The organism is Streptomyces sp. NPDC004629 (assembly GCF_042873595.1).
Lineage (GTDB): Bacteria > Actinomycetota > Actinomycetes > Streptomycetales > Streptomycetaceae > Streptomyces.
This window is the reverse complement of the sequence record NZ_JBIALO010000001.1, coordinates 55944-171286: the sequence shown is the minus strand read 5'-3', so window position 1 is coordinate 171286 and position 115343 is coordinate 55944. Positions and strand designations below refer to the sequence as shown.

Sequence of the window (115343 nt, the reverse complement as noted above, 5' to 3'; positions counted from 1 at the left end):
GGCGCACAGGAGCATCGGACCCGTTGGGCATGCACCGTTGCACGCCGCCCGGCACCCGGTCCACCGGAGCGTCGCGATTGGCCACGTTAGCCCGGCTGTGCGGGTGCTTTCCGAGGTATCCCCGAACGTGTCGGGACATCGGTACATTGCGCACGCAGTGGTGACCTCGCACGTCACGGGGACGGTCGGGGCACCCGCGGGCCTCTCCTTGTCGCAGGGCGCGGACACCGTACCGGAACGGTCACTTCCGTGCCACAGCGTCCGGACAGGCGTTGAACGGGCCACTCGTGGCACGGGAGGGTGGAGACGCGACGGCGGCCCGTCTCCCCTCGGGGGAGGGGACGGGCCGCCGTCCGCCCGTAAGAGCACCGGGTAAGGGCACCGGGTAAGGCCGAGCGCACCGGCCCGGTGGACGTGCGCCTTCGGGTGCGTCGGGTCTACTGGTTCAGCGTGAAGTGCAGGGTGTCCTTGAGGAACGGGATCTCCAGCCACGGCCTGGGCTGGGCCATCATCGCCAGCAGGACGATCGCGAGCCCCAGCACGCCGTAGGTGGCGATGTCCGTGAAGCGCGAGCGCACGGCGAGCATGCCGACGCCGGGCAGCACCCAGCGCAGCACCGCCCCGGCCAGCAGGGCGGCGCCGATCAGCAGCGTCCCGTACCGGACCACGTCGAGGGCGGTCAGCAGCAGGCCCAGGGCGACCGCGGACAGCACGACGAGCAACGGCCACTGGCGGGCCGGCGCCGGCAGATCGCCGGACGCGGCCCGGCCGCCGCCCTCGGGGCGCGCGGTGTCCCTGGTGAACAGCGGGAAGCGGCGCGTGGCCCGCTTGGGGCGCCCCGCGGCATCGGGCGCGCTGATCGCGTCGCGGACCGTCGTCTCCGCGTCCGGGTGGGTGTTCTCAGCCGGCACTGCGCTCCGCCGCCTCGACCACGTTGACGAGCAGCTGCGCGCGGGTCATCGGGCCCACGCCGCCCGGGTTCGGGGAGATCCACCCGGCCACCTCGGCGACATCGGGGTGGACATCGCCGACGATCTTGCCGTCGGCGCTGCGCGAGACGCCCACGTCCAGGACCGCGGCGCCCGGCTTGACGTCCTCGGGCCGGACCAGATGGGCGGAACCGGCCGCCGCGACGATGATGTCCGCGCGCCGGAGGTGGGACGACAGATCACGGGTTCCGGTGTGGCACTGGGTGACCGTGGCGTTCTCGCTGCGCCGGGTGAGCAGCAGCGGCATCGGACGGCCGATGGTCACGCCGCGGCCGACGACCACCACCTCGGCGCCCTTGATCTCCACGCCGTAGCGGCGCAGCAGGGTCAGCACGCCGTTGGGGGTGCAGGGCAGCGGGGCGGGCTCGTTCAGGACGAGACGGCCCAGGTTCATCGGGTGCAGGCCGTCCGCGTCCTTGTCCGGGTCCATCAGCTCCAGGACGCGGTTCTCGTCGATGCCCTTGGGCAGCGGCAGTTGGACGATGTAGCCGGTGCAGGCCGGGTCCTCGTTCAGCTCGCGGACCACCGCCTCGATCTCCTCCTGCGTCGCCGTTCCCGGCAGCTCGCGCTGGATGGAGGCGATGCCCACCTGGGCGCAGTCCCGGTGCTTGCCTGCGACGTACTTCTGGCTGCCGGGGTCGTCCCCGACCAGGATCGTGCCGAGGCCGGGCGTGATGCCCTTCTCCTTGAGCACCGCCACGCGGGCGGTCAGATCGGACTTGATCGCGGCTGCGGTGGCCTTGCCATCGAGAATCTGGGCGGTCATGCCCCCCATCCTCCCGGATGACCGCCCTCTGGTTCCAATCCGGGGCCGCCCGTTCCCCGGAGTCCCGGTTCGTCCAAGATCGCCGATGTTGCACTTGCACAACGCCTGGCGAATGCGGCTGGACAAGGACTTGTGCCAGATATAACGATGAACGGCGCAGTACCGCGGTCCGTGTTGGGGGGCAAACCGCTCATGTTCTGACGTTCCTCCGCGCCATCCGCGTCGTCCCCGCAGTACAACGGAGGAAATCCCGCCATGAGTTTCGGCTCGCCCCAAAACCCCTACGGCTCGCCGCAGGATCCCCAGCAGGGCTACGGCTACCCGCAGCAGCCGGGCCCGCCCGGTCAGCCCGGCTACGGCTACCCGCAGGCCCCGGGCATCCCGCCGCAGCAGGGCTACGGCTACCCGCAGCAGCCCGGCTACCCGGGCGGTGGCGCAGGACCGCGCGTCGCGTCGATGGGCCGCCGGTTCGGCGCCCGCGTGATCGACTTCGTGATCCTGTTCATCATCTACTTCGTCTTCGCCGCCATCGGCGTCGCCGGCTCCCTCGGCTCGGTGAAGGACTGCGACCCGAACGCGGCGAACTACAACAGCTGCATCAACGACGCGGGCTCGGACTTCGCGGCCTCCTTCGGCGCCGTCATCGGCGTCCTGGCCATCGCCGGTCTGCTCTACGAGTGGCTGATGACCGGTCTGGTGGGCGCGACCCTCGGCAAGCTCGCCGTCGGCCTGCGCGTGGTGAAGGCCGACACCGGCCAGAAACCCGGCCTCGGCTCGGCGTTCATCCGCTGGATCATCCCGATGGTCGGCAGCTTCGTCTGCGGCATCGGCCAACTGGTCGTGTACCTGTCCCCGTTCTGGGACAAGTCCGGCCGCCAGCAGGGCTGGCACGACAAGGCCGCGAGCACGATGGTCGTCCAGAACTGACCCGTCGGGACGCGCACCGCGTCCGCACGCCGACCACAGCCAAGGGCCGTGCCCCCCGGACAGGGGGACACGGCCCTTGGTGTGTCTTCGCCCAGCAGCTTGGAAACCGGTGCCAGTCGAGCGGCTCGGCCGGTCCGACCTCAGGGGCGGGGAACTGCGCGGACAACCCCCACGAGCCGCAGCCGCCGACGAACCGCAACCCGCCCCTGCGGCCCGCTGCCCCCGCGGCCACGTCAGTGGAAGAAGTGGCGTGTTCCGGTGAAGTACATGGTGACGCCGGCCTTCTCCGCGGCCTCCACGACCAGTTCGTCGCGGACCGAGCCGCCGGGCTGGACGACCGCCCGGACGCCGGCCGCGGTAAGGATCTCCAGACCGTCCGGGAAGGGGAAGAACGCGTCGGAGGCAGCGTACGAACCCTCGGCGCGCTCGGCGCCGGCCCGCTCGACGGCCAGCTTCGCCGAGTCGACCCGGTTGACCTGGCCCATGCCGACGCCCACCGAGGCCCCGTCCTTGGCGAGCAGGATGGCGTTGGACTTCACCGCCCGGCAGGCCTTCCAGGCGAAGGCCAGTTCCCGCAGCTCCTCGGCGGTAAGGGCCTCACCGGTCGCCAGTGTCCAGGTGGCCGGGTCGTCGCCCTCGGCCTGGAGCCGGTCGGTGGCCTGGAGCAGGACACCGCCGTCGATCGGCTTGGCCTCCACCCGGTTGCACGGGCCGTTCGCCGCCCTGAGCACCCGGATGTTCTTCTTCTTGGCAAGGGCCTCCAGGGCCCCCTCCTCGTAGTCGGGCGCGACGATGACCTCGGTGAAGATCTCGGCGACCTGCTCCGCCATCTCCTTGCTGACCGGCCGGTTCACGGCGATCACACCGCCGAACGCGGACAGCGGGTCGCAGGCGTGCGCCTTGCGGTGCGCCTCGGCGACGTCCGCGCCGATCGCGATGCCGCACGGGTTGGCGTGCTTGATGATCGCGACGCACGGCTCGTCGTGGTCGTACGCGGCACGACGGGCGGCATCCGTGTCCGTGTAGTTGTTGTACGACATCGCCTTGCCGTGCAGTTGCTCGGCGCGCGCCAGGCCGCCGCCGGTGCCGTCGACGTAGAGGGCGGCGGGCTGGTGCGGGTTCTCGCCGTAGCGCAGGGTGTCGGCGCGCTCCCAGGTGGCGCCGAGGAAGTCGGGGAAGCCCGACGCGTCGACCGGCGCGTACTCGCTCGCGAACCAGCTCGCGACCGCCACGTCGTAGGCCGCCGTGTGCTGGAACGCCTCCGCGGCCAGCCGCTTGCGGGTGGCGAGGTCGAAGCCCCCGTCCCGCACGGCGGCGAGGACATCGGCGTACCGCTCGGGGCTGGTGACGACGGCCACGGACGGGTGGTTCTTGGCGGCGGCCCGCACCATGGACGGCCCGCCGATGTCGATCTGCTCGACGCACTCGTCGGGCGAGGCCCCGGAGGCGACGGTCTCGCGGAACGGGTACAGGTTGACGACGACGAGGTCGAACGGTTCGACGCCCAGCTCGGCCAGTTGCTGCCGGTGGCTCTCCAGCCGCAGGTCGGCGAGGATGCCCGCGTGGACCCTGGGGTGCAGGGTCTTGACCCGGCCGTCCAGGCACTCGGGGAATCCGGTGAGTTCCTCGACCTTGGTGACGGGCACGCCGGCCGCGGCGATCCGCCCGGCGGTGGAGCCGGTGGAGACGAGTTCGACGCCGGCCTCGTGCAGCCCGCGCGCGAGCTCTTCGAGCCCGGTCTTGTCGTAGACGCTGACGAGCGCGCGCCGGATGGGCCGCTTACCGCTCTCGATGCTCTCGGCGGTCACTGGATAACTACCTTTCGTCCCTCAATGCGATGGCCGTGGCGGGCGAGCCGGCCGACGACCTCGACGAGCAGCCTTCGCTCGACTTCCTTGATGCGCTCGTGCAGCGCGCTCTCGTCGTCCTCGTCCCGGACCTCCACCACGCCCTGAGCGATGATCGGCCCGGTGTCGACGCCGTCGTCGACGAAGTGGACGGTGCAACCGGTGACCTTGACGCCGTACGCGAGCGCGTCCCGCACTCCGTGGGCCCCGGCAAAGCTGGGCAGCAGGGCGGGATGCGTGTTGACGAAGCGTCCGCCGTACCGCGCGAGGAACTCCTTGCCGACGATCTTCATGAACCCCGCGGAGACGACGAGGTCGGGCCGGTGGGCGGCGACGGCCTCGGCGAGCGCGGCGTCCCACTCCTCGCGGGTGGCGTAGTCCTTGACCCGCCGCACGAAGGTCGGTACCCCGGCGCGCTCGGCCCGGGCCAGCCCCTCGATGCCGTCACGGTCGGCGCCGACGGCCACGATCCGCGCGCCGTATGCGTCGGCGCCCTTGGTCGCGATCTCGTCGAGGAGCGCCTGCAGATTGCTGCCGGATCCGGAGACCAGCACGACGAGGCGCTTGACCTCGGGCTTGGCGGCCACGGTGGGGCCCTTTCTCGGGGAATGGCTTCGGTACGACGGCCGCACCCGTACGACGTTTTGTACATTCGTACGATTGCTTCGCGCCCCTGGATACGGGGAACTCTACGAAGCAGTCGGCCGTCAGCAACGATACCGGCATACGGGAAGGCCCCCACGGGACGGGGGCATGGCCGGAAGGTAGCGTCTGGGAGGGAGCGGTTCGGGAACGCTGTCGTCGTGCGGTGCGTTGCCGAAGTGTCAGCTCACGTCAGACAACCGTGATCACCTAGGGGAAGACGCTCACTTGATGCCGGACCGCAGTCTGCGACTCCTCACGTTCCCCCCGCAGCCGGTGCAGGGAGGGGAGCGTGGTGCCGTGTTGGTGCGGGAGCGCCCGGCCTCACCGCCCGACGCACCTTCGGGCGGACAGAACGGGGACGAGCGGGGCGGCGCAGCGCAGGACGACAACCCGTTCGCGCCGCCGCCGGAGGGCACGCCGGACCGTCCGTGGCAGCCGCGGCGGCCCAAGGGCGGGGACGACGACTCCTCCTCGGACGAGAACGGCACCCCGCAGCGGCCCTCCTCCTGGGGCAGCCAGTGGAGCGACCGGCAGCCGGGGCGCTCCTCCGGCGGCTTCGGCGATCGCCCCGGCACCGGTCCGCAGGGCCCGGGCGGCGGCACCCCCGGCCCCGGCCTGCGCTGGGACCCCACGGACCCGGCCCAGCGGCGCGCCCGTTACGCCCTGTTGTGCGGGATGTGGGCCTTCTTCTTCGCCCTGTTCAGCTGGCCGTACGTGGCTCTGCTGCTGGGTGCGCTGGCCCTGTACTGGGGCATCACCGCGCTGCGCGCCAAGCCGCGCACCCCTGACCCGGACAGTCCCGCGCCCGCGCAGACCGGCCGCCCGCAGACCGGCCGGCCGCAGACCGCGGCGGCGGTCAGCGGTCTGGTGACCGCGGCGCTGGCCCTGAGCCTGGTCGCCGCGACGTTCACGGCCCAACTGGTCTACCGCGACTACTACACCTGCGTGAACGACGCCCTGACCAACGAGGCCAAGCAGTCCTGCAACCACCTGCTCCCCCAGGAACTCCGAACCCTCCTGGGCACCAACACCTGACCACAACTCCGGGCGCACACCACCCCACTTCAGCGGACGGCCCCTTTTTCAGCTGAGCGAGTCGGACGGTGGGTGGGGGTGGGAGCGCGCCTCCCAGGACGTCCCGTCATGCCACGCCGCGCCCCCGGGATCGTCGGCCGGCAGCAAGTCGTACCCGCCGGACCCCGCCGAGCCTCCACCTCGCTCCGCCCCCTGTGCCACCCGGACGCCCTCCGCCTTCCGCTCCGGCTTCGACTTCGTCTTCCGTTCGGACTCCGGCTCCGACCTCCGCTTGGGCTCGGCCGCAGTCCTCCGCCACCCCCGGGACAGCCAACCCCTCCCCCGCGACAGCCACACCCGCACCCGCCAGGTCCGCAGTCGCCACGCCCGTACCAGCAACGCCACCGGGACGCCCACGCCCACGATCCATGCTCCCGCCGCGCCGCCCGACTGCCACCACACCGGACCGAACCGGGCGAGCGCCGAGGTCCCGAGCGGCCCGCCCGCCGCCTCGGCGAGCACCGCGAACAGCGCCGCGCACATCCCCGCGGCCAGCACCACCACCCCCGCGGTCCGTGCGGCGGACCAAGCGGACCGCCCGGCCCCCACCACCGCCGCGTCCTTGCCGGCACCCGCGTCCGCGCCCGGACGCGTGCCCCGCCGTCCCACCGCCCCCGCGACCGCGAACCAGGCCACGGTCAGCCCCGCCGCCACCGGAACCGCCCCGGCCGCCCAGTTGTACGGCCCCCCTGTCCCCGCGTCCGGGACCGCCGCCAGCAGCGGAACCGGCGGCAGCAGCGGCGCGGGATCGGAGGACAGCGGGGACACCACATGCCCGGTACCGAGGACGAACCCGGGCCCGAGACCGTAGGCGGCCGACCAGACGGCCGCGTTGGGCACCAGCCCCACGCACAGCAGCAGCACCGCGAACCGCCCGGACCAGCCGTCCGTCAGCTGCAGGAAGGACTCGTAGGCCGTCCCGCCGTGCGCCACGAGGGACACCGCGAGCAGCAGCGCCCCACCCCCGACGAGCACCCCCGCCCCGGCGCCGGCGGCCCGTGCGGCCGTACCGAGGCCGGAGCCCGGTCCGGCTCCAGGGCCCGGCCCGGGTGCCGGGCGGCGCAGCCGCTCGGGCCACAGCGCCGCGAGGCCCGGCAGCGACGCCGGCGACCCCGGCGGCCTGCCGTACGCCGTCCACACCCCCACGCCCGCAGCGCCCGCGGCGATCAGCGGCACGCACACGGCGACCCAGCCCCACTCCGGCCGCAACTCGCCGCCCCTGGCATACAGGGTGGCGAGGCCGGCGACGGCGAGGTAGCCGAGGACGACGCCGGCCCATGCCGTGCCCGCGGCGACCGGCGGCGGCCCGTCGGAGTCCTCCGGCGCGTCCACCGCGTCCCGCGCCGCCCGGTACAGCGCCCACACCGGCGGCAGAAGCAACAGCAGCGGGGTGATGCCCATGGGCGCGGGGGCACCGGACAGTGTGTCGGTGCGGATCAGTTCGACCCCGTGCGCGAGCAGCCACAGCGTGGCGGCGAGGTGCAGGGCGCCGCCCGGCCCGCTGTCGGGGTACGGCGAGCTGATCCACAGCACCAGCACGAGCACGGCGGACGAGCCGAGCCCGAGACCGGCCGCGATCACGCCGCCCACGAGGCTCGCGCCCCAGCCGGGCGAGCGGTCGCGCAGCCGGGCCGGCAGGGACGACAACGACGGTCGGCGAGCGGTCATCTGCGTCACGACCGCCATGCTCCCAACGACACGCGCTTTCCGGGTGTAACGGGCGAACCACCGAAGTGTCGCTCAATATATGTTTATGTTCTTTATCACACGAAAGGGCGTACAGTGACGCAGAGTCCCACCCTGACGCCCGCTCAGGCGTTCGACGCCCTCTACGCGTTCTGCGCCCCCGCCCTCGTACGGCAGACGTATCTCCTCACCGGGCGCCGCGCACTCGCCCGCGAGTCCGTGGAACGGGCCTTCCAACTGGCCTGGCAGAACTGGCCGGAGGTGGCCCGGGACCGGGACCCCGCGGGCTGGGTGCGGGCGACGGCGTACGAGTGCGCCCTGTCGCCCTGGCACCGCTTCCGCCCGCGCTACCGGTTTCCCGAACCCCCGCCCGCCGACCCCGGCGACCGGGTCCTGCTGAAGGCGCTCCTCAGCCTGCCGCCGTCGTACCGCCGCACGCTCGTGCTGTACGACGGCGTCGGGCTCGGCCTGCCCGAGACAGCCGCGGAGACGGAGGCGAGCACCCCGGCGGCGGCGAACCGGCTCACGCACGCCCGCGCCGAACTGGCCGCGCGCGTCCCGGAGCTGTCGGACCCCGCGCTGCTCCACCGGCGGCTGGCCGAGCTGGCCTCCACGGAGCGGCTGCGGGCGCAGAAGCCGGAGCCGGTGCGGACCCGCGGTGAGCGCCGGAACCGCTTCTGGACCCGGGCCGCCATCGCCTTCACGGTCGCCATCATCGGTTCGACGGCCCTCACACTGCGCACCGCGCCGACGCACTACGAAGCCCCGCTCGCCCCGGCGCATGCGGTGCGGGGCGTTCCGCAGAAGCCCGCACTGGGCCCGCTGTCCAACACGGAGCAGCACCTGCGGGCCAAGCTGCGCACGGAGACCGCGAACGGGCCGGAACGGCTGGTACCGCTCACCCGCTGAGCGGGTTCTCTCACCGAGCAGACGGAAGGGGTCCGCATCCGGTCGGGATGCGGACCCCTTCGTCGGCTGCCGGACCGGCCGCCGCTTCCGCCGCCGGGCTGCGCCCGGTGGCTCAGCTGCCGAGGATGCCGCGGGCCAGCTTGGCCGTCTCGGTCGGCGTCTTGCCGACCTTGACGCCGGCGGCCTCCAGGGCCTCCTTCTTCGCCTGGGCGGTGCCGGACGAACCGGAGACGATGGCGCCGGCGTGGCCCATGGTCTTGCCCTCGGGGGCGGTGAAGCCCGCGACGTAGCCGACGACCGGCTTGGTCACGTTCTCCTTGATGAAGGCCGCGGCCCGCTCCTCGGCGTCGCCGCCGATCTCACCGATCATGACGATCAGGTCGGTGTCGGGGTCGTCCTGGAAGGCGGCCAGGGCGTCGATGTGCGTGGTGCCGATGATCGGGTCACCACCGATGCCGACGGCCGTCGAGAAGCCGATGTCCCGCAGCTCGTACATCATCTGGTAGGTCAGCGTGCCGGACTTCGAGACCAGGCCGATGCGGCCCGGCTTGGTGATGTCGCCCGGGATGATGCCGACGTTCGACTGGCCCGGGGTGATGATGCCGGGGCAGTTCGGGCCGATGATGCGGGTCTTGTTGCCCTTCTTGCCGGCGTACGCCCAGAAGGCGGCCGTGTCGTGCACGGCGATGCCCTCGGTGATCACGACGGCCAGCGGGATCTCGGCGTCGATGGCCTCGACGACCGCGTCCTTGGTGAACTTCTCCGGCACGAAGATGACGGAGACGTCGGCGCCGGTCTTCTCGATGGCCTCCTTGACGGTGCCGAAGACCGGTACCTCGGTGCCGTCGAAGTCGACGGTCTGACCCGCCTTGCGCGGGTTCACGCCGCCCACGACGTTGGTGCCGTCACCGAGCATGAGCTTGGTGTGCTTCATGCCGGTGGCGCCGGTCATGCCCTGGACGATGACCTTGCTGTCCTTGTTGAGCCAGATAGCCATGGTGTGTTGGTGTCCTCGTCCTGAGTGCTTACTTGGCGGCGGCCAGCTCGGCGGCCTTGTCGGCCGCGCCGTCCATGGTGTCGACGCGCTGCACCAGCGGGTGGGCGGCGTCGGAGAGGATCTTGCGGCCCAGCTCGGCGTTGTTGCCGTCGAGGCGGACGACGAGCGGCTTGGTGACCTCTTCGCCCTTGTCCTCCAGCAGCTTCAGGGCCTGCACGATGCCGTTGGCGACCTCGTCACAGGCGGTGATGCCGCCGAAGACGTTGACGAACACGGAGCGCACGTCCGGGTCGCCGAGGATGATCTCCAGGCCGTTGGCCATGACCTGGGCGGAGGCACCGCCGCCGATGTCGAGGAAGTTGGCGGGCTTGACGCCGCCGTGCTTCTCACCGGCGTACGCGACCACGTCCAGGGTCGACATGACCAGGCCGGCGCCGTTGCCGATGATGCCGACCTCGCCGTCGAGCTTGACGTAGTTGAGGTTCTTCTCCTTGGCGGCGGCCTCCAGCGGGTTGGCCGCGGCCTTGTCGTGCAGCTCCTCGAACTCCGGGTGACGGAACTCCGCGTTGTCGTCCAGGGACACCTTGCCGTCGAGGGCGATGACCTCACCGGAGGCGACCTTGGCCAGCGGGTTCACCTCGACCAGGAGGGCGTCCTCCTTGATGAAGGTGTCCCACAGCGTGACGAGGACATCGGCGACCTTGTCCGCGACCTCGGCCGGGAACTTGGCGGCCGCGACGATCTCGCGGGCCTTCTCCGGCGTCACCCCGTCGATGGCGTCGATCGGGGTCTTGGCGACGGCGTCCGGGCGGGTGGCCGCCACCTCCTCGATCTCCATGCCGCCCTCGACGGAGGCGATGGAGAGGAAGGTGCGGTTGGCGCGGTCGAGGAGGAAGGAGACGTAGTACTCCTCCGCGATCTCCGGGGCGGTCTCGGCGATCATGACCTTGTGGACCGTGTGGCCCTTGATGTCCATGCCGAGGATGTCCGTGGCACGGGCGACGGCCTCGTCCGCGGAGGCGGCCAGCTTCACGCCACCGGCCTTGCCACGACCACCGACCTTCACCTGCGCCTTGACGACGGACTTGCCGCCCAGCCGCTCGGTGATCTCGCGCGCCGCCTCAGGCGTGTCGATGACTTCACCGGCCAGCACCGGTACATCGTGCTTGGCGAAGAGGTCCCTCGCCTGGTACTCGAACAGGTCCACGCGCTTCCGTCCCTATCAGTGATCTCGCGGTTCGTTGGATGCGTGGGCGTGCCGCGAAGGGCAACGTGACGTCCGCATGTGTCACAAGGGATGCGCACACGGTGTCCGAGCGCGCGGCATGTCCGTCTCGCAGGTTATCGCTGCTTCAGGGGGGCCTCTAAATCACGGGTCACACCTGAGCGGTGATACCTGTCACATGATGCCCGGTTTGCTGGCACGGCGTGCCGCAGGGGCGAGGCCTCACCGGGCTGGGGTTGACCCGGTGAGGCCTCTGAAGGGCCCCGAGGGGCCCGGGGCGGTTGATCCCCACCCCAATGGGGACCTGCCCGCCCCGCCCGTGGGGTGCGGGCCGGACGCGCCGACGGCATTCGGCCGTCCGGCTCCGACTGCCCCACGGCGTCGGTGGGGGTGGGCGGCTCGCCGGCCACGCCAGTCACACCAGTCGCATGCGCCCATGCCCGTCTCGTCGACCGGTCACATCCGGCGCGCGGGGCGGTCGTCAGAGGCCGTCGACGGCCCGTGCGCGGGTGCGGCGGGTGCGGGCGCATCCGGGGGTGGGTGGCGGTCCGTGCGGGGAGCCGGCCGAACCTGTGCTAGCCGGGGAAGACCGGGATGTCCTGGTGCCTGTCCCGGGTCCCGGGCGCGGCGACCCGCACGGTGGTACCGGGCACGAGCCGCAGCGGCGCCCGGTGCTGCGGGGTGCAGGCATGCATGTCGGCATGGCGCGAAGTGCCGCCGTCGAGGGCCGACTTGCCCACCGTGCCGTCCGGGTCGCCGGCGGGGGCGGGGTGGGGCGGGCTGTCCACGGCGGCGGCGACGCGATGGCCGCCGCCGTGCGCCGCGGGCCCCGGAGCGGGGGCGACGGCGGTGCCGTACGGGCCGTGAACGGCGACGGCCGGCGCCCGGTGCGCGGCGGTCCGCTCACCGGTGCGCGGGGCCGGTTCGGGGGACGCCTGTGGCTCGCCCCGCTCCCCCGGTACGGGTTCCGAGGTGACCGGCGCGGGCAGCAGCCGCCCCGGCAACTCGGAGAGTCCGGGCAGCGACGGCAACGGCAACGGGGCCGCCGTCCCCCCGGGCAGCGCGGGCAGCGCGGGCCAGGCGGGCGCGGCGGGCGCTTCGGGCAACGCCGGCACCGCCGTCCACGCCTCATCCAGGGTCCGGGACACCACCCCGACCACATCACCCACGACCCCACCGACAACGAAACGCACCACACCCTGAACCCCAGCCCCAACCACGGCCCCGGCCCCCGGTTCCCCTGCGAGGGCGGAGGCGGCAGTCGACACGGGGACGGGCACAAATCCCGGTGCGGGGGCGGACGCGGGCACGGATGCCGGTGCGGAGCCAGGCGCGAGGGTCGGGCCGGACACGGGGGCGGACCCTTCACCGGACGCGGGAGCGGATGCCGAGGCGGAGCCAGACGCGAGGGTCAGGCCGAACCCAGGAGCAGACGCCGCACCGGACGCGGGCACAGATGCCGAGGCGGAGCCAGGTGCGAAGGTCGGACCGAACCCAGGAGCAGACGCCGGGGCAGACGCGGGAGCGGATGCCGGTGCGGAGCCAGACGCGAGGGTCAGGCCGGACACGGGGGCGGACGCCGGACCGGACACGGGAGCGCACACCGAGGCGAAGCCAGACGCGAGGGTCAGGCCGGACACGGGGGCGAACGCCGGACCGGACACGGGAGCGCACACCGAGGCGAAGCCAGACGCGAGGGTCAGGCCGGACACGGGGGCGGACCCCGCACCGGACGCGGGCACAGATGCCGAGGCGAAGCCAGGCACGAGGGTCAGGCCGAACCCAGGAGCAGACGCCGAACCGGACGCTGGCACAGATGCCGAGGCGAAGCCAGACGCGAGGGTCAGGCCGGACACGGGGGCGGGCGCCTGTGGGGACACGGGTGTGGGTCTGCCAGGGGAGCCGACCGGTCGGCTCCGAGTGGGTGGCGCGGCGCCCGTGAGGGCCCGCGCCGCGTTCCCCAGGAAGGTCTGCGGCCCATCACCCGTGAGAGCCCGCGCCGTGTCCCCGGTCGGAGTCACCACGGACGAAGCCGATACGGCCGAGGCCGGGCCCGGAGTCGTTACGGCCGAAGCCGGGCCCGAGACCGAAACTGCCGAGGTCGGGCCCGCGGCCGATTCGGCCGAAGGCGGGGACGGGGCCCTTACGGCCAAGGTCAGCTCCGCAGCCGGCCCGGCCGAAGGCGGGGACGAGGCCCTTGCGGCCGAGGTCGGGTCCGCGGCCGGTCCGGCCGAGGGCGGGGGCACGTCGGCTGCGTGTGCTCGTTGGCCGCAGAGGAGTCCGAGGGCGACCAGGGCGCCCGCCAGCACCGCCAGTCGCAGCGCACGCCGCCCGCCAGCCGTGCGCCGAACGCGCACAACGGCACCGGACAGAGCTGCTGCTGAGACCAAGAGCGGGTGGGTCCTCCCGTGCGGCGGAACGAATGACGGGTCGGCGCAACGCGGGCACCGATCCTTGCACGGGGCGCCCGAGGGTGCGCAAGCCCCCCATACCGATAGCCGGTCATGTCCCTTTCCGCCCCGGACCTCACATGCCGTCCGGTATCGGCAGCGGCCGCTTCTCGATCGCCGCCGCCATGACCTCGGGGAACAGATCGGGCGTGCAGGCGAAGGCGGGCGCACCCAATGCGGAGAGCGCGGCAGCGTGTTCACGGTCGTAGGCGGGCGCCCCCTCGTCCGACAGCGCGAGCAGCGCCACGAACTGCACCCCCGACGCCTTCATCGCCGCGACCCGCTTGAGCATCTCGTTGCGTATGCCGCCCTCGTACAGGTCGCTGATGAGCACCACCACCGTCTCGGTCGGCCGGGTGATCTGCGACTGGCAGTAGGCAAGCGCCCGGTTGATGTCGGTGCCGCCGCCGAGCTGGGTGCCGAACAGCACGTCGACGGGGTCGTCCAGTTGGTCGGTGAGGTCGACGACGGCCGTGTCGAAGACGACGAGCCGGGTGTCGATGGACCGCATGGACGCCAGCACCGCCCCGAACACGGAGGCGTAGACGACGGACGCCGCCATCGATCCCGACTGGTCGATGCAGAGGACGACCTCCTTCTTCACGGATTGGGCGGCGCGGCCGTAGCCGATGAGCCGCTCCGGCACGATCGTGCGGTACTCGGGCAGATAGTGCTTGAGGTTGGCCGCGATCGTGCGGTTCCAGTCGATGTCGTGATGGCGCGGCCGGTTGATGCGGGCGCTGCGGTCGAGGGCACCGGTGAGCGTGGCCCGGGTCCGGGTGGCGAGCCGCTTCTCCAGGTCCTCGACGACCTTGCGCACGACCGCCCGTGCGGTCTCCTTCGTGGTCTCCGGCATCGCCTTGTTGAGCGAGAGCAGCGTGCCGACGAGGTGCACATCGGCCTCCACCGCCTCCAGCATCTCCGGCTCAAGCAGCAGGGAGTCAAGACCGAGCCGGTCGATGGCGTCCCGCTGCATGACCTGGACCACGGACGAGGGGAAGTAGGTCCGGATGTCGCCGAGCCAGCGGGCCACGGACGGGGCGGACGCCCCGAGCCCCGCCGAACGCTCCCGCCCCGACTGCGGTCTGTCCCCTTTTCCGTAGAGCGCCGCGAGCGCGCCGTCCATCGCCGCGTCCTGTCCGCGCAGCGTGCATCCGGTCCCGTCGGCGGAGTCGCCGCCGAGCACCAGACGCCAGCGCCGCAGCCGCTCCCCGGCGGCGTCCGGCTCGGCCGAGCCGCCGGCGGCCGACCCCGTCATGGTCTGTGTGGTCGTCATGTGCCCACCTGCGCCAGGTCCTTGTCGTCGGTGTCCAGTCCGAGCAGCAGCCGCACCAACGGCAGTACGGCTTCCGCGCGCTCGATGTCGGGCTCGGGTGCGAACCCGGGTATGCCCGCCGTCCGGCCGGCCGACGCGCCGCCCCGCGCTCCAGGGCCGCGCCGCACCAGCTCGCCGAGGGTCCGCCGCACGCCCGGCTCGTACGCCGAGAACGTCCGCCGCAGCAGCGGCAGGACATCCGTGAACGCGTCCGCGGGCACCCCGGTCAGCCATGCGTCGACCAGCCCCAGCAGCCGTTCGTCGTGCACGAGCAGCATGCCTCCCCCGCCGCCCACGAAGCCCTCGATCCAGGCGGCGGCGTCCTGCGGCGGGGTGCCCGGCGAGAGCACGAGCCCCATCAGGCGGGCCGCCTCGTCCTGCCCCACCTCGCCCTCGTCCAGCAGCAGCCGCACGGCCCGGCCGCGGATGACCCCGGGCACGGTGTCCCGGCCGGACAGCGACCGCAGCACCGAGCGCCAGCGGGCCCGCAGGCCGCCGTGGCTCGCGACGGAGCTATCGGTGAGGAGCCCCACCGCGCCGTGCACCGCGTCCACGTGGCCGCGCATCTGCTCGGCCGCGTCCGCGTCGAGGGCGGTGCAGGCCGGTGGCAGGCCGACGAAGATCCGCTCGGCGAGGCCCGCGGCGACCTCGGCGAGCGCCTTGGTGTCCGTGCCTCGCACGTCGCCGTAGCGCAGCGCGCGGACCAGGGCGGGGAGTGCCTGCGCGAGATGGCCGACATCGGCGTCGAGCGCGGCCCGGTCGGCGAGCACCCGCATCACCGTCGGGAGCGCGTCGCGCAGTCCGGCCAGCAGGCAGTGCTCGGCCAGCGCGGTCACCTCGGCGAGCGCCCGCGCGGCCGTGGCGTCCGCCTCGGCCTTGGCGGTCGCGGCGGCGACCACCGTCGTGCCCCACACCCCGGCCTCGGCGACCCGCACGGACAGCTCCGGCTCCCAGCGCAGCCGCCACGTCTCCCGGAACGTGCCCGTGCTGCCCCGTGACCGGGCCGGCTCGCCCCAGCCGATGCCCAGCAGCCGCAGCCGGTGCAGCAGCCGGCTGCGCCCGGAGTCGGTCTCCTTGCGCAGGTCCAGCTCCAACTCCCGTTCCAACGCCTCGGGTTTGAGCCGCAGCCGCCGTTGCAGCACGGTCAGGTCCCGCTGCAAGGGCACGGTGGGCGCCGTGTCCGGCACCTCCCCCAGCACATCGCCGACCACCAGCCGGTCGTGCACGAGCGTCAGCGGCACGTCCGAGCCGTCGCACATCACCGCGCGCACCGCGTCGGTCGTCTCGGTCAGCCCCGGCAGCGGGCGTCCGCGCATTGCGGCGAGGGTCCCGGCCAGCCGGACCGCCTCGATGACATGCGCGGACGAGACGAGCCGGTCCTCCTCGCGCAGCAGCCCCGCCACCTTGGTCAGCCATCGCTCAACCGGCCGGTCCGGGGCGCCGAACAGATGCCCGTACCAGCCCGGCGAGTCGATGCCCGCCCCGTAGCCGCCGGCCCGGGACAGCCTGCGGTACGTCCACGGCACCCACGTCATGTCCACCTTGACCTTGGGCAGCCCCTTCAGCAGGGCCCGGTCGGCGGTGACGGCGCTCTTCCGGCGCAGCGCGGGCACGTGCCACGCCCCGCACACCACGGCCACGCGCTCGCCGGACTCCCGCTGCGCGGCCCGCAGTTGGAGCCGCATATACGCCTCCCGCACGAGGTCCCGATCATGCCCGCCGGCGCCGTATGTCTCCCGCAGCGCCGTCATCGCCTCCTCCAGCGCGGCGAACGGCGCGAGCGCGGCCTCATGGCCCCGGGTGCTCTTCTCCGGGTCCCCGGTGCCCCGGTGCTCGACGACGTCCTCCCACCAGCGCTCGGGATCGTCGTATCCGGCGGTCTCGGCGAGCACGGCCAGCGGGTCGAGGCGAAGGGTGTGCTCGGCGGGGCGGCCGGGCGGGCCGTCGGTGCCGTCCACGGAGTCGGCAGGCCCGCTCCCTTCTTCCCCCTTCCCTTCTTCCCCCTTCTCTTCTTTGCCCTTCTCCTCTTCTTCTTCGCCTTTTTCTTCCTCCTCCTTGCGCCACGCCAGCGTGTGAGCGGCGGGCAGGTCGATGAAGCGGGCCGGCACCTCGTGCTCCAGGGCCCAGCGGACGGCCACCCACTCGGGGGAGAACTCGGCCAGCGGCCAGAACGCCGAGCGGCCGGGCTCGTCCACGGCGTGGGCGAGGAGCGCGACCGGGGGCCGCATCCCCGGGTCGGCGGCGAGCGGCAGGAGGGCGTCGGCCTCGGGCGGGCCCTCGATCAGCACCACTTCGGGCGCGGCGGCGTCCAGCGCGGCCCGCACAGCCCGCGCCGACCCCGGACCGTGATGCCGCACGCCGAGCAGCAGGGGTCGGGCGTCGCTCACGCGCTCACCTCCCGGCAGGCCCGGTAGAAGTCCTTCCAGCCGTCACGCTCGCGGACGACCGTCTCCAGGTACTCCTGCCAGATGACGCGGTCGGCCGCCGGGTCGCGGACGACGGCGCCCAGGATGCCCGCGGCGACGTCGCCCGGCCGCAGCACTCCGTCGCCGAAGTGGGCTGCCAGGGCGAGCCCGTTGGTGACGACGGAGATCGCCTCGGCGGTGGACAGCGTGCCGCTGGGCGACTTCAGCTTCGTACGGCCGTCGGCGGTGATGCCGTCGCGCAGTTCACGGAAGACGGTCACGACGCGGCGGATCTCGTCGATACCGTCGGGCGCCGTGGGCAGGTCGAGGGAGCGGCCGATCTGGTCGACGCGACGGGAGACGATGTCGACCTCGGCGTCGGCGTCGGCCGGCAGGGGCAGCACCACCGTGTTGAAGCGGCGGCGCAGCGCGCTGGACAGGTCGTTGACGCCGCGGTCGCGGTCGTTGGCCGTGGCGATCAGGTTGAAGCCGCGGACCGCCTGCACCTCCTGGCCCAGCTCCGGTATCGGCAGCGTCTTCTCCGACAGAATCGTGATCAGCGTGTCCTGCACGTCGGCCGGGATACGGGTCAGCTCCTCCACCCGGGCCGTCATGCCCTCCGCCATGGCCCGCATCACCGGGCTGGGCACGAGGGCGTCCCGGCTCGGACCGTGGGCGAGCAGCTGCGCGTAGTTCCAGCCGTAGCGGATGGCCTCCTCGGGGGTGCCCGCCGTGCCCTGCACCAGCAGCGTCGAGTCCCCGCTGACCGCGGCGGCGAGATGCTCGGACACCCAGGTCTTCGCCGTGCCCGGCACGCCGAGCAGGAGCAGGGCGCGGTCGGTGGCGAGCGTGGTGACGGCGACCTCGACGATGCGGCGCGGGCCCACGTATTTCGGTGTGATCACCGTGCCGTCCGGGAGGGTGCCGCCGAGCAAATAGGTGGCGACCGCCCACGGCGACAGCTTCCAGCGGGCCGGGCGCGGACGGTCGTCCTGCGCGGCCAGCACGGCGAGTTCGGTGGCGAAGGCGTCCTCGGCGTGCGGACGCAGCGCCTGCGCCGCGTTCGCGGGCGCGGAGTCGTTCTGGCTCGGTTCGACGGACGTAGGTTCCACGGACACAGACATGGCTGAGGCCCCCTCCAGCTCGGCCGGTTCGGATCTGTGTCCACCGTGCACCACACCACTGACAATCGCTCTGACCTGCGGAAACGCCCTGGCAGGGTCGATTGTCAGTGGGGGGATCTACCTTCGATGGCATGACTCAGCAGGGGGTGCGCTGGACCGCGGACCAGGTGCTGGCACTGGCGCCTGACGCCGCATCACGCAAAGCGGGAAGCAAACTCGGCGCGGCCGGGCCGTGGTCCGAGGCGGGGAGTTCCGACGAGGGGACGGTGTGGGGACTATGCAAGGGCAGTGGCAGCAAGCCGTATCAAACGGTGGTGGACATCGCGGACGCGTCCGGCCCCGCGTACAAGTGCAGTTGTCCGAGCCGCAAGTTTCCGTGCAAACACGCGCTGGGGCTGCTGCTGCTCTGGGCCGGCGGGGAGGCCGCGGTGCCGACGGGGCGGGCCCCGGACTGGGCGGAGCAGTGGATAGCGGGGCGGAAGAAGCGGGCGCAGGACAAGCGGACCGAGGCCGCGGGCGGTTCCGCCGCCGGATCCGGTGATCCCGAGGCGGCCCGGCGCCGGGCGGAGCGCAGGGCCGAGCGGGTCACCGCGGGCGCCACGGAACTGGAACAGCGCCTCGCCGACCTGCTGCGCGGCGGCCTGGCCTCGGCGGAACAGGCGGGTTACGGCCTGTGGGAGGAGACGGCGGCCCGCATGGTCGACGCGCAGGCCCCCGGACTGGCGGCGCGGGTGCGGGAGTTGGGCGCCATACCGGCGTCCGGTCCGGGCTGGCCGGTGCGGCTGCTGGAGGAGTGCGCGCTGCTGCACCTCCTCGACCAGGGCTGGCTGCGCCGGGAACGGCTGCCGGACGGCCTGGCGGCGACCGTCCGGTCCCGTGTCGGACTGCCCGCCGCGCCGGACGGCCCGTCGGCCCGGGACCGCTGGCTGGTCCTCGCCCAGTACGACACGGCGGACGCCAAGCTGACGACGCGCCGCATCTGGCTGTACGGCGAAGGATCGGGCCGCACCTGCCTGCTCCTCTCCTACGGTGCGACGGGCCGGGCCCCCGAGCAGGCCCTGCCGGTAGGGCTGGCCCTGGAGGCGGAGGTGTCCGTCTACCCGGGCGCCGGACAGCTGCGGGCGGCGCTCGGGGAGCGGTTCGCCCCGCCCGCACCCGCCGCGATACGGCCGCCGGGCGAGACGACGGCGCGTGCGGTCGCCCGGTACGGCGAGGCCCTGCGGGACGACCCGTGGCTGGACGCGGTGCCGGTGACGCTGGACCGGGTCGTCCCCACGCCGGACGGCGACTCCTGGCAGCTGGCGGACGCCGACGGGGCGCTGCCGCTGGCCCCGGCCGCCCGTTCCCGCCCCGGGCTGTGGCGGCTGGTCGCCCTGTCCGGGGGCGCCCCGGTCAAGGTGTTCGGCGAGTGCGGCCACCGTGGCTTCACCCCGCTGACGGCCTGGCCGGAGGGCGCCGGGGAGGCGGTGGCCCTGTGCTGAACCGACCGGAGACCACCGGAGACCCGATCAGAAGGAGACGTATGAACGGGAGCAGCGCTGCGGTGCGGGGGGCAGCCGCTCTGCCGGACACCACGGATCCCAGCGACCGTATGGACGCCAAAAGCCCCACTGACCGCTTGGACGCCATGGATGCCACGGACGCCAGGCACGCCGCTGACCGCATGGACTCCATGGACCCCACTGACCGCATCGACGCCATAGACGCCACGGAAGCCGGAGACGCCACGGAAGCGAGCAGCACCGCGAAAGCGGGTGGCACCGCGAAAGCCAGCGGCACCGCGAAAGCCAGCGGCACCGCGAAAGCCAGCGGCACCGCGAAAGCCAGCGGCACCGCGGGTGGCGCGTTCGCCGTCGGCTCCTGGGAGGACCTGGTCACCACGGCGCTGCTCGGCACCGATCGGCGCCCGCTCGCCGGGGGTGGGCCGGACCGAGCGGCACCGGTGGCGCTGCTGGACGCGGCAGCCGTGGCGACCGTACGGCGGCGGGCCGGGCTGCGTCCGGCCGCGGCGGCCCGGAGACCGGAGCCGGCCGCCGAGGATCCGCGTCCCGCCCTGCCCGTCGCCGCGGCCCGGCGGCTCGCCCTGCTGCTGGCCGACCGCCCCGGCACGGGCGGCGGTCGCCGGGGCGCCTCGCCGGACCTGATGGAGCTGCTGCCCCAGTGGCTGGCCGCGGTGAACGCGCACGGTTACGCCGCCCCGCCGGAGACACTGCCCGCGCTGCTGGACGCGGCCCGGGGGCGCACGGACCTGCGCCCCGCGGCGCTCGCGTTCGCGGGGCCGCGGGGGCTGTGGCTGGCCCGGCTGAATCCGGACTGGCGGTTCGCCCTGCGCGCGGCACCGGGCGGCGGCGCGTCGCTGCCCGACCTCGATGACGCCGACGGCATGCAACGGCTCTGGGAGGAAGGCCTGTTCGCCGAACGGGTCGCCCTGCTCGCCGCGGTACGTGCGGTGCGGCCCGCGACGGCACGCGAGTTGCTGGCGGCGACGTGGGCGACCGAGCGCGCGGAGGACCGGCTGATGTTCCTCGACTCGCTGCGTTCGGGACTGTCCGGCGACGACGAGCCGTTCATGGAGCAGGCGTTGGCCGACCGGAGCCGCAATGTGCGGGCGATGGCGGCCGAGCTGCTGTCCGCGCTGCCCGGTTCGGCGCTGGCGGCGCGGATGGCGATCCGTGCCGGTGCCTGTGTGGCGGTCGACCACACGCACGGCGCGCCGACCATCGTGGTGGAGGCGCCACTGGAGTGCGATGCCGCGATGGAGCGAGACGGCGTGGTGGCCGCACCCCCCGCGGGGCGAGGGAAACGGTCCTGGTGGCTGGGCCAGTTGGTGGAGGCGACACCGTTGGGGACCTGGCCGCGGCGACTCGGCGGACGTACGCCCCGGGAGATCGTGGAACTGCCGGTGACGGACGACTGGCAGGGCGAGCTGCACGCGGCCTGGTGCCGGGCGGCGGTGCGGCAGCGGGACCCGGAGTGGTCCCGGGCGCTGCTCGGGACGCCCGCCGTGCCCGAGGCGGGCGGGCCGGGAGCGGTGTCCCTCGCTGAGCGGGCGAAGCTGCTGGCCACGCTCGACGCGGCGGAACGGGCCGACTGGGTGGCGGGGTTCATCGCGACGCACGGTTTGTCCGAGGCGTTCCAACTGCTCGGTGTGTGCGCCGTGCCCTGGGCGGCGCCGCTCGGGCGGGCGGTGGTGGACGCGCTCAACATCGCCCGGGACGCGGGGAGTTATCCCTGGAGCTTCAGCGGGGTGATGGGGCTCGCCGAGCGGTGTCTGGACCCCGCGGAGGCCTCGCGGCTGGACGGGTTGCTGGCGGTGCCGGACGAGCGGGAGGACGCGTCACCCGGCGCGGGCGGCTACTGGGCGGAGGCGTTCCAGCGACTGGTGACCACCTTGCGGCTGCGCGCCGACATGGCACGGGAACTGACACCGGCCGACACCTGAGGCACCCACGGGTGCGGCTACAGCCCGGGGCGTCGGGCGAGCCCGGCACCACCACGGCCCGCACGGAACGACACAGCACCACCACGGCCCGTTCGGAACGGCACGGTGCCGCGCGGACGCGCCGGGTCGAGCCGACCGGCCAGGCCAGACACCACCACGACACAGCCGAACAGCGCCCGCCTCAGGAGCGCGGCGGCGGGTCGAGCGGCAAGGTGCCGTGGAACTCCGCGGGGTAAGCCGAATGGTGGATTCTCAACGGTATGGGGCTCGGAGATGGCTGGGTTCGCTGCCGGGGCCGTCGCGACGGGCCGGGCCACCTTGACTCCTGACGGGGCGGCACCCGGTGCCGGGGAATCACGCGCCGCGGGCATCGGGTGCCAGAGCGCGCATGTCGCGGCACCGAGTGCCCAAGTCTCCTGTGCCGCGGCATCGGGTGCCAGGTCTACTCGCGCCGCGGCACCGGCTGTTGGCCCCCTCGTTCCCCCATTCGCCTCATTCCGCTGCACCGACTCAAGCAACGCGAGTCACCGCATCAGCCCAAGAAGCCTGGAGTCGGCCGCAACGGCTGAAGCGGCCCAAGGCGGTCCAAGCGGCCTCAAGCAACCCAAGCCGCGGAAGCGGGCCGCCGGGGTCAGCCGCCGGAAGCGGCCGGCTGCCGTACGTTCTCCCGGACCCAGTCCACGATCGACGCCGTGGTCGCGCCCGGAGTGAAGATCTCCGCGACGCCCTTCTCCTTGAGCGGCGCGATGTCCCCCTCGGGGATGATGCCGCCGCCGAAGACCAGGATGTCCTCGGCGTCGCGCTCCTTGAGGAGGTCGATGACGGCCGCGAACAGGGTGTTGTGCGCTCCGGAGAGGATGGACAGACCGATGGCGTCCGCGTCCTCCTGGATCGCCGTGTCGACGATCTGCTCCGGCGTCTGGTGGAGCCCGGTGTAGATGACCTCCATGCCGGCGTCGCGCAGCGCCCGCGCGATGACCTTGGCCCCACGGTCATGACCGTCGAGCCCCGGCTTGGCCACCACGACGCGGATCGGACCGGCTGTCACACCCATCACTGCCTCCATGAAGCGATTAGATCCATCCGTACCGACAAGTACCGCACAGTCCGCGCGGTCCGCCACCGGCCGCGAAGTGAACGGGCGTTATCCCCAGCATCCCGCAACCGGCAGTTTTACGGCGGCGACCGAGGGGGAAATCACACAGTGGGACATGTTCGGGAGCCGCAGCGTGGTCCGCAGGGACACGAAAGGCACGCGGCGTGCACGGCACGCACCCTGGATCCACCCTGCGCACGGCTTCCCATAAGGGCACACGGGGGACAGAGACGTCCTCCTGTGTGCCGACAGGAGGTCGGCCATGATGGTCACCAGGGCAGTGCAGCCCCTTCGTCCGCTTTACCAGCTCCTCCTGCCCGCCAGATTGGCGGGACTTTCCGTGACCCTCCTCAAGGCGACCGCCCTGGAGGTCACGATCCTCGCGGGACACCTCCTTCTCTATCCGACCGGCATCATCCAGGAACGCCGCTCCCAGGCCCCGTCCCCGCCGAACGGCGCCGCGCAGCTGCCGGCCCGGCCAGAACTCCCGGTCGTGTTGTTGCACGGTTTCATCGACAACCGATCGGTCTTCGTCCTGCTGCGCCGCAATCTCGCCCAGCAGGGCCGAAACCATGTGCAGTCACTCAACTACTCTCCGTTGACCTGCGACATACGCACCGCGGCGGAACTGCTCGGCCGGCACATCGAGGAGATCTGCGCGCGCACCGGCAGCCCCCAGGTGGACATCGTGGGGCACAGCCTGGGCGGGCTGATCGCGCGCTACTACGTACAGCGCCTGGGCGGTCACAGCCGGATCCGCACCCTGGTGACACTGGGCACCCCGCACTCCGGCACCCGGGCCGTGCCGCTCGCGAACGCCCACCCGATCGTGCGCCAGATGCGGCCCGGTTCGGACGTCATCGAGGAGCTGGCTCTGCCCGCGCCCGACTGCGGTACGCGGTTCGTGAGCTTCTGGAGCGACCTCGACTCGGTGATGGACCCGCTGGAGAGCGCCTGCCTCGACCATCCCGACCTGCTGGCGGAGAACGTGCCGGTGACCGGGATAGGGCACCTCGCCCTGCCGGTGCATCCGGCGGTCGCGGCGCGCATACGACAGGTGCTCGACGCCGGGCCGACGGACACGGGCGTCGTCGCCGGTCCCACCGGGCTGACCGTGGCCTGAACGAAAGGGCAGGCGGAGAGCGGGCGGCGTCCGGCCCAGGAACACCTGGCTGGCCGCCGCCCGACCGGCTCCCGACCGGCTCCCGACCGGATCCAGGGGCGGCCCGGCGCGACGGGACCGCCCGGCCGGCCGGCAGAACCACCCCGCGACACGACCGCACAACGCGGCCGCACGTCCCACATCGGGCGCCCTCGCGCTCCCGGACACCCCCCGACCATCGAACACTCTTCGAACACAAGGCCAAACCCGCGTCCACGGTCCCCCGAAACACGGCCGAATGCCCGTTTCCTGCGGACGCGAAACCAGCGGAAGATTGTCGCGCCCACGTACCGCCGGGTACAGTCGCCGCACTGCTCTGGCAGCCCCTGTTGTCGAGGCGAAAGAGAAGTTGGTGAACGACCGTCACCCGTCGGGGACCCTGACCACCCCGACTCCGGCTTCCGAAGCGGCCTCGGCGCACTACGCGTCCCACGGCGCACAGGAAGCCCAGTACGGCGACTTCACCACGTACGGCGGCTACGACGCCAACGGATTTCCGTCTGGCGCGCAGGCCACCGCGGCCTTCGACGCCGACCCACTCTTCGGCAATCTCCCGGGAGAGGCCGGGGCCACCGGCGGGTACGACAGCACGCACTGGTCGACGGGGGCCAACGCCACCGTGAACTACGACTCGTATGCGGCGCAGCACCAGGCCGTGTACGACAGCGGTGCCTACGACGCCACGGCGTGGACATTGCCGCAGCAGGGCTCATCGCCCGAGACCAGCGGTCAGTGGGACTCCGGCGCCTGGCTCCAGGCCGACCAGGCCGGCCGGCCTGGCGGTGCCGACCCGACCCAGCAGTGGGAGTGGGGCACCCAGGCGTTCGACACCGGCGCGTACGACGCCACGCAGTGGAACTCCGACGGCGCCGAGTCCGAGCAGCGGGCCGAGCCCTTCGACCAGCACACGACCGGCACGTTCGAGCAGACCTCGTACGAAGCGAACGCCTACGAAGCGCATTCCTACGAGGAGAACGCGTACGAGCAGAACACGTACGACGAAGCCGGCTATGAGGACGCAGCGCAGGCCGCCTACGAGGAACGCGCCCCGGAAGAGGGCGAGTCGGCCGCCACCGGTGAACTGCCCGCGGCGATGCCGCTGCTCGACGACCAGGAAGAGGTCACCCCGGCGCCCGTTTCGCGCACGGGCTCGCGCGCCGCGGCCCGCTCCCGGCGCCGCCCGCCCCCCAAACGCTCCGCGCTGCTGACCATCGCCGTGCCCTCGGCCTGTGTGATGGGGGTCGCCGGAATCGCCGCCGCCTCGGTGGGCGGTCTGACCGACGACGGCACGGACACCACCGCCTCCGCCTCCGATGCGACGCCGGTGAAACCGTCGGCCGCCAACAACAAGCTGGACACCCAGCTCGAAAGCCTCTCCGCCGGCGCCGACGACTTCGCCGACCGGGCCAGCCGCACGCAGGAGCGCATCGACCTCAAGGCCCAGCAGGACGCCGAGAAGAAGAAGGCGCAGGCCGAGGCGGCGCTCCGGGAGCGGCTGCGCCCCAAGTTCGCGATCCCGGTCGCCCAGCACGGGCTCAGCGCCTACTTCGGCCAGGCCGGCGTGAACTGGATGTCCGTGCACACCGGTATCGACTTTCCCGTCTCGTACGGCACGACGGTGCTGGCCGCGACGGACGGCACCGTCCGCACGGAGTGGAACAGCGCCTACGGCAACATGATGATCGTGACGGCGAAGGACGGCACGGAGACGTGGTACTGCCACCTCTCCAGCTATCGGGTCGTCTCCGGTACGTCCGTCAAGGCCGGGCAGCCGATCGCGTACTCCGGGAACTCGGGCAACTCCACCGGTCCGCACCTGCACTTCGAGGTGCGCCCGGCCGGCGGCTCGGCGATCGACCCGCTGCCGTGGCTGCGCAGCCACGGACTCGACCCGACGTAAGCACCGCCGGCCCACTCACTGGCTCAAGGTCCCGTCCGCGGGCCCCCGCCGGTCGGCAGGGGCCCGACTCAAGGGACTACAGCTTCTCCACCGGCGCGTACCGCAGCAGCAGCCGCTTGGGCTTCGAGTCTCCGAAGTCGATCGTCGCCTGGGCCTTGTCCCCCGTGCCCGCCACGGCGACGACCGTGCCGAGCCCGAACTGGTCGTGCGTGACCCGGTCGCCGACGGCCAGGGAGACCACCGGCTTCTCCGACGTCCTGCGCGTGGCGAACCCGGACGCACCCGCCACGGAGGAGCGGGAGCGGGACGACGACAGCGACGCCGCGATGCCGGATGCCGGTCCGGACGACACGGGCGCCGTGGCTCCCGTCCGCTTCCACTCCAGGTGGGCGGCCGGGATCTCCTCCAGGAACCGCGACGGCGGGTTGTACGAGGGCTGGCCCCAGGCGCTGCGCATGGTGGACCGGGTGAGGTAGAGCCGCTCCCGCGCGCGTGTGATGCCGACGTACGCCAGGCGCCGCTCCTCCTCCAGTTCCTTGGTCTGGCCGAGGGCGCGCATGTGCGGGAAGACGCCGTCCTCCATGCCGGTCAGGAAGACCACCGGGAACTCCAGGCCCTTGGCGGTGTGCAGGGTCATCAGGGTGATGACGCCGTCGCCCTCCTCCTCGTCCGGGATCTGGTCGGAGTCGGCGACCAGCGCGACCTGCTCCAGGAAGTCGGCGAGCGTGCCTCCCGCGGCCGTCTCTCCCTCACCCCGCTCCTGCTCGAACTCCAGGGCCACGGAGGCGAGTTCCTGAAGGTTCTCGATCCGGGTCTCGTCCTGCGGGTCGGTCGAGGCCTGCAACTCGGCGAGGTAGCCGGTGCGTTCGAGCACCGCCTCCAGGACGGTCGCCGGGCCGGCACCGGACTCGACGATCGTACGCAGCTCCTCCATCAGCACGTTGAACCGCTGGACGGCGTTGGTGGACCGGGCGGCCATGCCGTACGCCTCGTCCACGCGGCGCAGCGCCTGCGAGAAGCTGATCTTCTCGCGCTGCGCGAGTGCGTCGATCATCGCTTCGGCGCGCTCGCCGATGCCGCGCTTGGGCACGTTCAGGATGCGGCGCAGCGGGACCGAGTCCTCCGGGTTGGCCAGCACCCGCAGGTAGGCGAGGACGTCCCGGACCTCCTTGCGTTCGTAGAAGCGGACTCCGCCGACGACCTTGTAGGGCAGGCCGACGCGGATGAAGATCTCTTCGAAGACACGGGACTGGGCGTTGGTGCGGTAGAACACGGCGACATCGCCGGACTTGGCCTCGCCCGCGTCGGTCAGCCGGTCTATCTCGTCGGCGACGAACTGTGCCTCGTCGTGCTCGGTGTCCGCGACATACCCGGTGATGGTGGCGCCCGCGCCCGCGTTGGTCCACAGGTTCTTGGGGCGGCGGGACTCGTTGCGCTCGATGACGGCGTTGGCGGCGGACAGGATCGTCTGCGTGGAGCGGTAGTTCTGCTCCAGGAGGATCGTCGTCGCGTCCGGGTAGTCCTCCTCGAACTGGAGGATGTTGCGGATGGTCGCGCCGCGGAAGGCGTAGATCGACTGGTCGGCGTCGCCCACGACACACAGTTCGGCGGGCGGCAGGTCGTGCTCGCCCGGCGGCACGTCCACCGGGTGCTCGGCGGTCCCGACGAGTGCGCGCACCAGGGCGTACTGCGCGTGGTTGGTGTCCTGGTACTCGTCCACGAGCACATGGCGGAAGCGGCGGCGGTAGTGCTCGGCGACGTCCGGGAAGGCGCGCAACAGGTTGACCGTCGTCATGATCAGGTCGTCGAAGTCGAGCGCGTTCGCCTCGCGGAGACGGGACTGGTAGAGCGCGTACGCCTGGGCGAGGGTCTTGTCGAATCCCTCGCTCGCCTGGGCGGCGAAGTCCTCCTCGTCGATCAGCTCGTTCTTCAGGTTGGAGATCTTGGCGCTGAAGGACTTGGGCGGGAAGCGCTTCGGGTCGAGGTCCAGGTCGCGGCAGACCAGGGCCATCAGACGCTTGGAGTCGGCGGCGTCGTAGATCGAGAAGGACGAGGTGAAGCCGAGGCGCTTGCTCTCACGGCGCAGGATGCGCACGCACGCGCTGTGGAAGGTCATCACCCACATGGCGTTGGCGCGCGGGCCGACGAGCTGCTCGACGCGCTCCTTCATCTCGCCCGCGGCCTTGTTGGTGAAGGTGATCGCGAGGATCTGCCCCGGGTGCACCTTGCGCTCCGCCAGCAGATGGGCGATGCGGTGCGTGAGCACCCGGGTCTTGCCGGAGCCGGCGCCGGCCACGATGAGCAGCGGGGAGCCCGCGTGCACGACGGCGGCGCGCTGGTTGTCGTTCAGCCCGTGCAGGAGCGCGGCCGGGTCGATGACCGGCCGTGGGGCGCCGTTGCCGTAATAGGAGTCCCGGTCCGGGGGCACGTCGAACTTCCCGCCGAACAGATCGTCCGGAACCGGCTCCGGAGCGTGATCGTCCTCGGGCGGCGGCGGGGGCTCCTCGTCCTGCCCGCGGGGGGCTTGGAGGTCCGCCAGGAAGCTGTCGTCAAAGAGGCTGCTCATCGCTCTCCGAGTCTAGGCCGCGCCACCGACAACCCGCCGCCGCCCCGGGAAGATGGCCCGGTTCCTGCGGCGGGTCCGGTTCCGGGCGCAGGCCGCGCAAACCGCTCACCGTACGGAATCGCCCTGTCACCCAGACGGCATCCCCCCGGCAGGTCACGAAAATGTATCGGGCATATCACCCATCAACCTTCACAGGCGCCACACGAGTTGGCTACCGTGCCGGGCAGGCCGTACGACCCCCACCGGCGAACGTCGCCGGGCCGTACGGCCACCGCCGAGTCCGGCGCGCCCGCATGGTGCGCGGAGCCGGGGACCCACACCGACCTTGGGGTGAATCGGCCCAACCCCCGCGCGGGGAACGGCCGTAGGGCAACCCTTCCGAACCACCCGCCCGAACCCGACAGCTAACTCGGTAGGCGGAGCACGGAAGGAGTCGCCTTTCTTGGCGTCGCATCGCAAGTCGCGCTCCGCGGGTACCCGCGCGGCCGGCATACGGACCCCCGCCCTGGCCACCGCCGCCCTCACCTCCGTGGCCCTGCTCTCCCAGACGGCGAACGCCGCCCCCACTCCCGACGGCGACCGGCCGAGCGTGGAGGAGGTGCAGCGGAAGGTCGACGACCTGTACCGGCAGGCCGAGTCGGCGACCGAGAAGTACAACGCGGCCAAGGAGAAGACCGGCAAGCAGCGCAAGCAGGTCGACACCCTCCTGGACGACGTCGCCCGGCGCACGGGCCGGCTCAACAAGGCCCGTGAAGAACTGGGGGCGTTCGCCGCCGCGCAGTACCGGACGGGGGCCGCCGCCCCCGACACCGCCACCTTCCTGCTCGCGGACACCCCGCAGGACTACTTCGACCGGTCCCAGCTGATGAACCGGCTGACCTCGCGTCAGAAGTCCGCGGTCGACGACTACGTCACCGAGCAGTCGGCGACCATGAAGAAGCGGCGGGAGGCCACGAAGAGCCTGGAGACGCTCACCGAGTCGCAGGACGAACTCCAGACCGCCAAGGCCACCGTCCAGAAGAAGCTCTCCACCGCGCGCCAGTTGCTGTCCAAGCTGTCGGCGGAGGAGAAGGCACGGCTCGCGGCGATCGAGAAGCGCAAGCAGGAGGAGGCCGCGCGGAAGGCGGCCGAGCTGGCCAAGCAGCAGGCGGAGCAGGCGGCGGCCCGGCAGGAAAGCGACGCGTCGAACTCCACGGACTCTTCGTCGTCTTCGTCGTCTTCGTCGTCTTCGTCGTCTTCCCCATCCTCCTCTTCCTCCCCTTCCTCCTCTTCTTCGTCCTCGTCCGGCTCCGCCTACGCCACCAAGGCCGAGAAGGCGATCGCGTTCGCCCGCGCGCAGATCGGCAAGCCGTACGTCTGGGGTGCCACCGGACCCGACTCCTACGACTGCTCGGGGCTCACCCAGGCCGCCTGGAAGGCAGCGGGCGTCAGCCTGCCGCGCACCACCTACAGCCAGGTCGAAGCCGGCACCACGGTCGCCCTCACCAACGCACAGCCCGGTGACCTGGTCTTCTTCTACGACGACGTCAGCCACGTGGGTCTCTACATCGGCAACGGCATGATGATTCACGCCCCGAAGCCGGGCGCCTACGTCCGCGAGGAGTCGATCTACTACGCCGGGGATTCGATCATCCACAGTGTGGTACGGCCGGCCTGACCCGGTCGGGCTCGCGTCCACGCGCGCGTGGACGCGTTCGCGTCCCGCCGTGTCCCGCGCCCGCGCGTTTTTGCTACGTACGCGCGCGTGCCACGCCGTCGGTGCGCCCGGTGCTCCCTAGCATCGGGCGCATGCCCGGCACCTCACCCCTTCGCGCCTGGTGGGCGCAGCGTCCGCCGGCGGCCGGTGCCGCCGTGATGGCGACCGGCATCGTCTCGCTGGGGCTGCACCTGACCGGGTACGAGACCCTGTCCCTGATCGCCCTGGCGCTGGGCTGTGTCGCCTGGCTGGCGCTCGCCGTGGACTTCGTCGCGGGTGTGCTGCGCGACCGTAAGCGGTGGCTGGCCGGGGCGCGGACGCCGGGCGCGCTCACCGCCGTGGCCGCGACGACGGTGCTCGGCACCCGAATCTCCGTGCTCGGCGGGCACACCCTCGCCGCGGCGTTGCTCGCGCCGGCCGCCGTGCTCTGGCCGGTGCTGCTGTTCCTCGTCGGACGGGGCCTGCGGCGGCGGATGCCCGGTGCGGTGTTCTTGATCTGCGTGGCCACGCAGGGGCTCGCCGTGCTCGGCGTCACCCTGGCCGCCGCGGAGTCGACGGCGTGGCTCGCGCACACGGCGCTGGTGCTGTTCTGGCTGGGGCTGGCGCTGTATCTGGTCGCGCTGGCCCGGTTCGACGCCCGGCAGGTGCTCGGCGGGGCCGGGGACCACTGGGTGCTGGCCGGCGCGCTCGCCATCTCGGCACTGGCCGGGGCGAAGCTGATCACCGCCGGCGGCCCGGCGCTGTATCTGTGGAACGAGGACGACCAGGACGTCCTGCACAGCGTGACCGTGGGGCTGCTCGCCCTCGACCTGGCCTGCTACGTCGTCCTGGTGCTCGCGGAGGTGGTCCGGCCCCGCCCGCGCTACGACGTGCGCCGCTGGTCGACGGTGTTCCCGATGGGGATGACGGCGGTGGCCTCGCTGGCCGGGGCGTCGGCCGTCGGCACGCCGTGGCTGTGGGGCCTCGGACACGTGCTGCTGTGGGTCGCCGTCGCGGCCTGGCTGGCGGTGGCCGCGGGCGCGGTCGTGACGGCGCGCGCCGGGATCAGGGCAGCGGGCCGCGCCTGACGTGGTCGTACGTCACGTCCACAGCACGGCGATGAAGACGTTCGCCGTGGTCAGCAGGCCCACCACGCCGAACAGGCGCTTGTCGACCCGCTCCTCGTCCCGCTTCACATAGACCAGTCCGAGGATCACGATCAGCAGGGCCAGCTTCACGCCGATCTTGATGTTGTTGACGTGGTGGTCGTCGGCCTGGTTGAGGCCGACCAGGATCGCCCCGGTGACCAGCATGGTCAGCGCGCCGTGCAGCATGGCGGGGACGAACCGGGCGGTGCCCTGGCCCATCGCCTTCATCTGGGTGAGGAAGCCGCCGAGGAGGCAGGCGATGCCGATGATGTGCAGGCCGACGAAGAGGTGGGTGAGTACGTCCATGGCCCCGGAGCCTAATCAGGGGCCCCGGGGCCGACGGCCACCGGCCCCCGGGTGACCGGCGCCCCCATAGCACCCCGGGGGCCGCGCACGCCCCGGAAGTGCCGCTTCGGTCAACGCGTCACGCGAAGGCGGCGGCTCCGCGCCGGAATCGCGGTCACATACGGTCACCAGCCGCTCCGCCGCTGCCAGTTCCGTACATTCCGTTACCGACCCGTCACCATCGGCCCTAGCGTCCTCCACCAGCGACCGGCTCCCCGCGCCGGACGCGGCAACCGCACCCAGGAAAGGACGTGACGGTCGAGGTGGCAGCGCACCGCAAGCCCCGGCACCGCCCGCTCGGCGGCAACACGGCCCGGACGGCCGCCACCCTGGCCCTGGCGGGCGCGGCGACGGCGACGGCCTTCGACGGCACCGGGCATGCCGAGCCGGAGCTGACACCGGCCGAGGTCGAGGCCAAGGTCGACAAGCTGTACCAGGAGGCGGAGGTCGCCACCGAGAAGTACAACGGGGCGAAGGAGAAGGCGGACACGGCGCAGCGGCGATTGAAGTCCCTCCAGGACGAGACGGCCCGCAGGCAGGTACGGCTCGACTCGGCGCGGAACGCGCTGGGCAAGGCCGCGGCGGCGCAGTACCGCAGCGGCGGCCTCGACCCCGCCGTCCAGCTGGCGCTCTCCGACAACCCGGACCGGTTCCTGGAGGGGACCGCGTTCGCCCAGCGGGCAGGCGACCGCCAGTCGGCGGCGGTGGCACGGGTACGGAAGCAGCTCGGGGAGATCGAGCGGCTGCGCGGCGCCGCCCGGATCGAGCTGTCCTCGCTGCGGTCCCGGCAGGCCGAGCTGAAGCGGCGCAAGGAGACGATCACGGAGCGGCTGGGCGCGGCCCGGCAGCTCCTGGACCGCCTGTCGCCGGCGGAGCGGGCCCAGGTCACGGCCGACGGCGGCACCGGCGGCCATGCCTCGCGCGCCGCCGCGGCGGACGGGCGCACCGCCCTGCCGGCCGCAGGTCCGGCCGCGGCACCCGGCTCCCGCGCGGCGGCCGCCGTGGCGTACGCCTACCAGAAGCTCGGCAGCCCCTATGTGTGGGGCGCGACGGGCCCGCACGCGTTCGACTGCTCGGGCCTCGTCCAGGCCGCCTACCGCTCGGCCGGCATCTCCGTGCCCCGCACGAGCTACGCCCAGATCGGCGCGGGCCGACGCGTCTCCCGCTCCCAACTGCTCCCCGGCGACCTGGTGTTCTTCTACTCCGGCATCAGTCACGTCGGGATCTACGTGGGCAACGGGCAGATGATCCACGCCCCGAACCCGTCCGCGCCGGTGCGCCTGGCCCCGATCGACCAGATGCCGTTCGCGGGGGCGACCCGGGTGGCGTGAGAAGCGCCCCCGGAGCCGGCCCGGCTCACACCAGCCGGCGTGCCGTCGCCCAGCGGGTCAGTTCGTGGCGGTTGGACAGCTGGAGCTTGCGCAGCACCGCCGAGACATGGGACTCGACGGTCTTCACCGAGATGAAGAGCTGCTTGGCGATCTCCTTGTACGCGTAGCCGCGGGCGATGAGGCGCAGCACCTCCCGTTCGCGCTGGGTGAGCCGGTCGAGGTCCTCGTCGACGGGCGGGGCGTCGGTGGACGCGAAGGCGTCGAGGACGAAGCCGGCCAGCCGCGGGGAGAAGACCGCGTCGCCCTCCTGGACACGGAAGACGGAGTCGACGAGGTCCGTGCCGGTGATCGTCTTGGTGACGTAGCCGCGGGCGCCGCCGCGGATCACCCCGATCACGTCCTCCGCCGCGTCCGACACGGACAGCGCGAGGAACCGCACCGGCCGCTCGGTGTCGGCCATCAACGCGGCGCAGCGGCGCAGCACCTCGACCCCGCCGCCGCCCGGCAGATGCACGTCGAGCAGCACCACCTCGGGCCGGGTCGCGGTGATCACCGTGACCGCCTGGTCCACGTCCGCCGCCTCGCCGACGACCTCGACACCGGTCTGCTCGGTCCGGCCGATCTCGGCCTGCACTCCGGTGCGGAACATGCGGTGGTCGTCGACGAGGACCACGCGTACGCGACGCTCGCCCGCGCCGTCGGCGGGCCCGTCCTGTCCGGCCGGCTCCGCCGCCCCCGCCGTACCGTTCGCCTCGGTCGGGTCGCTCATGACGTCTTCTCCGCCCTCTCCATCTCCAGCTCGACCTCCGTGCCGCCGCCCGGCACCGCGCGCAGCCGCGCCGTGCCGCCGTTGCGTTCCATGCGGCCGATGATCGATTCTCTGACGCCCATGCGGTCGGCGGGTATCGAGTCGAGGTCGAAGCCCGGACCGCGGTCACGGACGGACACGAAGACCGTCCTGCCCTCCACTTCGGCGTAGACCTGAACGGCGCCGCCCTCGCCACCGTACTTGGCCGCGTTGACCATCGCCTCGCGCGCGGCCTGCATCTGGGCCGCCGTCTTCTCGTCGAGCGGGCAGTCGCCGACCACCACGACCTCGATGGGCACGCCGTGCTTGTCCTCCACCTCCGCGGCGTTGCGCCGGACCGCGTCGGCGAGGGTGGCCGGCTCGTCCTCCTCGTCCTTGCCGGTGCCCTCCGGCTTGTACAGCCAGGTGCGCAGGTCGCGTTCCTGGGCGCGGGCCAGGCGACGCACCTCGCCGGCGTTCTCCGCGTTGCGCTGGATCAGGGTGAGGGTGTGCAGCACCGAGTCGTGGACATGCGCGGCGACCTCGGCGCGCTCCTGGGCGCGGATGCGCATCAGGCGTTCCTCGGACAGGTCCTGGGTCATACGGACCAGATAGGGGCCGGCGAGCAGGGTGATGCCGACGATGACGGCGAGCGCGGCCTCCAGGACGGAGCCGAGGTGGGCGGCGGAACCCTGCAGGACGAAGATCCCGGAGACGCCGGCGGTGACGAGCAGCACACCGGCGCCCCCGCGCAGCAGCCTGAGGGTGCGCCGGCGGCTGCCGACCTCGACCCAGCGGGCCCGGCGGGCGTTGTCCGCCTGGCGCCAGACGAGGGCGACGCCCGCGGCGACGAGGACCGCGGGCACGAGATACGCCTTGGCCCCGCCGCCCAGGTTGACGTTGCTCACGAAGACCATCGCCACGACGACCATGAGGAGCAGCGCGACGATCTGGCCCTTGTCCGGTTTGCGGGCCACAAGCCTGCGGCGGCCGTCCGGCGCGGTCTCGGCGCCGACCAGGGACGGCGGTTTCTGGCAGCCGACGCCGCCGACGCCGAGCGGGACGAAGAACCAGAACGCGGCGTACAGCAGCGCGCCGAGGCCGTCGGCCATGAGCAGGCCGACGAAGACGAGCCGCACCCAGACCACGGGCAGCCCGAGGTGCCCGGCGAGCCCCCGCGCGACGCCACCGAGCCAGCGGCCGTCGCCGCTGCGGTAGAGCTTGCGCGGCGGCCGCGGTTCGACGGGGGGCGCTGCTGCTGCGGCTTCCGGCATGCCATCGATGGTCACACGGCCACGGGTGCGGGTCATCAGGGTCCACCCGGAGACGCCCCTGATCTTCACAGCTCCGGCCGTGGTGCCCGCGATCCCCGGTCTCGACTCAGGGCCGATATCAGGGTTCGGCCAGGGTCGATCCGGCTGCCCTCGCGGCGGCCGTGCCGTCACCATGGACGCATGACGGATCACGACCACGCCGCGACGGGCCCGGGACCCCGCCCGGACCCGGGCTCCGGGCCGCCGGGCGCCGCGCCCGGCGCGGCCGGCGCGCCCGGCACCAAGGGGTCGCGCGACGACGCGGGCACGCCCGGCGCCGACCGCACGACGGGCGAGGGCGCCGGGCCACTCGTCGGGGACGGCGTCCAGCCCCTGCGCGCGTTCCGGCGCGACCGGCAGCACCGGGTGATGGCGGGGATCTGCTCCGGGCTCGGCCGGCACACCGACATGGATCCCGTGATCTTCCGGATCACCCTGGCGGTGCTGGCCGCGAGCGGGGGCATCGGGCTCATCTTCTACGGGTTCGCCTGGCTCTTCGTGCCGTACGACGACGAGGAGGAGAACGAGGTCCGCAAGCTGCTGACCGGCCGGGTCGACGGACAGGCCCTCGCGGCCGTGCTGTTCGCGCTGGTCGGCTGCGGCGTGTTCCTGACGATGCTGAGGAACGGCGGCGTGCTCACCTTCGGCGTCGTCCTCTCCCTGCTGCTGGCGGGCGCCGGTTACTGGTCCCAGCGGCGCGGTGCCCCCGACCCGGATCCGCTGGCCGCCCAGGCGGTCGCCGACGCCCCGCCGGAACCCCAGGCGCCGCCCGCCCCCACCGCGTATCCGTCCTGGTGGCGCGACCCCATCGTCAAGGACGGCTCGCACGTGGGCGGCACCGGCTATCTGTGGGGACCCGAAACCGCCGCCGACCGCGAGCCGGCCGGGGCGCTCCGCTTCGGGCCCGGAGTGCCCCGGGGCGACGCCCGCGGGCCGCGCACCGCGCCGCACCGGCCGCGCGGCCCCCGCTGGATCGGCGGCTGGGTCTTCCTGCTCGCGCTGCTGGCCGGCGGCCTGGGCACCGGACTGTCGTGGGACCGGCAGCCGCTCGGCATCAGCCTCCAGATCGGGCTGTCCTGCGCGCTCGCCGTCTTCGGACTAGGCGTCGCGGTCAGCGCGTTCCTGGGGCGCACGGGAGCCGGTTCGGTGTTCCTGGCCCTCGTCACGGCGGCGCTGCTCGCCGGTTCGACGCAGCTGCCCAAGGATCTCAGCACCCACTGGCAGCGGGCGTCGTGGCAGCCCGCCGCGGTCGCGGAGGTACGGCCCAAGTACGACCTCGGGACCGGCGTGGGCACCCTGGACCTGACCGGGGTCCGGCTCGCCGACGGCCAGACCCTGGCGACCAGTGCGCAGGTGGGCGTGGGCCGGCTGCGGCTCGTCGTGCCCGCCGACGCGACCGTGCGGCTGAGCGTCGGGGTGGGGGTGGGCGACATTCAGTTGCCCGGCGAGGACAAGAAGGACGTGGACGTGGCGCCCGGCAAGCACAAGACGGTGACGCTGTCGCCGACGACGACAGGCAAGCGCGGCGAGGGCGGCACCATCGACGTCGACCTCCAGGTCGGCATGGGACAGGCGGAGGTCAGCCGTGCTGCGTCATGAGTTCCAGCCGGGCCGGCTGGTCGCGGGCGTCTTCCTCACCGCCACGGCCGTGGCGTACGCCGGCGACGCGGCCGGCCTGTGGCAGACCCCCTGGTTCGCGGCAATCCCCCTGACCGTGGGCGGCCTGTCCCTGGCGGGAGCGGCGGCCCTGCTGACCCGAACCCTGAGAGCCAGACGCCCAAAGCCCCCCACCACAAAGAAACCGACCTAGCAAAAACGCGCCCCAAAGGGGCGCGGGGCTGTATCGACTTGCGGCTCCGCCGCGCGGGCGCGACCAGCCCCAACGCACCCGCAGCAAACCGACGACACAAGGCCCCCGCCCCTCACCGGCCAACCCAGCGGAGCTACCGGCGGCGATTTCGCAGCGCCGCGTCCAGGGAGAGGTACGGCGCGCCGGCCAGGACGAGGGGGAGGCCATCAGGTAGGCGAGGTCACTTGCGTATCAGTGTTGTAGGGTCACATGGGCCATGAAGCCTGTGCGAGTACTGATCGCCCTCAGGATCAGCAACGAGACCGACGCGTCCACCTCACTGGAGCGGCAACTCCAGGACTGCACGGCCTACGTGAACGAGAGGCAGCATCTCGGGTGGCAGGTGGTGGGAGTAGCCAGAGACGCCCACATCTCCGCTACCAAGTCACATCCCTTCGAAAGACCGGAACTCGGGGAGTGGCTGAACAACCGGGCTCCAGAGTTCGACCTGTTGCTGTTCTGGAAGATGGACCGGTTCGTCCGCAAGGTCGTCGACATGCAGGACATGATCAAGTGGGCGACTGCACACGGCGGCAAGGCCTTGGTTTCGGTCAAGGAACCCGTGCTCGACATGGTCGGCCCCTTCCGGCACGTCATCATCGACCTGTTCGCGGCCATCGCCGAGACCGAAGCTCAGAACATCTCCATGCGAGTCAAGTCGTTCCAGAGCTACGCCAAGTCGAAGAACGTCTGGGCCAAGGGAAATCCGCCCTACGGCTACGAGTCCTTCCGTGACACCGACGGCGCGATGAGGCTTCGAGTTCGGGAGAATCAAAGGCAAGTCATTCAGGAGATGTACAAGCGAGTAGTCGAGGACGGAGACCCCTACTCGACCATCTGTGACGACTTCAACGCCAGAGGAATTCTCTCTCCTGCGGGCGAGAGGATGTCGGAGCGTCGAAAGAAAAACGGCACATCCATGCCTGTATGGCGGAGCCGTACCATCACGAACATCCTGAGGTCAGAAACCATCCTCGGCTGGAAGTGCGAAGAGGTGAAGGTTCCCGGCAAGAAGTACGGGGTATCGCAAGCCATCCTCACTTCCGAAGGGAAGATCCGGATGGCAGACCCCATTCTCAAGGACGATGAATGGGCGAAGCTCCAGGACGAGATGAACGGGCGCCCCAGTGCCGCCCGTCGCTCCACGAAGAACACGACCGCCTATCGCGGAGTTGTGCTCTGCGGCGGATGCGGCAGGAACCTGTACCTCTTCAACCCCGAGCGGCAGCAAGGCAAGCCGGTGTACCGATGCAACAAGTCAGCAAATCGGGAGTCCTGCGGCAAGGGGTACGCCTTCCGGGCCGAGAAGGTGGAGGAACTTGTCGAGACGATGATCCTCGGAACCATCGGAGACTTCCCGATGCATGAACGCCACTACGTCAAGGGGTCGAACAACTCTCAGAGGCTGAAGGAGATCGAGGAGTATGTGACGGAACTCCAGAGGTCCATCCGCCCTGGCGGTAAGAACTCATCGGGATTCGCGAAGAAGGCAACGGAAGAAGAGATTGCAGCTCTCTACGAGGAACATGATTCCCTGGCGGCCGAAGGAGACAAGCCGGACAGGTATGAGTACCGGGACACCGGGGAGACCTTCCGTCACATGTGGGAGAGGAACAAGGGAAATGAAGCCGAGAGGACACGTCACCTGCTGAAGGCAGGAATCACTATCCAGCTGCATCCACTCACCAAGGGAGTCTCCAACACCACCGACTTCGGAGCAGAGGTGGATCTAGGGAATCGAAGTGAGCCATTCACTATTCACTGACCCAGGGGCATCCCTCTCGAAGGGGATGCCCACTAGTACTAGTGACATCTAGAGACTCTTATCCGTGGGGGGTATATACAACCCCCCACAATAAATAAGTACGTGTCCTTCACGGATGTCCGGGACAGAACTCACAAGAGTGAGAGCAGGGTCACATGGCGACCGGGAGAGGCTCCGGAGCCCCTCAAGATCCTTTATTCCGCAACCGGAATAGTCCCGAGTCGGCATGGACGAGGAACAACAGCCTACGTAGCGTCGATCAGCAAGGGCCTCACCAGAGGCCGCAGACAAGGGGGCACCATGGCACGTGAGGAACTGATCCGTCTCACCGGCAAGTTCGACGGACCCAACTGCGATGACGACGACTGCCCGAACGTCTACCGCACGGCAAGCGGCTCCATCGTGGTACAGGGAGGTGTCTCCACGGCCTTCCAACCGCCCGAGGGTGAAGCCTTGGTGGAGATCCCCGAAGCGGTACTCAGGGAGGCTGTACGTGCTCTTGGATGGTGATGAGTGGCGCAGGACGTTCGACGCCTTCCAGCACGACGCCTGGCGGTTCGAGGCTCAGCCCACGTACACCATGCCCAAGGAGACAGAGAACGTTGCTCGGTTCCTTCGAGGGGAGCCCAAGCCCGCCGTCCACAACTCCCGCTGGCATGAGCGCGTTCACGGCTACGTGGCATCGGGCCGGAAGATAGGGCGAGTACGGGTCGTACGGCAGCCATTGACGGACTATCAGCGATACCAGTTCGCTTGGGGAATCCCCGGCAACATCCAGGCCGGGGAGGATATCCGTGTTCTGGATGCCACACACGGCGACTACGGCCTGCCACTCTCAGGAACCGATTGGTGGATGTTCGACGAGACCCAAGTGGTCCACCTCAACTTCCGACCGGACGGGACGCAGATCAACCGTGAGCTGTTCGCTGGAGACATCACTCCGTATCTGGAATGGAAGCGCATAGCTCTGGCCCACTCCGTCCCGTTCTTCGAGTACGTGAAAGAAGCCGAGTGACGAGTGACGTTCGAGCCTGAGCAGCTAGGACAGTCAAGGACTGATCTGGCAGAAAAGCTCCGTGAGTTGCGTAAGCGAGCCGGTCTCACAGGAGATCGGCTCGCACGGCGCTGCAACATGTCTCAGAGTCAGATCAGCATGTTCGAGACCGGTAGGAAGACACCGACGCTGGTCGACGTTGAACGCATCCTACGAGCCCTGGACGCTCCCCCTGATCTGATCACGGAGATCACCGCTCTTGCTCGAATCGCCAACACGGAGTGGCAAGACAAGCGCTCTTCCTGGCGCAGAGGGATGGAGAAGCGCCAGACGGAGTTGGCCTCACTGGAGTCCGAAGCAACGGAACTCAGATACTTTCTGCCAGCGATGATCACGGGCCTGTTGGCGACACCGGAATACATCCGCGCCAGCCTGAGCCATACACCTGGCGACCCTTCCAAGACTGTTGCCAAGAAGCTGGATCGTCAGGCCGTCCTCTATGACGCGGCGAAGACGTTCACGTTCCTCCTCACGGAACAGGCAATCAGGTGGGCGGTCGTCCCACATTCTGCCCTGGCCGTTCAGATTGGCCGCCTCATGTCGCTCTCCCACCTTCCCAATATTCGTATGGGAGTTATCCCGTTGGGGACGGTGATATCACGGGGGCCGATGAACACCTTTACGGTCTATGACGACCGGTTGGCCACGGTCGAGAACTTCACCGGTCGCATGGTATTTCGTGATCCCCGTGACGTCTCTGAGCACCTCGCCGTCTTTACCTCGTTCGAGCGATACGCTCTATTCGGTGGCGAAGCAAGGGAGTTGCTTGGGCAGTGCGCAGACCATTACCGATGATCTTTAGTCGGGAACGGGAATGAAAGGCCTAGTACCGCTCGACACACGGCACCATTACCCAAGCGAAGGGGAGCCCCAGAGAGAGGCCATGGCATGAGAGCGACGGCACCGGCAGAGAAGACCGACGCAAGCCAGTGGGAATACGTCACCTACGCTCCACGGGGTGAGATCTGCCCTGCTTGCCTGAAGGCCATCGCACCGCTTGAGAGGGTGCACCGGGGGTCCATCGAGCGGCAGTCGGGAGCGCCCTTCGTGGTGTACCGGCACCTCAAGTGCCCGACGGAGTAACCACCATGCTGTGCACTCCTGCCCCAGCGATGCCCATCACCATGGTTGCCGCATGGCGGCGCAAACACGGCCAAGAGGCCACCAGCCCCAAGCCTGAGGAGAAGCAGCCTCAGCACGCCCCAACGGGGCGCAGCAGGCCCTGAAACCCGTACAGGGCCGAAGGAACCTGCCCCTGCGGTCCATGCGGCAGAGCTCTCGATGCATTACCCCGGGGGCACTTCGAAGCTCACCAGAGGCAAGCTCAGGGGGTGTCTCACAAACCTTGGTTTACGAGACAGGGAGCAGCAGGGGCCACGGAGCCCCCAAGGGGCGTTCAAAACCCGTCTCACAACCCGCGTGATCATCTTGACGTTATGAGACGAGATTTGAGACAGTGGAGCCATGGCAACGCCCATCACCACTGGCCACCTCATCGGCTATGCCCGCGTCTCAACTGACGACCAGGAAGCACAACTTCAGAGGGATGCACTGACAGAGGCTGGATGCTCTCGGATCTTTGAGGACAAGGCATCCGGCAAGAATACTGACCGCCCTGAGCTAGGAGCCGTGCTCGACTATCTCAGGGAGGGTGACACCCTCATCGTCTGGAAGCTGGACAGGCTAGGAAGGTCCCTCATCGACCTTGTGAGCATCGTGGACGGCCTGAGAGAACGCGGCATCGGCTTCAGGGTGCTCACAGGGGCTCTCAGCGCCGTTGACACCACCTCTGCGGATGGTCGGCTCTTCTTTCAGATCATCGCCGCCATGGCGGAGTTCGAACGCTCTCTCATCAAGGACAGGACCAAGGCCGGACTGGCAGCCGCCAAGGCTCAGGGGCGCGCTGGAGGGCGGCCCACAGTCATCACCGATGACCTCCTTGTCGCGGCCAAGACCAGGAAGGCGAAGGGCGAGAGCGTCAGCGCCATAGCAAAGGCTCTGGGCGTCTCCAGGGCAACTCTGTACCGACACCTACCCGATGGCGCCTAGAAGGAACCCTGGACGGTCACCAGGCCCCAGCTTGGTTCCGTCCTCGCCGTCGGGCCCTGATCAGGGCATCCAGCGACCAGTAGGGCGCCCCTGCCAGCACCAGAGGCACCCAGCAAAACATGTACGGGAGATCGTTGCCGTAGTAGTACGGGGTCGTGGCCCAGCTGACCGTCAGCCACAGGCTGAGCGAGATCAGCGCGCCGCCGAGCGCGGCCAGCCGGGTGAGCAGGCCGACGAGGACGCCGATGCCGACGGCGACTTCGCCGAGGGCGATGGCGGTGCCGAAGCCGACGGGGTTCTTCAGGGCCAGGTCGACCAGGGCCGGGATCGCCGCGGAGTCGCGGACCGCGCGCATGGTGTCACCGATGGAGCCGGACCCGCCGGACTTCAGGAACGCGCTGTCGGTCAGCTTGTTCAGGCCGGCGTAGATGAACGTGACGCCGAGGAAGACGCGCAGGGGCAGCAGAGCGTAGTGGGTGGCGGTCTCTCGCCACCCACTACGGCGGTCGAGGTAGGACGTGTGCATGTCCGAGCGAATGCCATGATTCATCGCAGAACGCCGCCTCTCACCCGGGTGTCGATCCCACCAGACCATACGTATGACAAACGGGAACCGTTCAATCCCCTCCCCGACCATTTTCCGGGTTCGGCCGGACGCGTGCACGCCGGTCGTCCCGCACCGACCGGCCTCCCTCATCGACCGGCCTCCCTCATCGACCGGCCTCTCTCATCGACCGGCCACCCACATCACTCTGGTCACTCAGATCGCTTCCGTCACTCCGTCACCTCGACCACACAGCGGTTGGTCGCCACCCCCGCCGCGGTGACCACCTGCACCTCCACCGACCCCGGCTCCACCTCCGCCGGCACCGGAACCCTCAGCACCCCGTCCGTCGGATTGCTGAATCCGCCGGCGACGGGCACCAGCGGCACATGCACGTTGACCGCGCCGATGCGGACGACCATGCGGGACAGCCGGTCGGCGCTCTGGGCGCCCGGCGGGACGAAGCCGGCGCCGCGGATCTCGATGTCGTCGCCCGTTCGGATCGGCCCGTCCAGATCGCCGGCCTCGCGGGCCCGGACCACGGAGAGGATCAGCGGGCGCCCGCCCTCCGCGTACTTGCCGGCCAGATAGGTGGCGGCGGACACCAGGACCAGCACGGCCAGCCCCCAGGGCAGGTCGGGCAGTTGGTCGGGGCGGCGGGCGAGCCGTACCGCGGCGAACGCCAGGGCCACCGCGCCGATCACGACGTACTGGATGTCGGCGAACGTGCCCCGGCCCGCGTCGTCGGTCAACAGGTCGGCCGCACGCGGCCGGTGCGCCGGGGCCTTCTGCAGCCGCTGGGCGAGGATGCGCAGGCCCACCACCCGCCGGACGAGCACGGCGATCCCGCAGACCACGGCGAGCACGGTCACCACGCCCGCCCCGCGGGCCAGTTCGAGACCTGAGATCAGCGCGTCACGCTCGGCGGGGTCGGAGGCCGCGGCAAGCCGGCCCGCCAGGACGAGGACCGCGTACGCGACGAACAGCACCCAGGCCGCCGCGACGGTACGGGAGGTGGACAGTCGGTTGTCCTCACCGATGACCGGGGCCAGCGCTCCGCCCCAGGCCCGGTGGAACCAGGAGGCGGCGGTCAGCGCGCAGGCCACCACCAGCGCGGCGAGCAGCCCGGCGGTGCGCGCGCCGGTCCAGCCCGCGCCGATCGCCGTCAGCGCCTGGACGAGCAGCAGCAGGACGACGGCCGCCCACAGGACGCACAGCGTGTGCCGCCACAGCCGGGCCAGCCAGGCCGCACCCTCCGCCCGGCCGCGCTCGGCCACGGCCTCGGCCGCCTGCGTCAACTCCTCGGAGACCCACTGGCGGGAGGCGGACGCCGAGTGCGCCACCGCCACCGGCAGACCCCGTCCGGCCGCGAACTCATCGCGTTTGAGGAGGAATTCGGCGACCGCCCGGCGGTGCCCCGCGCGCGCCCCGTGCGGACAGTCCCTGCAGGTGCAGCCGCCCTCGTGGACGGCCGTAGCCGCGCCCTGCCCCGCCTGCTGCACCGCCACGCCCGATGCCCGCCTTCCCCGCGACCCGCGGCGCGGCCTGCGCCCCCCTTGGGGGCTTGTCCGTCACCGCGCAACTCCCTTGTATCGACTGCGAATTGTGCCCTATGCCAGCCGGGCCGCCGTCGGCAGGTGCGGTGACCGGGGGTGAGGTGAGACCCGGTGTGTTGACCCGGCTGCGAGAATGTGCGTATGGCCGAGATCATCCAGCGTGACGGGGCCTGGGCCTTCGACGGCAGCACGGTCAGGATCACGCCGGGACGGCACCGCTCCGTGCCGCTCTTCCGGCAGACGTACGGGGAGATCGCCGTGCCCCTGGAGGCCGTGTCGGGGGTGGTCTACGAGCCCGAACGCAGGCGCGGACGGCTGCGATTACGGCTGCGTGAGGGAGCCGATCCGCTGTTGCAGGCCACCGGTGGCCGGCTGCCGGACACGGCCGACCCGTACCGGCTGGACGTGGACGCTGACCGGGCCGGGGTCGCCGAGTACGTCGCCGAGGAGATCCGGCACGCGCTGCTGCTCGACGAGATCCCGCAGGAGCCCGCCGGGGCCTATCTGTTGCCCGGACCGCCGGTGCCGGTCTCGGTGCGCTCCTCCGACGGGACGGTCTCCTTCGACGGCGGCCAGGTGCGCATCGACTGGGCCGACACCTCCGACCGGGTCAAGCGGGCCACCGGGCCCCGCATGATCGGCATCGGCGACCTGGTGCAGGTGGAGTGGCTGCCCAACTCCGGCCACGAGGACGGCTTCCTGCGCTTCGTGACCCGCGAGACGCTGTTCTCCAAGCTGCCGCCGGAGCGTGACCCGTACGCCCTCGACCTGTGGGGCAGCGCCCGCCGCGATCTGCTCACCGCGCTCGTGGCCGCCGCGGTGACCGCCCGGCTGCCGCATCCCTCCACCCGGGCCGGTGCCGAGTACGCCGACCGGCCACGGCCGGTGGCCGCGGTGCCCCCGCAGGCCGACCACCACGACGTACTGCTGCGCCGGCTGCGCGAGTTGGGCGCACTGCACCGGGACGGCGTGCTCACGGACGAGGAGTTCACCCGGACGAAGGCGGCCGTGCTGCGCGGCTTCTAGTACGGTCCGGGCGGCGAGCGGCTCCGGTTCGGCCGGTTCGGGCTAACTGAGCAGGTCCGGCTCGCTGCGGCTGATGTCCTGCCAGAGCGGCTGGTAGTTGATCCAGGCCACCAGGTCGCCGCCCAGTTGCTCGCGGGTCGCCGCCGCCAGTCTGTGGTCGATCAGAACGGGCCGGCCGGCCGCCTTCGCCGTCAGCTGCACCTGGCAGGAGCGCTCCATCGACAGAAACCACCAGGCCGCCGCGTCCACCGAGTTGCCGACGGTGAGCAGCCCGTGGTTGCGCAGCACGAGCGCCTTGCGGCTGCCCAGCGCGGCCGCTATCCGGCGGCCCTCCTCGGCGTCCACGGCGACGCCGGTGTAGGCGTCGTAGAGGGCGTGGTCCTCGTAGAAGGCGCAGCTCTCCTGGGTGATCGGGTCGAGCAGGTCGCCGAGCGCGGCCAGCGCCCGGCCGTGCACGGAATGGCAGTGGGCGACCGCGACGACATCGGGCCGGGCGGCGTGCACCTGGACGTGCACGGTGAACGCGGCCTGGTTGACGTGGTAGCGGCCCTCGATGACCTGCCCGTCCTGGTTGGCCAGGACGAGATCGCTGACGGTGACGTGCTTGAACGGCATCCCGAACGGGTTGACCCAGAAGCAGTCGGAGAACTCCGGGTCGCGCGCGGTGATGTGTCCCGACACCCCGTCCTCGAACCCGGACCGCCCGAAGATCCGCAGCGCGCCGGCGAGCCGTTCCTTTCGATGCCGTCGTTCGGCGTCGAGCGAGTCGTGCATCGGCGGCATCGCGAACTGCAACCGGTCGGTGGGCAGCGGCAATGGCGGGGTGGGGGTCGGCCCGTGCACAGGTCCTCCAGCACTGGGTTGCGTCACGGGGCGGAAGTTACCGTCGGTCAGCGCAGGAGAACAGAGAAGTTGCGCAAAGATGACGTCCGCAAGGGAAACCCGACAGGAGATGTCGGGTATCGCCGTGAGAGTGGGCCCATGAACTGGGCAGCACTCAGCACCGCCGCACCCGACCTCGCGCAGACCGCCGAGCGGCGGTTCGGCGCGTTCCGCCATCATGTCCTCGCCACCCTGCGCAGGGACGGCTCCCCGCGCACCAACGGCCTGGAGGTCCGCTTCCTGCACGGCGAGCTGTGGCTCGGCATGATGCCGCACTCGCTCAAGGCCCTCGACCTGCGACGCGATCCGCGCTTCGCGCTCCAGGCCAACCCCGGCTCCGGCACGGACCTGGGCGGCGGCGACATCCGGATCGGCGGACGCGCGGTGGAGGTCGAGGATCCGGAGCTGAAGGGGGCGTATGTGAAAGAGGTGGAACCGCCGCAGCCGTTCCACCTCTTCCGCGCCGAGTTGACCGAGGTCGTGCGGACCTACGTCGAGGACGACACCTATCTGGTCACCGAGGTCTGGCAGCCCGGCCGGCCCCTGCGCACCCTCAGACGCTGAACGCTCCGCCGGCCGGGCCGCGCCGCGCCGTCGGCCGGCTGCGGCTCCGTCGTGGCCGGCCGCGCAGGTCCCCGCGCCCCTTCGGGCGCTGCCCGCGCCGTCCGGGACTCACTCCCACTCGATGGTGCCCGGCGGCTTCGAGGTCACGTCGAGCACGACCCGGTTGACGTCACGCACCTCGTTGGTGATGCGGGTCGAGATCCTCGCGAGGACGTCGTACGGCAGCCGCGACCAGTCGGCGGTCATCGCGTCCTCGGAGGACACCGGCCGCAGCACGATCGGGTGACCGTAGGTGCGGCCGTCGCCCTGGACGCCGACGCTGCGCACATCCGCGAGCAGCACCACAGGGCACTGCCAGATGTCACGGTCGAGGCCGGCCGCGGTCAGCTCCTCGCGGGCGATGGCGTCGGCCTCGCGCAGCAGGTCGAGGCGTTCCTTGGTGACCTCGCCGACGATGCGGATGCCGAGGCCGGGGCCGGGGAAGGGCTGCCGCTGCACGATCTCCGCGGGCAGGCCCAGTTCCTGGCCGACCATCCGGACCTCGTCCTTGAACAGCTTGCGCAGCGGCTCGATGAGCTGGAACTCCAGGTCCTCGGGGAGGCCGCCGACGTTGTGGTGGGACTTGATGTTGGCGGTGCCGGTGCCGCCGCCGGACTCGACCACGTCCGGGTAGAGGGTGCCCTGCACCAGGAACTCCACGGCCGGGCCCTCATCGGCGATGATCTCCGCCTGGGCCTGCTCGAAGACCCGGATGAACTCACGGCCGATGATCTTCCGCTTCTCCTCGGGGTCGCAGACCCCCTTGAGCGCGGTGAGGAAGCGCTCCTCGGCGTCGACGACCTTCAGCTGGACGCCGGTGGCGGCCACGAAGTCCTTCTCCACCTGCTCGGTCTCGCCCTTGCGCATCAGGCCGTGGTCGACGTAGACGCAGGTCAGCTGGGGGCCGATGGCCCGCTGGACGAGCGCGGCGGCCACCGCGGAGTCCACGCCGCCGGACAGGCCGCAGATCGCCCGCCGGTCGCCGACCTGCGCGCGGATCGCGGCGACCTGCTCCTCGATCACATTGCCGGTGGTCCAGGACGGGGTGAGGCGCGCGCCGCGGTACAGGAAGTGCTCCAGCACCTGCTGGCCGTGCGTGGAGTGCATCACCTCGGGGTGGTGCTGGACGCCGTACAGCCGCTTCTCGTCGTTCTCGAAGGCGGCCACCGGGACGACGTCCGTGGAAGCCGTGACCGAGAAGCCCGCCGGGGCGGCGGAGCAGGCGTCGCCGTGCGACATCCACACGGCCTGCTCGGCGGGGGTGCCCTCGAACAGGGTGGAGGACGGCTTGGAGACATGCAGTTCGGTGCGGCCGTACTCACGGGCACCGGTGTTGTCCACCGTGCCGCCGAGGGCCTGGGCCATCAGCTGGAAGCCGTAGCACATGCCGAACACGGGGACGCCCGCCTCGAACAGCGCGCGGTCCACGGTCGGGGCGCCCTCCTCGTACACCGACGAGGGGCCGCCGGAGAGGATGATCGCCGCGGGGTTCTTGGCGAGCATCTCGGCGACCGGCATGGTGCTCGGCACGATCTCGCTGTAGACCCGCGCCTCGCGGACACGACGGGCGATGAGCTGGGCGTACTGCGCACCGAAGTCGACGACCAGGACGGTGTCGGGGGTGGCGGCAGCGGGAGTCGCTGATGACACGGGGTGCCTTCCGGCGGGTCGGGCGGGGGTCTGTGGTTACCGATTCTAACGGGGGGCCGCAGCACACCTCGCCGCATCCAACCCCCCACACCCCCTGAACCCAGCCCCGCGCGCGCCCACCGCCTCACCCGCACACCCCGCCGCCCGACCACCAACGACCCACGCACCCTCCACACCCGCCGCCGTCCGCGGCCCGCCGACCGCCGCCTCACCGGCTGTCCACCGACCGACCGCCCCGGCCCGCACCCACCCCCCTCGCCCGCCCGACCATCCGCGGGCCACCGCTCACCCTCCGCCTCACCGGCACGCGCCCGCCACCCGCCGCCCGCCCGACCGTCGGCGAGCCCGCCGCCCGACCGTCGCTCTCCCGCGCGCCCTCCACCAGTCCCGCCCGTCGACCTTCCGCTCGCCCGCCCAAGGCCCGCCCGCGTCCCGCCGCCCGGCCTGCTCGCCCCGACCCGCGCCCACGCACTCGTTCACCCGCCCGCCCGCGGCCCACCGGCCGCCCCGCCGACCCCGCCCGACGACCCCCCGCCGTCCGACCGGGTGTCGGGGCGTTTGGTCGGTTTCGGGGGGCGTGCGCCTGCTGGTCGGGCGTTCGTGCGGCTCGGCGGGTGTCGGGTGGGCCGTGGCATACTGGACGCATGCTCGCGCACTCGACCTTCGTCTTTACCTATGGCATCCGGCCCACCGGCTGCCATGGTCGTGCTGCTTGAGCAACTGACAAGCGACTTCCCAGGCGCCCCGGGCCGACAAGGTCCGGGGCGCCTGGCGTTTCCGGAGCCTGCCGGGCCGGGGTTACCACCGACAAGGAGCCCCGACATGACCGCCACCACCGAGAAGACCGGCGCCCGCACGGCCGAGGCCGCCGACACCATCACCGACGCACGCGAACGCATCGACGCGCTCGACGACCGGATCATCGGGCTCGTCCAGGAACGGATCGCCGTGTCCGCGGTGATCCAGGAGGCGCGGATCGCCTCCGGCGGGCGGCGCGTGAACCTCTCCCGGGAGATGGAGATCCTCGGTCGTTACCGGCAGGAACTGGGCAAGCCCGGTACCGCGCTCGCCATGACGCTCCTCGAACTGTGCCGGGGTCGCATCTGAGTTCGGTCCCCCTCTCACTCGTACGGCGCGTGACCGCCGCGCGCACCGCTTCGTTGGTCCCGGTGTCCGTGCCAGCCAGGGGCGGGCCCGAAGAACCACGCGTGGCTCGCTGGAGCGATGAGGCGTACGGATCGTGCCGTGCGTCGTGGGACCTCGCTCCAGGGAAGTGACCGGACTGCAGGGGACAGCAGCCCGGTCACCCAGGAGAACCGGCCGGCTCCGGGGACGCCCGGGGCCGACCGGCGGAAAACCCCCAAGTCCCCCACAGACAACCGCATTGCAGTGCGCGTCTGCCAGATCGAGACCATGCGCGCCCGACGGGAAGGGAAAGCGGCACAACCCCCCGGCGCCGCTCCCGGGCACCGACGCCGCCCTGACATCGGTGCGGACACAAAGGGCCCCGTCCCGCGGGGCCCTTTCGCACCGGCCCACACCCCCACTCAGACGCGTCACCGCTCCCGGCGTGCAGCCGCCCAAGAATCCCACCGCCCCGGACCCGCACCGGCCAACCGCGCGTGATCCGCGGCCACCCGCGCATGGCCCGCGAGGGCCCGCACCCCAAGCCCACCCGGCTCGCGTCGTCCGCACGCGCGGCTCGCATGCACATCGACGCCGCACGCCCCGGGCAGGAAACGCGCCCTCCACGTCTGGCTCGCCGGCCTCATGAGGATCACATCGCTCCGGACGGCCCACGCCCCGAAGGGGCCGCGGCGGCTCACCGTCGACCGTCGCGCACGGGCCCCGTCCGGTCCCGCTGTGCTCGGGTCGGGCCCCGGGCACGCCCGGCTCGGTGTGACTCAGGACACATAAAAATTCTGTGAGTGCGGACGCAACCTTTGGGCGATCTCGCTGATCAAACCTGCAGACACCAGCGAGATCAAAAAGTTCACCAAAACCCGGTGACACCAGCACAACCCAGGGACCCAACCCGCGCCCCACACGCGGAGCCCGCCATCCACAAGGTGCCGCCCGCCAGCGGCACCCGGACTCCACGAGGTCTTCATGAATCTTCGCCGTGCCATGGTGGCAGCGGCCGCGACGGCCGTCATAGCCCCGCTCGCCCTGCTGTCCGCGCCCGCCGCGTTCGCGGAGGAGCCGACCTCGCCGGGCCCCACCGAGAGCGTGACGACCGGGCCAGCCGAGACGCCGAGCGGCTCCACCTCGCCGTCCGACACGGGGCTGCCGACCGACACCGCCCAGCCGAGCGACAGCACGTCGCCGAGTGACACGCCCGCCCCGAGCGACAGTACGAGCCCGTCGACCTCGCCCGAGCCCTCCGAGTCGGCCGACCCGACCGAGACCCCCTCGGACCCGGAGGCGCCGTACTGCGAGGACCTCGACGGCGCGTATGGCGCCAAGGTGTCCGCGGACATCAAGGGCCTGCCCGGCAAGATCGTCGCGGGTGACGGCTTCCACTCGTTCAAGCTGGTCGTCACGAACGACTCCAAGGCCGACGTCGAGGACGTCTACTTCTACGCCGAGATCGAGAACTACGAGTTCGACGACGAGGCGAAGTACCTGAGCCCGTACGTGAACCTTCAGTTCAAGAACCCCGTGGACGGCTCCTGGGACCGCATCGGCGACGAGCAGTGGGCCGGTGACGTCTTCTTCCGCGCGAAGCAGCTGAAGGCCGGCGCGAGCAAGTCCATCGATCTGCGCGTCAGCATCGACGCCAAGGCTCCCGCGGGCGACGCCTACTCCTTCGGCTCCGGCGCCTACCTCGACGACGTCGACGGCGAGTCCTGCGTCGCCGAGGGCTGGGCGATGTACGACTTCCAGGTCCTGAAGGCCGGTTCGCCGAACCCCGACCCCGGTTCCGCCACCCCGAGCGACAAGGGCGGCAAGGGCTCGGTGAAGAAGCCGCAGGGAGACCTCTCCTCCGTGCCGACCGGCAACCTCGCCGACACCGGTTCCAACTCCGCGCTGCCCATGATCGGCCTCGTCGGCGGTATCGCCGTCGTCGCCGGCGCGGGTGCGGTGTTCACGGTGCGCCGGCGCAAGGCCGACGCGAACGCGTAAGGCCGGCACCGGAGAAGACGAAAGAGAGGGAGCTGCGCTCGGAGGGGGGCGCAGGTCCCTCTCTTTCGTCTTCCCCGCCCGTTCCCGCCTACGGCTTGGGCGGCACCGTCGGCATCCCGAGGAACGGCAGGCGCAGGGCGCCGAAGGCGTCCGCGGGAACCGCGGGGGTGCGCGGCTCCACCGGCTTCAGCCGCTCGTACGCCGCCCCCTGCGCCGGACGCGGGTCCGCCTCGCCCTTGTTGGGCCAGTACGACATCGCCCGCTCGGCCTGCGCGGTGATGGTGAGGGACGGGTTGACGCCCAGGTTCGCCGAGACGGCCGCGCCGTCCACCACCGAGATGCCGGGGTGCCCGTACAGCCGGTGGTAGGGGTCGATGACACCGGTCTGGCGTGAGTCGCCGATCGGGCAGCCGCCGAGGAAGTGGGCGGTGAGCGGGGTGCCCATCAGCTCGCCGATGTTGCTGCCCGGGAAGCCGTTGATCTCCTCCGCCAGCGCGGACGCGGCCTGCGATGCCGCCTTGATCTGCTTGGGGTTGGGCGCGCCGTGCCCCTGCCGGGCGGTGAGCAGGCCCTTGCCGACGCCGTCCGGTTTCAGATAGGTCGTCAGGGAGTTGTCCAGGGACTGCATCACCAGGCCGATGATGGTCCGCTCCGACCAGCGTCGGTTGGACAGGGACCGGACCACCAGCCACGGGTGCCGGGCGGCGTGGGCCAGCCAGGCCAGGACACGCGAGGAGCCCTCGGCGTAGGGGACCTGGAGGATCGACAGGCCGCCCATCGAGTTCGAGCCCTTGCCGTAGCGGACCGGCTCGATATGGGTGTCGGCGTCCGGGTGGATCGAGGACGTGATCGCCACGCCCTGGGTGAAGTCGGCCTTCGCGGTGCCGTGTGCCTTGCGGTAGCGGCGGTCGTCGGTCTGCGCGCCCACCAGCGCCTCGGAGTTGGTCCGGGTCAGCTCGCCCAACCGATCCGAGAGGTAGGGCAGTTGGCCGTTGGCCTTCATGCGGTGCAGCAGGGTCTGGGTGCCGTAGGTGCCGGCGGCCAGCACCACCCGGTGGGCCGTGAAGGTCCGGCCCGCACCCTTTCCGCGGCGGTCGGTCGGCAGGGTGGCCACCGCGTGGCCGCCCCGCGAGTCGTCGGTCACGGACACGACCGTCGTCATCGGGTGCACCACCGCGCCGGCCCGCTCGGCGAGGTGGAGGTAGTTCTCGTTGAGGGTGTTCTTCGCCCCGTGCCGGCAGCCCGTCATGCACTCGCCGCACTCGGTGCAGGCCCGGCGGGCCGGTCCCGCGCCGCCGAAGTAGGGGTCCGCGACCTGCTCCCCCGGGCGTGCCTTCGCCTTGCCGTCCGCGTCCTCACCGTCGCCGAAGAACACCCCGACCGGGGCCGGATGGAAGGTGTCGCCCACGCCCATCCGCCGGGCCGCGGCCTTCAGGTGCACGTCGGAGGGGGTCATGGTCGGGTTGAGCCGTACGCCGAGCATGCGCCGGGCCTGGTCGTAGTACGGCGTCAGCTCCTCCTGCCAGTCGGTGATGTCCTTCCACTGCGGGTCGTCGAAGAATGCCTTCGGCGGCACGTAGAGGGTGTTGGCGTAGTTCAGGGAGCCGCCGCCCACGCCCGCGCCGGCCAGCACCATGACGTTGCCGAGCAGGTGGATGCGCTGGATGCCGTACATGCCGAGCTTGGGCGCCCAGAGGTAATTCCTGAGGTCCCAGGAGTTCTCGGGGAGGGTTTCGCGGGTGAAGCGGCGCCCGGCTTCGAGGACGCCGACGCGGTACCCCTTCTCGGTCAGGCGCAGGGCGGTGACGGAACCGCCGAAGCCGGAGCCGACGACGATGACGTCGTAGTCGTAGCTGTCCTGGGGCACGAGTTCTCCTCATCGGGTGGTGCGTCCTGAAGGCGCGGGGAACTGCGCGACCGGCCACGTCGGTGCCGCAGACGACCGACGGCACATCGCGGCACGTCCCGCGGAGCACTCAGCGGAACCGGAAGGCCTTCATGAGCCGCAGGCTCCTGCTCATGAACCGGGCGTACTTCTCGTCGTCCATCCCCAGCGCCGGGCCCATCGGGAGCATCCGCTGCTGGGCCACCGTCTGGGCCTCGGTGTACTTGAGGATGCCCTCGGAGCCGTGCCGGCGGCCGAGGCCGGAGTCCTTCATGCCGCCCATCGGGGACTGGACGCTGCCGTACGCGGACGCATAGGCCTCGTTGACGTTGACCGTGCCCGTGCGCAGGCGCGCGGCGACGGCCCTGCCGCGCCGGCCGTCCTTCGTCCACACCGACGAGTTCAGGCCGTAGGGCGTGGAGTTGGCGTGCTCGATCGCCTCGTCCTCGGTCGTGAAGCGGTACACCGACACGACCGGTCCGAAGGTCTCCTCGGCGCAGACGGCCATGGGCTCCTCGACGCCGTCGAGGATCGTGGGTTCGAAGAAGTACGGGCCGATGTCCGGGCGGGCCACACCGCCGGCGATCACCTTCGCGCCCTTGGCGACGGCCTCCGTCACATGCCGTCGTACGGTCTCCAGCTGTCGTTCCCCGACCAGGGAGCCCATGTCGGCGCCGTAGGCGAGGGAGGTGCCGAGCCGGATGGCCCTGGTACGGGCGGCGAACCGATCGAGGAAGGCGTCGGCGATCGACTCGTGGACGTACAACCGCTCGACGGAGACGCAGAGTTGACCGGCGGAGGAGAAGCAGGCGCGGACGGCGCCGGCGGCGGCCTTCTCGATGTCGGCGTCGGCGAGCACCAGCATGGCGTTCTTGCCGCCGAGTTCGAGGGAGACGCCGACCAGCCGGGCGGCGGCGCTGCGGGCCACCTCGCGCCCGGTGCGGGTGGAGCCGGTGAAGGAGACGTAGTCGGCGTGCCGGACGACCTCGGGGCCGACGACCGGGCCGTCACCGAGGACCACCTGGAAGACACCGGCCGGCAGCCCGGCCTCGATCAGCAGGTCACGTGCCCACAGGGCGGTGAGGCAGGTCTCGGTGTCCGGCTTCATCACAACCGCGTTGCCGGCGACGAGGGCGGGCAGCGCATCGCCGACCGACAGCTCCAGGGGGTAGTTCCAGGGGGCGATCTGGCCCACGACCCCGCGCGGGTGACGCAGTTCGGTGACCTTGGTCAGGGTGGGCACCGCGCCCGTGTGCCGCTTGGGCCTGAGGTAGGCGGGCGCCTTGCGGCCGTAGTGGCGGGCGGCGACGGCGACGACCTGAACCTCCTCGTGGGCGTGCAGCCGCGCCTTGCCTGTCTCCAACTGGATCAGGTCGAGGACCTCGGCCTGCCGTTCGAGCACCAGGTCGTGGAAGCGCAGCAGCACGGCGGCCCGCTGCCGCACCGGGGTCCGCTGCCATACGGCCTGGGCGGCGCGGGCTGCTTGGAACGCCTTGAGCACGTCCTCGGGCGTGGACTCCGGCAGGTCGGCCAGCTTCTCGCCGGTGAACGGCGTGTGGCTCACGGTGCGGCCGGAGCCGATGACGCCCTTGGTGAGCTGGGCGACCAGCTCCGGCGTGACCACGTCGGCGGCGGTCCGCGCGCCCTCGGGAGCGGGGGCGAGGGGGTTCGTGCCGGTGCCGGGCACGTCCGTGGGCCGTGCCGGAGCCTGTTCCTTGGCCTGCGAGTCGGTCATGAGCGGCAGGGTATTCCGGAGCGGAAACTTTGGGTACCCGTCGGTAACAGAGATTCACCGGGTGCTCACCCGACGCCAGTGAACACTGGCAGTGAATGCGCTGATCAGGGCGTTGTACCCAGGCGCCGGGTCGGGCTGAGGAGCGGGGCCGATGACCTGCGCGACGGGGTCACCCCCACCTCGTACCCGCCGGACCGCCCCTCGCGCTCCCCTTCGGCGACGGCGCGCAGCACGGCCGCCACCTCGTCGGGCTCCGGCCGGTTTGCCGGTTCGTGGGCCAGGAGCCGGGTGAGCAGGGGGCCGAGCGGACCGGCGTGGTCATGGGCGGGAGCCCCGATCCCGGGGGCGCCGATCCCAGGGGCGCCGGACGCGGAGGCGCCGGACGCGGTTCCCGGCGTGCGGCTGAAGGGCGAGCGGCCTTCGACGGCGACGTACAGCAGCACACCCAGGGACCACAGGTCGGAGGCGGGTCCTGCGCCCGGCCGGGACAGTTGCTCGGGGGCGAGGAAGTCGCGCGGGCCGAGGGGGTCGGGCGGGCCTGCCGGCGGGCCGGGCGGATCAGCGGGACCGCCGTATCCGGTGCCGAAGTCGGTGACGACGACACGGCCCGTTCCGGACTCGATCAGGACGTTGGCCGGTTTGACGTCACGGTGCACGATGCCGACGGCGTGCGCGGCACGCAGCGCGCCGAGGACGGCGAGAGCGATCCGAGCGGCTTCGGCGGGCGGGACGGGCCCGCGGCGCAGCGCCGTACGAAGCGACTCGCCGTGCACCAACTCCATGACCACCCAGGGAAGTCCGTCATCGAGGAGCACGTCCAGGATGGCCACGGCGGACGGGTGGTCCACGCGCGCCGCAGCCCGGGCCTCATGGTGCATCCGGTGCGCGACCCGTGGGTCCGGCGACCGGGACGGCGGCGGCAACAGCGGTTGTTTGACGGCGACTTCACGGCCTGTCGCCTCGTCGACGGCCCGCCACACCCGGCCGGTGGCGGCGCCGTCGGCCGTGGCATCGGCGCCGAGGCGCGCCGACAGCCGGTACCGGCCGCCTATCAGACGCCCGTCGGCCGCGGATGCACCGTCTTCACTCATGCCCCATCAGTACCGCGGCTGCGGTGTCCTTGTCGACGCGCACCTCCTCGGTGTCCCGCCGCGGTGAATCCTTCAACACCCCCTGGTTCAGGGCTTGTCGACGGTCAGACGCGCGATGGCCGTCCTGGCCACCTCGCGGCCCCGGGCCGTGAAGTCGCCCCTGCCCGGATAGCCGATGGTGAGCTTGTACAGGTCCCCGGACCTGGTCCGGTAGTAGAAGACGCGCAGTTCGCGGGGGCGGGGGTTCTGGCTGTCGGTCGTCGTGTAGGTGACCGTGTTCTGGGCCGCCGGCCTGCCGTGGAACTCGACGTTGTCGTCCGGTCTCGTCCCCGGCCCCTCGGGCATGGAGAGGCCGTAGTCGCCGTCGTCCTTGAACTTCTCGTTGTCCGCGTACATCTGGGAGGCCGCGGAATCCTTGATCTGACGCAGGGAGTCGTCGGACTTCCTCGACAGGTTCAGTCCGATCCAGATGGCGCCGCTCGGATCGGAGTACGTGACCCAGTTCCGGTCGGTGTCGCTCTTGTCCGGGTGAACGGCCTTGTACGCCGCCGGAACCGCCAGCGTCGCGCCCAGGTTCTTCTCCGCCTTCGTCTCCCAGTCCGCCGGGAGGGAGCCGCCGAACGGGTCGGCGAGCAGCAGATATCCCGCCACCGCCGCGGCGACCACGGCCGCGCCAAGACCGAACCAGGTTCCGCGGCCCGGCCGGAAGCCGCGTCCTGCCGGGCCGGCGGACGAGGGCGGCCCGGCGGGCACCGGAGCCGGGGGACGCGCGGCCGCCTCCAGCAGGGCGCGCACCCGGGCCGCGTCCGGACGGTGCGCGGGGTCCTTCTGGAGCAGCCCGTTGACGGCCTCGGCGAGCGGGCCGTGCACGGCGGCGGGCGGGGCGGGGGTCGCGTTGAGGACCGACTGGAGCGTGGCGGCGGTGTTGCTGCGGCGGAAGGGCGAGACGCCCTCCGTGGCCGCGTACAGGACCACACCGAGGGACCACAGGTCCGAGGCGGGCCCGGGGCGTCTGCCCAGCACCCGTTCCGGCGCGATGTACTCGGGTGATCCGACGAAGCCGCCCGTGTCGGTCAGATTGGTCTCCCCCTCGATCTGTGCGATGCCGAAGTCGGTGAGGACGACCCGGTCGTGCCGGCCGAGCAGGACGTTGTCGGGCTTGACGTCACGGTGCAACACGCCCGCCGCGTGCGCGGCCTCCAGCGCGCCGAGCACTTGGAGGCCGACCCGGGCCGCCTCCCGCGTGTCCAGGGTGCCCTCCTGGAGCGCGCTGCCCAGCGAACGCCCCCGCACCAGCTCCATCACGATCCACGGCCGGCCGTCGACGACCGCCACGTCATGGACGTTCACCACCGCCGGATGGTCGAGACGGGCCGCCGCGCGCGCCTCGCGTCGCATCCGCTCGAAGGCGTTCGCGCGTTCATGTTCGGGAAGATGGTCCGGAACCCGCGGCTCCTTCACCGCGACCTCACGGTCCACCGTCTCGTCCTTGGCCCGCCACACCGTGCCCATGCCGCCGTCGCCGAGCTTCGACAGCAGCCGGTAGCGCCCGGCGATCAGCCGGCCGGCGCCCGGCTCCCGCGCGGGCTGTGGCGACTCGGGCCGCGGCGGCACCCGTTGGGTCGGCGCCGCGTACGGATTGTTCGGATGCGGCACGTGCGCGGGCGGGTTGGGCGGTTGCAGACCAAAACTCGTCGGCTCGTCGGCGCGCTGGTGGGCTCCCCCGTTGCTGCTCATGCATCCATCCATATCGCGCCACACGGCGACACAGCCACACCCGCCGCCAACCGGTCACAGACCCGTGACCCACCGGGTCCCGCACACACCCGCGCCGATGGCGGCCGAACCGTGCGGGACGCCGAGCCGGAAGAGACGAGCCGAACGGGGCGCATGGGATGACCGGGACCCGCGGGCAGGAAACGCGGCGCGCGGTACAAGGGCCGCGGCGAGCAGGGCAAGGTGGGTAGGCGCGACGGCGAGGTGAGTTGGGGGTGGCGTCAGTCGCGGGCGAACGTGTCGAGGGCCACGTCGAAGTGTTCCCGGGCCTCGCGGGTCCTGCCCTCCGGCGCCGACACCCAGACGTCGTACAGCCGGCCGTTCTCCTCCCAGCACAGGTCGTAGGTGTGCCGTGGCCCCTCCACCGCGCTGAAGCCGCTCCAGCTGAACTCCCAGCGCGCGGCCGGTCGTCCGCGGTGCGTGGCCTCGGTCACCCGGCCGTCACGGTACCCGGGGTTGGTGCGCGGACCCTCGGCCGCCGCCCGGCGCAGCACCCCGAGCGGGCCGCCAGGCCCGGGTTCGGTGACCTTGATACCGAGCCGGAAGGTCGCCCCCGGCGACAGATAGAAGACACGCTCGTCCTGCGACTCGCGGGTGAAGCCCTCGGGCACGGCGAGGGAGAAGCCGGCGGGATCCCGGGCGGTGCGATAGCCCGAGGGTACCGCGCGGGCGCCGGAGGCGGTGGACGCGCCGGGCGAAGGGGCCACGCTCGCCGACGCACCGGGCGCCGACTCGCCAGGCGCGGACGCACCAGGCGCCGGTGTACCCGGTGCCGTGCTCGCCGACGTGCCGGGCGCCGGACTCGTCGGTGCGCCGCCGCCGTCCCCGTCGCGATTGATCAGCAGTGCCGCCGCCGAGATGCCCGCCCCGGCCATCGCCGCGACGAGCAGCGCCGCCACCAGCACGCCCCGCCGTGACAACCGTAACGGCCGCCGGTCGGACGGCACCGGCCTCGGCACGTCCCGCTGGGTCGGCGGATACGGCCCGGCCGGCCGCGACCCGTCGGCCGGCTGCGGCGTACGGCCGGTCTCCAGGAACGCGCGCAGCATCCGCTCCGCCTCGGCCGCCCCAAGCCGCCGGGCCGGGTCGCGTTCCAGCAGGCCCCGGATGACCGGCAGCAGCGGCTCGGCCTCGGCGGGCGGCCGGATCTCGGCGGCGACGACGGCGTGCAGGATGCCGCCGAGCGAGTCGCGCCGGAACGGCGACTCGCCGCTGAGCGCCGCGCACAGCAGCGCGCCGAGCGACCACAGATCGGACGCGGGCCCGGCCCGGTTACCGGACATCCGCTCGGGCGCGGTGTATTCGGGCGAACCGACGAAGGAGCCGGCCTCGGTGAGCGTGGTGGCGCCCGCGACCTGTGCGATGCCGAAGTCGGTGAGCACGACCCGGTCGGTGCCCGACTCGATCAGGACGTTGGCGGGTTTGATGTCACGGTGCAGGACACCGGCCGCGTGCGCGGTGTGCAGCGCGCCGAGCAGGGCGATGCCGATACGGGCGGCCTCGGCGGCGTCGACCGGTCCGCGCTGCGCGATCCGCTCGGCGAGCGAGTCGCCGTCGATCAGCTCCATGACGATGCAGGAGCGTTCGTCGTGCTCCACGACGTCGTGTACGACGATGATGTGCGGATGGTGCAGTTGCGCCACCGCGCGGGCCTCCCGCAGGGTGCGGTCGCGGTGCAGCCGGGCGTCGTCGTCCGAGAGGGAGGCGTCCTGGGCGAGTTCCTTGACCGCGACCCGGCGCCCCAGCAGTCGGTCGGCCGCCCGCCACACGACGCCCATCCCGCCGCGCCCGAGCCGGGCCTCCAGGCGGTAACGGCCCGCGATCACATGGAAGTCGTCCCCCTCGGTCCCCATGGGGCCCATCATGCCGCACCGGACGCTCTGCTTCCGGGGCGCCGACCGGCCAAGCGTGTCAGCCCTCGGGCGGCTGCCAGCTCTGCAGCACCCAGGTGAACTGCCGGCTCGCCGTCGCCCAGTCCTCGGCGGGCGACGACATGTAGATCACGTACTCGGCGCCGTCACGGCCGATGTACGTCTCCTCGATGGCGCGGCGCGGACCGGCGACGTACGGCGGGTCCTTGGCCAGCGCGGTCCAGGTGTACTCCCACAGCGCGCCCTTGCGGTCCCGGTAGGTGTTCTCCTCCATCGTCACCCGCTCGTAGTCCACCAGCCGCTGCAACTGCTGTTCCAGGTCCTGCTGGTGCTGGTAGGGGTCGGCGAAGTCCGGTGAGCCGTCGATGGAGATGCGGACGAAGTGCTTGCCGCCGTCGGGTGTGTAGTCGACCTGTTTGAGGTCGCCCTCTATGCCGTACACCTGTCGCTTCCAGCCCTTGGGCAGGGACAGGGTGAAGCCCAGCGGGTCGTTGACGCGCTGCCAGTCGGCGGGCACCGTCGCGTCCTCGGTGGGCGTGGCGCTGGGAGTGGCGGTGGCCGAGTCCGTGGGGTCGGGCGTGGTCACGGCCGCGTCGTCGTTCTGCCGTCCGGTGCCCAGCTCCTGCAGTCCCACCGCGGCGGCGCCGCCCACGACGGCGGCCGCCACGACCACCAGCGCGAAGGTGCGCAGGCGGCGGCGCCGCGGGCGGGCGGGCGGCGCGGCCGGCGCGAGGGCCGTCGGCGCCGTGCCCGGCACCGGCGGGGTCACCGGGTGCGTCCCGTACGGGGCTGCGGTGGCGGAGCCGTACTCGATGGGCTCGGCCGGGTGGGACGCCACGTTCAGTGTCGGCACGAACGCCTGCGCCGCACCGGGCTGCCGCCCTTCCGCCGCCTCCGCGAGCATCGACTCCGCCTCCGCGGCGTCCGGCCGCTCCACGGGGTCCTTGCGCAGCAGGGCGGTGATGACGGGGCCGAGCGCACCGGCGGCCCGGGGCGCGTCGGCCTCGTCCTCGACGACCGCCTGCATGGTGCTCAGCGGTGAGGTGCGGCGGAACGGCGACCGGCCCTCCACCGCCGTGTACAGCGTGGCGCCCAGCGCCCACAGATCGGAGGCGGGCCCCGGGTCGTGGCCGCGCACCCGTTCCGGCGCGAGGTAGTCGACCGAGCCGACGACCTCTCCGGTGCGGGTGATGGTGGAGTCGCCCTCTATCTGGGCGATGCCGAAGTCGGTGAGCAGGACCCGGCCGTCCCGCCCGAGCAGCACGTTGCCCGGCTTGACGTCGCGGTGCAGGACGCCGGCGGTGTGCGCGGCGCGCAGCGCCCGCAGCACCCACAGCCCGATGCGTGCGGCCTCCTGCGGCTCGACCCGGCCCTGTTCCTTGACCGCGTCGGCCAGCGAGTTGCCCTCGACCAGCTCCATCACGATCCACGGGCGGCCGTCGTGTTCCAGCACGTCGTGCACGGTGACGACGGCGGAGTGGTTGATGCGGGCCGCCGCGCGTGCCTCGGCCCGGGTGCGGGCGAGCAGCACGGCCTGGTCGCTGTCGGAGACGTAGAACGCGGCCGTCAACTCCTTGATGGCGACCGCCCGGTGCAGCACCTCGTCGTGTGCGCGCCACACCCGGCCCATGCCCCCGCTGCCGATGGAGTCGACGAGCCGGTAGCGGCCCGCGACGAGCAGGCCCTGCATCTGATTCACGTTGCCCCGCAATGCTCTTGACAGGGTCAGACTAGGGACCGGCAGTCGTCCATGGAACGGGCGGGGTGCCAAGGAGACCGCACTGTGACGGTTTTCGCTTCCGCAAGCCCGCGGGAACCGAACGCGAAGGGGCGTCAGCGGGTGTACCGGTACGTCTGCGACGCCTGCTCGTACAGCCGTGTCACCTCGTCCCGCTCGGCCTCCGGGCCGCGCACCTGCAGCACGTGGTAGCGGCCGTCGAGGAGCATGGCGATATTGCGTACGAACAGGTCGCACCCCTGGTCGTCGGTCCAGGTGAACTGCCCCTCCGCCATGGTCCGGCCGCCCACCTCGATGGTCCGCAGCCCGGCGGCGGTGGCCCAGCTGGAGTCGCGGTAGGGCTGCAGTTCGCTCTCCTTGTCCCGCTGGTACACCATCGGGTCGCTGCCGTACTTGGCCGCGCTGTCCCGGCCCGGCACGACGACGAGCTGGAAGTCGCCGTGCGTGTACAGCACCTGCCCGAGGCCGTTGCGGGGTGTGCGGTCCCAGCCGTCGGCGACGGCGATCCGGAAGCCCTCGGGGTCCTTGCGCAGGGTGAAGCCGTCGGCGGCGGAGGGTCCTTCGGTGGTCTGTGTCTCGGTGGAGGGCGCCGACGAGGTCTTCTCGGACGCGTCCGTCGAGGGCGCGGTGCTCGCCCCCTCCGAGGGCGCGGGCGCCCGGCTCACCTGGCCTGCGGCCCCGGTCCGCTCGCCGTCCGCCGCGTCGGTGCTGCCCGCCTTCGGCATGAACAGCACCGCATACGCGATCGTGCCCACCAGCAGGAGCAGGATCAGCAGGAGCAGGGTGCGGCCCAGGCGGCGGGGGGATGCGGTCTCCTGCCGGGCCCGCTTGTGCCGCCCGTGCGCGCTGGTCGCGGGCAGTCCGGCGCGCCGTCTGCGCACCAGTTCGCCGCGGCGCCGCACGATCGGCAGCCGCTTCGGGTCGGCGGGCGGCGCGGCGACCACATGCGTGCCGGCGTCCGGCTCGGGCGCGGACCGCACCAGGGAGCGCAGCCAGCCGCGCAGTTCCTCGAAGTCCGGCCGCTCGGTGGGGTCCTGACGCAGCAGCGACTCGACGACCGGACGCAGCGGCCCGCACTCCTCCGCGAAGGCGGGCGGCTCCGCGCACACCAACTGGACCAGTTCGGCCGTGGACTCCTCCGGATACGGCGCATGTCCCTGTACGGCCCTGAACAGCAGCGCGCCGAGCGCCCACAGGTCGGTCGCGGGACCGATCGGGGCGGCCAGCTGCCAGTTCTCGTGCACCGGGCCGGCCTGCTCCGGTGCCCAGCGCTCGGTCACCGGTCCCACCACGGTCATCCGCACCTGCCGTGCCCGTTCCGCGGCGAGCGCGGTGGCGGGGCCCCGCCGGGCGGGGGCACCGGCGGCCGGCTCGCCCCAGCGGGCGGGCGGCAGCAGGGTGTCGGCGGCGGGCGGTGCACCGGCGGGCGGCACCGGTGCGCGACCACCCTGCGGGGGCACGGCGGCGGCCGGGAGTGAGCGTCCGTCGGCGGCGGGCGGCAGGGCGGGGGCCGGGCCGCCCTGCGCGCCGGGGGCGTGCGGGGTCGCGCTGGTGGCGCCGCCCGGCGGGAGCGCCGTCCGCTGCCGGTCCTCGCCCGGGGCGCTCCGGGGGGACGCCCCGTGCCAGGGGGTGGCGCGCACGCCGTAGGGGTCGGCTATCTGTCCGGGGGGCGTGCTGCCGGAGCGTGGGTCCGCGCCCAGGCCAGGGGCGTACGGCACCGGGACGGAGCCGCCTGCGCGGGCGACGGCGCCGGGGTCCGCCTCGGTGGACGGCCGGGCGCCGGGCAGCGCGGCCCGCCCGTTCTGCTGTGCCTCCTGCACCCGGGCGGCGGCGCGTGCGCCCGCCCGGTACGCGGCGATCGCCCCCGCGCGGGCGGCCCGGATGTCCCCGCCGCCCTCCAGCGCGGGGCGGCCCGGCGCCCCCGGCGTCCCGGCTCCGTCCGCGCCCTCCGCACCGGGCACCACGCGGCCGCCCACGGCCCGCGCCTGGATCGCGGCACGCCGGGCTGCCTCGGGATCCACGCCCTCCGGCGCCCCGCCACCGAAGCCTCCACCGGTCCCACCACCGACGCCACCGGGCCGGCCGGCGTCGCGGCCGGGTGCGCCGGGCGCCACGGATCCGACCGGGCCGACGGCGCTCCCCGGCCCGCCCGGACCGCCGGGGCCGGTGGAGCCACCGGGGCCGGTGGGCGCGCCGGGCCCGGCGAGGCCCTGCGGACCGGCGCCCTCCGGCTCCTCCGGAGCCGGTACCGGGTCGTAACCCGACAGGGCCTCCTCGGCCGCGCCGACCGCGAGGCCGGTCAGCAGCACGCGGCCGTCGTCACAGACGAGGACCGTGCGGGCGGTGATGTTGCGGTGCACCCAGCCGTGCGCGTGCAGCACCCGCAGCGCCATCAGGACGTCGGAGGCGACCTCCGCGGCCCGGTACGGCGTCAGCGGATGCTCGGCCAGCAGCGCGGACAGCGGACGCGCCGTCACACACTCGCTGACGATCCACAGCGAACCGCCCTCGGCGAACACGTCGAAGACCTGGTCGAGCCGTGGGTGGTCGGGTACGCGGGCGGCGGCCTGCGCCGCCTCGACGGCGCGCCGCACCGCCGGATCCGTGGGCCGCCGCGTCGCCGACCGGGCCGCAGGGGGCCGCCGCGAGCCCCGGTCACGGGCGGTGAAACCGTCGGGCAGCCCGTCCGCGTCGAGCACCTCCGCCTCGACGACCTCGGGCAACGGCACCTGTCTGACGAGGACTTCCTGCCCGCTGTAGGTGTCGAACGCGCGGGTCTCGGTGAGTTCGTACTCGTCGGAGGGCGGCAGCGGCAGGCGGTAGCGGTCGGCGAGCACCCGACCCGCATAGTCGTCCACGTTGCCTCCCCCGGCAGCCCTGTCGGTCAATTCCGTTCGCCTTACGGCCCGTTCTGTAGGCGTTCCTGGATGCGTACGGTCCGCGACCCCTCACGATACGTGCCGGAGACAACCCGCATTGAGGGCTTGACCGGATTGTCACGCCCCAAAACCCGGACCGCCTGACTCACTTCTTGGGTTCGAAGGACTGCGTCAGCGTCTTCCAGGTGCCCTTGCGCAACTCGCCGCCCCACTGAGCGGACTTCGCCGTGTACATCAGCGCGTAACCGACCCGCCCGTCGATGACGAAGCCGCGGTCGATGGTCCGGTACTTCGTGCCGCCCTCGGTGTACGTGAACTCCCAGTCGGCCGTGTTCCAGCCGCGGTAGTCCACCTGCTCTATCCGGATCCGCTCGTACTGGGAACGCACCATCGAGCGCTCCTGGTTCGTCCAGTCCGCCACCGGGTCGTCCTTGGGCGTGCTGGTCCAGGCCACGAGGAGCTTCTGCCCGTCGGGCCCGGTGTACCGGTCCCCCGCGGAGTCCGAAGTCCCGTACTTCCAGCCCTCGGGCAGGCCGATCGAGTACCCCTGGCTCCCCTTGTGCGTCTGCGCCACGGGCACACCGCCGCTGCCACTGGAGTTCGACCCGCCGGAGCCGCCGTCGCCGGACGCGCTCGCGCCCGGCTCGCTCCCCGTCCCGGACGCGGAGCCCTTCGCGGGGTCAGTCGCCGCGCCCGTACCGGAGGAGGCCGACGTCTCGCCGTCCGTGCGGGTGTCGCCGTCCTTGTCCTGCTTGGTACCGGCGCCCGCGCCCGCGCTCGCCACCGGCTTGCCGCCGCCGTCCTCGGCACCGTTGGAGCTGTTGTCGTCACCGAGGGTGAGGGCCAGCACCGTGCCGACCACCGCGAGCACCAGCACCACCGCGATGATCACCAGCGTCCGCTTCGGCACCACGTCCGTGAGCGGCGCCCGGGGCGCCGGCCGTGACGGCAGATCCGGCGGCGGCACCACGGGCCACCCGGAACTCGGCTTCGCCGCACCCGGCTTGGCCGCACCCGACTGCGCGCCCGACCCCGGAGCCGCCGAGCCGGGGGTGGCCGACCGGGAAGCGGACCCGGACGCCCCCGCGGAGCCGGAACCGGCAGCCCCGGTACCGGCAGCCCCGGTGCCGCTTGCGCCCGCGCCGACGGGGCCCGCGCCACCGGAGGCCGGGGCGGACTCGCCCGTGCCCGCCGCCGTGCCCCCTGCGCTCTGGGCCGTCCGGCTCGCCGCCCCGACCGTGGCCGCCCCCGCGGCCTTGCGAACGGAACGCAGCGCCCCGCGCAGCTTCTCCGCGGCCTCCTCGCCCCGCTTGCCGCCGCCCGCGGCGGCCCGGTCCGCGGACCCGCCGGGCTGCGCCGGAAGCGGCACGACCCGCGTGGCGTCCATCGCCTCCGGCTCGGGCGCGTGGATCACCGCGTTGAGCAGGGCCCGGGCGCCCGCGTCGTCCAGCCGCTGGGCGGCGTCCTTGGTGAGCAGCCCATGGATGACGTCCTTGAGGGGTCCCGCGTTCTTGGGCTCCTCCAGGGGCTCGGTCATCACCGCGGTCAGCGTCGCGATGGCCGACCCCTTGTCGTACGGCGGGACACCCTCCACCGCCGCGTACAGCAGGCCGCCGAGCGACCACAGGTCGGCCGCCGGGCCCGGCTTGTGCCCGCGGGCCCGCTCCGGGGAGATGTAGGAGGGCGCGCCGACGAGCATGCCGGTCGAGGTGATGGACGGGTCGCCCTCGACCTGGGCGATGCCGAAGTCGGTGAGCACGACCCGGCCGTCCTCGGCGATCAGCACGTTGGACGGCTTCACATCGCGGTGCAGGATGCCTTCGCGGTGCGCCGAGCGCAGCACGTCGAGGATCGCCAGCCCGACCTCCGCCGCACGCTTGGGCTCCAGCAGGCCGTCCTCCCGGATGACCTCGGCCAGGGACTTGCCCTCCACCAGCTCCATCACGATCCACGGCCGGTCGTCCTCGTCGACCACGTCGAAGACGGTGACCGCGCTGTTGTTGCGGATCCGAGCGATCGCCTTGGCCTCGCGCAGGGTCCGCGTGATCAGGCGCCGCTTCTCCTCCTCGTCGATGTTCGACGGGAATCGCAGCTCCTTGACGGCGACGGTCCGGCCCAGCGTCTCGTCCTCGGCCCGCCACACCGTACCCATGCCGCCGCGGCCGAGCACTTCTCCCAACCGGTACCGCCCGGCGAGGAGACGTCCGCTCTTGTCCTGACGGGATGTCCCCGCCCGCTCCGCCTCCGACATGCGTCCCCTCATGCAACCCGCCCTGACAGAGCCTCCATTGTCCCTCACCCGACAAGTGGCCGACGCCCAGGGTGCCCCTCCAGATGCCCCGGGTCCCGCGCTCCTCCTTCCGCTTCTTTCCGGTTCCTTCCACCGCCGCCCTGCCCCCGGGCCTACCCCCGGCCCGCCGCGCCGGGACGGGTCGCGACGGCGGAACCGAGCCGCGAACCCGCCCCGCTCCCGGTCGACTTCCGCCCTCGCACCTGTTGAAACGGGCGGGCCGCCCCCGGAGATCCCGGCTCACCACACCCGTTCGAGTGAAGTCGCCCCGGCAGGCTCAGAGCGGCACGATGTCCGGCGCCCCCAGCCGCGCCGCGTCCGCGGTGAGGTCGTCGGGCTGCAACTGGGACTCCCGCTCTGCCTCCACCCGCTTCTCGTAGTGCTCGACCTCACGCTCGATCTGGTCCTTGTCCCAGCCGAGGACGGCCGCCATGAGTTCGGCGGCCTCACGGGCGCTGCGCGTGCCGCGGTCGAAGGTCTCGATGGAGATCCTGGTCCGGCGGGTCAGCACGTCGTCCAGGTGCCGCGCGCCCTCGTGCGTGGCGGCGTACACGACCTCGGCGCGCAGATAGTCGTCGGCCCCCTGGAGGGGGTCGCCCAGCGAGGGGTCGGCGGCGACCAGTTCCAGGACCTCCTCCGCCATCGAGCCGTACCGGTTGAGCAGGTGCTCCACGCGCACCACGTGCAGCCCGGTGCGGGCGGCGATCCGCGCCCGCGCGTTCCACCTCGCCCGGTAGCCCTCCGCGCCCAGCAGCGGGACGTCCTCGGTGACGCACTCGGCGACACGCATGTCGAGGCCGTGCACCGCCTCGTCCACCGCGTCCTTCGCCATGACCCGGTACGTCGTGTACTTGCCGCCCGCGACCACGACGAGGCCCGGCGCCGGGTGCGCCACGGTGTGCTCGCGCGACAGCTTGCTGGTCGCGTCGGACTCGCCGGCGAGCAGCGGGCGCAGTCCCGCGTACACACCCTGGACGTCGTCGCGGGAGAGCGGCACCGCGAGCACCGAGTTGACGTGCTCCAGGAGGTAGTCGATGTCCGCGCTGGACGCGGCCGGGTGGGCCTTGTCCAGGTCCCAGTCGGTGTCGGTCGTGCCGACGATCCAGTGCCGACCCCACGGTATGACGAACAGGACGGACTTCTCCGTGCGCAGGATCAGTCCGGTCGTGGAGTGGATGCGGTCCTTGGGCACGACCAGGTGGATGCCCTTGGAGGCACGGACGTGGAACTGCCCCCGCTCCCCCACCATCGCCTGCGTGTCGTCGGTCCACACACCGGTGGCGTTGACGACCTGCTTGGCGTGGATCTCGTACTCCCCGCCCGCCTCCACGTCCAGCACCCGGACGCCGACCACCCGCTCGCCCTCGCGCAGGAACGCGGTCACCCGCGCGCGGTTCGCGGCCTTCGCGCCGTACGACACAGCGGTCCGCACGAGGGTGGCGACATATCGGGCGTCGTCCATCTGGGCGTCGTAGTACTGGAGGGCGCCGACCAGGGCGTCCTTGCGCAGGGCGGGGGCGACACGCAGGGCCTGACGGCGGCTCAGGTGCCGGTGCATGGGCAGGCCCCGGCCGTGGCCGCGGGCCATCGACATGGTGTCGTAGAGCGCGACGCCCGAGCCGGCGTACAGCCGCTCCCAGCCCTTGTGCTGGAGCGGGTAGAGGAACGGCACGGGCTTGACCAGGTGCGGCGCGAGGCGTTCCAGCAGCAGGCCGCGCTCCTTCAGCGCCTCGCGGACGAGCGCGAAGTCCAGCATCTCCAGATAGCGCAGGCCGCCGTGGATCAGCTTGCTGGACCTGCTGGACGTGCCCGACGCCCAGTCGCGCGCCTCGACCAGGCCGGTGGACAGGCCGCGGGTGACCGCGTCCAGCGCGGTGCCCGCGCCGACCACTCCGCCGCCCACCACCAATATGTCCAGCTCGCGCTCGGCCATGCGCGCAAGTGACTCCGCGCGCTGCGCCGGCCCCAGTGTCGCTGTCCTCACCGCTGCCTCCCGCTGTCGGTCGCGTCGGCCGCACCCGGTGGGCGAAGCCCGGTTCGTCCCCTCCTCATGCCCAAATTCTGACCGGCTTGCCCGACTTCAGCCACCACTCGCCCCCAGCCTGTGGACAACGACCGCGTGACCGGCGGAAGACCGCCGCAAGACACAAGAACACAATCCCACATCACGGTCATATTTACTCCTAGTGTGACATTGCGCTCGCTCGTCCTGTCCACCGGGCTTGCGCACCTGTCCCGCTTCGGCTACTGGGAAGGACGGCCCACGCATGCCCGCAGACCTCGCCGTCATCGGACTCGGCCCCTACGGCCTGCCCCTCGCCCAGGCAGCCGTCGCCGCCGGCATCCCCACGCTCGGCTACGCCACCGGGCCGGAGGCCGGCTCGCTCAGCCCCGCCGAACTGCGCCGGATGCTCTCGGGGGGCTTCCGGCCGGCCACCGACCCGGCCGGGCTCGGCCGGGTGCGCACCGCGGTGATCTGCGCGCCGACCCCACGGGGCGTGGACGGCGGGCTCGACCTGAGCCAGGTGGAGTCCGCCGCCCGCACCCTGGCGGCCCGGCTGCGCCCGCACACCACGGTGATCCTGGAGTCGCCGGTGCACCCGGGCACCACCGAGGACTTCCTGCGGCCCCTCCTTGAGAAGGACTCCGGGCTGCGCGCGGGCCGCGACTTCCACCTCGCCTATGCGCCCAGCCGTGTCGACCCCGGCAGCCGGGACCACACCCCGGCCAACACGCCCAAGGTCATCGGCGGCCTCACCCCGGCCTGCACAGAATCCGCCGCGGCGTTCTACGCACGGCTGACCGACAAGGTGGTACGCGCGCGTGGACCGCGCGAGGCGGAGACGGTGCAACTGCTGGAGACGAACTTCCGGCACGTCAACATCGCCCTGGTCAACGAAATGGCCGTCCTGTGCCATGACTTGGGCGTGGACCTGTGGGACGTCATCCGCTGCGCGGAGACCAAGCCGTTCGGCTTCCAGGCGTTCCGGCCCGGCCCCGGCGTCGGCGGCCACGGCGTCCCGCAGGACCTGACCGGCCACGCCGGCCGCCCGCTGCGCATGGTGGAGTTGGCCCAGCAGGTCAACGGCCGCATGCCCCGGTACGTCGTCCAGCGCGCCGCGGCCCTCCTCAACGAGCACGGCAAGTCGGCCCGCGGCGCGCGCGTGCTCCTGCTGGGCGTCACCTACAAGGCCGACCTCGCCGACCAGCAGGGCACCCCGGCCCACGAGGTCGCGATCCGGCTGATGGAGCTGGGCGCCTCCGTCAGCTACCACGACCCCCACGTCGCGTCCTGGAGCGTCCTGGACCGCCCGGTCCCGCGCGCCGACTCCCTGTACGAGGCCGCGGCCGACGCCGATCTCACGATCCTCCTCCAGCAGCACCGCACGTACGACATGCAGGGCCTGTCGGTGAAGGCTCAACTGCTGCTGGACACACGGGGCGCCACACCCACGGGAGCGGCGCACCGGTTGTGAAGGGGGGCGCACGCGGCGGGGGCTCACTCCAGAGCCGGTGGCACAGGGCGCCGGCCGACGGGTAGCGTACAAATCGGGCCGAGCCCCACCGCAGTGGCCACTGCAGGGGGCTCCTGACCGGTTCACGGGTGTCCGCCCCTAGATCTCATGGGGGCGGCCACTCACCCCGGTCGTAAAGGGTGGAGCCCACCGTAGCGAGTACTACGGCGGGCTCCTGAAGGTGAACGGAGTGTCCACCCCTACGTCTCATAGGGGTGGCCGCTCACCTCCCGTAAATCCGCAAGATCCACCTCCTCCGGAACCGGACCGCCCCAACAGCGAATCCGGTACCGTACAAAAAGGTGGAGCCCACCGCAGAGGGCTACTGCAGCGGGCTCCTGAAGGTGAACGGAGTGTCCACCCCTAGTCTCTATAGGGGTGGCCGCTCACTTCCCGTAAATCCGCAAGATCCACCTCCTCCGGAACTTCACCAGCCGAAGCCGAACGCGGTCCCAGCGGGTGGGCTTGCGGTGACGGCCCATGGGCGCGCCCCCTTCCACGATGCCGCCCAGAGGCCCGGTAGGGCGGTCCGTCGGAATTCGGGCCGGGCCCCGAGGGCGGGGTCCGGACCGTGTCCTTGGAAGGGGGCGCCCCAGAGAACGGGGTCGCCGATCACTGACGCTACCTGCCGATTTCGCCCGTTCAGCCCATATTCGCCCCGAACGCAACCGCGCGCCCCGCGCACACAACGCGCGCCCCCGCCAAGCCACTTGGGCAAACGGAAGGGCTCGGCCACCCCTAGTAGGGGCGGCCGAGCCCTTGCCGGCGCCTCAGGTCGAGCGCGGTGTCACCTCACCGCCGGTGCTGCGAGTCCGCCACGGTGACCTCCACCCGCTGGAACTCCTTCAGCTCGCTGTAACCGGTGGTCGCCATGGCCCGGCGCAGGGCGCCGAAGAAGTTCATCGAACCGTCGGGGCTGTGGGACGGGCCGGTGAGGATCTCCTCGATCGTGCCCACCGTGCCGAGGCCGACCTTCTGGCCGCGCGGCAGCTCCTCGTTGACCGCCTCCATGCCCCAGTGGTGGCCCTTGCCGGGCGCGTCGGTGGCGCGGGCCAGCGGGGAGCCCATCATCACCGAGTCGGCGCCGCAGGCGATCGCCTTGGGCAGGTCGCCGGACCAGCCGACGCCGCCGTCCGCGATCACATGCACATACCGGCCGCCGGACTCGTCCATGTAGTCCCGGCGCGCGGCGGCCACGTCGGCGACCGCCGTGGCCATCGGCACCTGGATGCCGAGCACGTTGCGCGTGGTGTGCGCGGCGCCGCCGCCGAAGCCGACCAGCACACCGGCCGCACCGGTGCGCATCAGATGCAGGGCCGCCGTGTAGGTGGCACAGCCGCCGACGATCACAGGGACGTCCAGCTCGTAGATGAACTGCTTCAGGTTCAGCGGCTCGTGCGAGGAGGACACATGTTCCGCGGAGACCGTCGTACCGCGGATGACGAAGATGTCGACGCCCGCGTCCACCACCGCCTTGGAGAACTGGGCGGTGCGCTGCGGGGACAGCGCGGCGGCCGTGACCACGCCGGAGTCGCGCACCTCCTTGATGCGCGCACCGATCAGCTCCTCCTGGATGGGGGCCGCGTAGACCTCCTGAAGCCGCCGCGTCGCCGCCTCGGCGGGCAGTGCGGCGATCTCGTCGAGCAGCGGCTGCGGGTCCTCGTACCGCGTCCACAGCCCCTCCAGGTTCAGCACGCCCAGGCCGCCCAGCTCGCCGATGCGGATCGCGGTGGCCGGGGAGACGACGGAGTCCATGGGGGCGGCCAGGAAGGGCAGCTCGAAGCGGTAGGCGTCGATCTGCCAGGCGATCGAGACCTCCTTCGGGTCCCGCGTACGGCGGCTCGGTACGACGGCGATGTCGTCGAAGGCGTACGCCCGGCGGCCGCGCTTGCCGCGCCCGATCTCGATCTCAGTCACGTCTGTGGCCTTTCCCTGATGCGTTCAGCGTCTTCCAGTATCGCCGACGGGCCGCGCACCGCCCCCGCTCAGGTGCCGGGCACCGCCCTCGCTCAGATGTCGGACATCGGCCCGCCCGGATACGGCGCGGGCTCGGTCAGGTACGACAAGGGCGGCCCCGGAAGTTCCGGGGCCGCCCTCGGGACGTCCATCACGCGCGGTACACGCGCGCGTGGGTCACAGCTTGCTGTAGTTGGGCGCCTCGACCGTCATCTGGATGTCGTGCGGGTGGCTCTCCTTGAGGCCCGCCGAGGTGATCCGCACGAACCGGCCGTTGGACTGCAGCTCCGGCACGGTCCGGCCGCCGACGTAGAACATCGACTGACGCAGACCGCCGACCAGCTGGTGGACGACGGAGGACAGCGGGCCGCGGTAGGGCACCTGACCCTCGATGCCCTCGGGGATCAGCTGGTCGTCGGAGGCGACGCCCTCCTGGAAGTAGCGGTCCTTGGAGAACGACTTGCGATCGCCACGGGTCTGCATCGCGCCGAGGGACCCCATGCCGCGGTACGACTTGAACTGCTTGCCGTTGATGAACAGCAGTTCCCCGGGCGACTCCTCGCAGCCCGCGAGCAGCGAGCCGAGCATCACCGTGTCGGCGCCCGCGACGAGCGCCTTGGCGATGTCGCCGGAGTACTGCAGACCGCCGTCGCCGATGACCGGGACACCGGCCTCCTTGGCGGCGAGCGCGGCCTCGTAGATCGCGGTGACCTGCGGGACGCCGACGCCGGCGACGACGCGGGTGGTGCAGATCGAGCCCGGTCCGACACCGACCTTGATGCCGTCGGCGCCCGCGTCGACCAGGGCCTGGGCGCCGTCGCGGGTGGCGATGTTGCCGCCGATGACGTCGACGCCCGCGGAGTTCGACTTGATCTTGGCGATCATGTCGCCGACCAGGCGGGAGTGGCCGTGCGCGGTGTCGACGACGATGAAGTCGACGCCGGCCTCGATCAGTGCCTGGGCGCGTTCGAAGGCGTCACCGGCGACACCGACCGCGGCGCCGACCAGGAGCCGGCCCTCGGCGTCCTTGGCGGCGTTCGGGTACTTCTCCGCCTTGACGAAGTCCTTGACCGTGATCAGGCCCTTGAGGATGCCCTCGTCGTCGACCAGCGGCAGCTTCTCGATCTTGTGCTTGCGCAGCAGTTGCACGGCGTCGTCGCCGGAGATCCCCACCTTGCCGGTGACCAGCGGCATCGGCGTCATGACCTCATGGACGCGACGGCTGCGGTCGGTCTCGAAGGCCATGTCACGGTTGGTGACGATGCCGAGCAGCCTCTTGTCGCCGTCCGTCACCGGGACGCCGCTGATGCGGAACTTCGCGCACAGGGCGTCGGCCTCGGCGAGCGTGGCTTCGGGGTGCACCGTGATGGGGTCCGCGACCATGCCGGACTCGGAGCGCTTGACCAGGTCGACCTGGTTGGCCTGGTCCTCGATGGAGAGGTTGCGGTGCAGGACGCCGACGCCGCCCTGGCGGGCCATCGCGATCGCCATGCGCGATTCGGTGACCTTGTCCATGGCGGCGGACAGGAGCGGGATGTTGACCCGCACGTTCTTGGAGACGTACGAGGCGGTGTCGATGTCGTCGGGCTCCATGTCCGACGAACCCGGCAGCAGCAAGACGTCGTCGTAGGTCAGCCCGAGTGTCGCGAATTTACCGGGCACTCCGTCGACGTTGGCAGTCATGACACCTTCCCCAATGGCCTTGATCGGTGCGGATGTCCATGCTAACGGGAAGCGTGGCTCTCCCATTCCACGGTCCGGGGCGGCCCCGGGCTTCGTATGTTCGTACGGACCGTGCGTCCGGCCCGTTCAGGCACTGGTCCGCGCCCGCGGGCGGCTACTGTTCGGCCAGCGCCCGCAGGCGGCTGAGCGCCCTGTGCTGCGCCACCCGTACCGCACCGGGTGACATTCCCAACATCTGACCGGTCTCCTCCGCGGTCAAGCCCACCGCGATCCGCAGCAGCAGCAGCTCGCGCTGGTTCTCCGGAAGGTTGGCCAGCAGCTTCTTCGCCCACTCGGCGTCGCTGCTGAGCAGGGCCCGCTCCTCGGGGCCCAGGGAGTCGTCCGGGCGCTCGGGCATCTCGTCGGAGGGGACGGCCGTGGAGCCCGGGTGGCGCATCGCGGCCCGCTGCAGGTCGGCGACCTTGTGCGAGGCGATGGCGAAGACGAAGGCCTCGAAGGGCCGGCCGGTGTCCCGGTAGCGGGGCAGCGCGAGGAGGACGGCGACGCAGACCTCCTGCGCGAGGTCCTCGACGAAATGGCGCGCGTCGCCGGGAAGCCGGGACAGCCGGGTGCGGCAGTAGCGCAACGCCAGTGGGTGGACATGGGCGAGCAGGTCGTGCGTGGCCTGCTCGTCCCCGTCGACGGCGCGATGCACGAGCGCACCGATCGCCCCATGGGCCGTGCCCGCCTCGTCGTCGCGCATCGGACCATGGTGCCCTGCGGCCGTCCGGTCCGTCGCATCGTGCTGATGGTTGTGCACCGAAGCGTTATGAGCAGGTGCGCCGGCACTCATCTCCTGCGCCCTCCCCTTCCGCTCGACCGACTCGTCCCCGAGAGACTCCACACCTCAAGGATGCGGCATCCGCGGCGAAACGAGCAGCGGGCACCCGCCGGACGGTGCCGCCCGGACCGGTGTCCGCGCCCCCGAGGGGGCGCGGGGAACCGCGTGACCAGCCACGGACGGCCCGCAGTTCACCGACCGCGAAGCCCTGAGCGACCCTTGGGCCACCAGGGCACCCGCACACCCGGCGGCGGGGTCTAGCGGACCAGACCCCAGCGGAAGCCGAGCGCCACCGCGTGTGCGCGGTCCGAGGCGCCGAGCTTCTTGAACAGCCGCCTGGCGTGGGTCTTCACGGTGTCCTCGGACAGGAACAGCTCGCGGCCGATCTCGGCGTTGGAGCGGCCGTGGCTCATGCCTTCGAGCACCTGGATCTCGCGCGCCGTGAGGGTGGGCGCGGCGCCCATCTCCGCCGAGCGCAGCCGGCGCGGGGCGAGCCGCCAGGTCGGGTCGGCGAGGGCCTGCGTCACCGTGGCACGCAACTCGGCGCGCGAGGCGTCCTTGTGCAGATAGCCGCGGGCACCGGCGGCGACCGCGAGCGCCACGCCGTCGAGGTCCTCGGCGACGGTGAGCATGATGATGCGGGCCCCGGGATCGGCGGACAGCAGCCGCCGCACGGTCTCGACGCCGCCCAGTCCGGGCATGCGCACGTCCATGAGGATGAGGTCCGAGCGGTCGGCACCCCAGCGGCGGAGGACTTCCTCGCCGTTGGCCGCCGTCGTCACACGCTCGACGCCGGGCACGGTCGCGACCGCGCGGCGGAGCGCCTCTCGGGCAAGCGGGGAGTCGTCGCAGACGAGGACGGATGTCATGACCGCCCTCCGCAGCTGATGCGCGTCACCTTGAGCCTCCAGGCTGGTACGGAATCGTCACCTGTGCGGTCGACCGTCTCGGACGGCTGCCCGAGCGCTTGTGTTCTCAACCGCCTCCGCACTCTCAACGACGGTCACTCGAAAGAGTTACGGGGCTGCGTGCCATCTTCGGCACTCTACGTGAGGGCGTGCACACGGTGCATACATGCCCGACGGACTCTCAAGTTTTCAGCACAACCTATGCCCCGTTTAGCCCCTTTTCTTCCCATTTCACGGTGTCTGGGGCTAGATTCGCAATGAGTCATATTTTCATCTTCTTAGACCGGACATGTACGGTCGTTGGCACCGTATCCGCCCAGAACGGCGACAAGGGGTCACGTAATGGCAGATTTCTCCCGCCTTCCCGGACCGAACGCGGACCTGTGGGACTGGCAGTTGCTGGCTGCCTGCCGTGGGGTCGACAGCTCGCTCTTCTTCCACCCGGAGGGTGAGCGCGGGGCGGCTCGGAGTGCTCGCGAGAACTCGGCCAAGGAGGTCTGCATGAGGTGCCCGGTCCGCGCGGAGTGCGCGGCGCATGCGCTGGCAGTACGCGAACCGTACGGCGTGTGGGGCGGCCTGACCGAGGACGAGCGCGAGGAGCTGATGGGACGGGCGCGGAACCGGCTGGTGTCGGCTTCGTCAGCCGGTGGGGACACCGCACCCAACACCTGAAGGAACGTTTCTGCAACGTCATACCGCTGCGCCCCGCCTGCCAGGCGTGGCCGCACGCGCCTGCCTGCCCGCGCTCCTCACTGCCGACGGGCGGCCCGCGCCAGCTGCTCCAGCGTCGCCGCCACCGCCGGAACATGGGCCAGGTCGGGCAGCGTGAGGGCGACGATCTCCCGGCGTACCGCCGGTTCCAGCGCCACCGTGCGCGCGCCCCGGGGGCGGACCGACTCGATCGCGAGCTGCGGCAGGACGGCCACGCCCAGTCCGGCGCCGACCAGACCGACCACCGCCGGATAGTCGTCGGTGGCGAAGTCGATGCGGGGGGTGAAGCCCGCGCCCTCGCACACCTCCACCAACTGGCCGCGGCAGCGCGGACAGCCCGCGATCCACGGTTCCGCTGCGAGTTCGCCGATGGCGACGGACCGCGCGCCCGCCAGCCGGTGCCGCTCGGGCACCAGCGCGACCAGACGGTCCGTCAGCAGCGGCCGTACGACGAGGTCGTCCCATTCCCCGGCTTCCCCGGCTTCCCCGGCGCCCGCCGCGTCCGCGTACCGGAACGCCAGGGCCACGTCACAGTCGCCGGCGCGCAGCAGATCCACGGAGCGCGGGGGCTCCGCCTCCTCAAGAAAGACACGGGTGCCCGGATGGGCGGCGCGCAGCGCGGCGAGGGCGGTGGGGACGAGGGTGGAGCTGCCGCTCGGGAAGGACACCAGGCGGACCCGGCCGGCCCGCAGCCCGGCGATCGCGGCGACCTCCTCCTCGGCCGCGGTCAGCCCGGCGAGGATCCCCGACGCGTGCCGAACCAGCGCCTCGCCCGCCTCCGTCAGACGCATCTCACGACCGCTGCGGACCAGCAGCGGGGTGCCGACCGATGTCTCAAGGGCCTTCATCTGCTGACTGACGGCCGGCTGGGTGCAGCCCAGTTCCCGGCCGGCCGCCGAGAAGGAGCCGGTGGTGGCGACGGCGCGCAGGGCGCGGAGATGACGGGCCTCGATCACCCTTCGAGCATAAGCCGACCTTGCATGAAGTGCCCGATATTGCGTCGACGCTTTGAGCGCGCTGCCGTACGGTGCCCGGCATGCAGCTTCTCTCGGTGAATGTGGGGCGCCCGAAGGCCGTCGACTACACGGACCAGCCGGACGGGCTGACCGGCATCGACAAGCGTCCGGTGGACGGGCCGGTGCGGGTGGCCGCGCCGGGCCCGAAGGGCAGCGGCGGCAGCGGCCTCACCGGGGACGCGGTCTGCGACCTGCGCCACCACGGCGGCGACGACCAGGCGGTGTACGCGGTGGCGCGCGAGGACCTCGACGACTGGGAGAGCGAGCTGGGCCGGACGCTCGCCAACGGCGCCTTCGGGGAGAACCTGACGACGAGCGGTCTCGATGTCTCCGGCGCGCTGATCGGCGAGCGCTGGCGGGTCGGCCCGGACGTCGTGCTCGAAGTCACCTGCGGGCGCATCCCGTGCCGGACGTTCCAGGCCCACCTCGGCGAGCGGGGGTGGGTGAGGAGGTTCACGCGGAAGGGTGCGCCCGGCGCCTACCTCCGGGTGATCGAGCCGGGTGAGATCAAGGCGGGCGATCCGGTGCGGATCGTGTACCGGCCGGAGCACGATGTGACGGTCGCCGTGCAGTTCCGCGCGGAGACGACCGAGCGGGAGCTGCTGCCCCGCGTTCTCGCGGCGGGCGAGGCCCTGCACCCGGAGGCCCTGGCCGAGGCCCGTGCGTACGTGGCGAAGCACGGCGGCCGGGGGGTCTGAGCGGCCGTCGCGGGCGGGCCGCGAGCGGGCGTCGCACCGGATGGACGGCCGCGCGCACGGAACGGATGCGGTCCCCGCGGGTAACTACTCTTGCGCCATGACAACGGCTCTGATTACGGGTTCGACGGCGGGGATCGGCGCCGCGTTCGCGCGGCGGCTGGCGGCGGACGGGCATGACCTGGTCCTGGTCGCGCGGGACACCGGACGGCTGCGCGAGCAGGCGACCGAGCTGCACGACCGGCACGGCATCGAGGCGGAGGTGCTGACGGCCGACCTGGCGCGGGACGAGGGCATCGAGGCGGTCGCCACCCGGCTCGGCGACCGCAGGAACCCCGTCGACCTGCTGATCAACAACGCCGGCTTCGGCAACAAGGGCCGCTATCTCGACGTACCGATGGCCGACGAGCTGCGGATGCTCAAGGTGCACGTCGAGGCGGTGCTGCGGCTGACCTCGGCGGCGAGCGAGGCGATGCGGGAGCGCGGGCGCGGCGGGATCGTGAACGTGGCCTCGGTGGCGGCCTTCGTGCCGCGCGGCACGTACGGGGCGTCCAAGGCGTGGGTCGTGCAGTTCACCCAGGGGGCCGCGAGGGATCTGGCCGGTACGGGCGTCCGCCTGATGGCGCTGGCCCCCGGGTTCGTGCGCACCGAGTTCCACCAGCGGGCCGGGATGGGCACGGACAACATCCCGGGGTGGATGTGGCTGGACGCGGACAAGCTGGTCGCGGCGGCGCTCGCGGACCTGGCGCGCGGCAAGACGCTGTCCATCCCGGATCCGCGGTACAAGGCGCTGATGGGACTGGCGAAGGTGGCCCCGCGCGGGCTGGTGGGCGGCATCAGCTCCCGGACCGGACGCAGGTACGGCCCGCGGTGAGCCGCCGGGGAACCCGGTCGGGCCGGGGGTGAGGGCGCCGCTCCGGTGGGAAAATGGGCGGGACGGAACCGGACCCAGGGGGGCCGGAGGCGGCGCCATGACGTTCGTACAGCTCATCGAGTGCAGAACGAGCCGGTTCGACGAGATGAACCGGCTGCTGGACACATGGGTCGAGCAGACCAAGGGGAAGCGGACCGCGACATACGACCTGGTCGGCAAGGACCGGTCCGACGCGTCGCACATCGTCGAGATCGTGGAGTTCCCCACGTACGCGGACGCGATGCGGAACTCGAACCTTCCCGAGACGGACAAGGTCTACCGGCAGCTGGTCGCCCTCTGCGACGAGATGCCGACGTTCATCGACCTGGACGTCGTGCGCGACGAGCCGCTGGGCGCGGAGACGGTGCGGCGCTTCTTCGCGACCCTCGCGGCGCCGGGTGAGCTGGGGCCGCTGAACGACCTGCTCGACGAGGACGTGCACAGCCACGATCCGCTCAATCCGCAGGACACGATCGGGCTGGACTCGGTCCGCGCCGAGTTCCGGATGTGGCGGGCCGCCTTCGATGCCGCCTTCACCGTGGAGGACCTGATCGTCCAGGGCGACCGGGCCTGTGCCCGCTGGACCTGGAACGCCACGCACCAGGGGGAGTTCCTGGGGATCACCGCCACCGGCAGGCGGGTCACCAGGACCGGGACCACCGTCTTCCGGTTCGGCACGAACGGCCGGATCGCCGAGACGTGGTGGCAGCACGACCAGTTGGGGCTGATGCAGCAGTTGGGCGCGCTCGACCAGTTGGAGCAGTGACCGCGGTGACCGCGGCGGGCAGCGCGAAGGCCCGGCAGCCCTTTCGGGTGCCGGGCCTTCGTGCTGCCGGGTGTCAGTGGGCGTGGCCGTGGCCGTGGCCCGCGGCGGCCGGCTCCTCCTCTTCCTTCTTCTCGACGACCAGGGTCTCGGTCGTCAGGAGGAGGGAGGCGATGGAGGCGGCGTTCTCCAGGGCGGAGCGGGTGACCTTCACCGGGTCGATGACGCCGGCCTTGACCAGGTCGCCGTACTCGCCGGTGGCGGCGTTGTAGCCGTTGCCCTTGTCCAGTTCCTTGACCTTGGAGACGATCACGTAGCCCTCCAGGCCCGCGTTCTCCGCGATCCAGCGCAGCGGCTCGACGACGGCGTTGCGGACGACCGCGACACCGGTGGCCTCGTCGCCGGACTTGTCGAGGTTGCCGTCGAGGACCTTGGAGGAGTGGACGAGCGCGGAGCCACCACCGGAGACGATGCCCTCCTCGACCGCGGCGCGGGTCGCGGAGATGGCGTCCTCCAGACGGTGCTTCTTCTCCTTCAGCTCCACCTCGGTGGCGGCGCCGACCTTGATCACGCACACGCCGCCGGCCAGCTTCGCGAGGCGCTCCTGGAGCTTCTCGCGGTCCCAGTCGGAGTCGGTGTTGTCGATCTCGGCCTTGATCTGCGCGATGCGGCCCTCGACGTCCGACTTCTCGCCGGCGCCGTCGACGAGGGTGGTGTCGTCCTTGGTGACGGTGATGCGGCGGGCGGTGCCGAGCACGTCCAGACCGACCTGGTCCAGCTTGAGGCCGACCTCCTCGGAGATGACGGTGGCGCCGGTGAGGATCGCCATGTCCTGCAGCATCGCCTTGCGGCGGTCGCCGAAGCCCGGGGCCTTCACCGCGACGGCGTTGAAGGTGCCGCGGATCTTGTTGACGACCAGGGTCGACAGGGCCTCGCCCTCGACGTCCTCGGCGATGATCAGCAGCGGCTTGGAGGAGCCCGCCTGGATGACCTTCTCCAGCAGCGGCAGCAGGTCCGCGATGGCGGCGATCTTGCCCTGGTTGATGAGGATGTACGGGTCCTCCAGGACGGCCTCCATGCGCTCCTGGTCCGTCACGAAGTACGGCGACAGGTAGCCCTTGTCGAAGGCCATGCCCTCGGTGAAGTCCAGTTCGAGGCCGAAGGTGTTGGACTCCTCGACGGTGATGACACCGTCCTTGCCGACCTTGTCCATCGCCTCGGCGATCAGCTCGCCGACCTGCTGGTCCTGGGCGGACAGCGCGGCGACGGCGGCGATGTCGGACTTCTCGTCGATCGGCCGGGCCGAGCCGAGCAGGTCCTCGGAGATGGCCTTGACGGCGGCGTCGATGCCCTTCTTCAGGGCGGCCGGGGAGGCGCCGGCGGCGACGTTCTTCAGACCCTCGCGCACCAGGGCCTGGGCCAGCACGGTGGCGGTGGTGGTGCCGTCACCCGCGATGTCGTTGGTCTTGGTCGCCACCTCCTTCACCAGCTGGGCGCCGAGGTTCTCGTACGGGTCCTCGATCTCGACCTCACGCGCGATGGTGACGCCGTCGTTGGTGATGGTGGGGGCGCCGAACTTCTTGTCGATGACGACGTTGCGGCCCTTGGGGCCGATCGTCACCTTCACCGTGTCGGCCAGCTTGTTGACGCCGCGCTCAAGGGCGCGACGGGCGTCCTCGTCGAACTTCAGGATCTTCGCCATGGCAGCGGGGGCCCTCTCGGAAATCTGGTGATAAAGACGCTGCGCCCCGGGCGCCCGGCTTCTTGATGGCGGGGCCAGGGGCGCAGCTCACAGCACGAGTGCTGGGGGTGAATTACTTCTCGATGATCGCGAGCACGTCGCGGGCCGAGAGAACGAGGTACTCCTCGTTGTTGTACTTCACCTCGGTGCCGCCGTACTTGCTGTAGAGCACGACGTCGCCGACGCTGACGTCGAGCGGAAGACGGTTACCGTCCTCAAAACGGCCCGGACCCACGGCCAGGACGACGCCCTCCTGGGGCTTCTCCTTGGCGGTGTCCGGAATGACCAGGCCCGAGGCCGTGGTCTGCTCGGCGTCCAGCGGCTGGACCACGATGCGGTCCTCAAGCGGCTTGATGGCAACCTTGGAGCTGGCGGTCGTCACGATCCGACCTCCCCCTTCGGAGATCTCACGGGGTTAACTGTCTGAGGTGGCGACCAGGTCGATCCGTCGTCGCGGGTGCCGGACCTGCCCGTCGCGTTGTTGGCACTCTCCATGGGGGAGTGCCAGAGCCGAGACTATGACTGTGATTAGCACTCGGTCAAGCGGAGTGCCAATCGACCGTGGCGCGTCCGCCGAGGTGGCCCCGACGGTTTCACAGGTAGTCCTCCAGGCGGCCCACGGTCAGACCCGCTGACTGGACCCGCCGGAGCAGGCGCGTCGTGCGCTCCCTGAGGGTGGGTCCGGTGGACTCGTCGGGGCCGACCAGGATGATGTCGCCGGGGCTCAGGCGCTGGTCGCCCCGGACGTAGTCGAGGGTGTCGGCGCCCATCGCGGCCCGCCACAGGATCACCGCGGCGATGCCGCAGTCGGCCGCCGCGCGCAGGGTCGTCGTGTCGTACGTGCCGTAGGGCGGGCGCAGGAGGCGGGGGCGGACGCCGAAGCGGGACTTGAGCTTGTCCTGCTGGCCGCAGATCTCGGCGCGCTGCCCCGCGTAGGGCAGTCCGCGCAGGGCGGGATGGTCGAGGGTGTGGTTCTGGACGTCGGCGCCGACCGAGCGGAGGCGGGCGAAGTGGCCGTAGCCCGGCCCGACGACGCTGTCGGTGAGGAAGAAGCTGACCGGGAGCCGCAGGTCGCGGACCATGTCGATGAACCGGGGGTCCCGCTCGGCGCCGTCGTCGTAGGTGAGGAAGACGACCGGGTCGGAGGTCGTCACGTGGTCCACGACCGGGGGCAGGGGGCGGCCCGCGGTGCCGGCCGGCAGGGGGCGCGCCGCGGGCTTGGGGGCCGGGGCGAGCGGGGCGCTGAGACCCCATTGGCGGTAGGGCTGCCGGGTGGCCGGGCCGTGTGACCGTACGCCCTGGGCGGCCTTCTTGCCGAGCCGTTCGATGGGGTCGACGGACTGGGCGCAGCCGGCCAGGAGCAGGACGCCGGCCAGGGCGGTGGCGGTCAGCGTCCGGCGCCGTGCCGCCGCCGTGGGCCGCCCCTGGCGCCTCACAGGTAGTCCTCCAGGCGTGCCACCGCGTACCCCTCGCGTGTGACCTTGTTCAGGAACCGCCGGACCATGTCGGTCATGGACCCGTCCCAGTCGGAGCGGCCCCGGAAGTGGGTGAGCACGATGTCTCCGGGGTGCAGGCTGCGGTCCCACTCGCGGTACTCCCAGTGGTCGACGAAGACCTCCTCGTCCCAGATCGGCGCGTACTTGATCCCGCAGGACTTGGCGGCGACCAGGGTGTCCCGGTTGTAGTTGCCGTACGGCGGGCGGAAGACGGTCGGGCGCTTGCCGATCTGCTTCTCCATGATGTCCTGCATGCCGCAGATCTCGTCCCGCTGCTCCTCGTAGGACAGGCCGGGCAGGTAGGGGTGGTGGAGGGTGTGGTTGTTGAGCGTGATGCCCTGCGACTGCATCTTCCGGAAGTAGCCGTAGTCGTCCTTGGCCAGGTAGTCGCTGAGGAAGGCGGTGTACGGGATCTTCAGGTCGGCCATCATGCGCAGGAACGCGGGGTCCTTCTCGGCGCCGTCGTCGATGGTGAGGAAGACGACCTTCTGCTGGGAGGGGATCGTGGTGAAGACCGGGGGCAGGCCCAGTTCCTCCTGGTCCTCGACCTCGAAGCCGTCGCGGGCGGTGATCCGCGGCTTGTGCGCCGGGGGCCGCGGGGGCGTCAGGGGTACCTCGTCCAGGCCCCAGCGGCGGGCGGCGGCGGCCAGAGTGGCACGGTCGGTGCTGCGCCGGGCGTCGTAGTCGTCCAGACGGGGGGCGGGGGGTGCCTGGTGCGGCTGCCGGCCCGAGGCGGGACGGACGTCCGCGTCACCGCCCGGCGCCGTGCAGCCGGAGACGACGGCGGTGACGGCGAGCAGGGCGAGGCCGCCCCGGACGGATGTTCTTTCACGAAGTGCACTAATTTTGTCATTTTGTACTACTACTCGCATGGTGCCGGATCCTCGCAGTCACCGGCCGCCGATCCGGTCCGACACCGCCGCCGCGGGCGCAGCATCCATCGACTGGCCCACAATGGCCCGGTGAACGACCTGCTCCCCTTCCGCTCGCTGCTCACCCCCGAGGGCCGTGCCCTCCTCGACGAGGTACGCGACACACGGCCCGGCGACGAACTCGCCGTCGCCACCCGGCTGCGCCGCGCGCACCCGGCCGAACTGGTCTCGGCGGCCCTCGGCCAGGCGCGGCTGCGGCAGCGTGCGGCGGCCAAGTTCGGGGCCGCGGACGCGGGGCGGATGTACTTCACGCCCGACGGGGTCGAGCAGGCGACCCGGACCAGCGTGGCGACGTACCGGGCGGCACGGCTGCGCGACCTGGGCGTCGGCTCCGTCGCCGACCTGTGCTGCGGCATCGGGGGCGACGCGATCGCGTTCGCCCGCGCCGGGATCCGGGTGCTCGCCGTGGACCGGGATCCGCTGACGGTCGAGGTCACCCGCGCGAACACGGCGGCACTGGGCCTCCAGGAGCTGATCGAGGTGCGGGAGGCGGATGTCACCGGGGTCGACGCCTCCGGCTGGGACGCGGTGTTCGTCGACCCGGCCCGGCGCGGCGGCAGAACGGGAGGAGCCGCGCGAGGCGCGTCGGTGACGGGCGGCGGCCGGGCGACGGGTGGGCGGATCTTCGACCCGGAGGGCTACTCGCCGCCGCTGTCCTGGGCGGTGGGGGCGGCGTCGACGGCGCGCACGGCCGCGCTGAAGATCGCGCCGGGGATTGCCCACGAGGCGATCCCGGACCGGGCCGAGGCCGAGTGGATCTCGGACGGCGGGGAGGTGAAGGAGGCGGTGCTCTGGTTCGGCACCGGGACACCGGGCGCCGTGCGGGCCACCCTGCTGCCCGGTCCGCGGAGCCTGCTCGGCCGGGGGCTGCCGGACCCCGAAGTGCGGTCCGTGGGGCGGTACTTGTACGAACCCGACGGCGCCGTCATCCGGGCGCATCTGGTGGCCGAGGTCGCCGCGGAGCTGGGCGGCGGGCTGATCGACCCGACCATCGCCTATGTGACCGCGGACGAACTGCGGGCGACGCCGTACGCCACGGCGTACGAGATCACCGACCGGCTCCCCTTCAACGTCAAGAAGTTGAGGGCGCTGCTGCGGGAGCGGCGGGTCGGGACGCTGACCGTGAAGAAGCGGGGGTCGGCGGTGGAGCCGGAGGAACTGCGCAGGAAGGTCAGGCCGCAGGGGCCGAACGCGGCGACCGTGTTCCTCACGCGCGTCGCGGGGGCGCCGACCATGTTGGTCGGGGCCCCCGCGACGGCGACCGCTACTGGTGCCGGGCCGTCCTGAGCGAGTCCAGGTTCGGCTCGGCGGCAGGCCGGCCGGACTTGGCCGGGGCTGCGGCGGGCCCGTCGCCGCCGGCGCGCAGCGCGAAGGACTGCGTGCCCGCCCCCTCGACGCCGTTGTAGAACGGCCGGTACACGAAGTCGTTCCCGCCGGCGCTGATCGACGAGCCGGCCGTGTTCAGCCCGCCCAGGGTGACCGAGCCGGTGTCGCCGAAGGCGATGACGGAGTGGGTGCCCGCGGACTGGCGCAGCAGGTAGCTCTTCGTGTCGTTGGACAGGCCGGGCCGGGACGTCCACAGGATGGGGCCGTAGACGTTCATCGCCGCGCCCGCGGACATCCCGTCGCGCCAGGAGCCGGTGTAGGCGACGGCGACCGTGCGCGGCGTGGTCCACCAGAGCTTGGCGACGGCCACCGAGAGGGCCTCGGCGGTGCCCGCCGTGACCGGGTAGTAGTAGTACGTCGACGGCCACTTGGAGAGGTACGTGTGCGTCACCGCGTACTTCGCCGCCGACCCGACCGGGATGATCATGGTCTTGTCGGGGTTCAGGCTGTTGAGGTACGACTTCACCGCCGAGGACAGCGTGTTGCCGCTGGTGAGCACGAGACTGCCCGCGCTGCCCGGGCCGCCCGCGCCCGCCGCTGCGGCCGCCGGAAGGGCCGCCTTGTAGTCGGTGCCGCTGGCCAGGAAGACATACTTCGGGCTGGTGGTCACCACCTTGGCCGCCGAGACGGAGGTCGCGTAGCGGTCCGCGGCGGAGATCCGCTTCGGGACGTAGCCGAGGGTCCGCAGCTGCGCGGCGACGTCGCCGGACAGGACGGACGTGCCGCCCAGCATCCAGACGTTCGCACCCGGCTTCAGCACCCGCTTCAGCTCGTTCTTCACCGCCGTCGACAGCCCGGTCTTCGGCGTCATCAGCACCGGGCCCTGCTTCTTGCCCGCCAGCGTGGGCGCGGTGAGCGAGTACGCCGAGTCGTCCCGGTTGACCAGCACCGCGGACTTCGCGTCCAGCAGGCCGGGCCGGCTCGTGCCGACCGTGTTCCAGCTCCAGCGGGAGGAGGCGACGTTGGTGGCGTAGGAGTCGGCGCCCCAGACCCGGCCGGTGGAGTTCTTGCGCAGCGGCTGCCAGCTCGGGTTGTCGCCGATGTGCTGGCCCGCACCGCCCGCGACCTTGGTCAGCTCGCCGGTGGCCACGTCGACGTACTCGATCGTGTGCACGTCGTCGCTGTTCGGCGAGGTGTGGGCGTCGAAGACGATCCGGGTGCCGGTGGGCGACCAGGACGGGTTGGCGTACCGCCGCGGGCCGGTGGTCAGCTGCCTGACGTCGGTGCCGTCGGCGTCGGCCGTGAAGATCTGGGTGTTGCCGTCGGCGTCCGGGCGGACGAAGGCCAGCTTGGTGCCGTCGGGCGAGTAGTCGGGCTGCCGGGCGTCGGTGAGGACGCGCTTGACCGTCTGCGCGGACCCGTCGTACACGTAGACGCCGGCGTTGTCGTAGCAGCCGTGGCCGGTGTTGCGCTGGAAGGCGACCAGGCCCGTCGTGCTCACCGTCGGGTGGGTGTCGCAGACGGTGGACGGCTCCAGGGCGTTGGTCAGCAGCGGCTCCGGGGCCCACGACCCGTCCGAGGGGCCGTAGACGAGCTGACCGCCGGTGGAGAAGACGACGTACCCGCCGCTCCAGCCGAAGGCCAGGTCCTCGTACGGGGCGCTGGAGCGCACGCCTTCGGCCCACGGCAGGGTGATCTTGGTGGAGCCGCTGGGACGGAAGCTGGAGATCTGGCCCGAGCTGGTGATCAGCCGGCTGCCGTCCGGTGCCCAGGCGGCGTGGTCGCCCCCCACATTGGGGATCTGGGCGGTCTTGCCGGTCGCCGGGTCGATCAGGGTGCCCCCGTCGACGAGGATCTTGCCTTCGGTGCCGGGCCAGGGCCCCGCGTCGTCGGCGGCGGCGCCCGGCGCGGTCGCCAGGGCGCCCACCGCGGCGAGCACCGCCGCGGTCGCGAGCGCCGCGGCACGGCGGCGCGTGAACAATCTCAAGTTGTCGACCCCCCACGGTCGGATGACATGTCAGTCGAGTGCCGCGCGCGGCCGGGTCGGCGTCTGTCCCCCCAGGCGACCACACAGCCGTTCCACAGCGGCTGAGTCACTGTAGTGCCCCACCGGTACGGGGTGAACACGGTTGCGGATGAACAGAGTTGTTATTTCAGGTTACGAATCGCACCCGGCGGCCCTGCTCGGCACCGGGAGGTCGGCACGGGGATCAGCGCAGGGGGATCGACGCAGCAGGATCAACGCAGCGACGCCCACAGCTCGCTCGCCGCCGGTTCGCCGGCCACCACCCGGTTGCGGTCGTACGGCGCCGGCACCACCGGCATCATCACCGTCGTCACCCGGTCCGCCGTCAGCCCCTTCAGGCTCTGGCCGAGGCGCATCAGCTCGGGCAGGGAGTCCAGCCCGGTGTCCGTGGTGAGACTCGCGGTGACCGCATCGGCGACCCGGTAGAGCCGGGTGGGGTCGCCGAACAGGCCGGTGGCGGCCATCTGGCCCAAAAGGCCCTTCACCAGCTTCTGTTGGAGACCTATCCGGCCCAGGTCGCTGCCGTCGCCGATGCCGTGCCGGGTGCGGGCGAGGGCCAGCGCCTCGGTGCCGTCGAGGTGATGGGTGCCCTTGTTCAGATGCAGATGGCTCTGGTCGTCGTCGATGTCCTCGTCGGTGGTCACCTCGACGCCGCCGAGGGCGTCGACCAGCTTGGCGAAGCCCGAGAAGTCGATCTCGATGTAGTGGTCCATGCGCACGTCCGTGAGCGACTCGACCGTCTTCACGGCGCACACCGGACCGCCCACGGAGTAGGCGCTGTTGAACATCGCGTTGTACGCCACCGCCGTCGAACCCCCGGACGGCAGCGGGCAGGACGGCCGGGTGACCAGCGTGTCGCGGGGGATGCTGACGACGGTGGCCCGGGTGCGGCCCGCGTCGATGTGCACCACCATCGCCGTGTCGGAGCGGGCCCCCGAGCTGTCGCCGCCGCCGAGTTCCCGATTCTCCTTGCCGCTGCGCGAGTCCGAGCCGAGGACGAGGATGTTCACCGCCTCGATGGGCAGCGGTGACGCGGTCGGCTCGGCGGTCGCCGACGGCGTGACGAGCGGCTTCGCCGGACGGTCGTCACCGAGCGCGCTGTTGATGTCGACGCTCTTGATGTTGTGGTTGAGGTGCCAGTAGGCCCAGCCCGCCGCCCCGATCCCCAGCACCAGCGCGCCGGCGAGCGCGAGACCGGCGGCCTTGAGCGCTCTCGACCGCCGGCCCGTCCGTCTGTCCTCGTCGCCGTTCTCGTCGTGTCCGGTCACAAGAAGAACGTAAGTCCGAATTATTAGCGGACTGTTAGGGGAAGGCCCGTGAGACCGATTTCTTGGGAAAATCTCACGATTCCGGGCCCCGGCTCAGCTCCCGGACCGCCGTCCGGTCATGTCAACGTGACCGTGGGCAGCGAATTGCTGCCGCTCCATGAGGCGTTGAAGCCGAGCGTGACCGAACCGCCGTCCGGCACCGATCCGTTGTACGACGCGTTCGAGCAGGTGACCGCCGAACCGGACTGGGTGCAGGTGGCGTTCCACGCCTGGGTGATCTGCTGGCCGGCGCCGAACGCCCACGTCGCCTTCCAGGACGACAGCGCGGCGCCGGAGCAGGAGATGGTCACCCGCCCGGTGAAGCCGGTGTTCCACTGGCTGGTCACCGCGTACGCCGCCGTGCACGCGCCGGTCGGCGGATCGGTCGGGCCGCCACCGCCGCCGAGTGCCTCCGCGATCCCGTAGTACGCCGGTTTCGGCGCGTAGTTCGCGTCGTACGGCGTCGCCGCCCCGTAGCCGGGGAAGGTGCTCTCCACCCAGGAGTCGGAGTCGGTGAAGCCCCAGACCGTGAGGTTGACGCAGCGGGTCACGGCCGCGCAGGCCGCGACGACCGACTCGTAGTCGGCGGCCTGCTGGGCCGACTTGGGGCCGTCGGCCGGCAGTGCCATCCGTACGTCCAGTTCGGTGATCGCCACGTCCACGCCCAGATCGGCGAAGCGCTGGATGTTCTGCTGGAGGGTGGACGGGACCTGGCCGAGGATCAGATGGGCCTGAAGGCCGACGCCGTCGATCGGCACGCCCTGCTGCTTGAGGGATCTGACCAGGTTGTACAGGGCGGTGCTCTTCGCGTTGACGCCCTCGACGTTGTAGTCGTTGATATACAGCTTGGCGGCCGGGTCGGCGGCGTGCGCCCAGGTCAGGGCGTTGGCGATGTAGTCGGTGCCGAGGCCGTCGTACCAGAGGGTCGAGCGATGGGTGCCGTCCTCGTTGAACGGCTCGTTGACCACGTCCCAGGCGGCGATCTTGCCCTTGTAGCGTCCCACCTCCGTGCTGATGTGGTTCTGCAGCAGGCTGCCGAGTTGGGCGGACGTCCAGCTGCCGTTGGTCAGCCAGTTCGGGTTCTGGCTGTGCCAGACCAGGGTGTGGCCGCGCACCTGCTGGTTGTGGGCCTGTGCGAAGGCGACGATCTGGTCGGCCTCGGCCCAGTCGAAGGTGCCCTGGGTGGGCTCGACCGACCCCCACTTCATGGCGTTGCCCGGGGTGAGCGAGCTGAACTGTGTCCCGGCGATGTCGCCGTAGGTGCCGGTCAGCTTGGAGCCGGTGACCGCCGTGCCGATGACCTTGCCCCGGGCGGCGCCGAGGTCGCGCAGCGGGGGGTCGGCGGCGTGTGCGGTGGGGGTCGCGACCAGCAGGGCGCCGAGCGTCGCGGCGCCGGTGAGCAGCGACCCCAGGGATAAGCCCGTTCTCAGAGATCTCATACGGGTGCCTCCGAAAGTTTCGGTTCGATAACCGACTTACTTCGGAGCAGTGTGCGGGCGGAAGGAACACCCGTCAACACAGCAACACAGCCACGAGAGGGCTCCCACGGGGGAGGCGATGCCGCACCCCGCCGCCCGGCGGAGTTGGGGGCTCGGCATCGCTGTCGGCACGGTTCAGCGGCAGGGGTTTCCGGTGGGGCGCCGGCTCACCGGGGCGGGCCGGTGACCATGGGCGGCCCGGGGCATCCCGACCGCACGCCTCGGAGAGGTCGGGCAGGCGCGTCGAGGTCGCTAAGGCGCCGCAGGCGGGGTGGTGCTGGAGCGCACCACCAAAGTCGTGGCCAGTTCCACGCGGGTCGCCGCGGGGGGCTCCTCCTCGCGGCCGAGGTCGAGGACCAGCCGGGCCGCGGCCTCGGCCATCTCCGTCAGGGGCTGGCGGACGGTGGTCAGCGGCGGCCCCACCCAGCGGGCCACGGGCAGGTCGTCGAAGCCGACCACGCTCAGGTCCTCCGGGATGCGCAGCCCCAGCTCCCGCGCGGCCTCGTACAGTCCGAGCGCCTGGAGGTCGTTGCCGGCGAAGACGGCGGTGGGCCGGTCCGGGCGGCGCAGCAGTTCGAGGCCCAGCCGGTAGCCCGACTCGTGATGGAAGTCGCCGGTGACGATCAGCGAGGAGTCGACCGGCAGCCCCGCGGTCTCCAGCGCGGCCCGGTAGCCGTCGACCCTGGCCCGGCTGCACATCATCCGGGACGGCCCGCTGATCGCGCCGATGCGGGTGTGGCCCAGTTCGACGAGGTGCCGGGTGGCGGCCAGGCCGCCCTGCCAGTTGGTCGCGCCGATCGACGGCACGTCGGCGCCCGGGTCGCCCGCCGGATCCATCACCACGAACGGGATCGAGCGGCTGGTGAGCAGCGCGCGCTGCGACTCGTCGAGCCCGGACAGCACGAGGACCACGCCGTGCGGCCGGCGCGCGGCGACCTGGTCGGCCCAGGTCCGGCCGGGGGTGAGCCGCCCGGCGGACTCGGAGAGCACGACGCTCAGACCGGCGCCCCTGGCCACGTTCTCCACGCCTCGGATGACCTCCATGGCCCAGGCGCTCTCCAGTTCGTGGAAGACCAGGTCGATCAGGGGCGAGCGGGAGGCCTCGGCCCGGCGGCGGCGGTAGCCGTAGGCGCGCAGCAGTTCCTCCACGCGGGTCCGGGTCGCCGGGGCGACATCGGCGCGGCCGTTGAGGACCTTCGAAACAGTCGGAGCGGACACTCCCGCCTCGCGGGCGATCTCGGCGAGAGTCGCCGTCTGCGTTTCTGCGGACTTCCCAGGCTTCATGCCCGCGATCGTAATCCCTGCGCAATCTCTTGACGAAGCCCCTGCCGAGCCCTACGTTCCCCGGAACATTCGATCTCTTTCTCGAAACATTCGGACGAGAGGTGCTGTCATGGAGTCCCAGACGTCCAACGGCGGGCGTACCTTCAGCAGGCGCTGGGTGCTCGGCGCCGGTGCCACCACCCTGCTCACCGCCGGACTCTCGGCCTGCGGCTCCTCCGGCGGCTCCGGCAGCGGCGGCGGCACGCTCACCGCGTTCGTGTACGGCGACGACGCGGTCAAGGTGCAGACCGAGGCCGTCGACCGGTTCAACGCGTCGGCCGCCGCCAAACAGACCAAGGGCAGGATCAAGCTGGAGAAGGTGCCCGGCGCCGACTACCCGGCCAAGCTGCGCACCGCGATGGGCTCGCCCAACGCGCCCGATGTGTTCTTCAACTGGGGCGGCGGCTCGATCAAGGCGTACAAGGAGGCCGACCAGTTGGTCGACCTCACCGACACCATCACGTCCGACGCGGTGCTCAAGGACGGCTTCCTGCCCTCGGTCCTGGCGGCCGGCGGCCTGAGCGGACGCAACTACGGCATACCGATGCGCGGCATGCAGCCCGTGATCCTCTTCTACAACAAGGCCGTCTTCGCCGAGCACAAGCTCCGGCCGCCCACCACCTGGGACCAACTGCTCGACATCAACGCCAAGCTGAAGAAGGCCAGGATCACCCCGTTCGCGCTCGGCGGCGCGGACATCTGGCCCGAGCTGATGTGGCTGGAGTACCTGGTCGACCGCATCGGCGGCCCCGAGGTCTTCGACCGTGTCAAGAACGGCGACGCGGCCGGCTGGGGCGACCCGGCCGTCCTCAAGGCCGCCGAGACGGTCAGGCAGCTCATCGACGACGGGGCCTTCGGCAAGGGCTTCAGCTCGGTGGCGTACACCAACGGCGGCGCACCCGCGGTGTTCGCCAAGGGCAGGGCGGCGATGCATCTGATGGGTTCGTGGGAGTACTCGACGCAGCTCGGCAAGTTCCCGGACTTCGCCAGGAAGAACCTGGGCTGGTTCGCCTTCCCGAAGATCGAGGGCGGCGCCGGCGACATCCGCAACGTCGTCGGCAACCCCACCAACTACTGGTCCGTGAACGCCCGTACGTCCAACAAGGACGCCGCGATCGCGTTCCTGCGCGAGTGCGCCTCGCAGTCCTACGCCAAGGACCTGGTCGCCAACGGCGACATCCCGGCCACGGCGAACGCGGAGAAGCTGCTGGACGCCTCGCCGAACCCGGAGTTCGCGACGTTCCAGTACCAGATGGTGCAGCAGGCCCCGGCGTTCACGCTGAGCTGGGACCAGGCCGTGGACCCGAACGTCTCCACGCCGATGCTCACCGAGATCAACAAGCTGTTCGTCGGGAAGTCCTCGCCGGCCCAGTTCGTGTCGGCGCTGAAAGGACTGAAGTGAGCACGAGCACGGCGAAGGGCGGCCTGGGGACGAGGGCGGGCCGCCCGCACGTCTCCTGGGCCCTGCCCGGCGTGCTGTTCTTCGCGTTCTTCGCGATCGCCCCCATGGTGCTGGCCTTCTGTCTGTCCTTCACCAAGTGGAACGGCCTGGGCGACCCGGAACCAGTGGGCCTCGCCAACTGGCGCAAGCTGCTGGGTGACGACCGGCTCACCCAGTCCCTGACGGTCACCGTCCTGCTCACCGTGGCGAGCTGGGTCTTCCAGACCGTGATCTCCCTGCTGCTCGGCGTCTGGGCGGCCGGCCGGCAGCGCAACCGGGCGGTCCTCTCGGCGGTCTTCTTCGTGCCGTTCCTGCTCTCCTCGACCGCGATCTCGCTGCTGTTCTACGCCCTGCTCGACCCGAACTTCGGCATCATCCGCAAGGACACCCTGGGCTCCACCAGCGGCGCCTTCCTCGCCATCGTGTTCGTCGGCGGCTGGCAGTTCATCCCGTTCCACACCCTGATCTACCAGGGCGGGGCGCGGCAGATCCCCGAGGTGCTGTACCAGGCGGCGGCGATCGACGGCGCCGGCCGCTACCGCCAGTTCTTCTCGATCACCCTGCCCCAGCTGCGCAACACGGCGACGACGTCCGGCGTGCTGATGGTCGTCGGCTCGCTGACGTACTTCGAGACCGTGCTGATCCTCACCCAGGGCGGCCCCGGCACCGACACGGCGATCCTGCCGTACCTGATGTACGAGGCGGGCTTCAAGAGCTACGACTTCGGCTACGCGAGCGCCATCGCGACGTTCCTCGTGGTGGCCGCCACCGCACTGTCCCTGCTGCTCGTGCGGCTGTCCGGCTTCGGTGCGATGCGTAGCACCCGGGAAGGAATGTGACGGAGTGTCACACGATACGCTGACCCGTCCCCTGAAGACCGGCCGGCCACCGGCCCGGCCGCCCGCCGGACGCCGCCGCCGGCACTGGAGCAGGCGCCCCAACCCGCTCGCCGGCCTCGGCTCGGTGATCTGGCTGGTGATCGTGATCGTACCGATCTACGCGATGATCTCGGCCTCGCTCACCCACCAGGACCAGGCGCTCGGCAACAACGCCCTCAAGCCGCCCGCCCGTCCGACCCTGGACAACTACAACACCGTCCTGCACAACGGCTTCGGCCACTTCCTGGCGAACACGGCGATCGTCGCGGCGGCGGTCGTGGTGATCGTCCTCGTGCTGTGCGTCCCGCTCGCCTATGCGGCCGTACGCACCCGGAGCCTGTGGTCGACGGCGGCCTTCCGGCTGTTCCTGCTCGGGGTGGCCATCCCGGCGCAGGCGGTCGTGGTGCCCCTCTATCTGATGATCGCAAAGCTCAACCTGTACGACAGCCTGCTCGCGATCATCCTGCCGACCGCGGCCTTCGCGATGCCGGTGTCGGTGCTGATCCTCACCGGCACGCTGCGGGACATCTCCGAGGAGCTGTACGAGGCGATGGCCCTGGACGGCGCCTCGGCCACCCGGATGCTGTTCCAGCTGGTCATCCCGATGACCAAGGGCGGCATCAGCACCGTGGTGATCTACTCCGCGCTCCAGGCCTGGAACGGCTTCCTCTTCCCGCTGATCTTCACCCAGTCCGACGGCCCGCGCGTGCTGACCCTCGGCCTGTTCACCTATGTGAGCCAGTTCGGCGTGAACATCCCCGCCCTGCTCGCCTCGGTCGTCCTCTCCGGCATCCCCATCTTCGCCGTGTACCTGGTGGCCCGGCGCGCCCTGGTGGGCGGCCTGATGGGCGTGGGCGGCAAGTGATCCCGAACCACCCGCGGCAGCCCCTATCCCCCTTTCTGACAGGAGTTTCATGACCACCGCTCCCTGGCGGGACACCGCCCTGGCCGCCGCCGCCCGCGTCGACGACCTGCTCTCCCGGATGACGCTGGAGGAGAAGACCGCCCAGCTGTACGGCGTGTGGGTGGGCGCCGCCACGGACGGCGACGGGGTCGCCCCCCTCCAGCGCGAGATGACCGCCGACTACGACTGGGACGAGCTGATCACGCTGGGCCTCGGCCAGCTGACCCGCTCCTTCGGCACGGCCCCCGTCGACCCGGCGCTGGGCGCGCAGGCACTGGCCCGCGCACAACGGCGTATCGCCGCGGCGGGCCGTTTCGGCATCCCGGCCGTCGCCCACGAGGAGTGCCTGGCCGGCTTCACCGCCTGGGGCGCCACCGCCTACCCGGTCCCGCTCGCCTGGGGTGCGACCTTCGACCCCGCCCTGGTCGAGGAGCTGGGCCGGCGCATCGGCGAGGACCTGCGCTCGGTCGGCGTCCACCAGGGCCTCGCGCCCGTCCTGGACGTGGTCCGCGACCCGCGCTGGGGCCGGGTGGAGGAGACGATCGGCGAGGACCCGTACCTGGTCGGCACGGTCGGCACGGCCTATGTACGCGGTCTGGAGTCGGCCGGGGTGATCGCCACGCTCAAGCACTTCGCCGGGTACGCGGCCTCGGCGGGCGCCCGGAACCTGGCCCCGGTGCGGGCGGGCGTGCGGGAGTTCGCGGACGTCACGCTCCCGCCGTTCGAGATGGCGCTGCGCGAGGGCGGCGCCCGCTCGGTGATGGCGGCGTACAACGAGACGGACGGCGTCCCGGCGTCGGCCGACCCGCGCCTGCTGACCGAACTCCTGCGCGAGGAGTGGGGGTTCACCGGCACGGTGGTGGCCGACTACTTCGGCATCGGCTTCCTGCAGACGCTGCACCGGGTGGCCGGCAGCCCGGCGGAGGCGGCCCGGGCGGCGCTGGAGGCCGGCGTCGACGTCGAGCTGCCCACCCTGAAGTGCTACGGAAAGCCACTGGTGGACGCCGTGCGGGAGGGACTGGTCCCCGAGTCGCTGGTGGACCGGGCGGCCCGCCGGGTGCTGCTGCAGAAGTGCGAGCTGGGCCTGCTGGACGAGGACTGGCGGCCGGAGCCGGCCGGCCCGGTCGACCTGGACTCGGCGGCCAACCGCGCCCTGGCCCGCCGGCTGGCCGAGGAGTCGGTGGTGCTGCTGGACAACCCGGACGGGCTGCTGCCGCTGGCCCCGGACACCCGGATCGCGGTGGTCGGGCCGCGCGCCGCGGACGCGCTGGCGATGCTCGGCTGCTACTCGTTCCCCTCCCATGTGCTCCCGCACCATCCCGAGGTGCCGATGGGCCTCGGCATCCCGAGCGTCCTGGAGTCGCTGCGCGCCGAACTCCCGGACGCCAAGGTGACGTTCGCCAAGGGGTGCGGGGTGTCGGACCCGGATACGGCCGGCTTCGAGGAGGCGGTGGCGCGGGCCACGGAGGCGGATGTGTGCGTGGCGGTGCTGGGCGACCGGGCCGGGCTGTTCGGCCGGGGCACCTCGGGCGAGGGCTGCGACGTGGCCGACCTGCGACTGCCCGGCGTCCAGGGCGAGTTGCTGGACGCGCTGGTGGGCACCGGCGTCCCGGTGGTCCTGGTCCTGCTGACCGGCCGCCCCTACGCGCTGGGCCGCTGGCAGGACCGGCTCGGGGCGGTGGTGCAGGCGTTCTTCCCGGGCGCGGAGGGCGGCCCGGCGGTCGCGGGCGTGCTGTCCGGCCGGGTGAACCCGTCGGGGCGGCTCCCGGTGAGCGTGCCGCGGTCCCCGGGCGGCCAGCCGTGGACCTATCTCCAGCCCCCGCTCGGCCTGGCGGGCGAGGTCAGCAGCCTGGACCCGACTCCGCTGTACGCCTTCGGCCACGGCCGCTCGTACACGACGTTCGCCTGGGAGGACTTCACCTGCCCGGAGGCGGAGATCGGCACGGACGGTGCGTGCGACGTGTCGGTGACCGTCCGCAACACCGGCGGCCGGGACGGCACCGAGGTCGTCCAGCTGTATCTGCACGACCCGGTGGCCTCGGTGACCCGGCCGGACGTCCGTCTGATCGGCTACCGGCGGCTGGACCTGGCCGCCGGCGGGTCCCGCCGGGTGACCTTCCGCTTCCACGCCGACCTCTCCGCCTTCACCGACCGCGCAGGCACGCGGGTGGTCGAACCGGGCGCGCTGGAGCTGCGGCTGGCGTCCTCCAGCGCGGACGTCCGGCACACCGCCCATCTGACCCTCACCGGTCCGGTGCGGGTCCTCGGACCCGACAGGCGGCTGCGCTGCGAGACACATGAGCGGGACTGACGCCCCGCCGCCCCGCACCACAGCGACGGCGGGCCGGACGAGTCGGTCGACTCCCCCGGGCCGGCCGCGGAGGTCAGCCCTCGCCGACCGACTCGAAGCGCCAGCGGTGTACCGGTCGGGAGACCAAGTCGGGTGGGGGCTCTGGGAGTTCGGGCAGGTCGGCGTCGTACCGTGCATCCCACCAGGTGATGACCAGCACCCGGTCCTGCGGGGCGCGGAAGGTCTCGCGGCGAAGCGGGCTCCCGGACGAGTCCTGTGTCCGGGCCCAGGCGAGGAGTTCCCCGCCCCGGCCCTGTGCCGCCCGCGCCTCCCACATGAGAGCGACCGTCACGAGTAGAGGTTCTCCTTGCTGATCTCGTGCACGTGGTCGTGCGCGTGGGTGTGGGCGTGCCCGAGGGCCTCGCCCGGCACGTGCGGGTCCGTCACCGGCAGGGACGAGTCGGCCGACAGCCCCCAGTCCGACGCGGCCCGGTTGCGCGCCACCATCTCCGCGCCGAGGGCGGCCACCATCGCGCCGTTGTCGGTGCACAGCTTGGGCCGCGGCACCCGCAGCCGGATGCCCGCCGCCTCGCAGCGCTCCTGGGCGAGAACCCGCAGCCGGGAGTTGGCGGCGACCCCGCCGCCGATCATGAGGTGGTCGACGCCCTGGTCCTTGCAGGCCCGTACGGCCTTGCGGGTCAGCACGTCCACCACGGCCTCCTGGAACGACGCCGCGACATCCCGCACCGGGACCTCCTCGCCGGCCGCCCGCCGGGCCTCGATCCAGCGGGCCACCGCCGTCTTCAGACCGGAGAAGGAGAAGTCGTACGCGGGATCACGCGGGCCCGTCAGGCCGCGCGGGAACGCGATCGCCTCCGGGTCGCCCTCGCGCGCGTACCGGTCGATGACCGGGCCGCCGGGGAAGCCGAGGTCCAGCACCCGGGCGATCTTGTCGAAGGCCTCACCGGCCGCGTCGTCGATCGTCGCGCCCATGGGCCGGACGTCCGAGGTGATGTCCGTCGACAGCAGCAGCGACGAGTGCCCGCCGCTGACCAGCAGGGCCATGGTCGGCTCGGGCAGCGCGCCGTGCTCCAGCTGGTCCACGCAGATGTGCGAGGCGAGATGGTTCACGCCGTACAGGGGCTTGCCGAGCGCGTAGGCGTACGCCTTCGCCGCCGAGACCCCGACCAGCAGCGCGCCCGCCAGGCCCGGACCCGCCGTCACCGCGATGCCGTCCAGGTCCCGCGCGCGCACACCGGCGTCCTTCAGGGCGCGCTCGATGGTCGGGACCATCGCCTCCAGGTGCGCTCTGGACGCCACCTCCGGCACCACCCCGCCGAAGCGGGCGTGCTCGTCCACGCTGGACGCGACGGCGTCAGCGAGCAGGGTGGTGCCACGGACGATGCCGACCCCGGTCTCGTCACAGGAGGTCTCGATCCCCAGGACCAGAGGTTCGTCAGCCATTGTTCTCGGTTCCTCGTACGGAAGTGGAAGCGGACGGGTCGGTCAGGCGCATCACCAGGGCGTCCACGTTCCCCGGCTGGTAGTAGCCGCGTCTGAAGCCGATCGGTTCGAAGCCGAAGCGCTCGTACAGCTTCTGTGCGCGGACGTTGTCCACCCGGCACTCCAGCATCACCTCGGCGCACTCGAAGGCGGTAGCGGCCCGCAGCAGCTCGGCCAGCAGCAGCCGGCCGAGTCCGGTACCCCAGTGGTCGCGGGCGACGGCGATGGTCTGGATGTCGGCCAGCTCGCCCTGGGCGGCCAGGCCCGCGTAGCCGACGACCCGGACGCCCTCGACGGCCACCACGTACCGCCGGGTCGCCTCCGCGCCGCGGGCGTGCGCCAGCTCGGACCAGAACATGCCGCGCGACCAGGCGTCCTCGGGGAAGAGGTCCTTCTCCATGCCGAGGACGGCATCGATGTCCCACCAGCGCATCTCGCGCAGCGCGGGCTTCACGGACTCGGTCACTTGGGGGTGACCACCTTGTAGTTCTTGGGCACCTGGGCGTCGGGACGGCGCAGATAGAGCGGACGGGGCTCGGGCAGCGGCTCGCCCGCGGCCAGCCGCTCGGCGGCCAGCGAGGCGAGGGCCGCGGCGGAGACGTGCTCGGGCTCGTGGGCCTGCGGGAAGGTACCGGGGTACAGCAGCGCGCCCGCGCCGACGGCGGGCAGCCCGGCCACCCGGTCGGCGATGTCCGCGGGCCGGTCCACGGCCGGGCCCGTCACCCGCGTGCGCGAATCCGCGTACGTCGCCCAGTAGACCTCCTTGCGCCGGGCGTCGGTCGCCACGACGAAGGGGCCCTTCTCGATGTCGGCCGCGTAGGCGAGGCCGTCGAGGGTGCACACGCCGTGCACGGGGACGCCCAGGGCGAGGCCGAAGGTGTCGGCGGTCATCAGGCCCACGCGCAGCCCGGTGTAGGGGCCGGGGCCGATGCCGACGACGATCCCGGTGACGGCGTCCAGCCGGAGCCCCGCCTCGGCGAGGACACGGTCCACGGCCGGCAGCAGCAGCTCGCCGTGCCGGCGCGCGTCGACCTGGCTGGAGGAGGCGATGACGGCGTCGCCGTCGTGCAGCGCGACGGTGACGGCGGGGGTGGCGGTATCGAGAGCGAGCAAGAGCACGCGAACAGCCTACGGCTCCGCGGGCCCCGCGCACGCCCGCCCCGGTCGGGCGGTCACTGACTGCTACGGTCTGCACGAAGTACGACATATGACGCGAAGCAGAGGTGGGCAGACGTGGCAGGGACCAGCTCGTCGATCGTGGCCGGGCTCACCGCGGTGGCCCTGGGGACGGTCGGCTTCCTCGCCTACCAGGCCTCCGCGAACGTTCCGCCCGGGCTCGGCGGCAGGCCCACCGCGAGCGCGTCGCCCGCGGTGGCCGCCAGCAAGGCGCCACGGGACAGGAAGAACCCCGCCGCGCTGCCCGCCGGCTCCGGCAGGGGTGAACGGGTCGTGTACTCGGTGGACGACGACCGGGTGTGGCTGGTCGGTGCGAACGGCAGGGTGCAGCACACGTTCGCGGTGACGCCGGGCACCGTGGACCCGAAACCGGGCTCGTACGAGGTGACGTCCCGCTCGAAGGCGATCACCGGTACCGACGGGGCGCTCGTCGAGCACGTGGTGCGGTTCACCAGCGTGGGCGGCGTGGTCGTCGGCTTCAGCGCCGCGGTCAAGGACTCGACGTCGGTGCCCGATCCGTCGGTGAAGACGGGGGGCATCCGGGAAACCCGGCGCAACGGTGAGGCGATGTGGAAGTTCGCGACGATCGGGGTCCGCGTGGTGGTGATCCGCTAGGCGCTCCGCTGGGTGGGGCGGGGTCGACGCGGTCGGCGTCAGCGGGCGGGCGTGGGCGGGCGGTCGTCTGCGGGCGGTCGGGCGTCTGCGGTCGGGCGTGTGCGGGAGCGTTGTAGCTGGTCGCGCCGTTCCCCGCGCCCCTGACGGGCGCGACCCCGGGCGGGATGACGCGGCGACCCACAGCAGATGCGATCCGAGGGCCGCGGACGTGTGCGGGAGCGTCGTGGCTGGTCGCGCCGTTCCCCGCGCCCCTAGCGGGGCGGCCACGGCGGGGGGCGGGTCGGCCCTGAGCTGGTGCGGGGCGGGTACCGATGGTTCCGACAACTTGTCGGGAAAATATTGCCCCGGGCGCGTCCGGTGTGGTCACATGGTATCCAGCCCGTAGTTAGGTGTACCTAAGTACCCGGTAGTGCCTGGCTGCGTCCGCCCCCGTTCGTCAGGAGGCGTCCATGCCGGCCCCGGAACCCACGGCACCACCGCGCAAGCCCCCCACGGCACCGCCACTCGATCCCGCCCCGGTCCCCATGCGCGACCTGCTCGCCGCATGCGCAGCCGCGGCGATCATCTCCCACCCACCCCCACCCCCGAGCAGCGCAACCAGCGCCCGCTAGGCCCGCGGGGCCGGGGCCGCCCCCGTCAGGGGCGCGGGGAACTGCGCGAGAACCCATGACGCTCCCGCACACGACCGCGGACCTCGGACGCTCAGGCGGCGATCACCCCGAGGTCCACGGTCTGCCAGCGCTCCCCGAGCCCGGCCAGCGTCACCTGCCGTACCTCGTCCGTCGTGTCCCCGACGGCCCGGTGGATCACGATCTGCAACCGGTCCTCGGTCAGCTCCTCGACCTTGCCCTCGCCCCACTCCACGACGACCACCGATTCGGGCAGCGAGACATCGAGGTCGAGGTCCTCCATCTCGTCCAGGCCACCGGACAACCGGTAGGCGTCGACATGGACGAGCGGCGCGCCGTCGCCCAGCGGCGGGTGCACCCGGGCGATCACGAACGTCGGCGAGGTGACCGCCCCGCGCACGCCGAGCCCTTCGCCGAGCCCACGGGCGAGCGTCGTCTTGCCGGCGCCCAGCTCCCCGCTGAGCATCACCAGATCGCCGGCGCGCAGCAGCTTGGCCAGCGTGCGGCCCAACTCCCTCATCTGTTCGGGAGAGTTGACGGTGATCTCTACGGCACGGGGGTCAGCCGGGTCGGGCGGCGCTGCTGGTGCTTCCATAGCCACTTACGGTAGCCCCTGCCGGCATGGCTCCCACGCGGGTGAGCAGGTCGGCGAGCCGGTCGGTCACCACTTCGGGGTGCTCCATCATCACCAGGTGCCCCGCGTCCGGGACCAGCACCAGCTCCGCCTCCGGGAGCAGGTCGGCGATGGCCTCGCTGTGCTCACTGGGCGTGATCAGGTCCCGCACCCCGGCCAGCACCAGCACGGGCATGTCCTTGAAGTAGTCGAGCGCCTCGGTCTTGTCGTGGTCGGTGAAGGCCGGGTAGAACTCGGCGACCACGTCGATCGGGGTTGACTCGATCATCCGCTCGGCGAACCGCTCGACCGCCGGATCGACGTCCCGGGACGCGAACGAGTACCGCTTGATGATCCCGGCGAACAGGTCGGCCGTGGCCCGGCGCCCCTTCTCGACCAGCGCCGCCTGCTGCCCGAGCGCCTTCAGCACGCCCGGCAGGACCCGGCGCACCGCGTTGACGCCGGCCAGCGGCAGCCCGAAGTTGACCTCGCCGAGCCGCCCGGACGACGTACCGACCAGCGCGGCGGCGACCACCCGGTCGCGGATCAGTTCCGGGTACTGGGCGGCCAGCGCCATCACGGTCATGCCGCCCATGGAGTGTCCGACCAGCACCATCGGCCCCTCCGGCACGGCCGCGTCTATGACGGCCTTCAGATCGCGGCCGAGCTGGTCGATGCTCAGCGGCACATCGTCCCGCAGCTGTGCCATGCCCCGCCCGGACCGGCCGTGGCTGCGCTGGTCCCAGTACACGGCCCGCACGACGCCCCGCAGCGCCGCCCGCTGGAAGTGCCAGGAGTCCTGGCTGAGGCAGTAGCCGTGGCTGAAGACGACGGTGACCGGGACGGGTGCCTTACGGCCGAAGAGGCGGCGCCGCCGGGGCGCCGGGCCGCCCTCGGGTTCGACCTCGTCGACCTCGAAGTACAGCTCGGTGCCGTCGTCGGCGTACGCCTTGCCCGGGGTGCCGCGCAGCGCGCCGTACGGTCCCGTGGAGTCCAGCGCCAGCCGTGCCTTGCGGCGCACCCCGCGGCCCACGGTCATCCGCTCGATCGCGACACCGGCCGCCGCGCCCGCGGCCAGCACGCCTATCGCGGCGCCCGCGAGGCCGGTCGCCCTGCGCCAGCCGCCGGCCTCCTGCGCGGCGGAGGCGACGGCCGCCGCGGCGGCGCCCACGACGGCCTTCGCGCTGCTCTCGCTCACGTACCGCTCCTCTTCGCCGTACTGCACGTTCGCTGGGTGGGTGTGCTGCGGGTCTGCGTGCCGTCGGCACGTGCGTCACCGGGCCGGTCCACCGGTACAGGTGGGCCCCGGGTCCCTGTGCGGACTACCCGTCCCGGTCCTCGTTCACGTAGACGCGGGGGACGCGGGTTCCGATGCGTGTGACGATCTCGTACGCGATGGTGCCGGCGGCCTGCGCCCAGTCCTCGGCGGTGGGCTCACCGCGGTCGCCGGGCCCGAACAGGACCGCCTCGGCGCCGGTCTCGGGCCGATCGCCGCCGAGGTCGACCACGAACTGGTCCATCGCGACCCGCCCGGCGATGGTCCGCCACTTGCCGCCGACCAGCACCGGGCCGGTGCCGGAGGCGTGCCGCGGGACGCCGTCCGCGTAGCCGACGGGCACCAGGCCGAGGGTCGTCTCGCCCGGGGTGACGTAGTGGTGGCCGTAGCTGATGCCGTGCCCGCCCGGAACGTGCTTGACCAGCGCCAGCGACGCCGCCAGCGTCATCACCGGACGCAGTCCGAAGTCGGCGGGGGTGCCGATCTCCGGGCCGGGCGAGATGCCGTAGACCGCGATTCCGGTGCGCACCAGGTCGAAGTGGGCCTCAGGGAGGGTGAGCGTGGCCGGCGAGTTGGCCATGTGCCGCACCTCGGGGCGTACGCCCTGGTCCTCGGCGTACGCCGTCATCTCCAGGAAGCGGGTGAGCTGGGCGGCGATGGACGGATGGCCGGGCTCGTCGGCGCAGGCGAAGTGCGACCAGAGCCCGGTGATCCGGATCAGCCCGTCCGCCTCGGCGCGCAGGGCGGCGCCCACCAGTTCGGCCCAGTCGGCGGGCTGGCAGCCGTTGCGCCCGAGCCCGGTGTCCGCCTTGAGCTGCACCCGCGCGGGCAGGCCCGCCTCGCGTGCCGCCGCCGTGACCTCGCGCAGCGCCCACATCCCGCTGACCGACACATCGACGTCGGCCTCGATCGCCTGCCGCCAGGGGCCGCCGGGGGTCCACAGCCAGCACATGACGCGCCCCGGCAGGCCGGCCGCGCGCAGCTCAAGGGCCTCCTCGGGGGTGGCCGTGCCGAGCCAGGTCGCACCCGCGTCAAGGGCCGCCCGGGCGCACGGTACCGCCCCGTGGCCGTACGCGTCGGACTTGACGACGGCCATCAGGGCGGCGCCCGGTGCGAGGGCGCGCAGGGCGCGCACATTGGACCGCAGCGCGGCCAGATCGATCTCGGCACGGGCTCGCAGGGGCGCCGTCGGCAGGGGTGCTGTGTCTTTCATGGCGCCCCCAGTGTCTCAGAGACGGCCGGTGGTATCGGGGCACAGCCCCGCGCCCGACCACCGCCACGCGCCCCACACGCCGCCACGCGCCCCGCCGAACCACCGCTCCCGGCCGACTCCGGACCCCGCCCGCCCCAGCCGGACGACAGGCCCTGCACCAACCGCCGAACAACCTCCAGAACCCGCCCCCCGCCACATCGTGCACCCCACGGCCCCCCGGCCGCAGCGAACAGACCCGCCGGCCCACACGCCCTCCCCGCGCCCGGCGTACACCCCCGCCCACGAACCCCCGCCGCCGCCTACCGCCCAGGTCCGCCACCGGTCTCCGCCCGGACATCCCGCCACGCCCGCGCAACCGCCCCCGCCACATCGTGCGCCCCCACGGGCGCCCCGGCCGCCGCGAACCGGCCCGCCAGCCCGTGCAGGTACGCGGCCACGCTGCCCGCGTCCCGGGGGGAGAGGCCCGAGGCCAGCAGGGATCCCGCGAGCCCGGACAGCACGTCCCCGCTGCCCGCGGTGGCCAGCCACGCCGTCCCCGTCGCGTTGACGCGTACGGCCCCGCCGTCCGGGTCGGCGACCAGCGTGGTCGAGCCCTTGAGCAGGACGGTGGCCCGGTACCGCGCGGCCAACTCGCGCACCGCCGGCAGCCGCGCCCCCTCGACCTCCTCGCGGTCCACGCCCAGCAGCGCGGCGGCCTCTCCGGCGTGCGGGGTCATCAGGGTCGGCGCCGTGCGGGCCCGTACGGCGTCCCGGTCGGCCAGCCGCAGCCCGTCCGCGTCGATGAGCACCGGCACCTCGGCCCCGACCACCTCCGCGACGGTCCCGGCGTCGTCCCCGGCGCCCGGCCCGGTGACCCATGCCTGCACCCGTCCCGCCTTGTGCGGGCCCCGGTCGGAGACCAGGGTCTCGGGGAAGCGGGCGATGACGGCGTCTCCGGCGGGCCCGACGTACCGCACGGCCCCGGCCCCGCCGCGCAACGCGCCCGACACGGCGAGCACGGCGGCCCCCGGATACCGCGCCGACCCGGCCGCGATCCCGACGACCCCGCGCCGGTACTTGTCGCTCTCCGCCCCGGGCACCGGCAGCAGCCGGGCCACGTCCGCGTGTTGCAGGGCCTCAAGTTCCGGCTCGGCGGGCAGGTCGAGCCCGATGTCGACGAGCCGCACGCTACCCGCGTGCTCCCGGGCGGGGTCGATCAGCAGCCCGGGCTTGTGCGTCCCGAAGGTCACGGTGAGGTCGGCGCGGACGGCGGCCCCCAGCACCTGCCCGGTGTCCGCCTCGATCCCGCTCGGCAGGTCGACGGCGACGACGGCGGCGCGGGACCGCTCGGCGGCGGCGGCCAGGGCCGCGGCCTCGGGCCGCAGCCCGCCCCGCCCGCCGATCCCGACGATGCCGTCGACGACGAGGTCGGCCCGCCCGATCGCCGCCTCGCCGCCGCCGGACGCGGCGACGCTGCCGCCCGCGCGGCGCAGCGCGGCGAGTCCCGCGGGATGGGTGCGGTCGGCCGCGAGCAGCACGGCCGTCACCCCCGCCCCCCGGCGCGCGAGCCGCGCCCCGGCGTACAGGGCGTCACCTCCGTTGTCCCCGCTGCCCACCAGCAGCACGACCCGGCTGCCGTAGACACGTCCGAGCAACTCGGCACAGGCGGCCGCCAGTCCGGCGGCGGCACGCTGCATGAGCGCCCCCTCCGGCAACCGCGCCATGAGATCACGCTCGGCGGCCCGCACCGTCTCCACGCTGTACGCAGTACGCATGCGTTCGAGTCTGCCCCGGATGCCCCCGCGCCCGCACCCGCGCCCCCGTGGCCCGGCGGATCGTCAGCCCTCCGCGATCACCACCGCGGACGCCACGCCCGCGTCGTGGCTGAGCGAGACGTGCCAGGACGTCACGCCGAGCTGGGCGGCCCGGGCCGCGACCGTGCCCGTCACCCGCAGCCGGGGCTGCCCGCTGTCCTCGACGTACACCTCGGCGTCCGTCCAGTGCAGTCCGGGCGGGGCCCCGAGCGCCTTGGCCAGGGCCTCCTTGGCGGCGAAGCGCACGGCGAGGGAGGCCGCGCCCCGGCGCTCGCCGCCCGGCAGCAGCAACTCGCTTTCCAGGAAGAGCCGGCCGACCAGTCCGGGCGTCCGTTGCAGCGCTGCCTCGAACCGGTCGATCTCGGCCACGTCGATACCGACCCCGATGATGCTCATGCCGAGCACCCTACGGTGAACCGGCCCCCATGACGACGACTCAGAACAGCAGCACACGGCGGCAGATCCGGACCGCAGACCTGAGCAACGACTCGCGGCACCGCACGGGCGGGCCCTCGCACCGGCGGTACCTGCCGACATGACCGCGGCCCGCCGAAGCGCCGCGCGGCACAGGGGCCTGCTACTCCACCGTCACCGACTTCGCCAGGTTTCGCGGCTGGTCCACCTCGTTGCCGCGCGCGGTGGCGAGTTCACAGGCGAACACCTGGAGCGGGACGGTCGCCACCATCGGCTGGAGCAGGGCCGGGGTCACCGGGATGCGGATCAGGTGGTCGGCGTACGGGGCCACCTCCTCGTCGCCCTCCTCCGCGATCACGATCGTCCGCGCGCCCCTCGCCCGGATCTCCTGGATGTTGGACACGATCTTGTCGTGCAGCACCGACCGCGCCTGCGGTGACGGCACGACGACCACCACCGGCAGGTCTTCCTCGATCAGCGCGATCGGCCCGTGCTTCAACTCCCCGGCCGCAAAGCCCTCGGCGTGCATGTACGCCAGTTCCTTCAGCTTCAGCGCGCCCTCCAGCGCCACCGGATACCCCACATGCCGCCCCAGGAAGAGCACCGTGTTCTTCGCGGCGAGCGTGCGCGCCAGCGCCCGCACCGGCTCCATCGTCTCCAGGACCCGCTCGACCGACCCGGCGATCCGCGACAGGTCCCGGATGACCGCCCCGATCTCGTCACCCCACTTGGTGCCCCGCACCTGGGCCAGATACAGCGCCACCAGATAGCAGGCCACCAACTGCGTGAGGAACGCCTTGGTCGAGGCGACCGCGACCTCCGGCCCGGCATGGGTGTACAGCACCGCGTCCGACTCGCGCGGAATCGTCGACCCGTTGGTGTTGCAGATCGCCAGCACCTTGGACCCCTGCTCGCGGGCGTGCCGCAGCGCCATCAGGGTGTCCATGGTCTCGCCGGACTGGGAGACCGCGATGACCAGCGTCCGGTGGTCGAGGATCGGGTCCCGGTAGCGGAACTCGCTGGCCAGCTCCACCTCGCACGGGATCCGCGTCCAGTGCTCGATGGCGTACTTGGCGATCAGACCCGCGTGGAAGGCCGTACCGCACGCGACGATGACGACCTTGTCCACCTCGCGCAGTTCACCCGCGCCGATCCGGACCTCGTCCAGGCTCAGCGAACCGGCCGCGTCGATGCGGCCCAGCAGCGTATCGGCGACCGCCTTGGGCTGCTCGGCGATCTCCTTGAGCATGAAGTAGTCATAACCCCCCTTTTCCGCGGCCGACGCGTCCCAGTCCACGTGGTACGACCTGACCTCCGCCGGACGGCCGTCGAAGCCCGTCACCGTGACGCCGTCCCGGCGCAGTTCCACCACTTGGTCCTGACCCAGCTCGATCGCCGACCGCGTGTGGGCGATGAACGCGGCGACGTCCGAGGCGAGAAAGGCCTCGCCCTCTCCAACGCCCACCACGAGCGGCGAGTTCCGCCGCGCCCCGACCACCACGTCCGGTTCGTCCGCATGCACCGCCACCAGGGTGAACGCGCCCTCCAGCCGCCGGCACACCAGCCGCATCGCCTCGGCGAGGTCGGCGGTCACGGAGAACTCCTCGGCCAGCAGGTGCGCGACCACCTCGGTGTCGGTCTCGGACACGAGGTCGTGGCCGCGCTCGGTCAGCTCGGCGCGCAGCACCGCGAAGTTCTCGATGATCCCGTTGTGCACCACCGCGACCCGCCCCGCGTTGTCCAGGTGCGGATGCGCGTTGACGTCCGTGGGCGCCCCATGGGTGGCCCACCGGGTGTGTCCGATGCCCGTGGTCCCCGCCGGCAGCGGCCGTTCGACCAGCTCCTTCTCCAGGTTGACGAGTTTTCCGGCCCGCTTCGCGGCGGCGAGCCCGCCGTCCGCGGGCACGGCGACGCCCGCCGAGTCGTACCCCCGGTACTCCAGCCGTTTCAGCCCGGCCATGACGACGTCGAGCGCCGACTGGACCCCGACATATCCCACGATTCCGCACATGGGCCGCAGCCTACGGGCCGAAGCCCGCGCAAAACCGGCACCGCGTGCCCGAAATCGGAAATTCCCACCGTCGTACGACCACCCGTCATCGGACGCCGCTCCTGCGCGTGACCCATCCCACCCGCCGTGCCGTTCAAACTCCGTTAACAATGGACTGTGATCTCTCCGGTCTCCTCGATGCCCCGGAGCGCCCACCGGCACCGGCCGGAGACGACTCCCTACGTCGACCTCACCCGAGCCGAGTGGAGCGCGCTGCGCGACAAGACGCCGCTGCCGCTCACCGCCGAGGAGGTCGAAAAGCTGCGCGGCCTCGGCGACGTCATCGACCTCGACGAGGTGCGCGACATCTACCTCCCGCTGTCCCGGCTGCTCAACCTGTACGTCGGCGCCACGGACGGGCTCAGAAGCGCCCTGAACACCTTCCTCGGCGAACAGGGCTCCCAGCCCGGCACACCGTTCGTCATAGGCGTCGCCGGATCCGTCGCCGTGGGCAAGTCCACCGTCGCCCGCCTCCTCCAGGCACTGCTGTCCCGCTGGCCGGAACACCCGCGGGTCGAACTGGTCACCACGGACGGCTTCCTGCTCCCCACCAAGGAGTTGGTGGCGCGCGGCCTGATGTCCCGCAAGGGCTTCCCGGAGTCGTACGACCGCCGCGCCCTCATCCGTTTCGTCGCCGACATCAAGGCCGGCAAGGACGAGGTCACCGCCCCCGTCTACTCCCACCTGATCTACGACATCGTGCCCGGCGAGCGGCTCACCGTCCGCCGCCCGGACATCCTCATCGTCGAGGGCCTGAACGTCCTCCAGCAGGCCCTGCCCGGCACGGACGGCCGCACCCGGGTCGGCCTCGCCGACTACTTCGACTTCAGCGTGTACGTCGACGCCGGTGCCGAGGACATCGAGCGCTGGTACCTCAGCCGCTTCCGCAAGCTGCGCGCCACCGCGTTCCTGGACCCGTCCTCGTACTTCCGCAAGTACACGCAGGTGTCCGAGGAGGAGGCCCTGGACTACGCCCGCACGCTCTGGCGGACCATCAACAAGCCCAACCTGGTGGAGAACATCGCCCCCAGCCGCGGTCGCGCCACCCTCATCCTGCGCAAGGGACCGGATCACAAGGTACAGCGGCTGCGGCTGCGCAAGCTGTGACCGCTACCCTGCCGCCATGCTTCACCTCCGGCTGATCGTCCCGTCCGACGCGACCGACGACGTGGTGCGCCTCATCGAGCGGACCGTCGGCGCCACGCACCTCGTGGTGCTGCCCGGCGCCGCCCGCAATCCCGTCGGGGACGTCGTCATGTGCGACGTGGCCCGGGAGGCGGGCGATGAACTGCTCACCGCGCTGCGGGAGTCGGGCCTTGAGGAGACCGGCTCGATCGCCGTCGAGAACATCGACCTGAGCCTGTCCAAGCGGGCCGACAAGGCCGAGGAGGAGGCGCCGGGCGAGGGCGCGGACGCGGTGCTGTGGGAACACCTCGCCGAGGCGACCCACGAGGAGTCGACGCTCACCGTCACCTATGTCGCGTTCCTCGCCGTGGCCACGATGCTCGCCGCGTGCGGTGTGATGCTGGACAACGCGATCCTGATCGTCGGCGCGATGGCCGTCGGCCCGGAGTTCGGGCCGCTCGCGGGGATCTCTACGGCGCTCGTCCAGCGGGCGCCGCACCTGGTGTGGCGGTCGCTGTGGGCGCTGCTCGCCGGGTTCGCCGTGGCGATGGTGCTGACGGCCGGTTTCAGCGGGCTGATGGACGTGTTCGGGCTGTTCGAGAAGTCGATGGTGGAGGCGGCCCGGCCGAACACCGCGTTCATCTGGAAGCCGGACGCGATGTCGTTCGTGGTGGCGTTCCTGGCCGGTATCGCCGGCACCCTGTCCCTGACGTCCGCCAAGTCGGGCGCGCTGATCGGTGTGGCGATCTCCGTGACCACGGTCCCGGCGGCCGCGAACGCCGCGGTGGCCTTCAGCTACACGGACTACTCACAGACCTGGGGTTCCGTCTTGCAGTTGCTGGCCAACCTGGGCGGAATCGTCCTCGCGGGCAGCCTCACCCTGCTCACCCAGAAATTCCTCTGGTCAGAACAACGACGCCGCCACCAGCCATCCCCCTGACCACCACCCCAGGCTCCCACCCCGACCCTCCACCCGAACGAACCCGCTCGGCTCCCCGTCGGCTGTTCGCGGCCGGCCACCGGGAGGATCGGACTTCGAGCGGCGAGGGCCGCACCGGGCGGCGGATCGGGTTCTCCGGTCGGTCGGGGCCAGCAGACGGGATTCGAGACCTACCCGGCACCCCTCCCCCACACCGGCAAACCACCCGCCCGGCCGAGAGGCCGACCCTCCGCCCAGGCGGCCCGGTAGGTCCCCCGGCCGACTCCGGCACAGACTCCGGTCGGCCACCGGCCCCGATCCAAACCCGGACGGCGCAGCCCACCAGCCGAGCGCACCGCATTCGAGGGCTCCCCAACGCGACATCACCCCGCCGGCAACCCGCCCCACCGACCCACACGACCACCCGCCCGGCCAAGCAGCCCGAACCACCGCCTCGTCGGGCCCCCGCCAGGCTTCCGGCTCCGCCCCCTCCCCGCCGGAGCATCCCGGCCGGGAGGGGCAGGAGCCCGGCCAGACTCCCTTGGCTCCCCCGCGACCGTTAAGGCCTGGCGCAGGCGACCAGCCGGGCGTGGCGGGTTCGGGGGTTACCCCAGTGCTGACTTCACCGCGTCGGCGAGTCGGCCGGCGATCGAGCGGGCCTGGTCGATGTCCGCCGCCTCCACCATGACGCGTACCAGCGGCTCGGTGCCCGAGGGACGCAGCAGTACCCGTCCGGCGGAGCCCAGCTCCCGCTCCGCCTCGGCGACCGCGGCGGCGAGGTCGGCGGAGGTCTTCACCCGGGACCTGTCCACGTCCGGCACGTTGATGAGGACCTGGGGCAGCCGCTCCATGACCGACGCGAGGTCCCGCAGCGTACGGCCGGTCTCGGCGACCCGTGCGGCCAGCAGCAGCCCGGTCAGCGTGCCGTCGCCGGTGGTGGCGTGATCGAGGACGATGACATGCCCGGACTGCTCGCCGCCGAGGGCGTAGTCGTGCTCCTTCATCTCCTCCAGGACGTAGCGGTCGCCGACCGCGGTCTGCACGAGGCGGATGCCCTCGCGCTCCATGGCCAGCTTGAAGCCCAGATTCGACATCACGGTCGCGACAACGGTGTCGGAGCGCAGTGCGGAACGCTCCCGCATCGCCAGCGCGAGCACGGACAGGATCTGGTCGCCGTCGATCTCCTCGCCGGTGTGGTCCACGGCCAGGCAGCGGTCGGCGTCGCCGTCGTGCGCGATGCCGAGGTCGGCGCCGTGCTCGACGACGGCGGCCTTCAGCTGGTCCAGGTGGGTGGATCCGCAGCCGTCGTTGATGTTGAGCCCGTCCGGCTGGGCGCCGATGGTGACGACCTGTGCCCCGGCCCGGGAGAAGGCCTCCGGCGAGACACCGGCGGCGGCGCCGTGCGCCTCGTCGAGGACGATCTTCAGCCCGTCGAGCCGGTTGGGCAGCACGCCGAGGAGGTGGGCGACGTACTGGTCGAACCCTTCGTCGTAGGTCCGCACCCGGCCCACGCCCGCGCCGGTGGGGCGGTCCCAGGGGGCGCCCGTGCGGTGCTCCTCGTAGACGCCCTCGATCCGGTCCTCCAACTCGTCGGCGAGCTTGTGGCCGCCGCGGGCGAAGAACTTGATGCCGTTGTCGGGCATCGCGTTGTGGCTTGCGGAGAGCATGACACCGAGGTCGGCCCCGAGGGCTCCGGTCAGATACGCCACCGCGGGCGTCGGCAGCACGCCGACCCGCAGTACGTCCACGCCCGCGCTGGCCAGGCCCGCGACCATCGCGGCCTCCAGGAACTCCCCGGACGCACGCGGGTCCCGCCCGACCACCGCCGTCGGCTTGTGGCCCGCGAAGCTGCCCGCCTCGGCCAGCACATGCGCCGCCGCGACGGAGAGGCCGAGCGCCATCTCGGCCGTCAGATCCGCGTTGGCGACGCCGCGCACGCCGTCCGTGCCGAAGAGTCGTCCCACTTGTCCTCCTGAGGAAGCGTCAGTTGCGAAGCCGTAGCGCATGCGACGGTTCGCTGCCGGGTCGGTGCGGCTCTGCATTCCAGGCATCGCATGCCTGGATATCCGATCACACAAGCCTTTGAGCGTCTTGTGCCGTTATACGCCCTTGGCCTGTGATATACGAACGCCCCGGTGGCACTGTGGCGTGCCGCCGGGGCGTTCGGAGTACGAGCAGGCAGCTGCGATCAGCGCTTGCTGTACTGCGGAGCCTTGCGGGCCTTCTTCAGACCGGCCTTCTTGCGCTCGACCGCACGGTCGTCACGACGCAGGAAGCCGGCCTTCTTCAGCGGGCCGCGGTTGTTGTCGACGTCGGCCTCGTTCAGCGCGCGGGCGACACCGAGACGGAGCGCACCGGCCTGACCGGAGACACCGCCGCCCGCGATGCGGGCGATGACGTCGTAACGGCCTTCCAGCTCCAGAACCTTGAACGGCTCGTTGACTTCCTGCTGGTGCACCTTGTTCGGGAAGTAGTCCTCAAGGGTGCGGCCGTTGATCTTCCACTTGCCGGAGCCCGGAACGATCCGGACCCGGGCGATGGCGTTCTTACGGCGGCCCAGGCCGGCGGCCGGCTGGGGCTCGCCGAAGCGGGAGGCCAGGGACTCCGAGGTGTACTCGCCCTCGACGGGCACCTCGGACTCGGTGGTGTAGCTGTCGATGTCAAGCTCTTCGAGCGGCTGCTCGGCAGTGGTCTCGGCCACGATTCTCCTCAGATTCTCTTCAGTCTTAGGGGGTGGCCGGACTTACTGCGCGACCTGGGTGATCTCGAACGGCACCGGCTGCTGCGCGCCGTGCGGGTGCTGGTCACCCTTGTAGACCTTCAGCTTCGAGAGCATCTGACGGCCCAGGGAGTTCTTGGGGAGCATGCCCTTGACGGCCTTCTCGATGGCCTTCTCGGGGTTCTTGTCGAGCAGCTCGTCATAACGGACGGAGCGCAGACCACCCGGGTAGCCGGAGTGGCGGTACGCCATCTTCTGGGTCCGCTTGTTACCCGTGAGATGCACCTTGTCCGCGTTGATGATGATGACGAAGTCACCAGTGTCGACGTGGGGGGCGTAGATCGGCTTGTGCTTGCCCCGGAGGAGGGTGGCGGCGGTCGTGGCGAGACGACCCAGGACGACGTCCTGAGCGTCGATGACGTGCCACTGACGCGTCACATCGCCGGGCTTGGGGCTGTACGTACGCACGGTTCGTAGCCTTCGCTATCTTCAGTGAATGGTCCTGACAAGGTCACCGAAGACGATCACGACAGCCCTGACCGCACTGCGGTGACGCAAACCGCGTGCTGGTCGCTGGTCATCGGCCCGGTGGACCGGTGTAAGGGCCCGTCCCGTGAGAATGAGCAAGCCAATACACAACGAACATGCAGGATACCGGGGCGCCTCGGGTGGGTCAAAACGAGTGGCCTCCGACACCTCCGGCGGCGAAGATGCGCCACCCTGCGCCGATAGGTCCCCTATCGCCCCGGGCAGGGGCGCACCGGCACACCCGGTCCCCGTCTAGGATGCGCCCCATGAGCTATGGGCAGGGGGGACCCCAGTCCCAGTGGGATCCCTGGAAACCGCATTCTCAGCAGCCCTGGAGCAGCGGCGGCAGCCAGACCCCGGACTGGGCCGCGCTGGCGGAGGCCTCGGAGACCCGGAACAAGCGCCGCAAACTGCTGTTCATCGGCGGCGGTGCGCTCGCCACCGTCGCGGTCGGCGCGGCCGTCGCGATGGCCGTGGTCTCGGCGAACGGCGACAACGGCGACAAGAACGCGTCGGGACAGCCCACCGACCTGCCGGCGAGCGCTTCCCTGCCGAGCGACTCCGCCGCGCCCGCGCCGTCCTTCGATCCGACCAGCGCGCCGCCGCCGCTGGACCCGAAGGACTTCATATCCAGCGCGCAGAAGGACACGGCACCGCTCAGCGCCGACACCCTCTTCCCGGGCACCCAGCTGACCATGGGCGAGACCGTCTACAAGAAGGGCGCCACCGCCGACGCCGAGGACTGCGACTCGGCCGCCGGCGGCACCCTGCCCAAGGTCCTCACCGCCAACGACTGCACGCGGCTGCTGCGGGTCAGCTACCTCAAGGACGGGGTCGCGGTCACCGTCGGCGTCGCCGTCTTCGAGACGGAGGCCCAGGCCGTCAAGGCGAAGGGCCAGACCGACAAGAAGAGCATCGTGAAGTCCCTCGCGGGCAAGGGCGTCCCGGCCTTCTGCGACTCGGCGGTCTGCCGCTCGACGACCAACTCCTACGGCCGTTACACCTACTTCACCATCGCCGGTTTCACCGACGGCAAGGACGTGACGACCAAGGACACCAAGGTCTTCTCGACCGGGGACGACCTGGCGGAGTTCACCTTCCGGCAGATCCGCCGCCGCGGCGAGGCCCAGGCGTCGGCCGCGGCCGGCGAGTGACGCACAGCACCGGCGCGACATCTTGGACCTGGACAGACGGACACGGGTAGGGCTGATAGCGGCCGCGGCCGGCACGGCCCTGCTGGCCCCGCTGGGTGTATGGGCCTGGCCCGAGGGCGAGGGCGCGGCGCACGGTCCCCGCCTCGTCCCCACCGATCTGCGCGGGCGCGACCCCGCGGCGACACCCGCCGCGCGCCGCGTCTACGCGCTGCTGGCCGGGCTGGAGAACGCCGCCCGCCGCGGCCGCCCGAGCCGTACGGTGATCGGCCAGCACGTGGAGCTGCAGAACGAGCGGTACAACGCGCAGTACGGCGACTACCGGGGCACCAAACAGCCGGGCTACTACTACCGCAAGGCCCGCGACATCACCGGGCGGCTGCCCGGCTTCGTCGAACTCGACCTCGGCCCCGGCTACGGCCGTCCCGGCTGGGCGGTGGGCGAGGCCCGCTCCTACTCCGCGGCCTGGCCGTCCTGCCGCCGCTCCTGGGGCTATGTGGAGGACGCCGTGGACCTCGCCGTCGGCGTGTGGGCGGGCCTGCCCCGGGCGGCCGACGGTTCGTACCGGCCCTCCGGCACGCACCGCGAGTGCGCGTCCGGCGCGGAGGTCTCCCTGCCGCACAACGGGGGCGGCCCGGCGGGCCTGGTCGGCTTCTCCTTCCACCAGCCCTACCCGGGCAGCCCCGTCAAGGGCTTCCAGCAGACGCTGCACCGCAACTCCCCCGGCGCCGCGGACCCCGGCTGGTTCGGCCGGGTGGTCACCGAGGGCAGCCCCGAGCACCGGGCCCTGCTGCACGACCTCGCCTTTCTCGCGGACCACCTGGGCTATCTGGCCGGCCGTGGGGTGCCGGTGCTGCTGCGGCCGTACCACGAGATGAACACGGCTCCGGGGCACGGTTTCTGGTGGTCGGGGCAGGACCCGGCGGAGTTCCGCAGGCTGTGGCGGCTGACGTACGACTACCTCGTGCACCGTCGCGGCCTGCACAACCTGATCTTCGTCTGGT

At 71.9% G+C, this 115343-nt stretch carries 91 protein-coding genes and 1 riboswitch (1 of these 92 only partly in view); of the genes, 36 read left to right on the top strand and 55 right to left on the bottom strand.

Translation table 11 applies throughout. The features are described 5' to 3' along the window. Positions 1-437: 437 nt before the first annotated feature. Both ACFYTE_RS00775 and ACFYTE_RS00770 read right to left on the bottom strand, forming a co-directional pair. Positions 438-911 (bottom strand): DUF3017 domain-containing protein, encoded by a 474-nt coding sequence (locus ACFYTE_RS00775; protein WP_388702993.1) that lies wholly within the window; start codon positions 909-911, stop codon positions 438-440. Next, a complete protein-coding gene (locus tag ACFYTE_RS00770) occupies positions 901-1755 on the bottom strand; it encodes a bifunctional methylenetetrahydrofolate dehydrogenase/methenyltetrahydrofolate cyclohydrolase (RefSeq protein ID WP_388702990.1) in 855 nt (284 codons plus the stop codon). Before ACFYTE_RS00770 ends, ACFYTE_RS00775 begins: the two co-directional genes overlap by 11 nt. A 255-nt stretch (positions 1756-2010) precedes the next feature. Between ACFYTE_RS00770 and ACFYTE_RS00765 the strand changes: the two genes are divergently transcribed. Beyond that, on the top strand, positions 2011-2682 hold the full coding sequence (locus tag ACFYTE_RS00765; RefSeq protein WP_388702987.1) for an RDD family protein: 672 nt from the start codon (positions 2011-2013) through the stop codon (positions 2680-2682). A 233-nt stretch (positions 2683-2915) separates the two neighbouring features. Here ACFYTE_RS00765 and purH read toward each other — a convergent pair whose 3' ends face one another. Both purH and purN read right to left on the bottom strand, forming a co-directional pair. Beyond that, a complete protein-coding gene (gene purH / locus ACFYTE_RS00760) occupies positions 2916-4490 on the bottom strand; it encodes a bifunctional phosphoribosylaminoimidazolecarboxamide formyltransferase/IMP cyclohydrolase (protein WP_388702985.1) in 1575 nt (524 codons plus the stop codon). Then, positions 4487-5116 (bottom strand): phosphoribosylglycinamide formyltransferase, encoded by a 630-nt coding sequence (purN, locus tag ACFYTE_RS00755; protein ID WP_388702983.1) that lies wholly within the window; start codon positions 5114-5116, stop codon positions 4487-4489. Before purN ends, purH begins: the two co-directional genes overlap by 4 nt. Before the next feature lie 286 nt (positions 5117-5402). Here purN and ACFYTE_RS00750 point away from each other — a divergent pair, with 286 nt between their 5' ends. Further along, positions 5403-6209 (top strand): hypothetical protein, encoded by an 807-nt coding sequence (locus ACFYTE_RS00750; protein WP_388702981.1) that lies wholly within the window; start codon positions 5403-5405, stop codon positions 6207-6209. Between the two features lie 48 nt (positions 6210-6257). Here the strand turns inward: ACFYTE_RS00750 and ACFYTE_RS00745 are convergent, their stop codons facing one another. Further along, positions 6258-7916: a DUF6350 family protein gene (locus ACFYTE_RS00745; RefSeq protein ID WP_388702979.1), complete on the bottom strand. Its 1659-nt coding sequence runs from the start codon at positions 7914-7916 to the stop codon at positions 6258-6260. A gap of 75 nt (positions 7917-7991) precedes the next feature. Between ACFYTE_RS00745 and ACFYTE_RS00740 the strand changes: the two genes are divergently transcribed. Beyond that, positions 7992-8843 (top strand): sigma factor-like helix-turn-helix DNA-binding protein, encoded by an 852-nt coding sequence (locus ACFYTE_RS00740; protein WP_388703976.1) that lies wholly within the window; start codon positions 7992-7994, stop codon positions 8841-8843. A gap of 112 nt (positions 8844-8955) precedes the next feature. Here the strand turns inward: ACFYTE_RS00740 and sucD are convergent, their stop codons facing one another. The 6 genes from sucD to ACFYTE_RS00710 form a co-directional block, all read right to left on the bottom strand. Beyond that, a complete protein-coding gene (sucD, locus tag ACFYTE_RS00735) occupies positions 8956-9840 on the bottom strand; it encodes a succinate--CoA ligase subunit alpha (protein ID WP_388702977.1) in 885 nt (294 codons plus the stop codon). Between the two features lie 28 nt (positions 9841-9868). Next, entirely contained in the window at positions 9869-11047 is a 1179-nt protein-coding gene (gene sucC / locus ACFYTE_RS00730) for an ADP-forming succinate--CoA ligase subunit beta (RefSeq protein WP_388702974.1), read from the bottom strand. Positions 11048-11640: 593 nt separating this feature from the next. Then, positions 11641-12234 (bottom strand): hypothetical protein, encoded by a 594-nt coding sequence (locus ACFYTE_RS00725; protein WP_388702971.1) that lies wholly within the window; start codon positions 12232-12234, stop codon positions 11641-11643. A 1357-nt stretch (positions 12235-13591) separates the two neighbouring features. Next, entirely contained in the window at positions 13592-14773 is a 1182-nt protein-coding gene (locus ACFYTE_RS00720) for a vWA domain-containing protein (RefSeq protein ID WP_388703974.1), read from the bottom strand. Positions 14774-14787: 14 nt separating this feature from the next. Further along, positions 14788-17217 carry a DUF5682 family protein gene (locus tag ACFYTE_RS00715; protein WP_388702969.1) on the bottom strand — a complete coding sequence of 810 codons (2430 nt, stop codon included), beginning with the start codon at positions 17215-17217 and terminating at the stop codon, positions 14788-14790. Next, positions 17214-18359, bottom strand: coding sequence for an AAA family ATPase (locus ACFYTE_RS00710; protein ID WP_388702966.1), 1146 nt, complete (start codon positions 18357-18359; stop codon positions 17214-17216). Before ACFYTE_RS00710 ends, ACFYTE_RS00715 begins: the two co-directional genes overlap by 4 nt. A gap of 131 nt (positions 18360-18490) precedes the next feature. Between ACFYTE_RS00710 and ACFYTE_RS00705 the strand changes: the two genes are divergently transcribed. Next, positions 18491-19840 (top strand): SWIM zinc finger family protein, encoded by a 1350-nt coding sequence (locus ACFYTE_RS00705; protein ID WP_388702963.1) that lies wholly within the window; start codon positions 18491-18493, stop codon positions 19838-19840. Between the two features lie 191 nt (positions 19841-20031). Continuing rightward, a complete protein-coding gene (locus ACFYTE_RS00700) occupies positions 20032-21801 on the top strand; it encodes a DUF5691 domain-containing protein (protein WP_388702961.1) in 1770 nt (589 codons plus the stop codon). Positions 21802-22432: 631 nt separating this feature from the next. Here the strand turns inward: ACFYTE_RS00700 and ACFYTE_RS00695 are convergent. Further along, entirely contained in the window at positions 22433-22855 is a 423-nt protein-coding gene (locus ACFYTE_RS00695) for a cobalamin B12-binding domain-containing protein (RefSeq protein ID WP_388702958.1), read from the bottom strand. A 304-nt stretch (positions 22856-23159) separates the two neighbouring features. On the opposite strand from ACFYTE_RS00695, the gene ACFYTE_RS00690 reads away from it, so the two are divergent. Further along, on the top strand, positions 23160-24020 hold the full coding sequence (locus ACFYTE_RS00690; protein WP_388702955.1) for an esterase/lipase family protein: 861 nt from the start codon (positions 23160-23162) through the stop codon (positions 24018-24020). A 391-nt stretch (positions 24021-24411) separates the two neighbouring features. Then, on the top strand, positions 24412-25959 hold the full coding sequence (locus ACFYTE_RS00685; RefSeq protein WP_388702953.1) for a M23 family metallopeptidase: 1548 nt from the start codon (positions 24412-24414) through the stop codon (positions 25957-25959). Between the two features lie 76 nt (positions 25960-26035). Here the strand turns inward: ACFYTE_RS00685 and pcrA are convergent, their stop codons facing one another. Then, entirely contained in the window at positions 26036-28525 is a 2490-nt protein-coding gene (gene pcrA / locus ACFYTE_RS00680; protein ID WP_388702950.1) for a DNA helicase PcrA, read from the bottom strand. 262 nt (positions 28526-28787) lie between these two features. Next, a riboswitch (cyclic di-AMP (ydaO/yuaA leader) is annotated at positions 28788-28959 on the top strand. Positions 28960-28967: 8 nt separating this feature from the next. Between pcrA and ACFYTE_RS00675 the strand changes: the two genes are divergently transcribed. Together ACFYTE_RS00675 and ACFYTE_RS00670 are read left to right on the top strand one after the other, a co-directional pair. Then, entirely contained in the window at positions 28968-30182 is a 1215-nt protein-coding gene (locus tag ACFYTE_RS00675) for an NlpC/P60 family protein (RefSeq protein WP_388702948.1), read from the top strand. Between the two features lie 131 nt (positions 30183-30313). Further along, complete coding sequence (locus ACFYTE_RS00670) at positions 30314-31288, top strand: tellurite resistance/C4-dicarboxylate transporter family protein (RefSeq protein WP_388702945.1); 975 nt, start codon at positions 30314-30316, stop codon at positions 31286-31288. Positions 31289-31300: 12 nt separating this feature from the next. Here the strand turns inward: ACFYTE_RS00670 and ACFYTE_RS00665 are convergent, their stop codons facing one another. Next, the gene (locus tag ACFYTE_RS00665) at positions 31301-31654 is read right to left on the bottom strand and encodes a hypothetical protein (RefSeq protein ID WP_388702943.1); all 354 of its coding nucleotides are present in this window, start codon (positions 31652-31654) and stop codon (positions 31301-31303) included. A 302-nt stretch (positions 31655-31956) separates the two neighbouring features. Between ACFYTE_RS00665 and ACFYTE_RS00660 the strand changes: the two genes are divergently transcribed. After that, the gene (locus ACFYTE_RS00660) at positions 31957-33024 is read left to right on the top strand and encodes an NlpC/P60 family protein (protein ID WP_388703971.1); all 1068 of its coding nucleotides are present in this window, start codon (positions 31957-31959) and stop codon (positions 33022-33024) included. A gap of 25 nt (positions 33025-33049) precedes the next feature. Here ACFYTE_RS00660 and ACFYTE_RS00655 read toward each other — a convergent pair whose 3' ends face one another. After that, positions 33050-33793 carry a LuxR C-terminal-related transcriptional regulator gene (locus ACFYTE_RS00655; RefSeq protein ID WP_388702941.1) on the bottom strand — a complete coding sequence of 248 codons (744 nt, stop codon included), beginning with the start codon at positions 33791-33793 and terminating at the stop codon, positions 33050-33052. Further along, complete coding sequence (locus ACFYTE_RS00650; protein WP_388702938.1) at positions 33790-35085, bottom strand: PspC domain-containing protein; 1296 nt, start codon at positions 35083-35085, stop codon at positions 33790-33792. Before ACFYTE_RS00650 ends, ACFYTE_RS00655 begins: the two co-directional genes overlap by 4 nt. Before the next feature lie 180 nt (positions 35086-35265). On the opposite strand from ACFYTE_RS00650, the gene ACFYTE_RS00645 reads away from it, so the two are divergent. The 7 genes from ACFYTE_RS00645 (at position 35266) to ACFYTE_RS00615 (ending at position 41841) form a co-directional block, all read left to right on the top strand. Further along, positions 35266-36723 (top strand): PspC domain-containing protein, encoded by a 1458-nt coding sequence (locus tag ACFYTE_RS00645; protein ID WP_388702935.1) that lies wholly within the window; start codon positions 35266-35268, stop codon positions 36721-36723. Then, positions 36710-36934 carry a hypothetical protein gene (locus ACFYTE_RS00640; RefSeq protein WP_388702932.1) on the top strand — a complete coding sequence of 75 codons (225 nt, stop codon included), beginning with the start codon at positions 36710-36712 and terminating at the stop codon, positions 36932-36934. Before ACFYTE_RS00645 ends, ACFYTE_RS00640 begins: the two co-directional genes overlap by 14 nt. 256 nt (positions 36935-37190) lie before the next feature. Beyond that, a complete protein-coding gene (locus tag ACFYTE_RS00635) occupies positions 37191-38738 on the top strand; it encodes a recombinase family protein (protein WP_388702929.1) in 1548 nt (515 codons plus the stop codon). Positions 38739-39038: 300 nt separating this feature from the next. Beyond that, positions 39039-39248 carry a hypothetical protein gene (locus ACFYTE_RS00630; protein ID WP_388702927.1) on the top strand — a complete coding sequence of 70 codons (210 nt, stop codon included), beginning with the start codon at positions 39039-39041 and terminating at the stop codon, positions 39246-39248. Beyond that, positions 39232-39753, top strand: a complete 522-nt coding sequence (locus tag ACFYTE_RS00625) for a DUF6879 family protein (protein ID WP_388702926.1) — start codon at positions 39232-39234, stop codon at positions 39751-39753. The genes ACFYTE_RS00630 and ACFYTE_RS00625 overlap by 17 nt, the downstream gene beginning before the upstream one ends. Positions 39754-39756: 3 nt before the next feature. Then, on the top strand, positions 39757-40587 hold the full coding sequence (locus ACFYTE_RS00620; RefSeq protein ID WP_388702924.1) for a helix-turn-helix domain-containing protein: 831 nt from the start codon (positions 39757-39759) through the stop codon (positions 40585-40587). 669 nt (positions 40588-41256) lie between these two features. Then, positions 41257-41841 (top strand): recombinase family protein, encoded by a 585-nt coding sequence (locus ACFYTE_RS00615; RefSeq protein WP_388702921.1) that lies wholly within the window; start codon positions 41257-41259, stop codon positions 41839-41841. 16 nt (positions 41842-41857) lie between these two features. On the opposite strand, the gene ACFYTE_RS00610 is transcribed toward ACFYTE_RS00615, so the two are convergent. Then, on the bottom strand, positions 41858-42391 hold the full coding sequence (locus ACFYTE_RS00610) for a DoxX family protein (RefSeq protein ID WP_388702918.1): 534 nt from the start codon (positions 42389-42391) through the stop codon (positions 41858-41860). Between the two features lie 224 nt (positions 42392-42615). After that, entirely contained in the window at positions 42616-43893 is a 1278-nt protein-coding gene (locus tag ACFYTE_RS00605) for a hypothetical protein (RefSeq protein WP_388702915.1), read from the bottom strand. Positions 43894-44082: 189 nt separating this feature from the next. Between ACFYTE_RS00605 and ACFYTE_RS00600 the strand changes: the two genes are divergently transcribed. After that, complete coding sequence (locus ACFYTE_RS00600; protein ID WP_388702912.1) at positions 44083-44967, top strand: DUF4429 domain-containing protein; 885 nt, start codon at positions 44083-44085, stop codon at positions 44965-44967. Between the two features lie 42 nt (positions 44968-45009). Here the strand turns inward: ACFYTE_RS00600 and ACFYTE_RS00595 are convergent, their stop codons facing one another. Further along, positions 45010-45810 (bottom strand): class II aldolase/adducin family protein, encoded by an 801-nt coding sequence (locus ACFYTE_RS00595; RefSeq protein WP_388703969.1) that lies wholly within the window; start codon positions 45808-45810, stop codon positions 45010-45012. A gap of 138 nt (positions 45811-45948) precedes the next feature. On the opposite strand from ACFYTE_RS00595, the gene ACFYTE_RS00590 reads away from it, so the two are divergent. Next, the gene (locus tag ACFYTE_RS00590) at positions 45949-46413 is read left to right on the top strand and encodes a pyridoxamine 5'-phosphate oxidase family protein (protein ID WP_388702909.1); all 465 of its coding nucleotides are present in this window, start codon (positions 45949-45951) and stop codon (positions 46411-46413) included. A 108-nt stretch (positions 46414-46521) separates the two neighbouring features. Here the strand turns inward: ACFYTE_RS00590 and guaA are convergent, their stop codons facing one another. After that, a complete protein-coding gene (gene guaA, locus ACFYTE_RS00585; protein WP_388702907.1) occupies positions 46522-48102 on the bottom strand; it encodes a glutamine-hydrolyzing GMP synthase in 1581 nt (526 codons plus the stop codon). 822 nt (positions 48103-48924) lie between these two features. Here guaA and ACFYTE_RS00580 point away from each other — a divergent pair. Both ACFYTE_RS00580 and ACFYTE_RS00575 read left to right on the top strand, forming a co-directional pair. Beyond that, positions 48925-49209, top strand: a complete 285-nt coding sequence (locus ACFYTE_RS00580; protein WP_388702904.1) for a chorismate mutase — start codon at positions 48925-48927, stop codon at positions 49207-49209. 1002 nt (positions 49210-50211) lie between these two features. Beyond that, positions 50212-51228 (top strand): LAETG motif-containing sortase-dependent surface protein, encoded by a 1017-nt coding sequence (locus ACFYTE_RS00575; protein WP_388702902.1) that lies wholly within the window; start codon positions 50212-50214, stop codon positions 51226-51228. Positions 51229-51316: 88 nt separating this feature from the next. Here the strand turns inward: ACFYTE_RS00575 and ACFYTE_RS00570 are convergent, their stop codons facing one another. The 9 genes from ACFYTE_RS00570 to ACFYTE_RS00530 all read right to left on the bottom strand — a co-directional run bounded on the left by ACFYTE_RS00570 (position 51317) and on the right by ACFYTE_RS00530 (position 68477). Beyond that, a complete protein-coding gene (locus tag ACFYTE_RS00570; RefSeq protein ID WP_388702899.1) occupies positions 51317-53095 on the bottom strand; it encodes a GMC family oxidoreductase N-terminal domain-containing protein in 1779 nt (592 codons plus the stop codon). A 109-nt stretch (positions 53096-53204) separates the two neighbouring features. Further along, positions 53205-54848: a succinic semialdehyde dehydrogenase gene (locus tag ACFYTE_RS00565; protein ID WP_388702896.1), complete on the bottom strand. Its 1644-nt coding sequence runs from the start codon at positions 54846-54848 to the stop codon at positions 53205-53207. Between the two features lie 104 nt (positions 54849-54952). Further along, positions 54953-55939: a serine/threonine-protein kinase gene (locus ACFYTE_RS00560; RefSeq protein ID WP_388702893.1), complete on the bottom strand. Its 987-nt coding sequence runs from the start codon at positions 55937-55939 to the stop codon at positions 54953-54955. An 87-nt stretch (positions 55940-56026) separates the two neighbouring features. Further along, positions 56027-57676 carry a serine/threonine-protein kinase gene (locus ACFYTE_RS00555; RefSeq protein ID WP_388702890.1) on the bottom strand — a complete coding sequence of 550 codons (1650 nt, stop codon included), beginning with the start codon at positions 57674-57676 and terminating at the stop codon, positions 56027-56029. A 260-nt stretch (positions 57677-57936) separates the two neighbouring features. Next, entirely contained in the window at positions 57937-59568 is a 1632-nt protein-coding gene (locus tag ACFYTE_RS00550; protein WP_388702887.1) for a protein kinase, read from the bottom strand. Positions 59569-59626: 58 nt separating this feature from the next. After that, positions 59627-61276 (bottom strand): serine/threonine-protein kinase, encoded by a 1650-nt coding sequence (locus ACFYTE_RS00545; RefSeq protein WP_388703966.1) that lies wholly within the window; start codon positions 61274-61276, stop codon positions 59627-59629. Between the two features lie 143 nt (positions 61277-61419). Beyond that, entirely contained in the window at positions 61420-64182 is a 2763-nt protein-coding gene (locus ACFYTE_RS00540; protein WP_388702884.1) for a protein kinase, read from the bottom strand. A 166-nt stretch (positions 64183-64348) separates the two neighbouring features. Continuing rightward, positions 64349-66454 (bottom strand): protein kinase, encoded by a 2106-nt coding sequence (locus ACFYTE_RS00535; protein WP_388702881.1) that lies wholly within the window; start codon positions 66452-66454, stop codon positions 64349-64351. 316 nt (positions 66455-66770) lie between these two features. Next, entirely contained in the window at positions 66771-68477 is a 1707-nt protein-coding gene (locus ACFYTE_RS00530; RefSeq protein WP_388702878.1) for a glycerol-3-phosphate dehydrogenase/oxidase, read from the bottom strand. A 283-nt stretch (positions 68478-68760) separates the two neighbouring features. Here ACFYTE_RS00530 and ACFYTE_RS00525 point away from each other — a divergent pair, with 283 nt between their 5' ends. Next, entirely contained in the window at positions 68761-69969 is a 1209-nt protein-coding gene (locus ACFYTE_RS00525) for a nucleotide sugar dehydrogenase (RefSeq protein WP_388702876.1), read from the top strand. Between the two features lie 831 nt (positions 69970-70800). Here ACFYTE_RS00525 and ACFYTE_RS00520 read toward each other — a convergent pair. From ACFYTE_RS00520 to ACFYTE_RS00505, 4 genes are all read right to left on the bottom strand, one after another. After that, positions 70801-71925, bottom strand: a complete 1125-nt coding sequence (locus ACFYTE_RS00520) for a GuaB3 family IMP dehydrogenase-related protein (protein WP_388702874.1) — start codon at positions 71923-71925, stop codon at positions 70801-70803. Between the two features lie 216 nt (positions 71926-72141). Further along, a complete protein-coding gene (gene guaB / locus ACFYTE_RS00515) occupies positions 72142-73647 on the bottom strand; it encodes an IMP dehydrogenase (protein ID WP_388702871.1) in 1506 nt (501 codons plus the stop codon). Between the two features lie 154 nt (positions 73648-73801). Further along, complete coding sequence (locus tag ACFYTE_RS00510; RefSeq protein ID WP_030641278.1) at positions 73802-74389, bottom strand: sigma-70 family RNA polymerase sigma factor; 588 nt, start codon at positions 74387-74389, stop codon at positions 73802-73804. Between the two features lie 335 nt (positions 74390-74724). Then, on the bottom strand, positions 74725-75336 hold the full coding sequence (locus ACFYTE_RS00505) for a response regulator transcription factor (RefSeq protein ID WP_003948568.1): 612 nt from the start codon (positions 75334-75336) through the stop codon (positions 74725-74727). Between the two features lie 381 nt (positions 75337-75717). Between ACFYTE_RS00505 and ACFYTE_RS00500 the strand changes: the two genes are divergently transcribed. Further along, the gene (locus tag ACFYTE_RS00500) at positions 75718-76047 is read left to right on the top strand and encodes a WhiB family transcriptional regulator (RefSeq protein ID WP_388702869.1); all 330 of its coding nucleotides are present in this window, start codon (positions 75718-75720) and stop codon (positions 76045-76047) included. A gap of 77 nt (positions 76048-76124) precedes the next feature. Here ACFYTE_RS00500 and ACFYTE_RS00495 read toward each other — a convergent pair whose 3' ends face one another. Then, positions 76125-77042 (bottom strand): LysR family transcriptional regulator, encoded by a 918-nt coding sequence (locus ACFYTE_RS00495; protein ID WP_388702866.1) that lies wholly within the window; start codon positions 77040-77042, stop codon positions 76125-76127. An 80-nt stretch (positions 77043-77122) separates the two neighbouring features. Between ACFYTE_RS00495 and ACFYTE_RS00490 the strand changes: the two genes are divergently transcribed. From ACFYTE_RS00490 to ACFYTE_RS00480, 3 genes are all read left to right on the top strand, one after another. Next, entirely contained in the window at positions 77123-77800 is a 678-nt protein-coding gene (locus ACFYTE_RS00490) for an MOSC domain-containing protein (RefSeq protein ID WP_388702865.1), read from the top strand. A 97-nt stretch (positions 77801-77897) separates the two neighbouring features. Then, on the top strand, positions 77898-78671 hold the full coding sequence (locus ACFYTE_RS00485; protein ID WP_388702862.1) for an SDR family NAD(P)-dependent oxidoreductase: 774 nt from the start codon (positions 77898-77900) through the stop codon (positions 78669-78671). A 97-nt stretch (positions 78672-78768) separates the two neighbouring features. Further along, positions 78769-79476, top strand: a complete 708-nt coding sequence (locus tag ACFYTE_RS00480; protein ID WP_388702859.1) for an ester cyclase — start codon at positions 78769-78771, stop codon at positions 79474-79476. A gap of 73 nt (positions 79477-79549) precedes the next feature. On the opposite strand, the gene groL is transcribed toward ACFYTE_RS00480, so the two are convergent. The 4 genes from groL to ACFYTE_RS00460 form a co-directional block, all read right to left on the bottom strand. Continuing rightward, complete coding sequence (gene groL / locus ACFYTE_RS00475; RefSeq protein ID WP_388702856.1) at positions 79550-81175, bottom strand: chaperonin GroEL; 1626 nt, start codon at positions 81173-81175, stop codon at positions 79550-79552. A 112-nt stretch (positions 81176-81287) separates the two neighbouring features. Further along, positions 81288-81596: a co-chaperone GroES gene (groES, locus tag ACFYTE_RS00470; RefSeq protein ID WP_132856129.1), complete on the bottom strand. Its 309-nt coding sequence runs from the start codon at positions 81594-81596 to the stop codon at positions 81288-81290. A gap of 211 nt (positions 81597-81807) precedes the next feature. Next, positions 81808-82650: a polysaccharide deacetylase family protein gene (locus tag ACFYTE_RS00465; protein WP_388702852.1), complete on the bottom strand. Its 843-nt coding sequence runs from the start codon at positions 82648-82650 to the stop codon at positions 81808-81810. Further along, positions 82647-83582 (bottom strand): polysaccharide deacetylase family protein, encoded by a 936-nt coding sequence (locus tag ACFYTE_RS00460; protein ID WP_388702849.1) that lies wholly within the window; start codon positions 83580-83582, stop codon positions 82647-82649. The genes ACFYTE_RS00465 and ACFYTE_RS00460 overlap by 4 nt, the downstream gene beginning before the upstream one ends. Between ACFYTE_RS00460 and ACFYTE_RS00455 the strand changes: the two genes are divergently transcribed. Next, complete coding sequence (locus ACFYTE_RS00455; RefSeq protein WP_388702847.1) at positions 83565-84929, top strand: SAM-dependent methyltransferase; 1365 nt, start codon at positions 83565-83567, stop codon at positions 84927-84929. The two genes, ACFYTE_RS00460 and ACFYTE_RS00455, sit on opposite strands and share 18 nt — an antisense overlap. On the opposite strand, the gene ACFYTE_RS00450 is transcribed toward ACFYTE_RS00455, so the two are convergent. The 4 genes from ACFYTE_RS00450 to ACFYTE_RS00435 form a co-directional block, all read right to left on the bottom strand. Next, positions 84907-86955, bottom strand: coding sequence for a cell wall-binding repeat-containing protein (locus tag ACFYTE_RS00450; protein ID WP_388702844.1), 2049 nt, complete (start codon positions 86953-86955; stop codon positions 84907-84909). The genes ACFYTE_RS00455 and ACFYTE_RS00450 overlap by 23 nt on opposite strands. A gap of 251 nt (positions 86956-87206) precedes the next feature. Next, positions 87207-88262 (bottom strand): LCP family protein, encoded by a 1056-nt coding sequence (locus ACFYTE_RS00445; protein ID WP_388702841.1) that lies wholly within the window; start codon positions 88260-88262, stop codon positions 87207-87209. Between the two features lie 116 nt (positions 88263-88378). Next, the gene (locus ACFYTE_RS00440; protein WP_388702839.1) at positions 88379-89740 is read right to left on the bottom strand and encodes an endo-1,4-beta-xylanase; all 1362 of its coding nucleotides are present in this window, start codon (positions 89738-89740) and stop codon (positions 88379-88381) included. A gap of 291 nt (positions 89741-90031) precedes the next feature. Then, the gene (locus tag ACFYTE_RS00435) at positions 90032-91063 is read right to left on the bottom strand and encodes a LacI family DNA-binding transcriptional regulator (RefSeq protein ID WP_388702836.1); all 1032 of its coding nucleotides are present in this window, start codon (positions 91061-91063) and stop codon (positions 90032-90034) included. A gap of 109 nt (positions 91064-91172) precedes the next feature. Here ACFYTE_RS00435 and ACFYTE_RS00430 point away from each other — a divergent pair, with 109 nt between their 5' ends. From ACFYTE_RS00430 to ACFYTE_RS00415, 4 genes are read left to right on the top strand one after another with little or no spacing between them, the layout of a single operon-like run. Then, positions 91173-92504, top strand: a complete 1332-nt coding sequence (locus ACFYTE_RS00430) for an ABC transporter substrate-binding protein (RefSeq protein ID WP_388702833.1) — start codon at positions 91173-91175, stop codon at positions 92502-92504. Beyond that, positions 92501-93382 (top strand): carbohydrate ABC transporter permease, encoded by an 882-nt coding sequence (locus ACFYTE_RS00425; RefSeq protein ID WP_388702831.1) that lies wholly within the window; start codon positions 92501-92503, stop codon positions 93380-93382. The genes ACFYTE_RS00430 and ACFYTE_RS00425 overlap by 4 nt, the downstream gene beginning before the upstream one ends. A gap of 4 nt (positions 93383-93386) precedes the next feature. Next, positions 93387-94286, top strand: a complete 900-nt coding sequence (locus ACFYTE_RS00420) for a carbohydrate ABC transporter permease (protein WP_388702829.1) — start codon at positions 93387-93389, stop codon at positions 94284-94286. A gap of 49 nt (positions 94287-94335) precedes the next feature. Further along, positions 94336-96636, top strand: a complete 2301-nt coding sequence (locus ACFYTE_RS00415; protein WP_388702826.1) for a glycoside hydrolase family 3 N-terminal domain-containing protein — start codon at positions 94336-94338, stop codon at positions 96634-96636. Positions 96637-96709: 73 nt separating this feature from the next. Here the strand turns inward: ACFYTE_RS00415 and ACFYTE_RS00410 are convergent, their stop codons facing one another. From ACFYTE_RS00410 to tsaB, 4 genes are read right to left on the bottom strand one after another with little or no spacing between them, the layout of a single operon-like run. Then, positions 96710-96967 (bottom strand): hypothetical protein, encoded by a 258-nt coding sequence (locus ACFYTE_RS00410; RefSeq protein WP_388702823.1) that lies wholly within the window; start codon positions 96965-96967, stop codon positions 96710-96712. Beyond that, complete coding sequence (gene tsaD, locus ACFYTE_RS00405) at positions 96964-98079, bottom strand: tRNA (adenosine(37)-N6)-threonylcarbamoyltransferase complex transferase subunit TsaD (RefSeq protein WP_388702820.1); 1116 nt, start codon at positions 98077-98079, stop codon at positions 96964-96966. Before tsaD ends, ACFYTE_RS00410 begins: the two co-directional genes overlap by 4 nt. Next, positions 98072-98584, bottom strand: a complete 513-nt coding sequence (gene rimI, locus ACFYTE_RS00400) for a ribosomal protein S18-alanine N-acetyltransferase (protein WP_388702818.1) — start codon at positions 98582-98584, stop codon at positions 98072-98074. The genes tsaD and rimI overlap by 8 nt, the downstream gene beginning before the upstream one ends. After that, the gene (gene tsaB / locus ACFYTE_RS00395) at positions 98581-99237 is read right to left on the bottom strand and encodes a tRNA (adenosine(37)-N6)-threonylcarbamoyltransferase complex dimerization subunit type 1 TsaB (protein ID WP_388702815.1); all 657 of its coding nucleotides are present in this window, start codon (positions 99235-99237) and stop codon (positions 98581-98583) included. The genes rimI and tsaB overlap by 4 nt, the downstream gene beginning before the upstream one ends. Positions 99238-99351: 114 nt before the next feature. Between tsaB and ACFYTE_RS00390 the strand changes: the two genes are divergently transcribed. After that, positions 99352-99909 (top strand): hypothetical protein, encoded by a 558-nt coding sequence (locus ACFYTE_RS00390; RefSeq protein ID WP_388702812.1) that lies wholly within the window; start codon positions 99352-99354, stop codon positions 99907-99909. A 702-nt stretch (positions 99910-100611) separates the two neighbouring features. Here the strand turns inward: ACFYTE_RS00390 and tsaE are convergent. The 6 genes from tsaE to glmS all read right to left on the bottom strand — a co-directional run bounded on the left by tsaE (position 100612) and on the right by glmS (position 107858). Then, positions 100612-101133 carry a tRNA (adenosine(37)-N6)-threonylcarbamoyltransferase complex ATPase subunit type 1 TsaE gene (tsaE, locus tag ACFYTE_RS00385; protein ID WP_388702810.1) on the bottom strand — a complete coding sequence of 174 codons (522 nt, stop codon included), beginning with the start codon at positions 101131-101133 and terminating at the stop codon, positions 100612-100614. Then, positions 101099-102349 (bottom strand): alpha/beta fold hydrolase, encoded by a 1251-nt coding sequence (locus ACFYTE_RS00380; protein WP_388702808.1) that lies wholly within the window; start codon positions 102347-102349, stop codon positions 101099-101101. The genes tsaE and ACFYTE_RS00380 overlap by 35 nt, the downstream gene beginning before the upstream one ends. Before the next feature lie 124 nt (positions 102350-102473). After that, positions 102474-103640: an alanine racemase gene (gene alr / locus ACFYTE_RS00375; protein WP_388702806.1), complete on the bottom strand. Its 1167-nt coding sequence runs from the start codon at positions 103638-103640 to the stop codon at positions 102474-102476. 299 nt (positions 103641-103939) lie between these two features. Next, positions 103940-105394 carry an NAD(P)H-hydrate dehydratase gene (locus ACFYTE_RS00370; protein WP_388702804.1) on the bottom strand — a complete coding sequence of 485 codons (1455 nt, stop codon included), beginning with the start codon at positions 105392-105394 and terminating at the stop codon, positions 103940-103942. Positions 105395-105457: 63 nt separating this feature from the next. After that, on the bottom strand, positions 105458-105829 hold the full coding sequence (locus tag ACFYTE_RS00365; RefSeq protein WP_388702802.1) for a holo-ACP synthase: 372 nt from the start codon (positions 105827-105829) through the stop codon (positions 105458-105460). Positions 105830-106010: 181 nt separating this feature from the next. Next, positions 106011-107858, bottom strand: coding sequence for a glutamine--fructose-6-phosphate transaminase (isomerizing) (glmS, locus tag ACFYTE_RS00360; protein ID WP_388702799.1), 1848 nt, complete (start codon positions 107856-107858; stop codon positions 106011-106013). A 177-nt stretch (positions 107859-108035) separates the two neighbouring features. On the opposite strand from glmS, the gene coaA reads away from it, so the two are divergent. Both coaA and ACFYTE_RS00350 read left to right on the top strand, forming a co-directional pair. Continuing rightward, the gene (gene coaA / locus ACFYTE_RS00355; protein WP_388703963.1) at positions 108036-109004 is read left to right on the top strand and encodes a type I pantothenate kinase; all 969 of its coding nucleotides are present in this window, start codon (positions 108036-108038) and stop codon (positions 109002-109004) included. Between the two features lie 16 nt (positions 109005-109020). Next, positions 109021-109962: a DUF389 domain-containing protein gene (locus ACFYTE_RS00350; protein WP_388702797.1), complete on the top strand. Its 942-nt coding sequence runs from the start codon at positions 109021-109023 to the stop codon at positions 109960-109962. A gap of 584 nt (positions 109963-110546) precedes the next feature. Here the strand turns inward: ACFYTE_RS00350 and glmM are convergent. The 3 genes from glmM to rplM all read right to left on the bottom strand — a co-directional run bounded on the left by glmM (position 110547) and on the right by rplM (position 113128). Then, on the bottom strand, positions 110547-111905 hold the full coding sequence (gene glmM, locus ACFYTE_RS00345; RefSeq protein WP_388702794.1) for a phosphoglucosamine mutase: 1359 nt from the start codon (positions 111903-111905) through the stop codon (positions 110547-110549). A 224-nt stretch (positions 111906-112129) separates the two neighbouring features. Further along, complete coding sequence (gene rpsI, locus ACFYTE_RS00340; RefSeq protein ID WP_030173946.1) at positions 112130-112642, bottom strand: 30S ribosomal protein S9; 513 nt, start codon at positions 112640-112642, stop codon at positions 112130-112132. 42 nt (positions 112643-112684) lie between these two features. After that, positions 112685-113128, bottom strand: a complete 444-nt coding sequence (gene rplM / locus ACFYTE_RS00335; protein ID WP_388702790.1) for a 50S ribosomal protein L13 — start codon at positions 113126-113128, stop codon at positions 112685-112687. A 326-nt stretch (positions 113129-113454) separates the two neighbouring features. Here rplM and ACFYTE_RS00330 point away from each other — a divergent pair, with 326 nt between their 5' ends. Further along, the gene (locus tag ACFYTE_RS00330; RefSeq protein ID WP_388702787.1) at positions 113455-114342 is read left to right on the top strand and encodes a hypothetical protein; all 888 of its coding nucleotides are present in this window, start codon (positions 113455-113457) and stop codon (positions 114340-114342) included. Between the two features lie 22 nt (positions 114343-114364). After that, positions 114365-115343, top strand: the 5' portion of a protein-coding gene (locus tag ACFYTE_RS00325) for a glycoside hydrolase family 26 protein (RefSeq protein WP_388702784.1). The gene runs 395 nt beyond the window's last position; only the first 979 of its 1374 coding nucleotides appear in the window; the start codon lies at positions 114365-114367; the stop codon falls past the right edge of the window.

Bases quoted from the DNA above. Each gene is read 5' to 3' on its own strand.
- ACFYTE_RS00770 (WP_388702990.1), bottom strand. From the start codon at position 1,755: ATGACCGCCCAGATTCTCGATGGCAAGGCCACCGCAGCCGCGATCAAG.
- ACFYTE_RS00765 (WP_388702987.1), top strand. From the start codon at position 2,011: ATGAGTTTCGGCTCGCCCCAAAACCCCTACGGCTCGCCGCAGGATCCC.
- ACFYTE_RS00750 (WP_388702981.1), top strand. From the start codon at position 5,403: ATGCCGGACCGCAGTCTGCGACTCCTCACGTTCCCCCCGCAGCCGGTG.
- ACFYTE_RS00745 (WP_388702979.1), bottom strand. From the start codon at position 7,916: ATGACCGCTCGCCGACCGTCGTTGTCGTCCCTGCCGGCCCGGCTGCGC.
- sucD (WP_388702977.1), bottom strand. From the start codon at position 9,840: ATGGCTATCTGGCTCAACAAGGACAGCAAGGTCATCGTCCAGGGCATG.
- ACFYTE_RS00720 (WP_388703974.1), bottom strand. From the start codon at position 14,773: ATGACGGGGTCGGCCGCCGGCGGCTCGGCCGAGCCGGACGCCGCCGGG.
- ACFYTE_RS00710 (WP_388702966.1), bottom strand. From the start codon at position 18,359: ATGTCTGTGTCCGTGGAACCTACGTCCGTCGAACCGAGCCAGAACGAC.
- ACFYTE_RS00705 (WP_388702963.1), top strand. From the start codon at position 18,491: ATGACTCAGCAGGGGGTGCGCTGGACCGCGGACCAGGTGCTGGCACTG.
- ACFYTE_RS00700 (WP_388702961.1), top strand. From the start codon at position 20,032: ATGGACCCCACTGACCGCATCGACGCCATAGACGCCACGGAAGCCGGA.
- ACFYTE_RS00695 (WP_388702958.1), bottom strand. From the start codon at position 22,855: ATGGGTGTGACAGCCGGTCCGATCCGCGTCGTGGTGGCCAAGCCGGGG.
- ACFYTE_RS00690 (WP_388702955.1), top strand. From the start codon at position 23,160: ATGATGGTCACCAGGGCAGTGCAGCCCCTTCGTCCGCTTTACCAGCTC.
- pcrA (WP_388702950.1), bottom strand. From the start codon at position 28,525: ATGAGCAGCCTCTTTGACGACAGCTTCCTGGCGGACCTCCAAGCCCCC.
- ACFYTE_RS00670 (WP_388702945.1), top strand. From the start codon at position 30,314: ATGCCCGGCACCTCACCCCTTCGCGCCTGGTGGGCGCAGCGTCCGCCG.
- ACFYTE_RS00665 (WP_388702943.1), bottom strand. From the start codon at position 31,654: ATGGACGTACTCACCCACCTCTTCGTCGGCCTGCACATCATCGGCATC.
- ACFYTE_RS00655 (WP_388702941.1), bottom strand. From the start codon at position 33,793: ATGAGCGACCCGACCGAGGCGAACGGTACGGCGGGGGCGGCGGAGCCG.
- ACFYTE_RS00650 (WP_388702938.1), bottom strand. From the start codon at position 35,085: ATGCCGGAAGCCGCAGCAGCAGCGCCCCCCGTCGAACCGCGGCCGCCG.
- ACFYTE_RS00645 (WP_388702935.1), top strand. From the start codon at position 35,266: ATGACGGATCACGACCACGCCGCGACGGGCCCGGGACCCCGCCCGGAC.
- ACFYTE_RS00635 (WP_388702929.1), top strand. From the start codon at position 37,191: ATGAAGCCTGTGCGAGTACTGATCGCCCTCAGGATCAGCAACGAGACC.
- ACFYTE_RS00630 (WP_388702927.1), top strand. From the start codon at position 39,039: ATGGCACGTGAGGAACTGATCCGTCTCACCGGCAAGTTCGACGGACCC.
- ACFYTE_RS00615 (WP_388702921.1), top strand. From the start codon at position 41,257: ATGGCAACGCCCATCACCACTGGCCACCTCATCGGCTATGCCCGCGTC.
- ACFYTE_RS00610 (WP_388702918.1), bottom strand. From the start codon at position 42,391: ATGAATCATGGCATTCGCTCGGACATGCACACGTCCTACCTCGACCGC.
- ACFYTE_RS00600 (WP_388702912.1), top strand. From the start codon at position 44,083: ATGGCCGAGATCATCCAGCGTGACGGGGCCTGGGCCTTCGACGGCAGC.
- ACFYTE_RS00590 (WP_388702909.1), top strand. From the start codon at position 45,949: ATGAACTGGGCAGCACTCAGCACCGCCGCACCCGACCTCGCGCAGACC.
- ACFYTE_RS00580 (WP_388702904.1), top strand. From the start codon at position 48,925: ATGACCGCCACCACCGAGAAGACCGGCGCCCGCACGGCCGAGGCCGCC.
- ACFYTE_RS00575 (WP_388702902.1), top strand. From the start codon at position 50,212: ATGAATCTTCGCCGTGCCATGGTGGCAGCGGCCGCGACGGCCGTCATA.
- ACFYTE_RS00565 (WP_388702896.1), bottom strand. From the start codon at position 54,848: ATGACCGACTCGCAGGCCAAGGAACAGGCTCCGGCACGGCCCACGGAC.
- ACFYTE_RS00560 (WP_388702893.1), bottom strand. From the start codon at position 55,939: ATGAGTGAAGACGGTGCATCCGCGGCCGACGGGCGTCTGATAGGCGGC.
- ACFYTE_RS00555 (WP_388702890.1), bottom strand. From the start codon at position 57,676: ATGAGCAGCAACGGGGGAGCCCACCAGCGCGCCGACGAGCCGACGAGT.
- ACFYTE_RS00550 (WP_388702887.1), bottom strand. From the start codon at position 59,568: ATGGGGACCGAGGGGGACGACTTCCATGTGATCGCGGGCCGTTACCGC.
- ACFYTE_RS00545 (WP_388703966.1), bottom strand. From the start codon at position 61,276: ATGCAGGGCCTGCTCGTCGCGGGCCGCTACCGGCTCGTCGACTCCATC.
- ACFYTE_RS00535 (WP_388702881.1), bottom strand. From the start codon at position 66,454: ATGTCGGAGGCGGAGCGGGCGGGGACATCCCGTCAGGACAAGAGCGGA.
- ACFYTE_RS00525 (WP_388702876.1), top strand. From the start codon at position 68,761: ATGCCCGCAGACCTCGCCGTCATCGGACTCGGCCCCTACGGCCTGCCC.
- guaB (WP_388702871.1), bottom strand. From the start codon at position 73,647: ATGACTGCCAACGTCGACGGAGTGCCCGGTAAATTCGCGACACTCGGG.
- ACFYTE_RS00510 (WP_030641278.1), bottom strand. From the start codon at position 74,389: ATGCGCGACGACGAGGCGGGCACGGCCCATGGGGCGATCGGTGCGCTC.
- ACFYTE_RS00505 (WP_003948568.1), bottom strand. From the start codon at position 75,336: ATGACATCCGTCCTCGTCTGCGACGACTCCCCGCTTGCCCGAGAGGCG.
- ACFYTE_RS00500 (WP_388702869.1), top strand. From the start codon at position 75,718: ATGGCAGATTTCTCCCGCCTTCCCGGACCGAACGCGGACCTGTGGGAC.
- ACFYTE_RS00490 (WP_388702865.1), top strand. From the start codon at position 77,123: ATGCAGCTTCTCTCGGTGAATGTGGGGCGCCCGAAGGCCGTCGACTAC.
- ACFYTE_RS00485 (WP_388702862.1), top strand. From the start codon at position 77,898: ATGACAACGGCTCTGATTACGGGTTCGACGGCGGGGATCGGCGCCGCG.
- ACFYTE_RS00480 (WP_388702859.1), top strand. From the start codon at position 78,769: ATGACGTTCGTACAGCTCATCGAGTGCAGAACGAGCCGGTTCGACGAG.
- groL (WP_388702856.1), bottom strand. From the start codon at position 81,175: ATGGCGAAGATCCTGAAGTTCGACGAGGACGCCCGTCGCGCCCTTGAG.
- ACFYTE_RS00460 (WP_388702849.1), bottom strand. From the start codon at position 83,582: ATGCGAGTAGTAGTACAAAATGACAAAATTAGTGCACTTCGTGAAAGA.
- ACFYTE_RS00440 (WP_388702839.1), bottom strand. From the start codon at position 89,740: ATGAGATCTCTGAGAACGGGCTTATCCCTGGGGTCGCTGCTCACCGGC.
- ACFYTE_RS00435 (WP_388702836.1), bottom strand. From the start codon at position 91,063: ATGAAGCCTGGGAAGTCCGCAGAAACGCAGACGGCGACTCTCGCCGAG.
- ACFYTE_RS00430 (WP_388702833.1), top strand. From the start codon at position 91,173: ATGGAGTCCCAGACGTCCAACGGCGGGCGTACCTTCAGCAGGCGCTGG.
- ACFYTE_RS00415 (WP_388702826.1), top strand. From the start codon at position 94,336: ATGACCACCGCTCCCTGGCGGGACACCGCCCTGGCCGCCGCCGCCCGC.
- tsaD (WP_388702820.1), bottom strand. From the start codon at position 98,079: ATGGCTGACGAACCTCTGGTCCTGGGGATCGAGACCTCCTGTGACGAG.
- tsaE (WP_388702810.1), bottom strand. From the start codon at position 101,133: ATGGAAGCACCAGCAGCGCCGCCCGACCCGGCTGACCCCCGTGCCGTA.
- alr (WP_388702806.1), bottom strand. From the start codon at position 103,640: ATGAAAGACACAGCACCCCTGCCGACGGCGCCCCTGCGAGCCCGTGCC.
- ACFYTE_RS00370 (WP_388702804.1), bottom strand. From the start codon at position 105,394: ATGCGTACTGCGTACAGCGTGGAGACGGTGCGGGCCGCCGAGCGTGAT.
- ACFYTE_RS00365 (WP_388702802.1), bottom strand. From the start codon at position 105,829: ATGAGCATCATCGGGGTCGGTATCGACGTGGCCGAGATCGACCGGTTC.
- glmS (WP_388702799.1), bottom strand. From the start codon at position 107,858: ATGTGCGGAATCGTGGGATATGTCGGGGTCCAGTCGGCGCTCGACGTC.
- coaA (WP_388703963.1), top strand. From the start codon at position 108,036: ATGCCCCGGAGCGCCCACCGGCACCGGCCGGAGACGACTCCCTACGTC.
- ACFYTE_RS00350 (WP_388702797.1), top strand. From the start codon at position 109,021: ATGCTTCACCTCCGGCTGATCGTCCCGTCCGACGCGACCGACGACGTG.
- ACFYTE_RS00330 (WP_388702787.1), top strand. From the start codon at position 113,455: ATGAGCTATGGGCAGGGGGGACCCCAGTCCCAGTGGGATCCCTGGAAA.